At 58.9% G+C, this 115,343-nt stretch carries 95 protein-coding genes and 5 tRNA genes (2 of these 100 cut by a window edge); 35 read left to right on the top strand and 65 right to left on the bottom strand.

The annotated features are described in order from the left end of the window. The 3 genes from pyrG to tpiA all read right to left on the bottom strand — a co-directional run. On the bottom strand, positions 1-1,273 hold the 5' portion of the coding sequence (gene pyrG, locus HPQ64_RS13580) for a CTP synthase (protein WP_172889025.1). 356 nt of this gene lie to the left of the window's left edge; only the first 1,273 of its 1,629 coding nucleotides appear in the window; the start codon lies at positions 1,271-1,273; the stop codon falls past the left edge of the window. Between the two features lie 121 nt (positions 1,274-1,394). Then, on the bottom strand, positions 1,395-1,778 hold the full coding sequence (gene secG, locus HPQ64_RS13575) for a preprotein translocase subunit SecG (protein WP_172889024.1): 384 nt from the start codon (positions 1,776-1,778) through the stop codon (positions 1,395-1,397). A 100-nt stretch (positions 1,779-1,878) separates the two neighbouring features. Next, positions 1,879-2,631, bottom strand: coding sequence for a triose-phosphate isomerase (gene tpiA / locus HPQ64_RS13570; protein WP_172889023.1), 753 nt, complete (start codon positions 2,629-2,631; stop codon positions 1,879-1,881). Between the two features lie 223 nt (positions 2,632-2,854). Between tpiA and HPQ64_RS13565 the strand changes: the two genes are divergently transcribed. From HPQ64_RS13565 to lexA, 6 genes are all read left to right on the top strand, one after another. Further along, complete coding sequence (locus HPQ64_RS13565; RefSeq protein WP_172889022.1) at positions 2,855-4,750, top strand: peptidylprolyl isomerase; 1,896 nt, start codon at positions 2,855-2,857, stop codon at positions 4,748-4,750. A gap of 54 nt (positions 4,751-4,804) precedes the next feature. Then, positions 4,805-5,818, top strand: coding sequence for an anthranilate phosphoribosyltransferase (gene trpD / locus HPQ64_RS13560; protein ID WP_172889021.1), 1,014 nt, complete (start codon positions 4,805-4,807; stop codon positions 5,816-5,818). Between the two features lie 5 nt (positions 5,819-5,823). Continuing rightward, positions 5,824-6,633 carry an indole-3-glycerol phosphate synthase TrpC gene (trpC, locus tag HPQ64_RS13555; protein WP_172889020.1) on the top strand — a complete coding sequence of 270 codons (810 nt, stop codon included), beginning with the start codon at positions 5,824-5,826 and terminating at the stop codon, positions 6,631-6,633. A gap of 5 nt (positions 6,634-6,638) precedes the next feature. Next, a complete protein-coding gene (gene moaC / locus HPQ64_RS13550; protein WP_172889019.1) occupies positions 6,639-7,151 on the top strand; it encodes a cyclic pyranopterin monophosphate synthase MoaC in 513 nt (170 codons plus the stop codon). Between the two features lie 4 nt (positions 7,152-7,155). Next, entirely contained in the window at positions 7,156-8,370 is a 1,215-nt protein-coding gene (locus HPQ64_RS13545; RefSeq protein ID WP_172889594.1) for a molybdopterin molybdotransferase MoeA, read from the top strand. A gap of 163 nt (positions 8,371-8,533) precedes the next feature. Then, positions 8,534-9,250 (top strand): transcriptional repressor LexA, encoded by a 717-nt coding sequence (gene lexA, locus HPQ64_RS13540; protein ID WP_172889018.1) that lies wholly within the window; start codon positions 8,534-8,536, stop codon positions 9,248-9,250. Here the strand turns inward: lexA and HPQ64_RS13535 are convergent. Further along, positions 9,244-11,604: a ComEC/Rec2 family competence protein gene (locus HPQ64_RS13535; RefSeq protein WP_172889017.1), complete on the bottom strand. Its 2,361-nt coding sequence runs from the start codon at positions 11,602-11,604 to the stop codon at positions 9,244-9,246. The genes lexA and HPQ64_RS13535 overlap by 7 nt on opposite strands. Before the next feature lie 43 nt (positions 11,605-11,647). Here HPQ64_RS13535 and gltX point away from each other — a divergent pair, with 43 nt between their 5' ends. Both gltX and gltA read left to right on the top strand, forming a co-directional pair. Further along, positions 11,648-13,072 (top strand): glutamate--tRNA ligase, encoded by a 1,425-nt coding sequence (gltX, locus tag HPQ64_RS13530; protein WP_172889016.1) that lies wholly within the window; start codon positions 11,648-11,650, stop codon positions 13,070-13,072. 231 nt (positions 13,073-13,303) lie between these two features. Then, positions 13,304-14,596: a citrate synthase gene (gene gltA, locus HPQ64_RS13525; RefSeq protein WP_172889015.1), complete on the top strand. Its 1,293-nt coding sequence runs from the start codon at positions 13,304-13,306 to the stop codon at positions 14,594-14,596. Between the two features lie 96 nt (positions 14,597-14,692). On the opposite strand, the gene lpxB is transcribed toward gltA, so the two are convergent. The 19 genes from lpxB to HPQ64_RS13430 all read right to left on the bottom strand — a co-directional run bounded on the left by lpxB (position 14,693) and on the right by HPQ64_RS13430 (position 38,219). Beyond that, positions 14,693-15,895, bottom strand: a complete 1,203-nt coding sequence (gene lpxB / locus HPQ64_RS13520) for a lipid-A-disaccharide synthase (RefSeq protein WP_172889014.1) — start codon at positions 15,893-15,895, stop codon at positions 14,693-14,695. After that, positions 15,885-16,775 carry an LpxI family protein gene (locus HPQ64_RS13515; protein ID WP_172889013.1) on the bottom strand — a complete coding sequence of 297 codons (891 nt, stop codon included), beginning with the start codon at positions 16,773-16,775 and terminating at the stop codon, positions 15,885-15,887. Before HPQ64_RS13515 ends, lpxB begins: the two co-directional genes overlap by 11 nt. Before the next feature lie 61 nt (positions 16,776-16,836). Then, positions 16,837-17,634: an acyl-ACP--UDP-N-acetylglucosamine O-acyltransferase gene (gene lpxA, locus HPQ64_RS13510; protein WP_172889012.1), complete on the bottom strand. Its 798-nt coding sequence runs from the start codon at positions 17,632-17,634 to the stop codon at positions 16,837-16,839. A 10-nt stretch (positions 17,635-17,644) separates the two neighbouring features. Next, the gene (fabZ, locus tag HPQ64_RS13505) at positions 17,645-18,109 is read right to left on the bottom strand and encodes a 3-hydroxyacyl-ACP dehydratase FabZ (protein WP_172889011.1); all 465 of its coding nucleotides are present in this window, start codon (positions 18,107-18,109) and stop codon (positions 17,645-17,647) included. A gap of 44 nt (positions 18,110-18,153) precedes the next feature. Beyond that, positions 18,154-19,203, bottom strand: coding sequence for a UDP-3-O-(3-hydroxymyristoyl)glucosamine N-acyltransferase (gene lpxD, locus HPQ64_RS13500; protein ID WP_172889010.1), 1,050 nt, complete (start codon positions 19,201-19,203; stop codon positions 18,154-18,156). 135 nt (positions 19,204-19,338) lie between these two features. After that, positions 19,339-21,780 (bottom strand): outer membrane protein assembly factor BamA, encoded by a 2,442-nt coding sequence (gene bamA, locus HPQ64_RS13495; protein ID WP_210260267.1) that lies wholly within the window; start codon positions 21,778-21,780, stop codon positions 19,339-19,341. Between the two features lie 131 nt (positions 21,781-21,911). Then, positions 21,912-23,048 carry an RIP metalloprotease RseP gene (gene rseP, locus HPQ64_RS13490; protein ID WP_172889592.1) on the bottom strand — a complete coding sequence of 379 codons (1,137 nt, stop codon included), beginning with the start codon at positions 23,046-23,048 and terminating at the stop codon, positions 21,912-21,914. Positions 23,049-23,109: 61 nt separating this feature from the next. Beyond that, entirely contained in the window at positions 23,110-24,267 is a 1,158-nt protein-coding gene (locus HPQ64_RS13485; RefSeq protein WP_246270708.1) for a 1-deoxy-D-xylulose-5-phosphate reductoisomerase, read from the bottom strand. Positions 24,268-24,343: 76 nt separating this feature from the next. Beyond that, a complete protein-coding gene (locus tag HPQ64_RS13480; protein ID WP_172889008.1) occupies positions 24,344-25,207 on the bottom strand; it encodes a phosphatidate cytidylyltransferase in 864 nt (287 codons plus the stop codon). Next, positions 25,204-25,974 carry an isoprenyl transferase gene (locus tag HPQ64_RS13475; RefSeq protein WP_172889007.1) on the bottom strand — a complete coding sequence of 257 codons (771 nt, stop codon included), beginning with the start codon at positions 25,972-25,974 and terminating at the stop codon, positions 25,204-25,206. Before HPQ64_RS13475 ends, HPQ64_RS13480 begins: the two co-directional genes overlap by 4 nt. Before the next feature lie 55 nt (positions 25,975-26,029). Then, positions 26,030-26,593 (bottom strand): ribosome recycling factor, encoded by a 564-nt coding sequence (gene frr, locus HPQ64_RS13470; RefSeq protein ID WP_172889006.1) that lies wholly within the window; start codon positions 26,591-26,593, stop codon positions 26,030-26,032. Positions 26,594-26,778: 185 nt separating this feature from the next. Beyond that, positions 26,779-27,498 carry a UMP kinase gene (gene pyrH, locus HPQ64_RS13465; RefSeq protein ID WP_172889005.1) on the bottom strand — a complete coding sequence of 240 codons (720 nt, stop codon included), beginning with the start codon at positions 27,496-27,498 and terminating at the stop codon, positions 26,779-26,781. A 230-nt stretch (positions 27,499-27,728) separates the two neighbouring features. After that, positions 27,729-28,652 carry a translation elongation factor Ts gene (tsf, locus tag HPQ64_RS13460; RefSeq protein WP_172889004.1) on the bottom strand — a complete coding sequence of 308 codons (924 nt, stop codon included), beginning with the start codon at positions 28,650-28,652 and terminating at the stop codon, positions 27,729-27,731. Between the two features lie 153 nt (positions 28,653-28,805). Continuing rightward, entirely contained in the window at positions 28,806-29,639 is an 834-nt protein-coding gene (gene rpsB / locus HPQ64_RS13455; RefSeq protein ID WP_172889003.1) for a 30S ribosomal protein S2, read from the bottom strand. A gap of 229 nt (positions 29,640-29,868) precedes the next feature. Next, a complete protein-coding gene (gene dnaE, locus HPQ64_RS13450) occupies positions 29,869-33,309 on the bottom strand; it encodes a DNA polymerase III subunit alpha (protein WP_172889002.1) in 3,441 nt (1,146 codons plus the stop codon). A gap of 388 nt (positions 33,310-33,697) precedes the next feature. Beyond that, a complete protein-coding gene (locus HPQ64_RS13445) occupies positions 33,698-34,414 on the bottom strand; it encodes an ABC transporter ATP-binding protein (RefSeq protein ID WP_172889591.1) in 717 nt (238 codons plus the stop codon). 20 nt (positions 34,415-34,434) lie between these two features. Next, positions 34,435-35,721 carry a lipoprotein-releasing ABC transporter permease subunit gene (locus tag HPQ64_RS13440; RefSeq protein ID WP_246270707.1) on the bottom strand — a complete coding sequence of 429 codons (1,287 nt, stop codon included), beginning with the start codon at positions 35,719-35,721 and terminating at the stop codon, positions 34,435-34,437. Positions 35,722-35,759: 38 nt separating this feature from the next. Beyond that, positions 35,760-37,088: a proline--tRNA ligase gene (gene proS / locus HPQ64_RS13435; RefSeq protein ID WP_172889001.1), complete on the bottom strand. Its 1,329-nt coding sequence runs from the start codon at positions 37,086-37,088 to the stop codon at positions 35,760-35,762. A 504-nt stretch (positions 37,089-37,592) separates the two neighbouring features. After that, positions 37,593-38,219: a DUF1554 domain-containing protein gene (locus tag HPQ64_RS13430; RefSeq protein WP_172889589.1), complete on the bottom strand. Its 627-nt coding sequence runs from the start codon at positions 38,217-38,219 to the stop codon at positions 37,593-37,595. 288 nt (positions 38,220-38,507) lie between these two features. On the opposite strand from HPQ64_RS13430, the gene HPQ64_RS13425 reads away from it, so the two are divergent. Further along, a complete protein-coding gene (locus HPQ64_RS13425; protein ID WP_172889000.1) occupies positions 38,508-39,623 on the top strand; it encodes a cyclic nucleotide-binding domain-containing protein in 1,116 nt (371 codons plus the stop codon). Between the two features lie 117 nt (positions 39,624-39,740). On the opposite strand, the gene HPQ64_RS13420 is transcribed toward HPQ64_RS13425, so the two are convergent. The 30 genes from HPQ64_RS13420 to HPQ64_RS13275 all read right to left on the bottom strand — a co-directional run bounded on the left by HPQ64_RS13420 (position 39,741) and on the right by HPQ64_RS13275 (position 69,669). After that, complete coding sequence (locus tag HPQ64_RS13420; RefSeq protein ID WP_172888999.1) at positions 39,741-39,992, bottom strand: DUF1467 family protein; 252 nt, start codon at positions 39,990-39,992, stop codon at positions 39,741-39,743. A gap of 21 nt (positions 39,993-40,013) precedes the next feature. Continuing rightward, a complete protein-coding gene (gene mce, locus HPQ64_RS13415) occupies positions 40,014-40,418 on the bottom strand; it encodes a methylmalonyl-CoA epimerase (protein ID WP_172888998.1) in 405 nt (134 codons plus the stop codon). A 72-nt stretch (positions 40,419-40,490) separates the two neighbouring features. Further along, complete coding sequence (locus HPQ64_RS13410) at positions 40,491-42,158, bottom strand: ribonuclease J (RefSeq protein ID WP_172888997.1); 1,668 nt, start codon at positions 42,156-42,158, stop codon at positions 40,491-40,493. Between the two features lie 44 nt (positions 42,159-42,202). Continuing rightward, positions 42,203-42,973 carry a biotin--[acetyl-CoA-carboxylase] ligase gene (locus tag HPQ64_RS13405; protein WP_172888996.1) on the bottom strand — a complete coding sequence of 257 codons (771 nt, stop codon included), beginning with the start codon at positions 42,971-42,973 and terminating at the stop codon, positions 42,203-42,205. Positions 42,974-42,978: 5 nt separating this feature from the next. Further along, positions 42,979-44,412, bottom strand: a complete 1,434-nt coding sequence (nuoN, locus tag HPQ64_RS13400) for an NADH-quinone oxidoreductase subunit NuoN (protein ID WP_172888995.1) — start codon at positions 44,410-44,412, stop codon at positions 42,979-42,981. A 24-nt stretch (positions 44,413-44,436) separates the two neighbouring features. Continuing rightward, positions 44,437-45,948: an NADH-quinone oxidoreductase subunit M gene (locus HPQ64_RS13395; RefSeq protein WP_172889588.1), complete on the bottom strand. Its 1,512-nt coding sequence runs from the start codon at positions 45,946-45,948 to the stop codon at positions 44,437-44,439. After that, the gene (nuoL, locus tag HPQ64_RS13390) at positions 45,945-47,909 is read right to left on the bottom strand and encodes an NADH-quinone oxidoreductase subunit L (RefSeq protein ID WP_172888994.1); all 1,965 of its coding nucleotides are present in this window, start codon (positions 47,907-47,909) and stop codon (positions 45,945-45,947) included. The genes HPQ64_RS13395 and nuoL overlap by 4 nt, the downstream gene beginning before the upstream one ends. Positions 47,910-47,916: 7 nt before the next feature. Beyond that, entirely contained in the window at positions 47,917-48,225 is a 309-nt protein-coding gene (gene nuoK / locus HPQ64_RS13385) for an NADH-quinone oxidoreductase subunit NuoK (RefSeq protein WP_160777487.1), read from the bottom strand. A 98-nt stretch (positions 48,226-48,323) separates the two neighbouring features. Beyond that, complete coding sequence (locus HPQ64_RS13380; protein WP_172888993.1) at positions 48,324-48,938, bottom strand: NADH-quinone oxidoreductase subunit J; 615 nt, start codon at positions 48,936-48,938, stop codon at positions 48,324-48,326. Positions 48,939-49,160: 222 nt separating this feature from the next. Then, complete coding sequence (gene nuoI, locus HPQ64_RS13375; RefSeq protein WP_172888992.1) at positions 49,161-49,649, bottom strand: NADH-quinone oxidoreductase subunit NuoI; 489 nt, start codon at positions 49,647-49,649, stop codon at positions 49,161-49,163. Positions 49,650-49,924: 275 nt separating this feature from the next. Next, on the bottom strand, positions 49,925-50,974 hold the full coding sequence (gene nuoH, locus HPQ64_RS13370; RefSeq protein WP_172888991.1) for an NADH-quinone oxidoreductase subunit NuoH: 1,050 nt from the start codon (positions 50,972-50,974) through the stop codon (positions 49,925-49,927). Between the two features lie 15 nt (positions 50,975-50,989). Beyond that, positions 50,990-53,086 (bottom strand): NADH-quinone oxidoreductase subunit NuoG, encoded by a 2,097-nt coding sequence (gene nuoG / locus HPQ64_RS13365; RefSeq protein ID WP_172888990.1) that lies wholly within the window; start codon positions 53,084-53,086, stop codon positions 50,990-50,992. A 27-nt stretch (positions 53,087-53,113) separates the two neighbouring features. Further along, positions 53,114-54,418 carry an NADH-quinone oxidoreductase subunit NuoF gene (gene nuoF, locus HPQ64_RS13360; protein WP_172888989.1) on the bottom strand — a complete coding sequence of 435 codons (1,305 nt, stop codon included), beginning with the start codon at positions 54,416-54,418 and terminating at the stop codon, positions 53,114-53,116. A 14-nt stretch (positions 54,419-54,432) separates the two neighbouring features. Further along, positions 54,433-55,623, bottom strand: coding sequence for an NADH-quinone oxidoreductase subunit E (locus HPQ64_RS13355; RefSeq protein ID WP_172888988.1), 1,191 nt, complete (start codon positions 55,621-55,623; stop codon positions 54,433-54,435). Next, on the bottom strand, positions 55,623-56,807 hold the full coding sequence (locus tag HPQ64_RS13350; RefSeq protein ID WP_172888987.1) for an NADH-quinone oxidoreductase subunit D: 1,185 nt from the start codon (positions 56,805-56,807) through the stop codon (positions 55,623-55,625). Before HPQ64_RS13350 ends, HPQ64_RS13355 begins: the two co-directional genes overlap by 1 nt. A gap of 8 nt (positions 56,808-56,815) precedes the next feature. After that, a complete protein-coding gene (locus tag HPQ64_RS13345; RefSeq protein WP_172888986.1) occupies positions 56,816-57,421 on the bottom strand; it encodes an NADH-quinone oxidoreductase subunit C in 606 nt (201 codons plus the stop codon). Between the two features lie 56 nt (positions 57,422-57,477). Beyond that, positions 57,478-58,056 (bottom strand): NuoB/complex I 20 kDa subunit family protein, encoded by a 579-nt coding sequence (locus HPQ64_RS13340; protein ID WP_172888985.1) that lies wholly within the window; start codon positions 58,054-58,056, stop codon positions 57,478-57,480. Further along, entirely contained in the window at positions 58,047-58,412 is a 366-nt protein-coding gene (locus tag HPQ64_RS13335) for an NADH-quinone oxidoreductase subunit A (RefSeq protein ID WP_172888984.1), read from the bottom strand. The genes HPQ64_RS13340 and HPQ64_RS13335 overlap by 10 nt, the downstream gene beginning before the upstream one ends. Positions 58,413-58,871: 459 nt before the next feature. Continuing rightward, a tRNA-Asp gene (locus HPQ64_RS13330) sits at positions 58,872-58,948 on the bottom strand. Between the two features lie 57 nt (positions 58,949-59,005). Next, positions 59,006-59,082, bottom strand: a tRNA-Asp gene (locus tag HPQ64_RS13325). A gap of 388 nt (positions 59,083-59,470) precedes the next feature. Then, entirely contained in the window at positions 59,471-59,980 is a 510-nt protein-coding gene (locus HPQ64_RS13320; protein ID WP_172888983.1) for a DUF805 domain-containing protein, read from the bottom strand. Positions 59,981-60,190: 210 nt separating this feature from the next. Next, positions 60,191-60,266, bottom strand: a tRNA-Val gene (locus HPQ64_RS13315). 197 nt (positions 60,267-60,463) lie between these two features. Further along, complete coding sequence (locus HPQ64_RS13310; protein ID WP_172888982.1) at positions 60,464-60,739, bottom strand: HU family DNA-binding protein; 276 nt, start codon at positions 60,737-60,739, stop codon at positions 60,464-60,466. Positions 60,740-60,936: 197 nt separating this feature from the next. After that, positions 60,937-63,366: an endopeptidase La gene (gene lon / locus HPQ64_RS13305; RefSeq protein WP_172888981.1), complete on the bottom strand. Its 2,430-nt coding sequence runs from the start codon at positions 63,364-63,366 to the stop codon at positions 60,937-60,939. A 341-nt stretch (positions 63,367-63,707) separates the two neighbouring features. Then, positions 63,708-64,973: an ATP-dependent Clp protease ATP-binding subunit ClpX gene (gene clpX, locus HPQ64_RS13300; protein WP_172888980.1), complete on the bottom strand. Its 1,266-nt coding sequence runs from the start codon at positions 64,971-64,973 to the stop codon at positions 63,708-63,710. A 269-nt stretch (positions 64,974-65,242) separates the two neighbouring features. Beyond that, positions 65,243-65,878 (bottom strand): ATP-dependent Clp endopeptidase proteolytic subunit ClpP, encoded by a 636-nt coding sequence (gene clpP / locus HPQ64_RS13295; RefSeq protein WP_172888979.1) that lies wholly within the window; start codon positions 65,876-65,878, stop codon positions 65,243-65,245. Positions 65,879-66,091: 213 nt separating this feature from the next. Next, positions 66,092-67,447: a trigger factor gene (gene tig / locus HPQ64_RS13290; protein WP_172888978.1), complete on the bottom strand. Its 1,356-nt coding sequence runs from the start codon at positions 67,445-67,447 to the stop codon at positions 66,092-66,094. Positions 67,448-67,562: 115 nt separating this feature from the next. Further along, a tRNA-Leu gene (locus HPQ64_RS13285) sits at positions 67,563-67,647 on the bottom strand. Positions 67,648-67,738: 91 nt separating this feature from the next. Beyond that, on the bottom strand, positions 67,739-69,253 hold the full coding sequence (locus tag HPQ64_RS13280; protein WP_343035999.1) for an NAD(P)H-hydrate dehydratase: 1,515 nt from the start codon (positions 69,251-69,253) through the stop codon (positions 67,739-67,741). A gap of 14 nt (positions 69,254-69,267) precedes the next feature. Beyond that, a complete protein-coding gene (locus HPQ64_RS13275) occupies positions 69,268-69,669 on the bottom strand; it encodes a VOC family protein (protein WP_172888977.1) in 402 nt (133 codons plus the stop codon). Between the two features lie 448 nt (positions 69,670-70,117). On the opposite strand from HPQ64_RS13275, the gene HPQ64_RS13270 reads away from it, so the two are divergent. The 9 genes from HPQ64_RS13270 (at position 70,118) to tyrS (ending at position 80,456) form a co-directional block, all read left to right on the top strand. Then, entirely contained in the window at positions 70,118-70,456 is a 339-nt protein-coding gene (locus HPQ64_RS13270; RefSeq protein ID WP_172888976.1) for a P-II family nitrogen regulator, read from the top strand. Positions 70,457-70,551: 95 nt separating this feature from the next. Continuing rightward, positions 70,552-71,961 (top strand): type I glutamate--ammonia ligase, encoded by a 1,410-nt coding sequence (gene glnA, locus HPQ64_RS13265; RefSeq protein ID WP_172888975.1) that lies wholly within the window; start codon positions 70,552-70,554, stop codon positions 71,959-71,961. A 357-nt stretch (positions 71,962-72,318) separates the two neighbouring features. Then, on the top strand, positions 72,319-73,179 hold the full coding sequence (locus tag HPQ64_RS13260) for a sulfotransferase domain-containing protein (protein WP_172888974.1): 861 nt from the start codon (positions 72,319-72,321) through the stop codon (positions 73,177-73,179). Between the two features lie 113 nt (positions 73,180-73,292). Next, positions 73,293-73,883, top strand: a complete 591-nt coding sequence (cysC, locus tag HPQ64_RS13255) for an adenylyl-sulfate kinase (RefSeq protein WP_246270747.1) — start codon at positions 73,293-73,295, stop codon at positions 73,881-73,883. Beyond that, positions 73,880-74,962 (top strand): sulfate adenylyltransferase, encoded by a 1,083-nt coding sequence (gene sat / locus HPQ64_RS13250; RefSeq protein ID WP_172888972.1) that lies wholly within the window; start codon positions 73,880-73,882, stop codon positions 74,960-74,962. The genes cysC and sat overlap by 4 nt, the downstream gene beginning before the upstream one ends. Then, the gene (pyk, locus tag HPQ64_RS13245) at positions 74,959-76,419 is read left to right on the top strand and encodes a pyruvate kinase (protein ID WP_172888971.1); all 1,461 of its coding nucleotides are present in this window, start codon (positions 74,959-74,961) and stop codon (positions 76,417-76,419) included. The genes sat and pyk overlap by 4 nt, the downstream gene beginning before the upstream one ends. A 54-nt stretch (positions 76,420-76,473) precedes the next feature. Next, complete coding sequence (locus tag HPQ64_RS13240) at positions 76,474-77,193, top strand: TSUP family transporter (RefSeq protein ID WP_172888970.1); 720 nt, start codon at positions 76,474-76,476, stop codon at positions 77,191-77,193. A 444-nt stretch (positions 77,194-77,637) separates the two neighbouring features. Then, entirely contained in the window at positions 77,638-78,951 is a 1,314-nt protein-coding gene (locus HPQ64_RS13235) for a DUF5623 domain-containing protein (RefSeq protein ID WP_172888969.1), read from the top strand. A gap of 251 nt (positions 78,952-79,202) precedes the next feature. Then, complete coding sequence (gene tyrS / locus HPQ64_RS13230) at positions 79,203-80,456, top strand: tyrosine--tRNA ligase (protein WP_172888968.1); 1,254 nt, start codon at positions 79,203-79,205, stop codon at positions 80,454-80,456. A 184-nt stretch (positions 80,457-80,640) separates the two neighbouring features. Here tyrS and HPQ64_RS20725 read toward each other — a convergent pair whose 3' ends face one another. Beyond that, the gene (locus HPQ64_RS20725; protein WP_172888967.1) at positions 80,641-83,820 is read right to left on the bottom strand and encodes an AsmA-like C-terminal domain-containing protein; all 3,180 of its coding nucleotides are present in this window, start codon (positions 83,818-83,820) and stop codon (positions 80,641-80,643) included. 309 nt (positions 83,821-84,129) lie between these two features. Between HPQ64_RS20725 and bcp the strand changes: the two genes are divergently transcribed. The 3 genes from bcp (at position 84,130) to HPQ64_RS20720 (ending at position 86,859) form a co-directional block, all read left to right on the top strand. After that, entirely contained in the window at positions 84,130-84,597 is a 468-nt protein-coding gene (gene bcp / locus HPQ64_RS13220; protein ID WP_172888966.1) for a thioredoxin-dependent thiol peroxidase, read from the top strand. A gap of 3 nt (positions 84,598-84,600) precedes the next feature. Further along, the gene (locus tag HPQ64_RS13215; protein WP_172888965.1) at positions 84,601-85,461 is read left to right on the top strand and encodes a ferritin-like domain-containing protein; all 861 of its coding nucleotides are present in this window, start codon (positions 84,601-84,603) and stop codon (positions 85,459-85,461) included. Between the two features lie 174 nt (positions 85,462-85,635). Next, positions 85,636-86,859 (top strand): peptidoglycan DD-metalloendopeptidase family protein, encoded by a 1,224-nt coding sequence (locus HPQ64_RS20720; RefSeq protein WP_172888964.1) that lies wholly within the window; start codon positions 85,636-85,638, stop codon positions 86,857-86,859. Between the two features lie 51 nt (positions 86,860-86,910). Here the strand turns inward: HPQ64_RS20720 and prfB are convergent. The 3 genes from prfB to HPQ64_RS13195 form a co-directional block, all read right to left on the bottom strand. Beyond that, a protein-coding gene (gene prfB / locus HPQ64_RS13205; protein WP_172888963.1) for a peptide chain release factor 2 occupies positions 86,911-88,042 on the bottom strand; the annotation gives its coding sequence in 2 pieces (ribosomal slippage) (positions 86,911-87,972 and positions 87,974-88,042; 1,131 coding nt in all). A gap of 114 nt (positions 88,043-88,156) precedes the next feature. Further along, positions 88,157-90,616, bottom strand: coding sequence for a penicillin-binding protein 1A (locus tag HPQ64_RS13200; RefSeq protein WP_172888962.1), 2,460 nt, complete (start codon positions 90,614-90,616; stop codon positions 88,157-88,159). Positions 90,617-90,825: 209 nt separating this feature from the next. Then, positions 90,826-92,067, bottom strand: a complete 1,242-nt coding sequence (locus HPQ64_RS13195; protein WP_343035998.1) for an N-acetylmuramoyl-L-alanine amidase — start codon at positions 92,065-92,067, stop codon at positions 90,826-90,828. A 783-nt stretch (positions 92,068-92,850) separates the two neighbouring features. On the opposite strand from HPQ64_RS13195, the gene HPQ64_RS13190 reads away from it, so the two are divergent. Further along, positions 92,851-95,319, top strand: a complete 2,469-nt coding sequence (locus tag HPQ64_RS13190; protein WP_172888961.1) for an Rne/Rng family ribonuclease — start codon at positions 92,851-92,853, stop codon at positions 95,317-95,319. A 217-nt stretch (positions 95,320-95,536) separates the two neighbouring features. Then, positions 95,537-96,217 carry an SDR family NAD(P)-dependent oxidoreductase gene (locus HPQ64_RS13185; RefSeq protein WP_172888960.1) on the top strand — a complete coding sequence of 227 codons (681 nt, stop codon included), beginning with the start codon at positions 95,537-95,539 and terminating at the stop codon, positions 96,215-96,217. A 56-nt stretch (positions 96,218-96,273) separates the two neighbouring features. Here HPQ64_RS13185 and HPQ64_RS13180 read toward each other — a convergent pair whose 3' ends face one another. Next, positions 96,274-97,425 carry a pyridoxal phosphate-dependent aminotransferase gene (locus HPQ64_RS13180; protein ID WP_210260263.1) on the bottom strand — a complete coding sequence of 384 codons (1,152 nt, stop codon included), beginning with the start codon at positions 97,423-97,425 and terminating at the stop codon, positions 96,274-96,276. Positions 97,426-97,678: 253 nt separating this feature from the next. Between HPQ64_RS13180 and HPQ64_RS13175 the strand changes: the two genes are divergently transcribed. The 6 genes from HPQ64_RS13175 to aat all read left to right on the top strand — a co-directional run bounded on the left by HPQ64_RS13175 (position 97,679) and on the right by aat (position 103,007). Beyond that, complete coding sequence (locus HPQ64_RS13175) at positions 97,679-99,058, top strand: M48 family metalloprotease (RefSeq protein WP_343035997.1); 1,380 nt, start codon at positions 97,679-97,681, stop codon at positions 99,056-99,058. Between the two features lie 55 nt (positions 99,059-99,113). Continuing rightward, positions 99,114-99,887 (top strand): DsbA family protein, encoded by a 774-nt coding sequence (locus HPQ64_RS13170; protein ID WP_172888959.1) that lies wholly within the window; start codon positions 99,114-99,116, stop codon positions 99,885-99,887. 115 nt (positions 99,888-100,002) lie between these two features. After that, complete coding sequence (gene aroQ / locus HPQ64_RS13165) at positions 100,003-100,443, top strand: type II 3-dehydroquinate dehydratase (RefSeq protein WP_172888958.1); 441 nt, start codon at positions 100,003-100,005, stop codon at positions 100,441-100,443. A 31-nt stretch (positions 100,444-100,474) separates the two neighbouring features. Beyond that, on the top strand, positions 100,475-100,948 hold the full coding sequence (gene accB, locus HPQ64_RS13160) for an acetyl-CoA carboxylase biotin carboxyl carrier protein (protein ID WP_172888957.1): 474 nt from the start codon (positions 100,475-100,477) through the stop codon (positions 100,946-100,948). 13 nt (positions 100,949-100,961) lie between these two features. After that, the gene (gene accC, locus HPQ64_RS13155; protein WP_172888956.1) at positions 100,962-102,308 is read left to right on the top strand and encodes an acetyl-CoA carboxylase biotin carboxylase subunit; all 1,347 of its coding nucleotides are present in this window, start codon (positions 100,962-100,964) and stop codon (positions 102,306-102,308) included. A 21-nt stretch (positions 102,309-102,329) separates the two neighbouring features. Then, positions 102,330-103,007 carry a leucyl/phenylalanyl-tRNA--protein transferase gene (gene aat / locus HPQ64_RS13150; RefSeq protein ID WP_172888955.1) on the top strand — a complete coding sequence of 226 codons (678 nt, stop codon included), beginning with the start codon at positions 102,330-102,332 and terminating at the stop codon, positions 103,005-103,007. 25 nt (positions 103,008-103,032) lie between these two features. On the opposite strand, the gene HPQ64_RS13145 is transcribed toward aat, so the two are convergent. The 6 genes from HPQ64_RS13145 to HPQ64_RS13120 all read right to left on the bottom strand — a co-directional run bounded on the left by HPQ64_RS13145 (position 103,033) and on the right by HPQ64_RS13120 (position 111,013). Continuing rightward, positions 103,033-103,500, bottom strand: coding sequence for a DUF2155 domain-containing protein (locus tag HPQ64_RS13145; protein ID WP_246270742.1), 468 nt, complete (start codon positions 103,498-103,500; stop codon positions 103,033-103,035). 213 nt (positions 103,501-103,713) lie between these two features. Next, positions 103,714-106,545 (bottom strand): valine--tRNA ligase, encoded by a 2,832-nt coding sequence (locus HPQ64_RS13140; protein WP_172888953.1) that lies wholly within the window; start codon positions 106,543-106,545, stop codon positions 103,714-103,716. A 205-nt stretch (positions 106,546-106,750) separates the two neighbouring features. Continuing rightward, positions 106,751-107,458 carry a PopZ family protein gene (locus tag HPQ64_RS13135; RefSeq protein ID WP_172888952.1) on the bottom strand — a complete coding sequence of 236 codons (708 nt, stop codon included), beginning with the start codon at positions 107,456-107,458 and terminating at the stop codon, positions 106,751-106,753. A 411-nt stretch (positions 107,459-107,869) separates the two neighbouring features. Next, entirely contained in the window at positions 107,870-109,255 is a 1,386-nt protein-coding gene (locus HPQ64_RS13130; protein WP_246270705.1) for a TolC family outer membrane protein, read from the bottom strand. 705 nt (positions 109,256-109,960) lie between these two features. Further along, a complete protein-coding gene (locus HPQ64_RS13125; RefSeq protein ID WP_172888951.1) occupies positions 109,961-110,623 on the bottom strand; it encodes a protein-L-isoaspartate O-methyltransferase family protein in 663 nt (220 codons plus the stop codon). 156 nt (positions 110,624-110,779) lie between these two features. Next, on the bottom strand, positions 110,780-111,013 hold the full coding sequence (locus HPQ64_RS13120; protein WP_172888950.1) for a hypothetical protein: 234 nt from the start codon (positions 111,011-111,013) through the stop codon (positions 110,780-110,782). Positions 111,014-111,061: 48 nt separating this feature from the next. On the opposite strand from HPQ64_RS13120, the gene HPQ64_RS13115 reads away from it, so the two are divergent. The 4 genes from HPQ64_RS13115 (at position 111,062) to HPQ64_RS13100 (ending at position 113,168) form a co-directional block, all read left to right on the top strand. Further along, on the top strand, positions 111,062-111,346 hold the full coding sequence (locus HPQ64_RS13115) for a hypothetical protein (RefSeq protein ID WP_172888949.1): 285 nt from the start codon (positions 111,062-111,064) through the stop codon (positions 111,344-111,346). 118 nt (positions 111,347-111,464) lie between these two features. Next, positions 111,465-112,103: a hypothetical protein gene (locus tag HPQ64_RS13110; protein WP_172888948.1), complete on the top strand. Its 639-nt coding sequence runs from the start codon at positions 111,465-111,467 to the stop codon at positions 112,101-112,103. Positions 112,104-112,200: 97 nt separating this feature from the next. After that, positions 112,201-112,274, top strand: a tRNA-Cys gene (locus tag HPQ64_RS13105). A 213-nt stretch (positions 112,275-112,487) separates the two neighbouring features. Then, positions 112,488-113,168 (top strand): DUF2270 domain-containing protein, encoded by a 681-nt coding sequence (locus tag HPQ64_RS13100; RefSeq protein ID WP_172888947.1) that lies wholly within the window; start codon positions 112,488-112,490, stop codon positions 113,166-113,168. Positions 113,169-113,170: 2 nt separating this feature from the next. On the opposite strand, the gene HPQ64_RS13095 is transcribed toward HPQ64_RS13100, so the two are convergent. Then, the gene (locus tag HPQ64_RS13095; protein ID WP_172888946.1) at positions 113,171-113,419 is read right to left on the bottom strand and encodes a hypothetical protein; all 249 of its coding nucleotides are present in this window, start codon (positions 113,417-113,419) and stop codon (positions 113,171-113,173) included. A gap of 182 nt (positions 113,420-113,601) precedes the next feature. On the opposite strand from HPQ64_RS13095, the gene cobD reads away from it, so the two are divergent. Both cobD and cbiB read left to right on the top strand, forming a co-directional pair. Further along, the gene (gene cobD, locus HPQ64_RS13090; RefSeq protein ID WP_172888945.1) at positions 113,602-114,603 is read left to right on the top strand and encodes a threonine-phosphate decarboxylase CobD; all 1,002 of its coding nucleotides are present in this window, start codon (positions 113,602-113,604) and stop codon (positions 114,601-114,603) included. Between the two features lie 6 nt (positions 114,604-114,609). After that, on the top strand, positions 114,610-115,343 hold the 5' portion of the coding sequence (cbiB, locus tag HPQ64_RS13085; RefSeq protein ID WP_172888944.1) for an adenosylcobinamide-phosphate synthase CbiB. The gene runs 235 nt beyond the window's last position; 734 of the gene's 969 nt are visible here — the first part of the coding sequence; the start codon lies at positions 114,610-114,612; its stop codon lies beyond the right edge, outside the window.

Genomic DNA, 115,343 nt, shown 5'->3' with positions numbered 1-115,343 from the left:
CCTGGTTGCCCCGCATCCATTCCGTCATGAGCCCGACAACAGGTTCGTCCGTTGGGCCGAACTCGGTCGAATTGGCATCATCGATCCCGGCCAGGTTGCGGGCAGCCTCGATAACGGCCATCTGCATGCCGAAACAAATCCCGAAATACGGGATTTTATGAGTTCGCGCGAAACCCGCCGCAGCGATCTTGCCTTCCGAACCACGCTCACCGAAGCCGCCCGGCACCAGAATGCCGTTGACGTTTTCAAGCCATGGCGATGGATCTTCCTTTTCGAAGATTTCCGATTCAATCCACTCGAGATTGACGCGGACATGATTGGCTATGCCCCCGTGCACAAGCGCCTCGATCAGCGACTTGTAGGCGTCTTTAAGCACCGTGTACTTGCCGACGATCGCGATCGTGACATCGCCTTCCGGGTTCTTGATGGTGTGGGAAATTTCCCGCCAGCGGTCGAGATTCGGAGCCGGCGCACCTGTAAGTCCGAATGCGGCCAGCACTTCATCGTCAAGCCCTTCCTCGTGATAGGCCATCGGCACATCGTAGATCGATGCCACATCGTAGGCGGGTATGACCGCACCTTCCCTCACGTTGCAGAATAGCGAGAGTTTTCGTCGCTCATTCTCGGGGATTTTCCGGTCACAACGCACCATCAAGATATCGGGCTGGATACCAATGGAGCGGAGCTCTTTCACCGAGTGCTGCGTCGGTTTGGTCTTTAATTCTCCGGCGCTCGGGATGAAGGGCATCAGCGTCAGGTGGATAAAGACAGCGTGTCCACGCGGCAATTCGTTGCCAAGCTGGCGGATCGCCTCGAAAAACGGCAGGCCTTCGATGTCGCCAACGGTGCCGCCGATTTCAACGAGAACGAAATCATAACCTTCGTTACCGTCGAGCACGAAATTCTTGATTTCGTCGGTTACGTGGGGAATCACCTGCACGGTCCCGCCGAGGTAATCGCCCCGCCGCTCCTTGGCGATGATATCCTGATAAATCCGCCCCGTGGTAATGTTGTCCATGCGGTTCGCTGGACGACCGGTGAAGCGTTCGTAATGGCCGAGGTCGAGATCGGTTTCGGCCCCGTCATCGGTTACGAAACACTCGCCGTGCTGATACGGGCTCATGGTGCCCGGATCGACATTGAGGTAGGGATCGAGCTTGCGAAGCCTGACCTTATAGCCGCGCGCCTGAAGCAAAGCGCCCAGGGCTGCAGAGGCCAAGCCCTTTCCAAGGGAGGAAACCACGCCGCCGGTGATGAAGATGTAACGCGCCATGGACCATTACCATATCGCTTCGCGACGGATTAAACCGCCGGAATTTTTTGTAACACACAGAAAAGCGCCCCGCGAAACGCGCGCAGGGCGCCCTGTTCGAATTCAGAAGGATCCCCGCCGCTTATTGCGCGGCGGGCACCTGCGGACCGCTCGGCGCCGGAGCCTGCTGCGGCTGGCCCTGCCCTTTGAGCTGGTCGAGAATTCCCTGGCCGTTGCCGGATGCATCCCCTGCCGGTGCGGAGGCACCATTCGGCGCGGCATCGAGGATCGACGCGGGACGATCATCATTGCGCGCGAGGATAGCGAGCGCCAGCGAGGTGATGAAAAACAGAAGGGCGAGAATTCCGGTCGCGCGGGTCAGCACATTCGCGCTGCCGCGGCTTGACATGAGGCCGCCGCCACCGCCGCCAATCCCCAGAGCACCCCCTTCGGAGCGCTGCAGCAGGACCACGAGCACGAGTGCGAGCACGACCATCAAGTGTATGACGATGATTACGGTTTCCATCGAAAGCCAGTCTTGTCCGTGGAATTGAGGCGCCTTCTACACGAATGCGCCGAGGCTTTCCACCCTTGCCACGAATAAATGATCACCTGTCGGGCAAACTTCAACGATAAGCGGCAATGATGCCCAGAAAATCCGCGGCCTTCAGGCTTGCTCCGCCCACAAGCGCACCGTTGACATTGTCCACACCCATGAGCTCGGCTGCGTTGGCGGGTTTGACCGAACCGCCGTAGAGAATGCGCATTGCGGCTCCCTCCGCACCGAAACGTTCGGAAAGCTTCTGCCTGATAAAGGCATGGACGTCGGCCACATCGTCGGCGGTTGGCGTAAGGCCGGTGCCGATCGCCCAGACCGGCTCATAGGCGATCACGGTATTTTCTGATCTTGCCCCATTGGGGGTCGAGCCGGCGAGTTGCTCGGCGACAACCTGAAGCGTCTGCCCGCTTTTGCGCTCCGATTCGGTCTCGCCGATGCAGATGATGGCGACAAGACCCGCCCGCCAGGCAGCTTCCGCCTTTTTCATCACGACTTCATTGCTTTCGCCATGGTCGGCACGGCGCTCGGAATGACCAACAATCACGGCACTTGCGCCGGCATCGGCCAACATCTCCGCCGAAATATCGCCGGTATGCGCGCCTTTTTCGCTCCAGTGGCAATCCTGCCCGCCGATCGCGAGCAAACCGTCCGCGGCATTTGCGGCAGATGCGACAAGTGTTGCCGGCGGGCAGACCATGACATCCGTATTCGCGCTTCCGCCCGCCAGACCGGTCTTCAATGCTTCCATTTCGACAAGGCTTTCGGATACCCCGTTCATTTTCCAGTTTCCCGCCACCAGCGGCTTGATGCTGCGCGACATGAGTTTTTATCCCGTTTCCCGATTGTCTTGCGGCAATGTGCTATCAGAATCGTAAGACGGATCAAGCTTGCTTCTCTGAGAAGCAAATTCCGTCACCGTTGAGATTTCCCATCCGGCGCGCCTTGCCCCGTCAAACCGGCCTCACTATTATCCGCCAACTTTCCAGCCCGCCTGCAATATGGAAGGCGGGCTTGACCAGACTGTCCAGGAACGGAATTCGGAAATGCTCGATGCACTGCGCAACAGCGCGAAATCATGGCTCGCCAAGCTCTTAATCGGTCTGCTCGTCATGAGTTTCGCGATCTGGGGAATATCGGGCAACCTGCTGACCATCGGAGGCGGCAACATCGCCACCGTCGGCGACCAGAAGATAACGGCGATCGAATTCGAAAACGCCTATCGCCGCAGGCTTGACGTGCTAGGCCGGCAACTCGGACGGCCGATCACCCCCGCGCAGGGCGCAGCCTTTGGCGTTCCCGGACAGGTCCTTGGACAGCTCGTCGCAGAAGCCGCGCTCAACGAGGTTGCACAGGATCTGAATCTCGGCATTTCGGATGAAGAGCTCCTGACACTCATTCAAAGAGATCCATCCTTCCAGAGCGCTTCGGGCGGATTCGACCGCAACCGACTGGCTCAGCTTCTTGCGGCGAACCAGGTCACGGAAGACGAATTCGTCGAAAGCCGCCGTCTTCTTGCGCGCCGCCAGCAACTCGCCGAAGGACTTGCGGGCGGCGTGAACGCGCCCGAGGTTTTCCTGGAGGCAGTGCACAGACACGCCAATGAAACCCGTGTGGTGCGTTATATGGACCTTGCGCCGGAACTTACGGGCGAAATTGCCATGCCGGACGAAGCAACGCTCGAAGCTTTTTTCGATGAGAACAAGGGAGAGTTCCGAGCACCGGAATACCGAGCCGTGAGCATCCTCGAAGTCACGCCGGAAAAAATTGCCCGTCCGGAAGAGGTTTCTACGGATGCTGTGCGTGATGCTTACGAGCGTTCGCAAAGCCGGTTCGGCGAGCCTGAAAAGCGGCGCATCCTGCAAATCACATACGATAGTGCCGAGGCGGCCGCCGAGGCGGCGGCGAAGCTCGCTTCTGGCACCACATTTGAAGACCTCCTGGAAGAGCAATCCTTGACGGAAGAAGATGCCGATCTCGGACTGATCGCCAGGGACGCCCTGTTCGATTCCGCTATTGCGGATGCAGCATTCGCGCTTCGGGAAGGCGAAACATCCGGCGCGATCGACGGACGTCTTACGGATGTAATCGTAAAAGTGAGCCAAGTTCAGCCTGCACGCACACGGCCGCTGGAGGAAGTTGAGGATACATTGCGCCAGGAACTTGCCGAGGCGACTGCGGAACGCGAGGTGCTGGACCTGCATGACGAGGTTGAAGATGCGCGCGCAGGCGGCGCAACGCTTGCCGAAGTCGCGGATCGTTTTGGCCTTGAGCTTCGAAAGCTTGCCCCTTTCGACAGCGCAGGCTCCGCAGAGGATGGAACCGAGGCGCAGCTTCCGGACGTGAGAGATTTCATCTCGGAAGTCTTTCAGAGCGATGTCGGCGTCGAAAACGACCCGCTGCAGGTGGGCCGCCGCGGATTTTTGTGGTTTGAAGTCAATGAAGTGACGCCAGAACGAGAACGGGAACTCGACGAGGTGCGCGATCAGGTCGTCGAACGCTGGATGAGCCGTGAGCGCGCGAAAAGGCTGGACGAGATCGCAAAAACCGCGAAGGACGAACTCGACAGCGGCAAGACGCTCGAAGAGGTCGCTGCCGGCCTCGGAGTGGAGGTCAAGATCTCTGAACCTTTCACTCGCGGCAACCCCTCCGGCGATCTTACGGCGGCGGCTGTTTCCGCTGCTTTTTCCGGACCGCAGGGTACTATCGCGGGCGCCGAAGGCAAGGACGGCCATCGATTGCTGCTCGCCGTTGACGAAGTATCGGCACCCGCATTTTTTGCAGAAGCCGGCGAAGTTGCTCAACTCGGCCAGCGGCTGGCGCAAGATCTGCAGGATTCCATCGTCGCCCAATATGTTGGCGCCATGGAAAATCGGGTTGGTGTTAGCATTGACCAGGCCGCCCTCTCCAGGGTGCTTGGTTTGGGAGCCACCGATGGTTGAACCGCGTCAATCCGTGGAATACCGGAGAAGTGCGAGATTGAGGGGGAGCCGAACGTGACCAATCTGAAGGCGTTGATAGGGCGCGTTGCCGGAGGCGCCGCACTGACGCGTGATGAAGCCGAACGTGCATTCGACATAATCATGTCGGGTGAGGCAACGCCGGCGCAGATCGGCGGTTTCCTGATGGCGTTGCGGGTGCGCGGCGAAACCGTCGACGAGATCGCGGGCGCCGTCGCCACCATGCGCGCCAAGGCATTGCCGGTTGATGCGCCGGAAGACTCCGTTGATGTCGTTGGCACCGGCGGCGATGCCTCGGGGACCTACAATATTTCCACCTGTTCGGCCTTCGTCGTCGCAGGCGCTGGCGTGCCGGTCGCCAAGCACGGCAATCGCTCACTTTCCTCCAAATCGGGTGCGGCCGATGTACTGATGGCACTCGGCGTCGATGTGAACATTCCGCCGGAAACAATAGCCACCTGCATTCGCGAGGCAGGCGTCGGTTTCATGTTCGCGCCGAACCATCATTCGGCGATGAAACACGTCGGGCCGGCACGAACGGAACTTGGTACCCGGACGATTTTCAACCTGCTCGGACCGCTCACGAATCCTGCGGGTGTCAAGCGCCAGATGGTCGGCGTATTTGCCGAGGAATGGGTTCTGCCGATTGCCGAAGTTCTGAGGAACCTCGGCACCGAGGCCGCCTGGGTGGTCCACGGTGCGGGCGGACTTGACGAGATTAGCACTATCGGCCCGACGACGGTCGCCGCCCTCAATGGCGGGGAGATCACGCAATTTGCCGTGTCTCCTGAAGAAGTCGGGTTACCTGTCGTCCAGCCCGCCGCGCTCAAGGGCGGTGAAGGCCCGGAAAACGCGCGTGCGCTTCTCGACGTACTTGATGGAAACCACTCGTCTTACCGCGATGTAGTGTTGATGAATGCGGGCGCTACCCTCGTGGTCGCCGGCAAGGCCGCGGATCTTGCCGAAGGGGTGGAGCTTTCGAAGAAATCGATCGACTCCGGCGCGGCCCGCAATTGTCTGAAGCGTCTGGTCGCAATATCGAACGGTTGAGGCAAATGGCCGATATTCTCAAGAAAATCGAAGCCTACAAGCGGGAAGAGATTGCCGCCGCAAAGGCTGTTATTTCGGAGACGGCGATACGCAATCACGCGGAAGAGGCAGAGCCGGCGCGCGGGTTCATCCGCGCATTGGAAGCGAAACACGCCAAAGGCGAATACGCGCTGATCGCGGAAATCAAGAAGGCGAGCCCTTCCAAGGGATTGATCAGAGCGGATTTCGATCCGCCGACCCTTGCGAAAGCATATGAAGCCGGAGGTGCGGCTTGTCTTTCAGTCCTGACCGATACGCCATCGTTCCAGGGCAGGCCGAAGTTTTTGACGACGGCGCGCGATGCGGTTTTCCTGCCTGCGCTCAGGAAGGACTTTCTGTTCGAACCCTATCAGGTGTTCGAGGCGCGCGCCTGGGGAGCGGATTGCATCCTCATCATCATGGCGGCGGTTGACGACGCGGTCGCGGCCGAGCTCGAAGACGTGGCGATGGGCCTTGATATGGACGTGCTGGTCGAGGTGCACGACGAAGCCGAATTGGAGCGTGCGCTGAACCTTAAGACGCAGCTGATCGGCATAAACAACCGGAACCTGAAGACGTTCGAGACGACGCTGGAAACGAGCGAACGACTTGCGCCTATGGTGCCGAAAGAGCGTATCGTCGTAGGCGAATCGGGCCTGTTCACACCGAACGACCTTGAGCGCATGGATGCCGTCGGCATCGAAACATTCTTGATCGGCGAAAGCCTGATGCGGCAAGCGAATGTCGAGGCGGCAACACGCACGCTCCTCAACCGAGCCTTCGTTAAGGCGAGTTGACGCGTATGGCAGAGGATAAACCCAAGCTCACTCACATCGACCAAAGCGGCGCCGCCAGTATGGTCGACGTCTCGGAAAAGGACACGACATCCCGTACGGCTGTGGCCCGTGGCGAGATCCGGATGAAAGTGCAAACGCTGGAAATGATCCTCTCCGGCAATGCCAAGAAGGGTGACGTGCTTGGGGTGGCCCGCATTGCCGGGATCATGGCGGCCAAACGCACGCATGAACTCATCCCGCTGTGTCACCCCCTGCCCCTGTCGAAGGTCACGATAGAGATTGACCCCGACGATACGCTTCCGGGCTTCGTCGTGACGGCAACGACAAAGGTTTCCGGCCAGACCGGCGTTGAGATGGAGGCGCTGACGGCCTGTTCGCTCGCATGTCTCACGATCTATGACATGGCAAAGGCGGTCGACCGGGGCATGACCGTCGGTGAAATCCGGCTCCTGGAAAAAAAGGGCGGCAAATCCGGACACTGGCGCCTCGCCGACGAGCACGATGAAGGTGAAGATTGAACGTATGTCGCTGATTTCCGTCGACGAGGCCCTTGGCCGGCTGCTTTCCGACATAAAGCCGCTGGAGGGAGAAGAGGTTCCGCTTGCAGAGGCGAACGGACGGATTTTGGCGGCACCGCTTTCCGCACGACGCACGCAACCGCCTTTTCCCGCATCCGCGATGGACGGTTACGCAGTGCGTGCCGCCGATATCATGCAAGTACCGGCCGATTTGAAAATCATAGGCGAAGCGCCCGCTGGCCACGGATTTTCAGGGAGCATCGGGCCGGGTGAAACGGTTCGCATCTTCACCGGTGCGCCGGTGCCGGAAGGTGCCGATACTATCCTGATCCAGGAGAATGCCCGGCGCGACGGAAACAGGGTCACCGCGTTGGAGGCTCTCTCTCAAGGCAGTTTCGTACGCAAGGCAGGTCTCGATTTTGTCGAAGGCCAGGAACTCCTTACGGCCGGGCGGCGATTGAATTTCCGCGATATCGCTCTGGCGGCGGCAATGAACCATGCGTGCGTACCAGTGGTACGAAAGCCTCGTATCGCGATCCTTGCAACAGGCGATGAACTGGTGCTCCCGGGCCAGAATCCGGGTGCGGACCAGATAATCGCTTCGAACAGTTTCGGCGTGGCTGCATTCGTAGAGGACTGCGGTGGAATAGCTGTCGATCTTGGAATTGCCGCCGATACCGAGGAGGCTCTCGCAGAAAAAATCCGCAAAGCCGCCGACGCCAAAGTGGATATCCTGGTAACGCTCGGCGGCGCCTCGGTTGGTGACCATGACCTCGTGCAGGACGCTCTTGGTGCCGAGGGCATGGAACTTGCCTTCTGGCGTATTGCAATGCGTCCCGGCAAGCCGCTCATGGCCGGTCATATCGGCCCTATGCGCGTGCTTGGGTTACCCGGCAACCCGGTATCGAGCCTTGTCTGTTCGCTTTTGTTCCTGAAGCCCCTACTTTTTGCCATACAGGGCGCGGATATACCGTCACGAAAGCTGGAAACCGCCCGGCTCGGAACAGATCTTGGCGAAAACGACCGTCGCGAGGACTACCTCCGTGCCCGGCTTTCCCGCGACGAACATAATGACCTCGTCGCAACCGCATTTGGCCGTCAGGACTCTTCCATGCTTGCCACCATGACAGCCGCAGATGCGCTTATCGTTCGCTCCCCGTACGCACCTGCCGCCAAAAGCGGCGAAATTGTGCCGATCCTGCGCCTCGATAGCCGGTAACCCGTCCTTAACGGTTGCGGAACACAGTAGGAACAGCTAGGGTACGTTCATGATTTGTTTCAACTGAGTCTCCTGCGCTACAGCGCGAGAGACTTTGTCGGGCCGGGAAATTGCAATCGCAATCTTAAGAGGCGCCGGCAAATGAAGCGTGGGGACGGCGCAGATGCTGACGCGCAAGCAGCACGAACTTTTGATGTTCATCCACGAGCGGCTGAAGGAAACCGGTGTTCCTCCTTCTTTCGACGAAATGAAGGAAGCTTTGGACCTTCGGTCCAAATCCGGCATCCATAGGCTCATAACGGCACTTGAGGAGCGAGGCTTTATCCGCCGGCTGCCAAACCGTGCGCGCGCTTTGGAGGTGTTGAAACTCCCTGATTCCTATCAGCCTGGTCTTGCGGCTCAGCGTGGAGGCGGCTTCTCGCCTGCGGTTATCGAAGGTTCGCTGGGCAAGCCCAGGCAGCGCGAATTTATCGAGGATGAGGCCGCCGCAAGCGGCGATATCGTTTCAATCCCGGTTATGGGCCGTATTGCGGCAGGCGTTCCCATAGAAGCTATTCAAAACCATAGCTACACGGTTCCGATACCGGCCAACTTGATCGGGGGTGGAGAGCATTTTGCCCTGGAAGTGCGCGGCGATTCCATGATCGAGGCCGGAATTCTCGATGGAGATACGGTTGTCTTGCGCAAATGCGACAGCGCGGACAGCGGCGATATCGTGGTGGCCCTTGTCGATGAGGAAGAAGCAACCCTCAAGCGACTTCGCAAGAAGGGGGCATCAATTGCCCTGGAAGCCGCCAATCCCGCCTATGAGACACGTATCTTCGGCCCCGGCCGGGTTCGCATTCAGGGAAGGCTTGTTTCGCTCTTTCGCCGTTATTGAGATGATGGCGCCCATCGTCTGCGGTACTTCCTGGCCACATCGATATGCTTTATAGCGGCGCTGTCAGCGGACGAACGATCAAGCCAGATCGCGCGTGCTCCCTGCCGTTTCAAGGCATCTTTGTCGAGAACCAATACGGATTGGCAATCCGCGGGCGCAATGATCCTTGTAATTATGATATCCGAGCGTTCGCAATCCTCGGCGAACGCCCTGGCGCCTTCAACCAGCGACAGAACGAGCGGAAGATTCTTCGATGCGGCCGAAGCTTGTTCCCTGTTCGCGGGGTAAGCCCGGATGATACAGGCGTCGTCATCGCAAGCATGAAAAGATCGCCTTACCCTGTGGCTCCTCTGCTCCTCCGGTGCGATCCCTTCCATACGCAACCACGTCTCGGCTTCAAAACTATTGCGGCTGCCTAATATCCGCAAAATACCGGCACTGTTGCGGTAGGCAATCTTGTTACCCCGTTCGGATATATAGATGTCGGCCGGCTGGAATGTGGTGATTGCAATTGCAGCGAATAGAAAGGGAATGGCCGATAACCGCCTGTATTTGCGCGGGAAAAGGCAGAGCATCAGGCCTGCCGCCACAACAAACATCACACCCGTGTACGATTGCGCACCGACAATGCCCTGATGCGGCGTATTTTCCGCGCCAATCTCGGCTACAGCATAGAGGGCTTTCAGACCATACCCCATCACGGGCAGTGTCAAGGCATCCAGACCAAAGGGCATGAGCGCGAGTGAGAGGACACCGAATGGCATAATTATCAGTGAGGCGATCGGCATGGCCGCAACATTCACGAGAAGTCCGAGTGGAGCCGCCCGGTGGAAATGATAGGCACCGATGACGCCCGTCGCAGCGCCTGCGACCAGAGATGTCAGCGCCAGCGCCGCAATGGAATAAAATAGCGTTTTGAAAACCGACGCAAATATCCCGTTATTCACCCGAACGTTTTCACGCAATCTGCCTTTGCTCCTGCGCGTAACCTCTTCATAGGCTGCGATCAGAACGATGACAGCCGAAAAAGACATCTGGAAGCCGGGCGCCAACAGCGCTTCGGGAGATAACGTCAGGATGAGGAGGGCCGCCAGCGCCACACTGCGGAAGGTTATAGCGTTCCGGCCGAGCAGCCGCCCGACCAGAACAAGCGCAATCATGACGAAAGCCCTTTGCGTGGCAATCGAAGCACCAGAGAGCACAAGGTAGAATGCCGCAGCAAAAAGCGCGGCGCCGGCGCCCCATGTATCAATCGAAAATCTCAGCGTTATAGACGGAAACAAGGCAAGTACGGCACGCACGGCGAAGAAGACGGACCCGGCGAACAATGCCATGTGGAGGCCCGAGATTGCCAGGATATGCGCCAATCCCGCCGTACGCAGCGTGTCTTCGGTATTTTCATCAATCGATGATCTATCTCCTACAAGAAGCGCCACTGCCAGCGCTCCTGCACGTCCGTATCCAAGAACCGATTTTATCCGCTCCGCAAAACCTTGCCTGATGGTATCGACCCAGCGCTTGAGCCTCAGATCCCATGGCATATCGAAGGATGGGTTGACCTCCGGGGCGCCAAATGCAAACCCGGTGGCCCCGACACCCTCGTAGTACATCCGAAACGCATAGTCGTAGCCGCCCGGCACGACCGGACCCGGCAAGGGCAGCAATCGTGAACGCAAGGTAACCGCATCCCCGGTCGAAAATTCCGGGGCGTTCCCTCGCACGGAAATACGGACCTTTTCCGGCCACGCCTTCCGATCCAATCCGGAAATATCGATAACCCGGATCTGCATTCGCGTAGAAGATGGTCGGTCCTCCATGCTTTCCACAAAACCGGTCAAATTAACCGAACCTGAATGTTCAAGGATCGGAGCTTCTACCGCGGTGGTCCTCAGAAGTGCTACGCAAAGGCCGAGAACCGACGCCAAAACGAGGCCCAAGATTCGCGAATAACGGGGGCGCGAATAGGAAATGATTTGCACGCTACAAAAAAAGAATGCCAATGCCGCCACGGCATAGGGCGAGGGTTCCGCTGGCAGTTCGAAATAGAGAAAAATGCCGAACGCGTAGCAGAGCGTTACCCAGACGAGGCTTTGACCGCGATCGAATTCAACCGCGAAGGCTTTGGGCAGACCTGCAATGTATCCTCGCAATTTTTCAGCGAGAAAGCGGACTCGCCTCTCTCGTGAGTTGCCGGAATCCGGGCCGTGCTTTTCCGCACGATCCGCAATCAGGCTGGTGAGACGGCGAGATCGTTCGGTATCGAGAGAAGCGGTTGTTCTTTCGGGCGGTATTACGCCTTCCTTCTGTTCCCATCTCTTGGGCCGACAATGCGCATATGCTACATCAGCCGCCAACGGACGAACACCCCTACCGAAAGATGAGAAAGACCGCTTCTCCATGACCGAGACTGTGATCACGCGCTTCGCCCCCTCACCTACGGGATTCTTGCACATCGGCGGTGCCCGCACGGCCCTCTTCAACTGGCTCTATTCACGCGGCCGTGGCGGCAAAATGCTGCTGCGCATCGAGGATACGGACCGGGAGCGGTCTACGAAGGAAGCGGTAGACGCGATCCTCGACAGCTTGCAGTGGCTTGGCCTTGACTGGGATGGCGAGCCTCTGTCCCAGTTCGCGCGCGTCAACCGGCACCGCGAGGTGGTCCAGCAGATGATAGAAGCCGGAAAAGCCTACTACTGCTACGCCTCGCAAGAGGAACTGACGGAAATGCGCGAAAAGGCCAAGGCGGAAGGCAGGCCACCCCGCTACGACGGCCGTTGGCGCGACCGCGACCCTTCGGAAGCTCCTGCGGGAGTAAAGCCCGTTGTGCGGATCAAGGCGCCGGTCGAAGGGGAAACTGTCGTCGACGACAAGGTACAAGGCCTGATCAAGTTCCCAAACAAGGACCTCGACGATTTTGTTCTGCTCAGGTCGGACGGGACGCCGACATATATGCTGGCGGTTGTCGTCGATGATCATGACATGGGTATCACGCACATTATCCGTGGCGATGATCATCTGACGAACGCCGCGCGCCAGACATTGATATTCCAGGCAATGGACTGGGACGTCCCGGTGATGGCCCATATCCCGCTTATATACGGGCCAGACGGTGCGAAGCTTTCCAAGCGGCACGGCGCGGTAGGGGCCGAAACATACCGAGCGATGGGTTACCTGCCGGCGGCGATGAGAAATTATCTAGCACGCCTGGGCTGGAGCCACGGCGATGACGAGATTTTTTCGACAGAACAACTCATCGAATGGTTTGACATAAATGCGATCGGCCAATCGCCTTCACGCTTCGACTTCCAGAAGCTTGAAAACCTGAACGGCCACTACATGCGTTCTACGTCGGACCCAGAGTTGCTGGAGGCATTCAGGTCCTTTCTTCCCTACGTAGAAGGGGGAAGCCAGATCTTGAACTGGCTGGACCTGGATACCAATGAAGCCAAATTCCTGGCGGCCCTCCCTGGATTGAAGGAAAGGGCCAAGACCCTTGTTGAACTATTTGAAAGCGCGCGCTATTTGTGGATTCAACGGCCACTTGATCTTGATGAGAAAGCCGCAAAGCTTCTAAACGAGGATGCTCGTGGGGTACTGGCTCGCCTCCTGCCTTCGTTCGAAAGGCTCGATACCTGGAGTTCCGAAACCACGGAAGCGGCGGTAAGGACCTTTGCGGAAGCGGAAAATCTCAAGCTCGGCAAGGTTGCGCAGCCTCTTCGCGCGGCATTGACAGGAAGGTCGACTTCGCCCGGCATCTTCGATGTGTTGGACGTTTTAGGGCGCGATGAAGCGCTAGCGCGCATACGCGAACAAGCCGAGTGAATCACCGCGACGGTTCTGCATGCAACTATTTTAGGCAGACCGCGGGATGCCGCACAAAATGTGACGAATGCGCTATTCGGCCAAGCTTGCGGGAGGGCTGTAAATGGGCTACGCAGTCCGCGATCAGTCCTCCCGCCGCCGCCGGGAGCCGGATCGGGCATGACTTGGCCGAGGCGCCGGTCACCCGGGCTTCGTGGCGGATAGGCCGAACTCCAAAAGGGGGTATCCTGAATGAGCGATACTAATGCGAAGCTGACGATCGGCGACGAGTCCTGGGACCTCAACGTCCAGGAAGGATCCGTCGGGCCGAGCGTCCTCGACATCGCTGCTCTTTACAAGAACACGGGTCATTTCACCTACGATCCGGGATTCACGTCGACGGCATCCTGCGAGTCGAAGATCACCTATATTGACGGCGAGCAAGGCACCCTCCTCTATCGCGGTTATCCTATCGAGCAACTGGCGGATCACGGCGACTTTCTGGAAACCTGCTACCTGCTGCTATACGGCGAACTGCCGACGAAAGCGCAAAAGGACGACTTCGTTCATCGTGTGACCTATCACACCATGATTCATGAGCAGATGAGCCGTTTTTTCACCGGTTTCCGGCGCGATGCGCACCCGATGGCGATCATGGTCGGCACCGTGGGCGCGCTGTCGGCCTTCTACCATGACTCGACGGACATCTCCGATCCGCACCAACGCATGGTGGCAAGCCTCAGGATGATCGCGAAGATGCCGACGCTCGCCGCCATGGCGTATAAATACCACGTCGGGCAGCCATTCGTTTATCCGCGCAACGATCTCGATTATTCGTCGAACTTCCTCCACATGTGCTTCGCCGTTCCTTGTGAGGACTACAAGGTAAATCCGGTTCTAGCACGCGCCATGGACCGGATATTCATCCTCCATGCCGATCACGAGCAGAATGCTTCTACCTCCACGGTGCGCCTTGCAGGTTCCTCCGGCGCGAATCCTTTCGCCTGTATCGCTGCCGGCATCGCCTGTCTCTGGGGTCCGGCACATGGCGGTGCGAACGAAGCCGCGCTCAACATGCTGGCGGAAATCGGCTCCGTCGAAAACATTCCCGAATACGTTCGCCGCGCCAAGGACAAGGACGACCCGTTCCGCCTGATGGGCTTCGGGCACCGCGTCTACAAGAATTACGATCCTCGCGCGCGCATCATGCAGAAAACCACGCATGAGGTCCTCGCGGAACTTGGCATGCGGGACGATCCGCTGCTTGAAGTCGCCATCGAGCTGGAGAAGATTGCGCTCAACGACGAATATTTCATTGAGAAGAAGCTTTACCCGAACATCGACTTCTATTCGGGCATCACGCTTCGCGCACTCGGTTTCCCGACTACGATGTTCACTGTGCTGTTTGCACTGGCACGCACCGTCGGCTGGATCGCACAGTGGAAGGAAATGGTCGAAGATCCCTCTCAGAAGATCGGCCGCCCGCGGCAGCTCTATACGGGCTATGCCTCTCGCGATTATATGCCGATCAGCCAGAGGCGCTGAGTGTTTGCAAAACTGCGATGATTACCGAGGGGCGCCAATGGCGCCCCTTTTTGTTTCGCCGGCCATTCGCAAAGGCACGGGCAAGAGCTGACAGGCCTAAGACTTTCCCGCTCGGGCCACTTCACTCACGATCCTCGCCGCTTCGCCCGATTGGCTGAGGTTCTCCGGCAAGCGCATTTTATCTTCCATGGTCGCAAACTCACGCAGTTGTCTGGACCGGGCTTCGCTGTCATCCAGGAGCATCAGCACAGCCTGTGCCATAGATTCTGGTGACGCTTCGTCATCAAGAAATTCCGGGATAACGTTCTTTTCAAGAATGATATTTGGCAACACCATAGAATCGACCCCGGCAAACTTAATAAATCGATTCAGGTCCTTAATGCGACGGTAGAACCAGTCAAGTTTGTAGGCGACCACCATCGGTACGGAGGAAATGGCGAGCTCAAGCGAAACCGTACCAGATGCCGCGAGAGCTGCGTGCGCGCGGCGGAATGCGCGAAACTTCGCTTCCTCTCCCACCACCACCTCCATCGGAACAGGCCAGTTTGCGGTTTTCTCGCGGATATCACCCGCAAGATGCGGCACTGCGGGCAACAGCACATCCAGTTCCGGACGCTGGCGGTGGATGATCTCAAGCGCCTTGCCGAAAGGATCGAGCAACCGGCTCACCTCGCTCCGTCGGCTGCCCGGAAGAATGAGCAACGTCGGACGGTCGACCTCCCTTACATCCGGCCGCTCCCCGGAGGCGGGGCGCAAATCGTTAAGCCTTTCAATAAGCGGATGGCCAACATAAGTCGTCGGCGGACCGCCAAGGCGTTTGTGGACATCCGGCTCGAATGGCAGGACCGCCAGAAGATGGTCGACATAACGTGCCATCTTTCGAGCTCTGCCGGGTCTCCACGCCCAAACGGAGGGAGACACATAATCGACTATCGGAATTTCAGGCGCGCGTTTTCTGACGCGCTTGGCAACATTGTGGGTGAAGTCGGGGCTGTCAATGATGACAAGCACGTCCGGCCTGGCGGCAACCGCTGCATCAACCGTCTCATGAACACGGCGAATGATAGTCCTCAGGTTTTGGAGAACTGCCGTCAACCCCATTACCGCGATGTCAGACAAGGAAAAAATCGACTGAAGGCCCTCACGCGCCATTCGTTCGCCGCCAGTGCCTTCAAAAGAGATATTGTCTCCGTGGATGCGCCTCAGCGCATGCATGAGCCGCGCACCAAGTTGGTCGCCGGATTCTTCTCCTACGACGATGAAAACCTTGAATGGCCGGGGCGCATTTTCATCCGTCATGCGCAACACTTTCTCCAGCCGAGATTGGATCGAATCCAAAGATGGATATCCGCTTGCTTTGCGCAAGCTCCAGCGTGCGCTCCTTCTCGGCAATCAGCACGCGCCCGGCCTCGACGGCAATGCCGGCAAGACCCGCGTTTTGGGCGGCCTCAACAGTTTGCGGCCCGATAGCCGGAAGATCTACGCGAAGGTCCTGGCCCGGCTTGGGCCGCTTGACCAGAACGCCGGACGGCACCTTGTCCCTTACGCGTCCGATGCGTCGCAGATCCGCGCAGCGCGAAACCATAGCATCCGTACCTTCCGCCCCCTCTATCGCCACGATACGGCCACCCACCGCTATGGCCGCCTGGCCCACATCCAGATGCCCGATCGCCACAATAGCCTGTCGAGCAAGCGAAATATCCGCAGAGTTTTCGGGGGTCAGCATCGGGCCACCAATATGGCCCGAGGCCGCGAGCAGTCGCGGCGCCACTTCATGTGCGCCCACTACGCGGAAGCCCTCCTCTTCAAAAAGCCCGATAACCTTGACCAGAAGACTGTCATCGCCTCCCTTCAGCGCGCTTATGATGCGAGGAAGGCGGCGTATAGTACCCAAATCACCGGCAATGGAGCGGAAATCAGGTCGCTTCGTTATGTTACCGATCAGTACGACGTCGCGGCATCCGGCACGCTTCAACACATCGAACAGCTTGCCGATCTGCCCCCAGCCAAGTTCCGTCGGCCGGTATCGTTCAAGGGAGGCATCGGCCTCTCCCTTGATGGCAACCACCTTGACTTCGCGTCCCATCCGGCAGGCAGATTCTACGACCGCCGGCGGAATCGCCCCCCCGCCGCAAATGATCGCGACCGGAGAAGCGCTCGAACCTGCGTCGTTGCCCATCAGCCGTCCCAGTTGGTCAGTCGCGCGAATTTCCAGAACATACCGGTTCCAGGCCGCTTTATTATGACGGTATCCTTGGTGTGCAGAATTTTCGGTCTTCTTCGCTGAGGACAAATTCGACCAGTTCAGCAACCAGCGGCTGGTCAGGAAACTCGTCCCGCACCTTTTCGGTGCGCGACTTCAACGTCCCTTCAACGGATTCAAACATCGCCTTGTAAGCGTTACGCAATGCATGAATCTGATCGCGCGGAAAACCGCGACGCTTGAGGCCCACGAGATTGAGCCCCTGCAGCCTCGCACGGTTTCCAGTCACCATGCCAAATGGAATGAGGTCATTTTCAAGCCCGGCAAGGCCACCGACAAAAGCATGCGCACCAACCCTGGTGAACTGGATAACGGCGGCGCCGCCACCAAAAATCACGTTGTCCTGCACCGTGACGTGACCGGCAATCATGACGTTGTTCGACAAGATGATGTTGTTGCCGAGAGTGCTGTCATGACCGACATGCGAATTGGCGAGAAACGCGCAATTATCGCCAATCACGGTCTTGCCACCGCCGCCTTCCGTCCCGCTGTTCAGCGTAACGCCCTCACGAATAAGGCAATTTGCACCTACCTCAAGCGTCGCGTGTTCGCCGCGGTATTTGAGGTCCTGCGCCTGATGGCCAACCGAAGCGAAAGGATAGATCCGCGTATTGGCGCCGATCGTTGTATGGCCTGCGACAACCGCATGGGACTTCAGTTCCACGCCATCGCCAAGCCGCACATCCGGACCGACATGGCAAAACGGGCCAATGGCGACATCGGCACCGAGAACGGCCCCATCTTCAATGACCGCGCTTGGATGTATTTTCGTCATTCGTTTCGGTTCAATCGTCAACCAGCATTGCGCTGATTTCGGCTTCAGCCACTTTCACGCCATCGACAAGCGCGACTGCGTCGTACTTCCAGATATTGGCGCGATTGCGGATTTTGGTTACGTGGTATTCCACCCGGTCACCCGGCATGACCGGCTTTCGGAACTTCGCCCGGTCGATGGTCATGAAATAGACGAGCTTCGGAGGGTCGTCCTTCCCCCGCGCAGCTACACACATCGCTCCGGCCGTCTGCGCCATACCCTCGATCATGAGCACGCCCGGCATCACCGGCTGGTTAGGGAAGTGCCCCATGAACTGCGGTTCGTTCGCCGTAACGTTCTTGATGCCTACGCCGGACACATCTCCGTCCATATTGATAATCCGGTCGACCATCAGAAACGGATACCGGTGCGGCAGAAGTTCCAGGAGGCGCATAATGTCCGCGCTCTCCAGTGTGGTATCTTTCAAGTCGCTCATTCGTCTGTCCTTCAAGACCGCATCCCGTGCGATCCTGCCCCCACTCACGCCTTCGGTGCGGAAGCACCCCTTTCCGCAAGCTTCCGCAGCGCCGTTATTTCACGGAACCAAAGCTTTACCGGTTTCGCCGGCACACCGCCATACCGCGCACCTTGCGGGACGTCACTTTCCACCACGCTAACGGCGGCAATCTGCGCACCCATGCCGATCGTCACGTGACCGCGCACTCCGGATTGACCGCCGATTGCCACATAGTCCTCCAGGGTGCAGCTACCCGACAGGCCAACCTGGGCAACGATAACGCAATGGCGTCCGATAACGACGTTGTGGCCCACCTGAACCTGATTGTCGATCTTCGTGCCTTCTCCGATGATCGTGTCACGGTTGGCGCCCCGGTCGACCGTGGAGTTCGCACCAATCTCCACATGGTCTTGGATGATCACACGGCCTATTTGCGCAACCTTCAGATGCCCCTGCGCACCCATCGCGAACCCGAAGCCGTCCTGCCCCACCTGGACGCCCGGGTGCAGGATGACATTATTCCCGATCAGCGCATATTGAACACTAACGTTCGGACCAATATCGCAAGAACGCCCAATGCGCACCCCCGCGGCAATCACCGCATTGGCACCGATACGGCTGCCGGAGCCGATCTCTACCTCCGGGCCGATTACAGCCCCGGCTTCTACGATAACACCGTCCTCAAGTCGGGCCGTTTTATCCACATGGGCTTTGGCGGACACCGCATTGTCCCCGGTGGCACCCGCCGGCCGCAGTCCTTGCGGATATAGCCGCCCAAGAACGGCGCCCCAGCTGCGATAAGGCTCTACGACAACAATCGGCACAACCGTTGCCGGTACCTTGTCAAGGTGCTTTTTCGCGATCAGGCAAGCGGTCGCCTTCGTCGTTTCGAGATATGAGGCATATTTCGGATTATCCAGGAAGGCGAGTTGTCCATCTCTGGCATCATCCAGCGGGCCGACGCCGGTGATGGGTTTATCGCCGCCGCCGGCGGGCAATTCCCCGCTCGCCCATGCGGCGATTTCGGCGATGCTGACGGGAGTGAAATCCGGGAAAAAAACGGGATCGCTCATTTCAAACTTTCGAAAGTCGGGCGAATAGGCCGAGACGAGCCCCTTTTAACGAATGATCCGGCGAAGTGAAATCACTTCGCCGGATCATTCGTCATAAAAATTGTAAATGCCCAAGCAGGCATCCGCCCGTTCGGATCAGAACCGCGTGCCGCCGCTCAGGCGGAAGACTTCGGTTTTGTCCTCGTCTTCCTTAAGCACAGCCCAGGCAAAGTCCATACGCAGCGGCCCGAAAGGCGAGATCCACTGGATGCCCGCGCCAATCGACGCGCGCGGAGCAAAGTCATTCGATTCAACGCTATCGGGTGTCAATCCTGCGAGACCACAGCTTGCGGGAGTTACAACGCAATCCTCGATCTCAGGCTCGACATCCCACAGCGCCCCGGCATCCGCAAAGACAGCGCCAGAGAGGCCGAGCTCCTTCGGAATCCAAGGGAACGGGAAGCGGCCTTCCGCATTCACATGCGCAAACCAGCGCCCGCCAAGGGCGTCATCAGTGCGCCTGTCGCGAGGTCCGATACCGCGCGGCTGGAAGCCGCGCAGCCAGTCCTGGCTATGCTGGAATTGCTCCTGCACGCGCAAGTCATTACCGATGCTGGTGATATAGCCACCGCCGGCACGCAATTGTCCTACAAGGCCCCAATCCGCGTAGATTTCCCGATAGGCCCGCGCTTCGACGGTCGTGCGGATGTATTGCGCATCACCACCGAGCCCCGCGATCTGCTGATCGAACTTGGCGTATATGCCCTCGTTCGGATTGAAGTTCTGATCGAGCGTGTTGTAGACGATGGAATATCCCGGCGCCGAAGTCAGAACCTCGCCCAGTCCATCACGAATGGCCGCTGAAATGTTGGTATTAGCCAGCGTACTATTATCCAGCTCAACATCGCGATTGAAGATGTTGTAGTAAAGATTCAACCGCAGTTCGTCCTCGCGAAGCGGCAGGCCAAAGGCAATGCTGCCGCCCGTCGTCGTCTCGTCATACTGACGGAAGTCATTGGCATCGAATGAGCGTTGATACGCCTCAAGCGACATCGAAATACGCCGGCCGAGGAAAAACGGTTCGGTGAAGGCAAATTCATAAGTTTCCTGAGATTCGCCGAGCCCGAACTTCGCGCGGACGAACTGCCCTCGGCCAAGAAAGTTCTTTTCGGTAATCGTGATATCGCCAAGAACACCGTCGGAGGTCGAGTAACCGACACCGAAAGAAACTTCACCTGTCGGCTGCTCTACGACATCGACATTGATGACAACGCGGTCCGGTGCACTGCCGCGCGATGTCGAAATCCGCACATCCTTGAAGAAGCGCAGGTTCTTGAGCCGGCGCTCCGCCTTGTCAAGCAGAACGCGGTTGAAGGCGTCGCCTTCGGCAAGATCGAACTCGCGGCGAATAACGTAGTCGCGCGTACGGTCGTTGCCGCGCACGTTAATCCGCTCCACATAAGCGCGCGGGCCTTCCTCGATGAAGTATGTGATCGAGATCGTGCGATTTTCGAAATCGCGATTGGCGCGCGGACGCACCTGGGCAAACGCATACCCCTGTTTGGCGACCTCGATAGTCATGTCCTCAAGCGTCTTTTCGACGTCGAGAGAATCATAGGTATCGCCAGCATCGGTGCGCACCACGGCACGCAATTCTTCCGGATCGACCGCCGACAGCGATGTCTGAACGTCGATTTCACCGAAAGTGTATTGTTCGCCCTCTTCCACCGTGAAGGTCACGTAGAAAACATTCTCTTCCCGATCGAGGTCCGCCACGGCGGAAACGATGCGGAAATCGGCATAACCGTGCCGGTAATAGAACTGGCGGATTAGTTCCTGATCGGCATCCAGGCGGTCGGGATCGAAAGTATCGGTCGTGCGCAGGAAGCCGAGCAGCCCCGTCTCTCGTGTGCGGATAACATCGCGAAGGCGGCTGTCGCTGTAGCGCTCGTTGCCGATGAAGGTTATTCGCTCGATGCCTGTCTTATCGCCTTCGTTGATTTCGAACACGAGATCGACACGGTTGTTGTCACGGCTGATGACCTTCGGCTCCACCGAGGCACGATACCGACCCGAGCGGCGATAAGCTTCAAGGATGTTCTGGACGTCCGACTGCACTTTTGCCTTTGTCAGCACCGAACGTTCGGTAGTCCTGACAACGGCGGTCAACGCTTCGTCGGAGAGCCTGTCGTTTCCTTCAAACGAGATACGGCTGACAATCGGGTTTTCGACCACGCGAACGATGAGAGTGCCGCCGCTCTGCGAAATAGAAACGTCCTCGAACAAACCGGTCGCGAACAGCGCTTTCAACGATTCGTCGACGTCAGAGGGACCATAAGGCCGTCCGGCGCGGATGGTGAGGTAGCTTTCGACGGTCGCATCCTCGATACGGGTCGTGCCTTCAACCTGAATCCTGCTTGCGACTGCAGCCTGTGCTGCCTTGATGCCGATGACAGGCACCCCCTCGGGAGCGACGGCACCGGCGCCAATGGCCACGGATGCCAGCAGGAACGCCCTGGTCAAAGTCTGGAAACGCTGCATAGAAACGCTATGCCTTTTCTTTTTCGCCTCGCAGCGGTCCGATTTCCGGTCCGCCATGCGGAGACTCCCATTGGAGATTCTTTAATGCCGTCAGCCGTTTTACAGGCTTTTGGCAATGACGCAACCGCTGTCATGGAGCCTGTGTATTTTCATTTTGAAGCGTTGCCCCCGTGACACGCAAAGACACGTTAAAGCGAGCTCAAGTGCATGACATCGTTCCATGTTGCAAAGATCATCAGCATCAGCACGATCGCGATTCCTATTCGAAAGCCATAGTCCTGAACCCGCTCGCTCAAGGGTTTTCCGCGGATCGCCTCCACTGCGTAAAACAGCAGATGACCACCGTCGAGCATTGGTATCGGAAAAAGGTTCAACAGACCGATGCTGACCGACAGGATCGCAGTCAGATTGATTAGCGCGGCAAACCCCAGCGTTGCCACCTGCCCGGATATCTGGGCGACACGTATAGGCCCGCCAAGTTGATCCGCAGACTCACGCCCGACAACGATACCGGTAAGGTAGCTGCCGGTCCGCTCCACGACAAACCAGGTCTCTTTCACCCCTTCCCCAAGCGCCTCTACCGGGCCATAGGTGCGCTCCACGATATCTTCCGGCGAAGGGCTCCGACTGACGCCGAGAACACCGATTTTCTGAACGTTCCCAAACGGATCCTCGATCTCCCGGCGACGCGGCGTTACTGAAAACGTCAGAATCTCATCGCCGCGCACCACCGTGACGTCCAGCGGGACATCAGCGCTTGTCGCAATGATACGTTGCAGATCATTGAAGGTTTCGATTGGAAAACCGTCTATGCGAACGATCAGATCTCCCGGTTGAAGTCCGGCATCCGAAGCAGCACTTGCCGGCTGAACAGCATCGACACGGGGGGCGATCTCCGCACGTCCAACAATCGCAAAGATGAGAGCGAATAGCACGATCGACAAAATGAAATTGGCAATCGGACCGGCGGCAACGACGGCGGCACGTTTACCCACGCTCTTTGTCTGGAAGGCGCCCCGAAGTTCTTCTTCCGACATCTGCCGGAGAGCTTCCTGATCCGGCGCGCTTGCCTCGTTCTCGTCGCCTGCGAACTTCACATAGCCGCCGAGCGGTATGACCGAAAGCTTCCAGCGTGTCCCTTTTTTATCGGTCCAGCCGAACAACTCTCGTCCAAAGCCAACGGAAAAGGCCTTGACGGTTACGCCGCACCAGCGTGCCACCAGAAAATGTCCGAGTTCATGGAAGAAGACGACAATCGTAAGCACGAAGAGGAACGGCAATATATAGCCGAACGCCGTACTGAAGATCGATTGCACAAAATCCATGATCTGTCCCCATTCTCCCGCCGCGAGTTTCCGTAACAGCGGTAAATACTTTGTTTCCAGCTCAGGTGCGCGAAAATTCTTCCGCCGACCGCCTTGCCGCCGCATCGACATTCATAACGTCGAATATAGAACCGCAATTCGACAATTCACCCGCGCGATCGAGCGTTTCGATCGTCTTCTCCACGATCGCGACGATGTCGAGAAACCCGATTCTGCGGCGTAAAAACGAATCGACTGCGACCTCGTCAGCGGCATTGAGAGCCGCCGTGGCCGCCATACCAGCTTCCAGCGCTCTGTAAGCCAGCGGCAGCGCTGGAAAACGCAAACCGTCCGGTTTCTCGAAGGTGAGCGATCCCAATGCGGCAAGATCAAGGCGCTGCGTCGGAACGGGGATGCGCTCCGGCCACGCGAGGCAATGGGAAATCGGCGTACGCATGTCGGGAGTGCCCAGTTGCGCGAGCAGGGAGCCGTCCCGATATTGCACAAGGCCATGCACGGCGGACTGCGGATGCACCAGGACCTCGAGGCGCTCGGCGGCTAACCCGTAGAGATAGTGAGCTTCGATAACCTCGAAACCCTTGTTCATCATCGTCGCGCTGTCGATCGAAATACGCTGCCCCATGTCCCAGTTGGGATGCTTCAACGCCTCCTCGGGCGTAACGCCACGCATTTCCTCCAGACTGAACTTGCGGAAGGGCCCGCCGGAAGCGGTCAGGATCACCTTTTCGACCTGATCCGAATTTTTCGTTTCAAGAACCTGGAAGATGGCATTGTGTTCGGAATCCACCGGCAGAATGGATGCACCGTGCCGTTCGGCCAATTCCATGAACAAAGAGCCCGCGCAAACTAGGCATTCCTTGTTTGCCAGCGCGATCGCGCGCCCCTTTTTGACGGCGGCAAGTGTCGGCGCAAGCCCCGCCGCGCCGACAATTGCGGCCACGACCATGTCTGCATCGGCCATCGCAGCCTCTTCAACGGCTTCCGCCCCGGCCGCGGCCTCTACTCCCGTACCGGCAAGCAGATCCTTGAGAAGGTTGTAGCCCTCTGCGTCGGCCAACACCGCGCGCTCCGCGCCGACCCGGATCGCCGCATCCGCGAGGCCATGAGCGTTCCTGTTGGCGGTAAGGGTAGCGATGGAAAAACGCTCGGGATTGCGCGCGACGATATCAAGCGTGCTTTGGCCGATCGATCCGGTCGCGCCGAGGACCGACAGCCGCAACCGATCATGCCTGCTTTGGAGCACCGCCCCCGAACCGACTGAAGGGGATGGAGCTTTCTTCAACGAACCACCCTGTTCAAGCGCCATAGAGTGTTACCAATTCGCTAACGGGATCGGCGAAGTTTCCGGTTACGGCAACTGCTAGAAAGTAGAAAACGGCAGCGCCGGCGACAAGCCCGTCGACCCGGTCCATTATGCCACCGTGTCCAGGGATCAGCGCTCCTGAATCTTTCACGTCGAACCGTCTTTTCACAGCGCTTTCAAACAGGTCTCCGAATTGTGATGCCACAGAAAGAACCATGGCGGCCGCGATCCATGCTATAGGATGCACGCCTCCGGCGAGCGCTGAAAATATGGCTCCGACGATGAAGGCTGCCATTAGGCCCCCAATCGCGCCGCTCCAGGTTTTTTTCGGCGAAACTTTCGGCCAAAGCTTCGGTCCGCCTATCGAGCGTCCGGCAAAATAGGCGGCGATATCCGTCGCCCAAACCACCCCAAAAAGAAACATTATGACGTAGAGTCCGTATTCGCCGGAACGCAAGGCGATAAGTGCTATTCCGGATATCCCGGCATAGGCGAGGCCCTCCGCCTTCCATTTGTGAGATGCGCTGAAGCGGAGAACGACGGACACGAGAAGCACCGCGGTTATGAGCAGCGCCAGTGCAGGAAGGTATTGCCCGAAGTGACTGAGCACGAGCACGCCAAAAAGCGCGATGAAACTTGCGATAACATCAACTTGCGGAAAACTGCCTCCGACGATCTTCACCCACTCACGCAAAAGGAGCAGGCACGCTGCCGCCACGAATCCGGAGAAAATAACGCCACCCAACCACACTGCGGCGAGGGCTAGGGGAGCAAGCACAAGTGCCGAAATCACACGAAGCCGCAGGTTCGACGGTTGCCTCGTCCCTTCGGCGCCTGCTCCCTTCCCGTCGTTCATCCGCCCGCCTGACCGGACAAACCGCCATAGCGTCGTTCACGTCCCGCAAAGACGGCCAACGCATCATCGAAAGCTTCCTCGTTGAAGTCCGGCCAATTCAAGCTTGGGAAGAAGAATTCCGCATAAGCTGCTTGCCACAATAGAAAATTTGAAAGGCGCTGTTCCCCGCTTGTACGAATAATCAGGTCCGGATCGGGCAGCGCGACCGTGTCGAGCCGGCTTGCAATCATCGCCTCATCCACTTGTTCCGAAGAAATTTCACCCCGGACCACAGCTTCGACGATTGATTTTACGGCTCGCGTCAACTCGTTTCGGGCGCCGTAGTTGAAGGCGACGGTTAGCACCATCCCGCTGTTGTCGCAGGTGACTGTTTCTGCTTCATCAAGAAGGCTGAGGATTTCCGGAGACAATCCATCCCGCTCGCCGATGATGCGCACCTTGATGTTGTTGCGGTCGAGCTCCGCGAGGTCGCGCTGAACGAATCGTTGGAGCAACCCCATCAGAAAGCTGACTTCCGCTTCCGGTCGCGTCCAATTTTCGGAAGAAAAACTGTAGAGCGTGAGAAAGCCGATACCTCGCTTGGCCGCATGACGCACGATTTTTCGCAGCGTTTCCACGCCCTTGCGATGCCCTTCCGTCCTCGGCAGGTTTCGCTCGCGCGCCCACCGGCCGTTTCCATCCATGATGATGGCGACATGGCGCGGAAACACTGCCTTTTCGTCGGGGCAGGCATTTGTAAATGCGTTTCGCTGCGCCGTCGCCGTCATTTCATTCCCTCACATCCGGCGCCGCACGCAAGCGGTGCCGATAAAGGAGCATGCGTCAGATCTGCGAGATTTCCTGCTCTTTTTTTGCAAGAATCGCATCAATTTCGGCAATCATATCATCTGTCAGTTTTTGAACCTTGTCCGAAGAGACACGGCTGTCGTCCTGACTGAGGTCGCCATCTTTTTCCAGTTTCTTGATCATGTCCATTCCGTCCCGGCGAACGTGACGAACTGCGACCTTTGCCTGTTCGGCATATTTATGCGCGACCTTGATCAGCTCATGGCGCCGTTCTTCGTTAAGCTCCGGGATTGGCAAGCGCAGATTTTGACCATCAACAACCGGGTTCAGACCAAGGCTTGATTCGCGAATTGCTTTTTCCACCGCCGAAACCATCGAACGGTCCCAAACCTGTACCGAAATCATACGCGGCTCAGGCACACTGACGGTGGCTACCTGATTAAGCGGCATCGAACTGCCATAGGCATCGACGGAGATCGGATCAAGCATTCCTGCCGAAGCGCGCCCCGTGCGCAAGCCCGCCAGTTCGGTCTTGAGCACACCAATGGCGCCGTTCATCCGGCGCTGCAAGTCACTATAGTTGACATCCTGAGCGGGCATGGATCTTCTCCTGCGATTCTTGTTGCCGCCGCATTCTGGCATGAGGCGGGTTAGCCGTGAAACTCCCGGCCCGGCAACCGTTTCAGCGCGTGAGGGCAACCATCCATCGAAAGAGCCGGTGCATCAACAGTGCGATGGCCCAAAGCTGGACATAAACCGACCTATCGACAGGAAGGGCTGCCATATCAGCCTTCAATCACCGTATAGCGCCCCTCGCCGTTCATTACATCGACCAGCGCGCCGGGAGTTCGAATTGAAAAGACGATTACCGGAATAGCGTTGTCCCGGGCAAGCGCAATCGCAGTCGCATCCATCACCTTGAGATCGCGCTCAAGCACTTCCTGTGGGGTGAGTGTGTCATAACGTTCGGCATCCGCGTTCACTTTGGGATCATCCGAATAGACCCCGTCTACGCTGGTGCCTTTGAGGAAAGCATCGCAACGCATTTCCGCCGCACGAAGCGCCGCACCGCTGTCTGTGGTGAAAAACGGATTGCCCGTTCCACCGGCGAAGACGATCACATCGCCATCTTCCATGTAGCGGTCGGCACCACGCTGGGTAAAAGTTTCGCAAATCGAAGGAACAGGCACGGCGGAAAGCACACGCGCCTGAACCCCGAACCGACGAAGCGCATCCGCGAGCGTCAGGCTGTTCATTACCGTAGCGAGCATACCCAGGTGATCGCCCGTAACTCTGTTTCCACCTTTTGCCGCAACTGCCACGCCACGGAAAATGTTGCCGCCGCCAACCACAACACCGACCTGAGCACCCAGGCGGACCGCCTCGGCAATTTCATTCGCCACCCTATCGACCGTTTCCGGATCGATCCCGAAATCTTGCGAGCCCATCAAAGCCTCGCCGGAAAGCTTGACGAGCACGCGGCGCCAACGAAGCTTGCTGGTCATCGTTCATCCCATGCGTTGATTATTGAAATACCGGCTGCCAGGGACACCGAGGGCGCGAAGCCTCACCCGGCGCCTTATGAAAGCAGCTATTCCTATCCTCGCAAACGGTTCGTGGAAACCGCCTTGTTGATGCCCGCCAATAAATCCCCAGACAACTTTGGAAGCTTTCCTCAGCTCGCATTCAAAACGCAGGCAAAAAAAAGCGCCGGATCAACCGGCGCTTTCTTGGCTCAGTTGCCGGCCGCCGCGGCAACCTCCGCGGCGAAATCGGCTTCTTCTTTTTCTATGCCTTCGCCGAGGGCGAAACGGACAAACGCTGCGATTTTCACAGGCGTTCCAAGCTCGGCGCCGAGTGCCTCAGCGGCCTTCTCTACCGTGTTGTCCGGATCGATCACGAAAGCCTGCTTGAGAAGCGTTACCTCCTCGTAGAACTTGCGCATGCGACCTTCCACCATCTTTTCGATGATGTTCTCCGGCTTGCCGGATTCGCGCGCCTGCTCGCTGAAGACAGCACGCTCACGTTCGACCACATCACTGTCTAGCTGGTCGACAGTTAGCGCCAGCGGATTGGTTGCCGCAACATGCATTGCCACCTTGCGGCCGAAATCGTTCAGCTTTGCCTTGTCCCCGGAGGATTCGATGGCGACAAGTACGCCAATCTTACCGAGGTTTTCAACAACGGCAGAATGCACGTAAGAGGCCACCACGCCTTCAGATACGGAAAGGCTAGCCACACGGCGCAACGTCATGTTCTCGCCGATGGTCGCGACTGCGTCCTTGATTTCGTCTTCAACGGACTTGGATGAGCCCGGAAACGAAGCCGCATTCAGCTTTTCGATGTTTCCTTCCGCCTCAAGCGCTGCATCCGCAACGCCCTTGACAAGCTTCTGGAAGTTTTCGTTGCGCGCAACGAAGTCGGTCTCGGAATTCAACTCGATAACCGCTGCCTTGCCATCGGCCGAAGAAATGCCGACGAGACCTTCAGCCGCCACGCGGCCCGCCTTTTTCGCGGCCTTGGAAAGGCCCTTGGCGCGCAGCCAGTCAATGGCCGCTTCCATGTCGCCGTCGGTCTCTTTCAGAGCCGTCTTGCAATCCATCATCCCCGCGCCAGTCGTCTCGCGGAGTTCTTTCACCATCGCTGCGGTAATGCTCATCAATCGCCTCGTGGATGAGAATAGGGTTCGAGTCAGGGCATAGCCCATGACTGTCCCGGGTAATGTGACAGCGCCCGCGCAAGTGTATGCCGGCGGACGCGCGCTTGCAGGAGCCGGCACGGGCCTGCGCCCAAACCGGCTCCTATCGCGAAATTACTGTGCCGCGGTTTCGTCCGCAGCGGGCGCGGCTTCTTCAGCTGCCGGTGCGGCATCTTCGCTCACCGCTTCGGCCTCTGTCTCCACGGCCGGCTCGATCGGAGCTTCTTCGGAAGCGCCGACATCCACACCCATATTGCCCTGGGCGCGCGAAATACCGTCAATCGCGGCACGGGCGACGAGATCGCAGTAGAGCGTGATCGCGCGGCCGGCGTCATCATTGCCGGGGATCGGGAAATCGATACCATCGGGGTCGCAATTGGAATCAACCACGGCGGCAACGGGAATGCCAAGCCGACGGGCTTCCTGAATGGCGATCGCTTCGCGGTTCGTGTCGATGACAAAGATCAGGTCGGGCAACCCGCCCATATCCTTGATACCGCCAAGGTTCCGCTCGAGCTTTTCGCGCTCGCGGTCCATGAACAGACGCTCTTTCTTGGTAAGGCCGACACCTTCGTTTGAAAGCGTCTCCTCAAGCTTACGCAGGCGCTGGATCGAGTTGGAAATCGTTTTCCAGTTCGTCAACATGCCGCCAAGCCAGCGGGCGTTGACGAAATACTGCGCGGAACGGCGCGCGGAGTCGGCAACAGCTTCCTGCGCCTGGCGCTTCGTGCCGACGACCAGAACGCGGCCGCCTCCGGCCACGGTGTCGGACACCGCCTTAAGCGCCTGGTGCAGCAAAGGCACCGTCTGGGCAAGGTCGATAATGTGGATGTTGTTACGCACACCAAAGATGTAGGAACCCATTTTCGGGTTCCAGCGGTGCTTCTGGTGGCCGAAGTGCACACCAGCTTCCAGAAGCTGGCGCATAGTGAAATCGGGCAGGGCCATGGCCTTGCTACTCCTGTTTTTCCGGTTAGACCTCCGCAGGGCTGTACGACCGGGCCGTACGATCACCGGATGGACTTCGCATGTGATGCGATTACCGAACCCTGCGTGTGGGATCTGGGCCTTATAAGCAGCACACAGGCGCAATTCAAGCCCGCAAAGACAGTCCGAGCGCCGCTTTTCGCCGAAATCTGCCCGCAAACGCCATCCAGCACCTTCCACTTGGGGCAGTTCAGGCCATTTGAACGTCGACGACGCCAGGAATCGCCTTCACCGCACCCGCAATCTGTGGCGACAGGCGGTAGCGATCGGGAAGCTTCACCTCGATCTCGCGTTGTCCCTGATCGAGAAGAACCACAACGTTCACGTCCCCGTCACCACGGTCTTTCAGGTGTCTCGAGAGGCTTGTAGCGGAAACCCCTTCACGCACGAAGACCGTCAGGCTTTTTTGAACGCGCGATGCCGCCGCCTCCAGCGTATCGATGGACTGGACGCGAAGGCTCACTTCCTCATCGCGCATGTCCGCACCCACAACCAGCACGACGGACTGGCCCGGCTCGATCTGGTCCCGGTACTGATAAAGCGTTTCGGAAAATAGCAGCGCTTCATATTGGCCTGTAGGGTCGGACAGGCGCACGATCCCCATGCGGTTGCCGGTTCGCGTCTTTCTCTCCTGCTTGGAGATCACCGTTCCGGCAAGCTTTCCGGCGGAAGCGCCCGCCTTAACCGCCTGCTCGAACTCAGCCCACATCTGAACACGCATTCGTTTCAGCAGCATCAGGTATTCGTCGAGCGGATGGGCAGACAGATAAAAGCCGATCGCTGCATGCTCGCGCTGGAGTTGATCGTCCGGCATCCATGGCGAAACGTCGGGCAGGTGTACCGCCTCTTCTTCCTCGGATACCCCGAACATGTTGCCTTGACCGGATAAGCTCTCTTCTTCCGTCAACTGCGCCACGCCGACGATCCGATCGAGGCCTTCGAAGACGCGGGCGCGGTTGCGTTCCAGATCGTCAAACGCTCCGGCTGCGACGAGACTTTCAAGCGTGCGCTTGTTCAGATTGCGTGCGCCGATCCGCCGGGCAAAATCGCTGATCGACCTGAAAGGCCCCTCACGCCGCACCGAAACGATATGCTCCACGACCTGCTCGCCGACCCCCTTGATCGCGCCGAGCGCGTAGCGCACCTTTCCATCCTCCACCTCGAAATGAACGTCCGAGCGGTTGATGGATGGCGGAAGAACTTCGATGTGCATCCGCCGCGCTTCCTGGCAGAAGTCACTCAGCTTGTCGGTGTTGCCCAGGTCGAGCGTCATGGAGGCCGCCATGAATTCGACCGGGTAATTCGCTTTCAGCCATGCCGTCTGGTAGGAAACGAGCGCATAAGCTGCGGCGTGCGACTTGTTGAAGCCGTAGTTGGCGAATTTTGCAACGAGGTCGAAGATCGTCCCGGCCTGCTCCTTGTCGATGCCTCGCTCTACCGCGCCGTCGGTGAAGCGGGCGCGCTGGATCTCCATCTCGGAGGCGATCTTCTTGCCCATGGCACGGCGCAGCAGGTCGGCTTCACCGAGCGAATAGCCCGAAAGAACCTGCGCGATCTGCATCACCTGCTCCTGATAGACGATGATGCCGTTCGTCTCTTTCAGGATCGGCTCGAGCAGTGGATGCAGGTAGCCCGGCTCCTGCTCGCCGTGCTTGACCGCGTTATAGACGGGAATGTTGTCCATCGGCCCCGGGCGATAGAGAGCCACCAGCGCGATGATATCCTCGAACCGATCCGGCTTCATGCCGGCGATAGCCCGGCGCATGCCTTGGCTTTCAAGCTGGAACACACCGACCGTTTCACCCGCCGCCAGCAGCTTGTAGGTCTTTTCGTCATCGATCGGCAGAGCCGCCATGTCGATGTCGATGCCTTTTCGCTTGATGAGCTTCACCGCTGTGTCAATGACCGTAAGGGTCTTGAGGCCCAGGAAGTCGAACTTGACGAGGCCCGCCTGCTCCACCCACTTCATATTGAACTGGGCGACAGGCATGTCGGAGCGCGGGTCGCGGTAAAGGGGCACCAGCTTTTCGAGAGGCCGGTCTCCGATCACGACACCAGCGGCATGCGTGGAAGCGTGGCGATACAGACCTTCCAGCTTCTGGGCGACGTCGAGCAGCTTGTCGACACCCTCCTCGTTCTGCTGGGCCTCCTGCAGGCGCGCTTCATCCTGTATTGCCTGCGCCAGCGTCACCTGTTTGCCGGGCGCCGCGGGAACGAGTTTCGACAGCCGGTCGACCTGGCCATAGGGCATCTGCAGCACACGGCCGACGTCGCGAAGCACGGCGCGCGCCTGCAGCGTGCCGAAGGTGATGATCTGCGCCACCTGTTCGCGGCCGTATTTCTCCTGGACGTAGCGGATCACCTCCTCGCGGCGGTTCTGGCAGAAATCGATATCGAAGTCAGGCATCGATACGCGCTCCGGGTTGAGAAAACGCTCGAAGAGGAGCGCAAACCGCATAGGATCGAGATCCGTGATCGTGAGCGACCATGCCACGAGTGAGCCCGCGCCCGATCCACGCCCGGGTCCGACGGGTATGTCACGCAGCTTCGCCCATTTAATGAAGTCCGCAACGATCAGGAAATAACCAGGAAACTTCATCCGCTCGATGATGCCGAGTTCGTAGTCGAGCCGCTCCCAGTAATCCTTTTCTTCCATACCCGGTGCAAGACCGTGTGCCGCAAGGCGTTCCTTCAGTCCTTCCTGCGCCTGCCGTCGAAGCTCCGCGGCCTCCGCATTCAGCGCTTCCTCCGGGTCGGCACCCGCGCCCGTAAACCGCGGCAGAATCGGGCTGTGCTTAAGCGGGCGGAAATGGCATCGCCTTGCGATCTCCACCGTATTTTGGACGGCTTCCGGCAGATCGGCAAAAAGTTCGATCATCTCCGCACGCGTCTTGAAGTAGTGCTCGGGCGTAAGCCTTCGCCGATCGTCCTCCGCAACGACCCTCCCCTCGGCAATGCAGATCAGCGCATCATGCGCCTCGAAATCCTCCGCCTTCGGAAAATAGGCGTCGTTCGTTGCGACGATCGGAATGTTCCGGCTGTAGGCGAGGTCGAGCAGGCCCTGTTCCGCCTGGGCCTCCGCGCCTAGCCCGTGGCGCTGGAGTTCGATATAGAGCCGGTCGCCGAATGCAGCGTGAAGTGTGGAAAGGCGGCAAGCCGCCTTTTCATGTTCGCCTGCGAGCAAGGTCTGGGTCAGCGGCCCATTAAGTCCACCCGTCAGCGCGATGACGCCTTCGGCCTTCCCCGCCACGCGGCTCATCGGCACATGCGCAAGTTTCGTCGGATCGGTATCGAGATAGGACCGGCTGGCAAGGTCCATCAGGTTTTCATAGCCGGAGCGGCTTTGCGCAAGGAGGATCAGTTCGCTCAAATACTCCGTCCCTCGGCGTGCGCTTATCCCACCATCGTCAAAATCGACGAGGATCTGCAAGCCGACGATCGGCTGGATACCGGCGCCCCAAGCCTTCTCGGAAAATTCCAGTGCGCCGAACAGGTTTCCCGAATCTGTTACCGCGAGCGCCGGCTGTTCATCGGATTTCGCAAGTTCGATCAGCTTGCCGAGCGGCAACGCACCTTCCAGGAGCGAATAAGCCGAATGCGTTCTCAGGTGAACAAAGCCGACGTCCGCCATTTGCCGTCCCTTATCGGTGAGTCTCAGACTGTCAGAGTCCATCCTTGGAAGTATCATGTCGACTGCCCAAGACACATCACCCACTGAAATCAGATAGCCATGTGGACATTCGCCGGCTTCACCCGGCGTAGAGCAATACATCGCTCCAGACGGCCATTGTCGCAGTGAAAGCAATGATCGAACCGAACGCGGCCAGGTCTTGGAAAAATCCCTTGATATCGGCGGTCATGATGGCTCTCCTTCGTCATGATCACGTCACGACCAAAATAATGTTCGCTTTTTGTTCTTATTGCAACCTTGATTTGTTCTTTTATATTTACTGGTAAACTTTTAGTTAAACAACTTCTTTGCTATTTTCGAAACGTGCAGGAATGCTGGGCTTGGCACGTCAACCCTCAAATTCCACAACGCGCCCTTCCTGCAGGGTGATACAGCGATCCATGCGTTCTGCGAGTTCCATATTGTGGGTCGCAAATAGCGCCGCCAAGCCGGACGCCCGCACCAGTGCCACCAGTGCTTCGAAAACATATGTCGCCGTCTTGGGATCGAGGTTGCCGGTGGGTTCGTCGGCAAGCAGCACCTTCGGAGCATTTGCGACCGCCCTGGCGATCGCCACCCGCTGCTGCTCGCCGCCGGAAAGTTCGGCAGGCCTGTGGTCCATTCTTTCCTGCAGGCGCATATAGCCGAGCAACTCACTGCTGCGTTCCAGCGCCTCGTCTCGGTTCAGCCCGCGAATGAGTTGAGGCATGGCGACGTTTTCAAGCGCTGTGAATTCCGGCAGAAGGTGGTGGAACTGGTAGACGAAGCCGATGTCGTTGCGGCGGATTCGGGTGCGCTCCGCGTCGTTCGCCTTGCCACAAGGCGTACCACCGATGAAGACCTCGCCACTGTCGGGCCGTTCCAGCAGGCCGGCAATGTGTAGCAATGTGGACTTGCCCGCACCGGAGGGCGCAACAAGCGCCACGATCTGGCCGGGGTGGAGCGTAAGGTCGGCGCCTTTCAGCACCTGAAGCCGCCCATGTCCTTCCTTGAAGCTTCGGGTGATGCCGGACAGATGCAGCGGATGTACGGCTGCGGCCTGCCGAAGATGCGGCGTCTCATCCATTTGATAGTGCGCTTCCTCGCTCATTCGTATCTAAGCGCCTCCACAGGGTCGAGACGGGCCGCGCGCCATGCCGGATAGAGCGTTGCGAGAAGCGAAAGAACGAGCGCCATGACAACCACGGTGATCGTTTCCCCAGTGTCCATATCCGCCGGCAGCCGGCTCAAGAAGTAAAGTTCGGGAGAGAATATCTCCGTTCTCGTCAACCAGGATATCCCTTGGCGGATCGTCTCGACGTTTAGGCAGACGATAAAGCCCAGAATGAACCCGGCAATGGTCCCAACGACGCCGATGCTGGCCCCGGTAATCACGAAAACGCGCATGATCGCGCCCCGCGTTGCCCCCATGGTGCGCAATATCGCGATGTCGTGGCCCTTGTCCTTCACGAGCATTGTCATGCCGGAAATGATATTCAAGGCTGCCACAAGCACGATAAGGGTGAGAATCAGGAACATGACGTTTCGCTCCACTTCGAGCGCGGAGAAGAACGTCATGTTCCTTTGCCGCCAGTCCGTGACGAATGCCGGTCGCCCCGCCCCTTCTTCCACGACCCGGCGCATGGGGCCGACGTTGTCCGGGTCTTGCACGAAGACCTCGATGCCCGTCGCTGCGCCATCCTGATTGAAGTAGAGCTGTGCTTCCTCGAAAGGCATGAAGACGAATGTACTGTCGTATTCCGACATGCCGATCTCGAAGATCGCGACGACCGGATATCCCTTCACCCGCGGGGTAGTGCCGAGCGGGGTAATATTGCCGCGCGGAGAAACGATGGTGACCCGGTCGCCGATGGTCACACCCAGTTGTTGGGCCATTCGCGTGCCGATGGCAACGCCACCGCTGGTATCGAAATTATCAAACGCTCCGGCACGGATCGTTTTGGTGACGAGAGGTACCCTTCGCAAGTCCACTTCGCGCACGCCGCGCACCAGTCCGCCGAGTGCACCCACCGGCCCGGAAACGAGCGCCTGGCCCTCCACGAAGGGCATTGCGAAGCGCACACCATCCATGTTGTCGATCCGCGCCGCGACCGCATCATAGTCGTCGAGTGCGCTATCGATCGGCTGGACGAGCATATGGCCGTTCACGCCGAGGATCTTCGACAGAAGTTCACCGCGAAATCCGTTCATCACGGCCATGACGATGATGAGTGTCGCAACGCCCAGCATGATCCCTGTGAACGAGAAGCCGGCAATGATGGAGATGAATGTTTCCCGCCGACGCGAGCGCAGGTAACGTCCGGCCAGCATCCACTCGAATCTCGCGAAGGGGTGCGTTCCCTCGCGGCTCTCTCCGGCGGTTTCTGCTGTCATCGCGATTTCGGTCCCGTGGGCCTGTTATGCGTGCGGCGTCATCCCTTGATATCCGCCACCAGCCGATTGACCGCTTCTTGTGGCGAAACCGAGACGCGTTCGCCGCTGGAGCGATTCTTAAGCTCAACGATACCATCCTTGAGCCCTCGTGGCCCGACGACGAGTTGCCATGGCAGGCCAATCAGGTCCATCGTCGCGAATTTCGCGCCTGCGCGCGTGTCTTCATCGTCATACAGCACTTCGACACCCGCGTTTTCCAACTGGGTGTAGAGATGTTCGCAGGCCGCATCCGTCGCCGCATCGCCTGCCTTCAGGTTTACAAGACCAACGTGGAAAGGCGCGACCGACGTCGGCCATATAATGCCGTTCTCGTCGTGATGTGCTTCAATGAGTGCGGCGAGCAACCTCGAGACACCGACACCGTAGGAGCCCATGTGGACAGGCGTCTCCGTCCCGTCCGCAAGCGTCACATTCGCCCTCATGGGCTCGGAATATTTTGTTCCGAAATAAAAGATGTGACCGACCTCGATCCCTCGCGCGGTCACGCGCCGGTCGTCTGGAATCGCGCTGAAGGCCGCCTGGTCGTGCATTTCGTCCGTAGCTGCATATGGCGCGGTCCACGCGTCCACGATCGGCGTCAGATCCGCCTGGAAATCGGTATCCTCTCCCGGGATCGGCAGGTCCAGAATGTCCTTGTGGCAGAACACTTCGCTTTCGCCGGTCGACGCCAGAATAATGAATTCGTGGCTCATGTCGCCGCCGATTGGGCCAGTTTCCGCGCGCATGGGGATGGCTTTCAGCCCCATGCGGTGGAATGTCCTCAGATAGGCAACGAACATGCGGTTGTAGGCATGGCGCGCATTTTCCTTGTCGACATCGAAGGAATAGGCATCCTTCATCAGAAATTCCCGCCCACGCATAATGCCGAAACGCGGCCGCACCTCGTCACGGAACTTCCACTGGATATGGTAGAGGTTGAGCGGAAGATCCTTATAGGAGCGGACATTGGCCCGAAAGATCTCGGTGATCATCTCCTCATTGGTGGGGCCGAAAAGCATGTCCCGCTCATGCCGGTCGGTAATGCGCAGCATCTCGCGGCCATAGGCATCGTACCTCCCGCTTTCGCGCCATAGATCGGCGGACTGGATGGTCGGCATGAGAAGCTCAACCGCGCCCGCACGGTTCTGCTCTTCGCGCACGATCTGCTCTATCTTGCGAAGCACTCGGTACCCAAGCGGTAGCCAGGCATAGATTCCCGCCGATTCCTGCCGGATCATGCCTGCTCGCAGCATCAGGCGGTGGGAAACGATCTCCGCCTCCTTGGGAGTTTCCTTGAGGATGGGGAGGAAGTATCGGGAAAGGCGCATCTGGGTTCTCGCGGCTAGCGCTTCAACGGACTCATTCGCGTGCAGTCAAACCTTATGCGCCTGAAAAACACAAGCCCCGCGCGCGCTTACATCATCCGCTGGTCAAGGCTCCACAAAGGGGCTTTCCTCCGTGCCACAACCGCATGTGTGAGGTCTGCATGCTTTTTTGATCAAAAGGTCAAACCGGTTTGCAGGTTTCACTTTATACGCAAAGCAAAAAATTTAGGCGGACACTGCACAAAATGATGACAAGTGGAATTCGATGGAGTAACGTCACGCCCCATAAGAAGGTTCGGGCTGTATCAAGCAGTTCGCACCGAATAACAGACATCGCGGTCTGAGTCTTGGGAGGAAAGACCTTTCGGCGCCCACTATCGGTAGCTGCCCACCGGAAACCAGGTGTAAGCCAGTTCCGGTGATGAAAGGTCGAAGACGCGCAACTTCTGAAAAGCAAGGCCAACAGGCCTTGCTTTTTTTTGTTCCGAATCTTGGTGTCAACAACCTTCAGTTTATGGCGAAGCAGTAAAATAGGCCATCACCGCCGGTACCGCGAAGCGCTTCCTGGCTACAACCTCTGCTAGGGTGAGAAGAATTCCAGGACTTGGAAGGTGCGTCGTCGCGCAGTCCCATCCGGTCGTGATGGCCCACGATCGCGCTACCTTCGCCGTTCAACGTCCAGTCGCCGCAAGTGTTTTCATTCGCCGTACCATCTGGATTGCTCCCGGTCAGGATATCGTGCCGGTTCGGGCTGTCGCCGCGACCGTTCACCATCTCCCCATTTTCTGTGAGGCCGGTTTCCTTGCTTATCGTATTTGCGTCGGAGTGAAGCGCTTCCAGACTCTTTGCGATAACTTCGCCCTTGGCGTTCGCCCAGGGGCCACTGCCAATGCGGTCGCGCGCGTTAACGGATGATGTACTTAGGTAGGCGCGCCAGGTCTTGTCGACAGTTCCAGCGGCTTCGGCAAGCGCCTGGCAATGTGCGTCCGCACCTTCCACGCCGCCGAGATTGGCGCCGTCACCCGGCCCGGCGCTTGTAATAAAAAAGGACATATCCGGTGATTGTGCCTGCACCGGAATCGCGGCCGCAGACACAATTGCAAAGGTAAGAAAAACTCTCCGTCGGGATAGCATCACATGGTTCCTCCCTCATTACCCTTCTTTCGGGCTAAAGCGCTTTCGTGATCAGAATTCGCTCCATATTCAATATTTTGAGAATACTCCGCAATTCACGGCAATTATGGCCGTCCTGATGAATTTCACCCGGCCCGGATCACGATTACGTCAGCTTATTTTCACCTGCATTTTATAAATCGGGTTTCGCTCGTTCGATCCATATCAAACCGCAGGAGGCGGCTTCCGGCTATAGTTCCCGGCCAAAGGTCTCGCACGGAGCGAAACGGTCGAATCCGGAACGAATCGATGACGAAAAAGCCTGAACCGCATCCTCTTGAAACGCTGGGACGCGAATATATCGAAGCAATGATCGCAAGCGGTCTTGTGGACGATATAGCCGACTGTTCCGATCTCGTACCCCGTCCCTACCGTTATGCCGAAGGCGAATACATCTGCAGACATGGCGATGTGGCAGAATGCCTTTGGGTGATCGTCACCGGTTCCGTGGCGGTAAAGGAAGGTGATCGCACGCTCTTCGTCCGAAGACGCGGCGAGGTCGTGGGAGAGCAGAATCTCCTCGGAAACGGTTATCGGCGTATGTACGACCTCGTCGCCAGCGAAATGAATGTCGAAGTTCTGGTGGTCGACAAGGCGAGTATCGAAAAGCACCCTGAAAGGGATTTGATCTACCGTAATATCGCTCGCATCATCTCGCTCAAACTGAAGAACGCCAGCATCAAGGTTGCGTCCCTGAGCAGGCAGCTCCAGGATGACACGCGCATCCTGCACGCCTATACGAACCAATATGCGCTCAGTCGGCGCATGCAGGCTGGCGGCGGCCGGTTGACCGACTATAAGGTCGACCGGGCGATAATCTGGTTTTCGGATGTCGTCGGCTTCAGCGAACACACACTATCGATGAGCCCCGAGCGCACGGCCGATATCGTCCAGCGCTTCTTCAATGCGCAGTCCGTACCGATTGCCGCACATGGCGGATATATCGACAAGTTCATAGGCGACGGCTTGATGGCATTCTGGGTCTTGCAGGATGGCGCAAGCACGGCAAAGGCGTGTCTGGAATCATTGCGGGCGGCGGAAAACGCGGTGAAGGCCGTATCGGAAATCCGCATCGGAAATGCGCGCCTTCATCTTCGCATCGGGCTGCACCTCGGCCTCGCCCTCAGCGGGGATTTCGGCTCCGCCACCCGTCATCAGTTCACGCTGATCGGCAAGGACGTAAACAAGGCAGCACGCCTTGAGGAAGTTCACAAGGAAGATATTGTGGATGGAGACCCGGCGCCTGGCGACATACGTATCAGCACCGAATTTCGCGCCGAATTGAGCGACACCGTCCAGCAGCGTTACACTCGCCGCAGTATCGCTCGCGCCAAGAACATCGGTGAGATCGAGCTTTACAGTTAAGGCATATGCCGCGAAATCTAAGTTGGATTTCGCGACAAGGATATGATCAAAAAACTGATACTGGATCGAATTCTTGTCACGAAAGCGAAACTGCTTTCGTGGAAAGCGCCCTAGAGGTCAGATCGGGAAATCGTCCAGCGTGAGTCCTGAGTATACCCTGACCCAATAAAAGGCCGCGAAGATCACGCCGGCGACGATTGTGGTCAGTACGGCCTTTTTTGCAAGTTGCGGCGCATGAGGAGCGCTCGGCACCGTGCCGGGCACGATTTCACCTTCTTCTTCCTGTGTGCGCACGCCGATGGGCAGCACCGCGAAGAGCACAACCCACCAGATGATGAAATAAATAGCAAGACCCGATGTCAACGACACGCCCTGGCTCCAGTATTCTGATTACGCCTGTTCGAGTTCGACAAGCGTGCCATTGAAATCTTTAGGGTGCAGGAAAAGTACAGGCTTTCCATGCGCGCCGATTTTTGGCTCGCCATCGCCGAGGACGCGCGCGCCCTGCTCCTTCAGTCTGTCGCGTGCTGCGAGAATATCGTCAACCTCGTAGCAGACATGGTGGATGCCGCCCGCCGGGCTGCGGTCGAGGAAAGCCTGGATCGGAGAACCTTCACCAAGGGGCTCAAGAAGCTCTATCTTTGTGTTCGGAAGTTCTATGAAGACGACGGTTACACCGTGGTCCGGTTCTTCCTGGCGCTGAGAGACCTTGGCACCAAGCGTGTCACGATAGGTCACTGTCGCCGCTTCTAGGTCCGGCACCGCGATTGCAACATGATTGAGACGCCCGATCATGATCCATCCTTCCCGTTCGCTGCTTTCCCCGATGTGACGGCAATTGGCGAAAGGCGCAAGTCGGCCAAATGGTCACACGCGCGTGGCGATCGCCCGCGTCAGAGGCTTTTTGCCCCAGGCTTCATTCACCGCGCTTCTTGCTGCCCGCCTTGCCGCCTCTGCCACGAGATCGGGATCCTTGCGCCGCACTTTCGGGATACTTTCCACTGCCCCGATCACCGCATCGAGAACGATATCCTCGAAGTCCCGCCCCTTGTTGTCAGCTTCCGGCAGGCCGAAGAGCACCGCTTCGGGCTCGCCCACCAGCATGCCCTTTCCATCGATTGTGAGTGTCACGACCACGGCGCCAGCAAAGGAAAGCTTGCGCCGTTCGCGCACTCCGGTTTCCTCCGGGTCGCCCAAAATCGCGCCGTCCTTCACCGCTATGCCGACCGGCACCTCGTCGATAAGTTCCAGTTTGCCGGGCGCCAGGCGAACCAAATCGCCGTTTCGTGCGATCACCGTCTCCTTGATGCCCTGCTCGCGCGCGAATGCTTCCTGCGCGGCCAGATGCATCGCTTCTCCGTGTGCGGGCACCAGCGCTTGAGGTTTCAGCACGTCATAAAGCCGCTCAAGCTCTCCTTTTCGCGGATGGCCGGAAACATGCACCAGACCGTCCCGGTCGGTCATCACATCGATGCCCTGCTCGACAAGCTGGTTGATGATGGCGTTCACCGCTTTCTCGTTGCCGGGAATCGTGCGCGAGGAAAAGATCACGAGATCCTTCTTCGCAAGTGCCACATTGCGGTGGTCGCCCTGAGCGACTCTCGCCATGGCGGCTCTCGCCTCGCCCTGGCTCCCGGTCAGCAGCGCCACCACCTTGTCGCGCGGCAGATATCCGAAAGCCTCTTCGTCAAGAAACGGCGGCAAACCGTCGAGATAGCCAAGTTCGGACGCCACCTCTATCACCCGCTGCATCGAGCGGCCCATGACGACGACCTCCCGCCCTGCGGCCTTGGCAGCAAGGGCGATGGATCGGATGCGCGCTACGTTAGACGCGAATGTTGTCACCACCACGCGGTTGGAGGCATTGGCGATAATTTTTGCAAGTTCCCTTGCGACGTCTGCCTCGCTGGGGCTCACCCCGTCGCGCACCGCGTTGGTGCTGTCGCAGATAAGGGCTCTCACGCCTTCCCGCCCGATTTCCGCAAGTCGCTCAAGGTCGATCGGCTTGCCGACACCCGGTTCCGGATCGATCTTCCAGTCGCCTGAATGGACGACCGTACCGAGGCCGGTACGGATCGCGAGAGCGCAAGGCTCGGGGATTGAGTGCGACATGGCGATCACCTCGACGTCGAAAGCTCCTATTTCGAGGCGTTCGCCCTGTTTCACCACCGTTACCGGAATATGCTCGATACCATATTCGCTCTCTTTTTTTGCTTCGAGCAGGCCGGCGGTAAACGCCGTCATATAAAGCGGTGCCCGCAGCTTCGGCCAGAGATGAATAAGAGCTCCATAATGGTCTTCATGTGCATGCGTGATGACGATACCGTCGATCCGGTCGCGCTCTTCCTCCAAAAACCGGATGTCGGGCATCACGAGATCGATTCCAGGCAGATCAGGGCCCGCGAAGCTTACCCCGCAGTCGACAACGAGCCACCGACGATCGTCTTCGGATCCATACCCGTAAACACCGAGATTCATCCCGATTTCGCCAAGGCCACCCAGGGCGACGAATACGAGCTCACTGTCGCTCGACATGCATATACTCCTGACAGGCGGTTACGCTGGCCGCCATGAATTGTTTATTCGCCGAAGAAAACATCGCCCGCGGATATACGGTCTATTTCGCCGTTGTCGAGACGCAAGCGCAAGCGCCCATCCATTTCGAGGCCCAAAAAGACGCCTGCGATTTCCCGGTCCGGATACCGCACGTTGATCCGTTCGCCTAGGCCAACCGCCCGATGGAGCCAGTCTGTCCGGATTTTAGCAAATCCGCCTGGATAAGACCAAGCTTCAAGTCTCTCGGATATCGTATTGGCTACACGAAGGAAAACCATCTCCGGAGTTACCCGAAACCCGAAACCGGCCAAGTCTCCCGCCGGATAAAGGCCAAGATCCGGATGATGCGCGCAATTAACACCGAAGCCGCAAACGATTGCACGCCTTCCTTCTTCCAGCGTCAGCGCTTCAAGCAGGATACCGGAAATCTTGCGTCCCTCGATCAGAAGGTCGTTCGGCCATTTCAGCTTGACGACCCCAATCACTCCGCAAGCCTTCTCAACCGCATCGGCAAGCGCCACCGCGGCCACCATCGGCAACTCTCCGACACGCTCAGACGGACCCGGATCAATCAGCAGAAGCGATGCGTAGAAATTTCCTTTCTCGGATGTCCAGGCGCGTCCCCGCCGGGCCCTACCTGCGGTTTGCTCCGCTCCAATTATCCAGAGGCCGCCGGGATCACCTGCCCGTGCGGTCTCCATGGCAAGCGCGTTCGTCGACCCTACGGATGGGTAAGCTCTGAAACGATAACCCGGCGCATTTGGCACCGGGTGTTCGTTTCCGTCATAATCCATGTCGATCAGAATAGCGTTTTCGCCGCCGTTCCCGCCATTTCCACGATCGGCCCGGCAATAACGACGAAGAAGAGCACGAAGGCGCCAGATACGCCGAGCACGATCTTCATCTCACCCGGCATCGGCAGGAACTTCGGCGCCGGTTCATCGAAGAACATCACCTTGATGATACGCAGGTAATAGTAGGCGCCGACGACCGATGTGAGCACACCGATGACTGCGAGCGGATACAGCCCGGCCTCGACGGCTGCCAGGAACACATAGAACTTGGCGAAAAAGCCCACGAACGGCGGTATACCGGCGAGCGAGAACAAGATGACCGCAAGAAGGACAGCCATCGGCAGGTTCGTGCGCGAAAGACCGGAAAGCTCGTAGATTTCCTCAACCATTCCCTCTTTGCGCCGCATGGCGAGAATACAGGCGAATGCGCCGAGCGTCATGGCCATATACGCGGTAAGATAGACAATCACGCCTTCAACACCCTGCTCCGTGCCGGCGGCGAGACCAACAAGCGCGTAACCCATGTGACCGATCGAGGAGTAGGCCATCAGCCGCTTGATGTTACGCTGACCGATCGCCGCGAACGCGCCAAGCGCCATCGAAGCGATCGAGACGAAGACGATGATCTGCTGCCATTCGGATGTGATCGGGCTGAACGCGTCGACAACGATGCGCGTCAGCATTCCCATGGCGGCGATCTTAGGTGCCGCGGCGAAAAATGCCGTCACCGGTGTCGGCGCCCCCTCGTAGACATCCGGCGTCCACATGTGGAAGGGAACGGCGGATATCTTGAAAGCGATGCCGGCAAGAATGAACACCAGGCCGAAAATCAGCCCGAGAGAAGCCTCGTCCGCCGCCAGAACTTCGGCGATAGGGTCGAAGCCGGTATGGCCGGTAAAGCCGTAGACCAGTGACATGCCGTAAAGCAGCATGCCGGAAGATAGCGCTCCGAGAACGAAATACTTCAGTCCGGCTTCCGTCGAGCGAATGCTGTCCCGGTTAATCGAGGCGACGACGTAGAGCGACAGCGACTGCAGTTCCAGCCCAAGGTAGAGCGAGATCATGTCGTTCGCCGAAAGCATCAGGAGCATGCCGAGCGTCGCGATGACGATCAGCACCGGATATTCGAAACGCTCGAAATGCTCGCTGCGCGCATAGGCGACCGACATTGCGATCGCAAGACCTGAGCCGATCAGCGTCAGGATCTTCAGGTAACGGGCGAAACCGTCTTGTATGAACGCGCCGCCGAAGGTCGTACCCTCCGCCGGGCTGAAGATGTAAATCAGCACCGCAACCGCAAGAAGCGCGACCGACATTCCCGTGACGATCGGCGTTGAACGTTCGCCGCCAAAGACGCCGACCATCAAGAGAACAAGTGCACCCACGGCAAGAAGCAGTTCCGGCAGGGCCGGCATCAGATCGGGAAGTTCGCTTACCATCGTTTATTCTCGCCCTTCTGACCTTTAATGCGCCAGCGATGCCGTCTGCTGGGCCGTTTCCAGCGCGGCTTGATAGTTCTGGATGAGTTGATCGACAGACGCCTGCGTCACGTCGAATACCGGTGCCGGATAGAACCCGAAGAAGATCGTCAGCACGACGAGCGGAGCCAGGATAACGCGCTCACGAACCGAAAGATCGAGTATCGACTTCAAATTCTCCTTGTCGATCACACCGAAAATTACCCGCCTGTAGAGGTAGAGCGCGTAGGCGGCAGACAGGATGACACCGGTCGTGGCGAATAGCGCGACCCAGGTGTTTACCCTGAACACGCCAACCAGCGTCAGGAACTCGCCGACGAACCCGCTCGTGCCCGGCAGGCCGACATTGGCCATAGTGAAGATCATGAAAGCAACGGCATAGGCTGGCATGCGGTTGACGAGCCCACCGTAGGCATCGATTTCGCGCGTATGCATCCTGTCGTAAATCACACCCACGCAAAGGAAAAGCGCGCCGGATACGATGCCGTGCGAAAGCATCTGGAAGATACCGCCCTGCAGGCCCTGCTCGGTCATCGTGAATAGGCCCATGGTGACATAGCCCATATGCGCCACCGAGGAATAGGCGATCAGCTTTTTGATGTCTTCCTGCGCGAGCGCAACGAGCGAGGTGTAGATGATCGCCACCACAGACAATGTGAATATGAACGGCGCGAACAGGTCGCTCGCCACCGGGAACATCGGCAGCGAGAAGCGCAGGAACCCGTAGCCCCCCATTTTCAGCAGGATGCCGGCCAGGATCACCGAACCCGCCGTCGGCGCTTCCACATGCGCATCCGGAAGCCACGTATGCACCGGCCACATCGGCATTTTCACCGCGAAGCTCGCGAAAAAGGCGATCCACAGCCACGTCTGCATCTCTGCCGGGAAGGAATGCGCCAAAAGTGTCGGAATATCGGTCGTACCGGCATTCCAGTACATCGCCATAATGGCGATGAGCATCAGCACGGAGCCAAGCAGCGTGTAAAGAAAGAACTTGTAGCTTGCATAAACGCGCCGCTTGCCGCCCCACACCCCGATGATCAGGAACATCGGGATAAGGCCTCCTTCGAAGAAGACATAGAAAACAACGAGATCGAGCGCGCAGAAGACACCGATCATCAGTGTCTCGAGCACGAGGAACGCGATCATGTACTCCTTGACACGGTTCTCGATGCTCCGCCAGCTCGCGAGAATGCAGAATGGCATCAGGAACGTCGTGAGGATGACGAACAGCATAGAGATGCCGTCGACGCCCATCCGGTAAGTGATGTTTCCGCCAAGCCAATCCGCCCGTTCCTCGAACTGGAACCCGGGGTTCTGCGTGTCGAAATTGATCCAGATGATCAGGGAGACGATGAACGTGAATACCGTCGTGATCAGGGATACGCGGCGGATGTTTTCCTTGGCGCTGTCCTCTTCGCCGCGGACGAGGAGAATGAAGAGAACGCCGACCAGCGGAAGAAACGTTATGGTGCTGAGAATAGGCCAGCTCATTATTGGGCACTCCCGCCGCCGAACATGGACCAGGTTACAAGGGCTGCAACGCCGATGAGCATGGCGAACGCATAGTGATAGATGTAGCCGGTCTGCAGCCGGACGACCCACGTCGTAACGTTCTGCACCCTGGCTGCGACGCCGTCCGGACCGAACCCGTCGATCGTCGCGCCATCGCCCTTCTTCCAGAGTTGACGACCAATCCACAACGCGGGACGTACGAAGATCGCGTCATAAAGCTCGTCGAAGTACCACTTGTTTAGCAGGAACTTGTAGAGCCCCTCATGCCGCTCGGCCAGACGCTTCGGGGTGTCCGGCGAACGGATGTAGAAGTGCCAGGCCACCAAGAACCCGCCGATCATCATGACGAGCGGAGAGAATTTCACCCAAGCCGGGACCTCGTGCATGTCATGCAGCACGTGGTTTTCTTCGGAGGTGAAAAGCGAAACCCGCCAGAACTCGCCATAACCTTCACCTATGAAGAAACCAGAGAAGATCAGGCCCGCGAACAACGCACCCGCAGCCAGGATCATCAGCGGAACGGTCATGACATATGGAGATTCGTGTACGTGTTTCATCACGTCTACGGACGCGCGCGGCTTTCCATGGAACGTCATGAAGGCGAGACGCCAGGAATAGAACGACGTCAGGGCCGCAGCCGCCACCGTCAGCCAGAAGCCGTAGAGCGCGAAGCTGTTATGGCCGGCGTATGCCGCTTCGATAACTGCATCCTTCGAGAAGTAACCGGCCGTAAGAGGGAAGCCGGTTAGCGCGAGCGTTCCAATCACCATCATCCAGTAGGTGACGGGGATGTGCTTGCGCAAGCCGCCCATCTTTCGCATGTCCTGCTCGTCGGAAACGGCATGGATCACCGAACCTGCCCCCAGGAACAAAAGCGCCTTGAAGAAGGCATGCGTGAAGAGATGGAAGATACCGACAGAATAGGCGCCGACACCGAGCGCCACGAACATATAACCGAGCTGTGAACAGGTCGAATAGGCGATCACCCGCTTGATGTCGTTCTGTACCAGGCCAACCGTGGCCGCGAAGAAAGCCGTCGTCGCCCCGATAAAGGTCACAAAGGTTAGCGCGGTATGCGAAAGCTCGAACAGCGGCGAAAGACGCGCGACCATGAAGACGCCAGCGGTAACCATCGTCGCCGCGTGGATAAGCGCGGAAACCGGAGTCGGGCCTTCCATCGCATCCGGCAGCCAGGTGTGCAGCAGGAACTGCGCCGATTTGCCCATGGCGCCCATGAAGAGCAGCAGGCAGAGCGCCGTCATCGCGCCGTGGGCGTCGAGATGATAGCCGAGGAAATCTAGAACCGGTTCGCCGTGCCCCCCTTCGACAAAGGCTTGAGCATTGGCGAAGACCGTGTCGAGATCGATCGAATTGAACAAATAAAAGACACCGAAGATGCCGAGCGCGAAGCCGAAGTCACCAACGCGATTGACGACGAAAGCCTTGATCGCCGCCGCGTTGGCTGACGGCTTTTGATACCAGAAACCGATCAGCAGATAGGACGCCAGGCCCACACCTTCCCAGCCGAAGAACATCTGTAGAAGGTTGTCAGCCGTCACCAGCGTCAGCATCGCGAAGGTGAATAGCGACAGATACGCAAAAAAGCGCGGACGGTGCGGATCGTGATGCATGTAGCCGATGGAATAGACATGCACCAGCGCCGAAACCGTGTTCACCACCACCAGCATGACAACGGTCAACGTATCGACGCGGATCATCCAGTTCACATCGAGTGTGCCGGAGTTGATCCACCTGAGCACTGTCACATGCTGGGGCGCCGCATCGGTAAAACCGACGGAGAAGAATGCGATCCACGACAGGATCGCCGCGACGATAAGAAGGCCGGAAGTAATATACTCGCTGGCCTTGGCTCCGATCGTCCGTCCGAAAAGACCTGCGATCAGAAAGCCGATAAGCGGCAGGAAAACGATAGCCGAATACATCCGCCCCTCAGCCCTTCATCATGTTGATGTCTTCCACGGCGATGGAGCCGCGGTTTCGGAAAAACGCAACGAGAATGGCAAGCCCGATGGCCGCCTCCGCCGCTGCGACGGTAAGAACCAGAAGAGCGAACACCTGTCCCACCAAGTCCCCAAGGAAGGACGAAAACGCGACCAGGTTGATGTTGACGGCCAAGAGCAGCAGTTCGATCGACATCAGAATGATGATGACGTTCTTCCTGTTGAGGAAGATGCCGAAGATCCCAATCGTGAACAGGATCGCCGCAACCGTCAGATAGTGTGACAGACCGATTTCCATGGGCGCCTCGCCGTGCTCCCCCGTATCCAGTTTCCGGACGATCCCGTGGGGTGGGATCGTGCGTTTGAACGTTTTGTTTTCCGGTCGAACGGCTGGCGTCAGATGCCCTTGCCGGTTTCGACCTTGCGAACTTCGATCGCCGTCTCGCGGTTCCGCGCGACCTGCGTCGGGATATCCTGCCGCTTCACCCCTTCCTTGTGGCGCAGCGTAAGCACGATAGCGCCCACCATGGCCACCAGAAGAACCAGCCCGGCAATCTGGAAAAAGAAGATGTAGCGCGTGTAGAGAACCTCGCCGAGCGCCTGAATGTTCGAGACCTGCTCGATGGGCGGTATCGGAGCCGCCACATTGACCGGCACTTCAGGCGCGAATGTCCATGCCCCGAGCCCGAGAAGCAGTTCGACCAGGAGGATGATCCCCACAAGACCGCCAACGGGCAGGTACTGCAGGAAGCCCTGTCTTAGTTCCACGAAATCGACGTCAAGCATCATGACGACAAAGAGGAACAGCACCATGACCGCACCGACATAGACGACGATCAGGATCATGGCCAGGAATTCTGCTCCGAGCAGGATGAACAACCCTGCCGCGTTGAAGAACGCAAGGATCAGGAACAGAACCGAGTGCACGGGATTGCGCGAAGCGATCACCATGAAGCCCGAGGCGACGCATATCGCCGCGAAAACGTAAAAAAAGACGGCTTGCAGGACCATGTCTGGGATTGCCCCCGTCACTCTCCAAGACCGGCCTGCCCTGGGGTTGAATTACCCCAAAACAGAAAAGCCGATCGCTTCTGGTTACCGGAGCCCCGATCGGCGTTCATGCGAACGCCGCCGGTTCCGGAAATTCTAAAGCCCCTGAAGGGCCATTCTCGACGCGCACTCGGTTACCCCGGTCTGCCCGCCGCGTCCACTTTTCTTCCGCACTTACCGCGTTCAGCGGTATGGCGCATCCATCGCTATGTTCCGCGCGATCTCCCGCTCCCAGCGGTCGCCATTGGCAAGAAGCTTTTCCTTGTCGTAATAGAGCTCTTCACGAGTTTCCGTGGCGAACTCAAAATTCGGCCCTTCGACGATGGCATCCACCGGGCAGGCTTCCTGGCAGAAGCCGCAATAAATGCATTTCACCATGTCGATGTCGTAGCGCGTTGTGCGGCGCGTGCCGTCGTTGCGTCGCGGGCCCGCTTCAATGGTGATCGCCTGCGCCGGGCAGATCGCTTCGCAAAGCTTGCAGGCAATGCAGCGTTCCTCGCCGTTGGGATAACGCCTAAGCGCGTGTTCTCCGCGAAACCTCGGGCTCACCGGACCCTTCTCGAAGGGGTAGTTGATCGTCGGTTTCGGTTTGAAGAAGTATCTCATGGCGAGAAAGAACGCCGACACGAACTCCTTCAGAAAGAGCGAATTGGCGGCCTGTTGCAGTCCCATGACCCAAATGCCTCTCTCGCGGTTCAACTCAGCCGGTCATTGACACGGCGGCTATGTAACCGATCACCGGGAACGCGATGATCGTCGTGATTAGTACTAGGATCCGGATACCTTCCCGGTTCCGTACCAGGATATCCTCCGCACCCTTCCTCTGTTTTCGCCGATCCAACCGCCCGTTAAGGACGCCGGTGACGATTTTATAGTCCAACCATCCGATATAGAGCCCAATGGCCGCTCCGATCAGCCCTGCGAGCGATATCGGCATGGTCTAGTCCTCAAGGCGCCCAGCCTGTCGCCATCAGCACGGCGGCAACGATGAACACCATGGCAAGCGACAGCGGCAGAAATACCTTCCAGCCGAGGCGCATGAGCTGGTCATAGCGGTAACGCGGCACCATGGCCTTGACCATCGCGAACATGAAGAAGACGAAAAAAGCCTTCAGAGTGAACCAGATGATACCTGGCACCCAGGTGAACGGCGCGAAGTCGAACGGGGGCAACCAGCCGCCCATGAACAGGATCGTCGTCAGGGCGCACATCAACGCGATCGCGACGTATTCCCCGAGCATGAACATCATGTACGGCGTGGAGCCGTATTCCACCATGAAGCCCGCGACCAGTTCGGATTCAGCCTCCGCAAGGTCGAACGGGGGGCGGTTGGTCTCCGCAAGCGCCGACACGAAGAAGACAACGAACATCGGCAGCAGTGGGATCCAGTACCAGTTCAGGAACGTCAGCCACGGCAGGCCGATCATGTTCGCAAGACCGGTTTCCTGCGATTTCACGATCTCGCTCAGGTTCAGCGAGCCTGCGCACAGGAGAACGGTAACGATCACGAAGCCGATCGATACTTCATAGGAGACCATCTGCGCGGCCGAACGCAGCGCCGACAAAAAAGGATATTTCGAGTTTGATGCCCATCCGCCGATGATGACGCCATAAACGCCGAGTGAAGAAATGGCGAAGATATAAAGGATGCCGACGTTGATATCGGCGATCACCCACCCCTCGGCAACCGGCACAACCGCCCAGGCGGCAAGGGACAGCATTACCATGACGAGCGGTGCAAGCAGGAACAGGCCCTTGTTGGAGCTTGCCGGAATAACCGGCTCCTTCAGGACGAACTTCAGAAGATCGGCGAAGGACTGCAGCAGCCCCCATGGTCCAACCACGTTCGGTCCACGCCGGATCTGAACCGCCGCCCAGATCTTGCGGTCGGCATAGAGGATATAGGCAATCGCAATCAGAAGCACGACCATGAGCAGCAAGCTCTGGGCGACCATGATAATCAGCGGCAGAAGATAATCCGCCCAAAGATCAGCCATTCTAGCCTCCGCCCCTTACTCGGCTGCCTCGACCGCGCGCGCCTTCGCCTCTGCCGAACATTCGGCCATGACGCTGGACGCCCGTGCGATCGGGTTGGTCAGATAGAAATCCTGGAAAGCATTGGCGAATGGCGCCTTGTCCATTTTGCCGCCAAGCTTGGCGGCATTCCCAACACCTTCGTTGCCTGCGTCGGCGATCTGGTCGACCCCAGCCATCAGCGGGCAGGCTTCATAAAGCGCGCGACGCAGTTCTCCAAGCGAATCGAAGGAAAGTACCGCATCCAGCTCTGCCGAAAGGGCGCGCAGGATCGCCCAGTCCTCACGTGCTTCGCCCGGCGGGAAACCGGCGCGGTCGCCAACCTGGACGCGACCTTCGGTATTCACCCATGTGCCGGATTTTTCGGTATAGGCTGCCCCGGGCAGTATCACTTCCGCGCGGTGGGCTCCACGGTCGCCATGTGTGCCTATGTAAACGACGAAAGCATTACCGAAAGCGGCCATGTCGAGTTCATCGGCACCCAGCAGGAATACGACCTCGATGTCGCCCTTGGCCGCCGCTTCCTGAATTCCACCGGTGTCAAGTCCGCCCTCGCCCGGCACGAAGCCCACGTCAAGGGCACCCACCCGCGAAGCAGCCGTATGCAGGACGCTGAAGCCATTCCAGTCATCGGTAACGGCGCCCACATCCATCGCGAGCTTCGCGGCTGCCGAAAGCACCGCCTTGCCGTCGGCGCGCATCAATGCACCCTGGCCAATGATGATCAAAGGCCGCTCGGCGTCTTTCAGCACCTTCGCGAAGTCCGATTTGCCCGAAGCGATGTCTGAAAGCGTTTCCGGCCCGGCCCCGAGATAGGTCGTGGGATAAGTTAGATCCGCCGCTTCGCCGATCACGCCCACCGGAAGCCGCCCCATGCGCATACGTTTGCGGATCCGTGCGTTCAGAACAGGTGCCTCAATGCGCGGATTGGAGCCGACGATAAGCACGGCATCCGCGTCCTCGATGCCTTGCACCGTCGAATTGAAGAGATAGGAAGAACGCCCGAGTGCTGGGTCAAGCGCCGTTCCGTCTTGACGGCAGTCCATATGCGGGCTTCCAAGCGAATCCATAAGGCTTTTAAGCGCGAACACTTCTTCAACGCTGGCAAGATCGCCGGCGATCGCCGCAACCTTGCTTCCCCCGGCAGCCTTCACTTTCTCCGCAATCGCTGCGAAAGCATCCCTCCAGGAAGCAGCTGAGAGTTTGCCGTCACGCTTTATGTAGGGCCTGTCGAGACGTTGCGCGCGCAACCCGTCCCAGATGTAGCGGGACTTGTCGGAAATCCATTCCTCGTTCACTGCCTCGTTGAGGCGCGGCAGGATGCGCATAACCTCGCGTCCGCGCGTGTCGATGCGGATAGCCGAACCGAGCGCGTCCATCACGTCAACACCCTCGGTCTTCTTGAGCTCCCAGGGCCGCGCCTTGAAGGCATAGGGTTTATGCGTCAGCGCCCCGACTGGACAGAGATCGACGACGTTACCCTGCATCTCGGAAGACAGCGACTGTTCGAGGTAGGACGTGATTTCAGCGTCCTCACCACGGCCGATCAATCCAAGATCGGAAACGCCGCACACCTCGGTCGTGAAGCGAACGCAGCGCGTGCAATGGATGCACCGCGTCATGATCGTCTTGACGAGCGGGCCGATATATTTGTCTTCCACCGCGCGCTTGTTTTCCTGATAGCGCGAAGCGTCGACACCATAGGCCATCGCCTGGTCCTGCAGGTCGCATTCACCGCCCTGATCGCAAATCGGGCAATCCAGAGGGTGGTTGATCAGCAGGAACTCCATGACGCCTTCGCGGGCCTTCTTGACCATCGGCGTCTTGGTGAAAATTTCGGGCGCCTCGCCGTTCGGTCCGGGCCGCAGGTCGCGTACGTTCATGGCGCAAGACGCAACGGGCTTCGGCGGCCCGCCCTTCACTTCCACCAGGCACATGCGGCAGTTACCGGCGATCGACAGCCGGTCATGGAAGCAGAATCGCGGGATCTCGGCACCGGCTTCCTCACACGCCTGAAGAAGCGTGTACTCGGGCGGCACCTCGATTTCCTTCCCGTCGACGATGATCGTACGCATCGCTTTCTCCGAATTCCTTGACCGGCCTTACTCAGCCGCCGCGAGAGCGGCACCCGACGACCGCGCTTTCGCGGTGTACTGGTCGATACGCTCTTCGATTACCGGGCGGAAATTCCTGATAAGCCCCTGGATCGGCCAGGCGGCAGCATCGCCGAGGGCGCAGATGGTGTGGCCTTCGACCTGCTTCGTCACCTCAAAGAGCATGTCGATTTCCTCTCGCGAGGCATTGCCCTTCACCATGCGTTCCATGACGCGCCACATCCAGCCCGTGCCTTCCCGGCAGGGCGTGCACTGACCGCAACTCTCGTGCTTGTAGAAGTAGCTGAGCCTCGCGATCGCCTTGATGATGTCGGTGGACTTGTCCATCACGATCACGGCCGCCGTTCCTAGGCCCGAACCCTTTTCCTTCAGGCTGTCGAAGTCCATCCCGCAGTCGGCAATATCCTCGCCTTTCACGCAAGGCACGGACGAGCCGCCAGGAATCACTGCCATCAGGTTGTCCCAACCGCCGCGAATGCCGCCGCAGTGCTTGTCGATCAACTCGCGGAAGGAGATCCCCATCTCCTCTTCCACGGTGCAGGGTTTGTTTACATGGCCCGATACGCAAAAGAGCTTGGTACCCGTGTTGTTGGGTCTTCCAAGACCCGCGAACCATGCTGCCCCGCGACGAAGGATCGTCGGCGCAACCGCAATCGATTCGACGTTGTTGACCGTCGTCGGGCAGCCATAAAGACCGACATTCGCCGGAAACGGCGGCTTCAGACGGGGCTGGCCCTTCTTGCCTTCGAGGCTTTCGAGAAGTGCCGTTTCCTCACCACAGATATAGGCGCCCGCGCCGTGGTGGACGTAGATGTCGAAATCGTAGCCATGCACGTTGTTCTTGCCAATCAGCCCGGCTTCGTAAGCCTGGTCGATCGCGGCCTGCAAACGCTCGCGCTCGCGGATGAATTCGCCGCGCACATAGATGTAGGCGGCAATGGCGCCCATGGCGAAACCGGCTACCAGGCAACCTTCGACCAGCGTATGCGGATCGTGGCGCATGATCTCTCGGTCCTTACAGGTGCCGGGTTCGGACTCGTCCGCATTGACGACGAGATAGGCCGGCCTGCCGTCGCTTTCCTTCGGCATGAAGGACCACTTCAACCCTGTCGGAAAACCCGCCCCGCCACGCCCGCGCAGGCCCGACGCTTTCATCTGGTCGATGATCCAGTCGCGCCCCTTTTCGAGGATCGCCTTGGTCCCGTCCCATTGGCCGCGCTGACGCGCGCCCTCAAGGCCCCAGTCGTGCAGCCCGTAGATATTGGTGAAGATCCGATCCTGATCCTTCAGCATCCCGTTCCCTCACCTCATGACTTGGATGTCGGCACGTCGCCATCGTCGACGCGCTTGGAAAATTTGGTTTCACCGCCCTCGGCCAGCGTTTTGGCTTGCGCGATCCAGTCTTCGCGGTCGATGCGGCCCTTGAACATCAGGCGCTCGTCCACCCACGCCTTGTTGTTCTCATTCCACGCCGCGATCTGGTCGAAGTGGTAGACACCCATCTCATTCAGAATGCCTTCGATCTTCGGACCCACGCCGCGAATCCGCTTCAGGTCGTCCGCCGCGCCACCGCGCGGCCCTTTCAGAAGCTCGGGCTTGTGATCGTCGGAGACAGTATGTTCGTCCGTTGGTTCAGAGCGCGCCGCCTCAACTTCTGGCCGGTCCTCGGCTTTCGGCTTGCCAACGTTTTCAGCCTTCGCCTGTTTCGTGCGGGGAGAGGTCTTCTCGCTCGTTTTCCTGGTGCTCGGCTTCTTCCCCGAGGTCCCCTTCCCGTCACCGGGAATACCATCGAAGTCGTTGCCGCCGGAATTGATCGATGCGCCAGCGAAAACGTGCGAGGCGGCTTCCGCGCCATTCACCACATGTGCGACCGGATCCACGCCCTTCGTTTTGTCTTTGATCTCGCTAAGCGTCGTCGCCCCGCCTTCTGGAGCGCCAAACCTGCGGTCGATCTGCGGCCCGGGCGTCACTTCGCGGCCCGCGGAAATGTCGTCGATGAGCTGCTCAAGGCTTTCCGGCGTCAGATCTTCATAGGTGTCCTTGAAGATCTGGATCATCGGGGCGTTCACGCAGGCACCCAGACACTCGACTTCTTCCCAGGAAAAATCGCCATCTTCGGACAGATCATGCGCGTGTGCGGCGATCTTGCGTTTGCAGACCTTGATAAGATCTTCCGCGCCGCGAAGCTGGCACGGCGTCGTTCCGCACACTTGGATATGCGCCTTCTTGCCGACCGGCTGAAGCTGGAACATCGTGTAGAAAGTGGCGACTTCCAGCACCCGGATATGCGGCATACCCAGCATATCCGCGATATAGCGGATCGCCGGTTCCGGCAACCAGCCATTGTGCTGCTCCTGCGCCCGCCACAGAAGCGGGATGACGGCGGAGGCCTGCCGCCCTTCCGGGTAGCGGCCGATCACTTTCTGCGCCCAGTCGTAATTCGCATCGCTGAATGCGAAGCTTTCGGGCTGCTCGTGATAAAGGCGACGAACGGCCATTACCGGTCAACCTCTCCGAACACGATATCGAGGGAACCGAGGACGGCCGAAACGTCGGCAAGCAAGTGTCCGCGGCAAAGGAAATCCATCGCCTGAAGATGCGCGAAACCTGGCGCCTTGATCTTGCAGCGATAGGGCTTGTTGGTCCCGTCGGAGACGAGATAGACGCCGAATTCGCCTTTCGGCGCCTCCACGGCGGCATAAACCTCGCCCTCTGGTACATGGTAGCCTTCGGTGTAGAGCTTGAAGTGGTGGATCAGCGCCTCCATGGAGCGCTTCATCTCGCCACGCTTGGGCGGGAACACCTTTCCGTCGGTCGTATACGCCGGGCCGGTTTCCACCGTCAGTTTTTCCAGGCACTGCTTCATGATTCGCACTGACTGGCGCATTTCTTCCATGCGAATGAGATAGCGGTCGTAGCAGTCGCCGTTCTTTCCGATAGGGATATCGAAGTCCAGTTCGTCGTAGCACTCGTAGGGCTGCGCCTTGCGCAGGTCCCACGGCGCGCCGGAACCGCGCACCATCACACCGGAAAATCCCCGTGCCCACGCTTCGTCCAGCGACACGACACCGATATCGACATTGCGCTGCTTGAAAATGCGGTTTTCTGTCAGAAGGCCTTCAAGGTCGTCGCATACCTTGAGGAACGGATCGCAGAAATCCCAGATATCGTCGAGCAGTTCCTTGGGCAGGTCCTGATGCACGCCGCCCGGGCGCACATAGGCCGCATGCATGCGCGAACCCGATGCACGCTCGTAGAACACCATCAGCTTCTCGCGCTCCTCGAAGCCCCACAGCGGCGGGGTGAGCGCGCCGACGTCGAGCGCCTGCGTCGTGATGTTCAGGATATGCGACAGGATCCGGCCGATCTCGGAATAAAGCACGCGGATCAACTGGCCACGCTTCGGCACAGTGATGCCGACGAGCTTTTCCACCGCCAGTGCGAAGGCATGCTCCTGGTTCATCGGCGCGACATAGTCGAGCCGGTCGAAATAAGGCACACCTTGCAGGTAAGTCTTGTGCTCCAGCAGCTTCTCCGTGCCGCGGTGAAGCAGGCCGATATGCGGGTCGACGCGGGTAACCACCTCTCCGTCGAGCTCCAGCACGAGGCGAAGCACTCCATGCGCCGCCGGATGCTGCGGGCCGAAGTTGATGTTGAAATTGCGAACCTGAGCCTCTGCCATCGCCCGCCTCAATTCGTCTTGGCTTTTTCGTCACCCGGCAACACGTAATCCGTGCCCTCCCAGGGAGACAGAAAGTCGAAATCGCGGAACTCCTGCGTCAGGCGCACAGGCTCGTAGACCACCCGCTTCTTCTCGTCGTCGTAGCGCACTTCCACGTAACCGGTCAGAGGGAAGTCCTTTCTCAGCGGGAATCCGTCGAAACCGTAATCGGTCAGGATACGGCGCAGGTCCGGGTGAGCGGAAAAGAGCACGCCGTACATGTCGTAGACTTCCCGCTCGAACCAGTCGGCGCCCGGAAAGACGCCGAACGCGGAAGGAACCTGGCTGTCCTCGTCCGCCTCCACCTTTACTCGAACGCGCAGGTTCTGGCGCGGTGAGAGCAGGTGGTAGACGACATCGAAGCGCCGCTCCCGGCTTGGCCAGTCGACACCGCAGATATCGACCAGATTAATGAACTGGCAGCTTGCGTCATCGCGCAGGAACCGGAGAACCGACACGATTTCCGCCGCACGCGCGATCAATGTCAGTTCCCCATAGGCGACACTCCATCCGTCAAGCGAATCACCGAGCGACGCCTGAATATGTTCGCCTAGTTCCGCGAGCGTCTCGTCCATGAGATTTCCACCCGTCCCGTTTGGACCTGTTTGAACCTGCAATTCCCTGCGCCGCCTCAGCGCTCGATCGTGCCTGTGCGGCGAATCTTCTTTTGCAGAAGAAGAACGCCGTAAAGCAGCGCTTCGGCGGTCGGCGGACAGCCCGGCACGTAGATATCGACCGGAACGACACGGTCGCATCCGCGGACCACCGAATAGGAATAGTGATAGTAACCGCCGCCGTTTGCGCAGGACCCCATGGAGATCACGTAGCGCGGCTCCGGCATCTGGTCGTAGACCTTGCGAAGCGCGGGCGCCATCTTGTTGGTCAGCGTCCCGGCGACAATCATGACGTCCGACTGGCGCGGACTGGCGCGCGGTGCGAAACCGAACCGCTCGCCGTCATAGCGCGGCATCGACATCTGCATCATTTCGACGGCGCAGCAGGCCAGACCGAACGTCATCCACATCAGCGAACCGGTGCGCGCCCACTGAATGAGGCTGTCGGAAGCGGTAACTAGGAAACCCTTGTCGGCCAGTTCGTTGTTGATTTCCAGGAAGTAGGCGTCGTCCGCGCCCACGGGGTTGCCCGTATTCGGGTCGATTATGCCCTTCGGCTGCGGCGCGACGAGCGGCTGGGAAGTCGTCAATCCCATTCCAGGGCCCCCTTCTTCCATTCGTAGATGAAGCCGATCGTGAGCACGGCCAGGAAGATCGACATCGACCAGAAGCCATACCAGCCCAAGTCGCCGAACACGGCTGACCACGGGAACAGGAAGGCCACCTCAAGATCGAAGATGATGAAGAGAATCGATACCAGGTAGAACCGGACGTCGAACTTCATGCGGGCGTCGTCGAATGCGTTGAAGCCGCATTCATAGGCCGACAGCTTCTCCGAATCCGGGTTCTTGTAGGCAATCAGGAACGGCGACAGCAAAAGCGCCAAGCCGATTGCCAGTGCAACACCAATGAACACGATGATGGGAACGTATTCCCTCAGGAGGTCTTCCATTTTTCAGCCGTGTCCCTGCCAATGGACCGAATTACCGGTGAACTCGAAGGCCTTCCCTTGCTGGGTGCGGCGCTGCCGCAATCGGAAAGCCCCCGGTCATGACCGGCGATCGAATGCCCGTGGAACGATGCATCGGATCGCGTCGGCACGCTTAGCCCACGCTCATGCCCAACGCAAGTCCCACAAGCGCTTATAATCGCGACGGATTGCGGATAACCAAGCGGCAGAAGGCAGGATACCCACAGACGCCGGCCATCAACATCACGCGATTGTCTGCAGGTGGAAAACTAACACTCTCGCGGTATCCGGCAACCCGCCATTTGTTTGTGGCGAGCCGCAAGGCGCGGAAGTCAGAGAGTTGGTTGGAAAAGAAAAACGCGCTCCTGGAGCGCATGGTTTCCGCAGTGCAGCCAGGCGCGGGCTTTGGCTGATCGATCCGTCATGGATAGAAAATACGACTGGCGCGAGTGACGGGGCTCGAACCCGCGACCTCCGGCGTGACAGGCCGGCACTCTAACCAACTGAGCTACACCCGCTCGCCTGGTCGTATTCTTCCTGGCCGCTTCTCTGAAATATCTGATCTTTCAGGGAAGTGGCGCGAGTGACGGGGCTCGAACCCGCGACCTCCGGCGTGACAGGCCGGCACTCTAACCAACTGAGCTACACCCGCGTACATCGAAGCGGTGCGTCACCGCTTGAAGTGGCGCTGATTTACGGCGCTGCGCCACTTTAGTCAAGGGTTGGTCGCTGGTGTTTGTAACGTTTTTCCAAAACGCCCATGTTCGGGCGCGGTCCCCCGCCCTTCCCCGCTCCTTTCCATGGTTTTTCACTGTGGATAAGGAGAAGCTGTTGAAACGCTTGAGTGATACCTTCTATCGGTGAAACGGCCCGCACAAACTATGCGAGGCGACAGCAGCCATAAGCGCGCGCCATATCCGCCGTAAGTCACCGGCCAGAGCAATATGGAATCGACCAACCCCAGCTCATTTCCGAAAGGCAGGCGATTCAATCCGCCGTCGGCGCTATTCGGGTTTAGCGGTCAGACGCTCAAACCTATCTTAGGAAGACACATGTCTTGCTAGCGGATCGGGCCCATAGAAATTCACTCCGTGCGTCCCCTTCAACATCCCCAGGATGATCAATAGAACAAAAAAGACGATTGTAGAGGCCAAACTTAGCATGGATTCGAGAGATTCTGGTATTTCCGCCATAAAATAACGAATGACAACCGGAATCGTCAGGATCCCATAAAGTGTAACCATCGTATGTCCACTATACTCGCGATCATGAAACCGCTTAATCCCTAATGCGATGGTCGGATATGAAAATATAATCCAATGAATTAACTTTCCGGATGGAGTTAATGTAATTTTCGTTCTCGAAAATTCCTGCGGAGTAGCACCTTCGATCAGGATTGTGCCTACCGTTGTCCGAATTACGCTTAGGCCAAACAAATGCAGTATCCAGCCCAACACCAGTCCACCTAACAAGAGCGCTGCGGCCCCCATCCAAAACTGCTTGCGACTGATGCGGCCTTCCAAGCTAAAGAAAAGCGATACGAGATTCATGACAGGATAGACTCCCGAATCAATATTTTAGAAAAATCAACACTAATATAATATCCGCCCTGGAGCGGAGAACAATAAATGGCTTCGCGGAGGAGAGAGGAAGCGGTCTTTCTCAATATTTTTTTGGCGTCTTCCCGATTAAGTCTCATCGCCAATTGAATCTGGCGTAAAAGTTCCGCCCACACGGACAATTGGCAACTTCGGGAATAATGGTGGGCGGTGAGAGACTCGAACTCCCGACATCCTCGGTGTAAACGAGGCGCTCTACCAACTGAGCTAACCGCCCATAACGGCGCTGCATGTGCGCGCCTTGGGATTTCCGGATGTCTATGCGCTCGCAGCGCGGATTGCAAGCGCGAAGCGCCACTTTCCAATATTCCAAACCCCGATTTCCAAAATTCATGACTACGCCATCGCGAAACAAAAAAGCCCTGCGGGACATTTGTCCCGCAGGGCCTTTAAAGGCCTGTCTTGTCAGCCGCCTCAGGCGTTGACTGCGTCCTTGAGACCCTTGCCGGCCTTGAACTTCGGCGTCTTGGACGCCGGGATCTTGATCGCTTCGCCCGTGCGCGGGTTGCGGCCTTCGGTGGCGGCACGCTCGGAAACGGAGAAGTTGCCGAATCCGATGATGCGCACTTCGCTGCCGGACTGCAAAGTGCCGGTAATCGCGTCGAAGGTAGCATCCACGGCTTCACCCGCCTGCGCCTTGGTCAGCCCGGTCTTCTCGGCCACGGCTGCGATCAGATCATTCTTGTTCATGGCAGTCACCTTTCTTGGAAACCTCGGTATGCCCGCCGATTCGAACGGGCTCCGGTGGCGACAGTCTTTCGAATCATTGCCCAACGCAAGCCGAAATTGGCGGAATTCCGGGATTTTTTGCTCAAAAACACCATTTTTTCAAAAGAAAAGGCCTCGGCAGGTGCCAAGGCCTTCAATTTTTCGTTCCGGATGACGCCTCAGTGAGCGACGAGACCGGGTGATTCTTCGTCCGCCGCAGCGGCATCCGCCGGAGTCGAAGCTTCCTTCTCGTTCCACTCGATTGCTTCCGGCATGCGCGTCAGCGCCTTGGACAGCACTTCGTCCATACGCGATACAGGCACGATATCGAGACTGTTCTTCACATTATCGGGGATGTCCGCGAGGTCTTTCGCGTTATCTTCCGGGATCAGAACCGTCTTCATGCCGCCGCGAAGGGCCGCAAGCAGCTTCTCCTTCAGCCCACCGATCGGCAGGACACGGCCGCGAAGCGTGATCTCGCCGGTCATGGCCACATCCCGGCGCACGGGAATGCCTGTCATGATGGAGATCACGGCAGTCGCCATGGCAATGCCTGCGGAAGGTCCGTCCTTCGGCGTCGCCCCCTCCGGCACATGCACGTGGATATCGCGCTTGTCGAAGAGCGGCGGTTCGATGCCGAAATCGACACTACGCGAACGCACGTAGGACGCGGCCGCGGAGATCGATTCCTTCATCACGTCGCGCAGATTGCCGGTCACCGTCATCTTGCCCTTGCCGGGCATCATGACGCCTTCCACCGTCAGCAGTTCGCCGCCGACCTCCGTCCACGCAAGCCCGGTCACAACGCCGACCTGGTCTTCCTGCTCCGCCTCGCCGTAGCGATAGCGCGGCACGCCGAGATAGTCCTCCACGATCTTGTCGTCGACGACGATCTTCGTCTTGTCGGACATGAGGATGTCCTTGACCGCCTTTCGCGCAAGCGTGGCGAGTTCGCGCTCGAGGTTACGCACACCCGCCTCGCGGGTATAGCGGCGGATCACGGTGCGCAGCGCCGTGTCGTCAACCTCGAACTCACCTTCTTTCAGGCCATGATCCTTGATGCCCTTGGGCAGCAGGTGCCGCCTCGCGATCTCGACCTTCTCATCCTCGGTGTAGCCCGCGATCCGGATGATCTCCATTCGGTCCATCAAGGGGCCGGGAATGTTGAGCGTATTCGCCGTGGTCACGAACATCACGTCCGAAAGGTCGTATTCGACCTCCAGGTAGTGGTCCATGAACGTCGAGTTCTGCTCCGGGTCGAGCACTTCCAGCAACGCGGAAGACGGGTCGCCGCGGAAATCCATGCCCATCTTGTCAATCTCGTCGAGCAGGAAGAGCGGATTGGACTTCTTCGCCTTCTTCATCGACTGGATGACCTTGCCGGGCATCGAGCCGATGTAGGTGCGGCGATGACCGCGGATTTCGGCTTCGTCACGCACACCGCCAAGCGACATGCGGATGAACTCGCGCCCTGTAGCCTTGGCGATCGACTTGCCGAGCGAGGTCTTGCCGACGCCGGGAGGGCCGACAAGACACAGGATCGGACCCTTGAGCTTGTTGGCACGCTTCTGCACCGCCAGATATTCGACGATACGCTCCTTCACCTTCTCAAGGCCGTAGTGGTCGGAATTCAGCACTTCCTCGGCGAAGGAAAGATCGTGTTTGACCTTGCTGCGCCGTCCCCAGGGAATGCCGAGCAGCCAATCGAGGTAATTGCGCACGACTGTGGCTTCGGCCGACATCGGGCTCATCTGCTTGAGCTTCTTCAGCTCCGCATTCGCCTTTTCCCGCGCTTCCTTGGAAAGCTTGGTCTTGGAAATGCGCTCTTCCAGCTCGGCAACCTCGTCACGGCCATCCTCGCCGTCGCCGAGTTCCTTCTGGATCGCCTTCATCTGCTCGTTCAGATAGTACTCGCGCTGTGTCTTTTCCATCTGGCGCTTCACGCGCGAGCGGATACGCTTTTCCACCTGCAGAACGGAGATTTCGCTCTCCATGAGGCCGAGCACGCGCTCAAGCCGCTGCGAGACCGAGGCAATCCCGAGGATTTCCTGCTTTTCGGGGATCTTCACCGCAAGGTGGGAGGCGATCGTGTCGGCGAGCTTTGAATATTCGTCGATCTGGCTGACAGCGCCCAGAACTTCCGGCGAAACCTTCTTGTTCAGTTTGACATAGCTCTCGAACTCCGACACGACGGAGCGGGCCAGCGCTTCCACTTCCACGGTTTCGGCATCAGTGTCCGGCAACGGCTCGGCGTGGGCTTCGAAAAGGTCTTCGCGGTCCGTATATGCGCCGATATTGGCGCGTGAAACGCCTTCCACCAGCACCTTCACCGTATTATCGGGAAGCTTCAGGAGCTGGAGTACGGTCGCAAGCGTCCCGACGTTGTAGATGTCTTCGGGAGAGGGTTCGTCATCGGAAGCGTTCACCTGCGTTGCGAGCAGGATCTGCTTGTCCGAATTCATCACCTCTTCCAGCGCGCGGATCGATTTCTCGCGCCCGACAAACAACGGCACGATCATATGCGGGAACACGACGATGTCGCGGAGCGGCAGAACCGGGTAGACGGTTCCCCCGCTCCCGCCCGCGGGTCGCGTCTGGAATTCTGTCATTTCGTTTCCTTTCATCGCGGCCCGCCGTCCCCGAATACTCGCAGAAACGCACGGGCGCTTAAATGACGGCGTCCGGACGGATGCCGGAAAAGAAGCCGATACGCGGCACCTCGCACAAGAGCATGCCGGGCTCGCCCTGCCGTAGTTGACCTATTAGGTGGCTACCCGGGGCATGGGTGTCAAGGATGCGGTACGGGGCGCGACAATGGTTCCCTGTTGATTACCTCAAGCAAGGGTGAACAAAGCCATCGGGCGTGCCCGAATTGCAGCCCTTAACATGCAAAAAGGCACCGAACGGGCGGGTTCGGCGCCTTTGCTTCATTCGGGCGAGTCGCCTTCGATCAGGCGCTCGTCGCGGATTCCTCGGCCCGGTCCTCGTAGATGTAGAGCGGGCGCGCCTTGCCCTCCACGACCTCGGGAGAGATCACGACTTCCTTCACGCCCTTCAGGCCTGGAAGCTCGTACATCGTGTCGAGAAGGATCGCCTCGAGGATGGAGCGCAGCCCACGAGCGCCGGTCTTGCGTTCGATGGCCTTGCGCGAGATCGCGCGCAGCGCTTCCTCGTGGAAGGTCAGGTCCACATTTTCCATCTCGAAAAGCCGCTGATACTGCTTCACAAGCGCGTTCTTCGGCTCCATGAGAATGGTAATGAGCGCATCCTCGTCGAGATCCTCAAGCGTCGCGATCACCGGCAGGCGGCCGACGAACTCGGGAATCAGGCCGAATTTCAGCAGATCCTCGGGCTCAAGCTCGGCGAAAAGCTCGCCCGTCTTGCGGTCTTCCGGTCCCAGCACGGTCGCCTTGAAGCCGATAGAGGTCTTGCTGCCCCGGTCGGATATGATCTTCTCCAGGCCCGCGAAAGCGCCACCGCAGATGAACAGGATGTTCGTGGTGTCCACCTGCAGGAATTCCTGCTGCGGATGCTTGCGTCCGCCCTGCGGGGGAACGCTCGCCACAGTTCCTTCCATGATCTTCAGGAGCGCCTGCTGCACGCCCTCGCCCGAAACGTCGCGGGTAATCGATGGATTGTCGGATTTGCGGCTGATCTTGTCGACCTCGTCGATATAGACGATGCCGCGCTGCGCGCGTTCCACATTGTAGTCGGCCGACTGCAAAAGCTTGAGGATGATGTTTTCCACATCCTCGCCGACGTAGCCTGCTTCGGTAAGTGTCGTGGCATCGGCCATCGTGAACGGAACGTCGAGGATTCGCGCCAGCGTCTGGGCGAGCAGCGTCTTGCCGCAGCCCGTCGGCCCGACGAGCAGGATGTTCGACTTCGCAAGTTCGACGTCGTTGCTCTTGGAGGCGTGGTTCAACCGCTTGTAGTGGTTGTGAACGGCAACGGAGAGAACCTTCTTCGCGCTGTCCTGGCCGATCACGTAATCGTCAAGCACCTGCCTGATTTCTTGCGGGGTCGGCACTCCGTCACGCGACTTCACCAGCGAGGATTTGTTCTCCTCGCGGATGATATCCATGCACAGCTCGACGCACTCATCGCAGATGAAAACAGTCGGGCCGGCGATCAGCTTGCGAACCTCGTGCTGGCTCTTGCCGCAAAACGAGCAGTAGAGCGTGTTTTTCGAGTCGCCGCCGCTGGCCTTGCTCATGTGTTAGTCCCCGCATCTCCTGGGATGCATCAAATGCCATCCCGTTTCGTATTGCGGACAAAGAGCAGGCCCAGCCCCCCCTTTGCCTCCGGACGCCCCATTTTCCGGTGTCCGGACAACGCATTCACCGATCGTGGGTCACAATCGGCGGTATCCTAAGAATGTCACCATGCTTCGCCCTTAAAAATCAACATACGTTTAAGGCAAAGCTAAAGCACTACGGTTAACGCCGCGATCACCACAGAACACTGTGGCAAAAGCGCGACGGCTTATTTCTCCTGCGTCTCGCCCAGTTTCGAACGGTCGAAGATCACCTCATCGACAATGCCAAAGTCCTGCGCCCGTTCGGCCGTCATGAAGTTGTCGCGCTCCAGCGCTTCTTCGACGGAATCGAGGCTCTGCCCCGTGTGCTTGACGTAGATATCGTTCAGCCGGCGCTTGAGCTTCAGGATTTCCTGGGCATGCAGCATGATATCGGCCGCCTGTCCCCGGAAGCCGCCGGACGGCTGGTGCACCATCACGCGGGAGTTGGGCAGCGAGTAGCGCATTCCCTTGGTGCCCGCGGCAAGCAGCAGCGATCCCATGGAGGCCGCCTGGCCGATGCACAACGTGGAAATTTCCGGGCGCACGAACTGCATCGTATCGTAGATCGCGAGGCCCGAGGTCACGAGACCTCCCGGAGAATTGATGTAAAGCGCAATCTCCTTGTTCGGATTCTCGGCTTCCAGATAAAGGAGCTGGGCGCTGATCAGGGCCGCCATATGATCCTCGATCGGCCCGGTCAGAAAGATGATGCGCTCCTTGAGAAGGCGCGAATAGATGTCGTAGGCGCGTTCCCCGCGGTTCGTCTGTTCGACGACCATCGGCACTAGCGTGTTTACCGCGAAATCGACAGGATCTTGCATGCCTCGTCCATGGTTTGGCGAAAACTGGGAAGGCCAGGACCGGAAACCCATTTCCGAAAAGGCGTCCCGCGCCCTCGCCCGTGTTCGTTCGTCATGAGTCGAAAAAAGCGACACCCGGAACATAGGGGATGTCGCTTCGTTTCGAAAGATAGGCAACGCATCACGCACAACAAGGGTTAAGCGAATGCGTTGCGCGACATTTGCGAGGGCGCGTCAGGCGGCGGCCGTCTCTCCGTCCTCGTCGTCTTCCGCCATCAGCTCTTCCTTGGTGACCGTCTTGTCCGTCACCTTGGCGAGCGTCATGATGTAGTCGACCACCTTCTCCTCATAAATCGGGGCGCGAAGGCTGGCGAGCGCCTGCGGGTTGCTGCGATAGAATTCGAACACCTGCTGCTCCTGACCGGGGAACTGGCGAACGCGGTCGTAAAGCGCGCGCTGCACCTCGTCGTCGGAAACCTGGATGTCGTTCTTCTCGCCGATTTCGGAAAGCACCAGCCCCAGGCGCACGCGGCGTTCGGCAATACGCTGGTATTCGGCCTTCGCCTCTTCCTCGGTCGTCTCTTCGTCCTCGAAGCTCTTGTCTTCCCGCTCCATGTCGGCAAGGACCTGGCGCCAGACGTTGTCGAATTCGGTCTCGACCAACTTGCCGGGCAGATCGAACGAATAGGCCTCGTCGAGCTTGTCGAGCAGCTGGCGCTTGATCTTCTGGCGCGTCATCGCGCCGAACTGGCTTTCGATCTGCTCGCGGATCAGCTCTTTCAGCTTGTCGATGGAATCAAGGCCCAGCGTCTTGGCAAGCTCATCGTCGAGCTTCACTTCGCCAGGGGCCTGGATTTCCTTGACCGCGATATCGAAGGTCACTTCCTTGCCGGCAAGATGCTTCGCCGCATAATCTTCCGGGAAGGTCACGGAAATCGTCTTTTCGTCGCCGGCCTTCAGGCCCACAAGCTGCTCCTCGAAGCCGGGGATGAAGGACTTGGACCCGATCACCAGATGGCCGTCCTCGTCGCTGCCGCCTTCGAAAGCTTCGCCGTCGAGCTTGCCGACATAGCTCATGGAAACGCGGTCGCCTTCCTCTGCCGCACCGTCCTTGGTCTCGTAGGGGCGGTTGGCTTCGGCGATGCGCATCGCCTGCTCCTCGACCTCTTCGTCGGAGATCTCGACGATCGGGCGCTCCAGCTCGAGCGTCGAAAGATCGATCAGCTCGAACTCGGGCATGAGATCGTAAGACATCTTGAAAGCGAGATCGGCGTTGCCTTCCAGGATGGCTTCCGCCTCCTCCTCGGGAAGGTCGATCTCGGGCTGCAGCGCTGGCTTTTCCTCGCGCTCCTCGATCGCCTTCTGGGTCGATTCCTGGATCAGGTTGGACAAAAGCTCGGCCATCGCCTGGCGTCCGTAAAGGCGCTTCAGGTGGGCCTTAGGCACCTTGCCCGGTCGGAATCCGTTGATGCGGACCTTGCCTTTGAGGTCGTCGAGATAGGAATCTAGGCGGCTCGACAGATCCGAAGCCGGAATGACGACTTTCAGTTCGCGCTTCAGGCCCTCGGCCAGGGTTTCGGTCACCTGCATGGTAATATGCTTCGTCCTCGGTCTAGAACGTCTGTCTGACAGCGTCGCGCTGGCAGGATGAATTGAGAATTGCCTACGACTTCGCCGCTAAGACCGGTATCCGGCTCTCCAGGCATGGTGCGGGCGGAGGGACTTGAACCCCCACGGCTTGCGCCACCAGAACCTAAATCTGGCGTGTCTACCAATTCCACCACGCCCGCAACGGTCGAAAACGCCCGCAGCCGAGGCGCGGCCTCTATAACATCGAGATCGGCGGGGTCAAAGAAAAAACGCGGTGAATGGCGCTTGTCCTCAGCGCCCGCCCTCCGCAAGCTCGGCGATCACGCTCTTGAGAGCTGGCAAAAGATCCTCCGAGATCAGCCCCGCTCCGGCCACCCTTGCCGCTTCGCCATGCATCCACACACCGGCGCAGGCGGCCTCAAAAGCCGGCATTCCCTGCGCCAGCATAGCACAGATGATCCCGGCCAGAACATCGCCCGAGCCCGCGGTGGCAAGCCAGGCAGATCCGTTTTCGGCAATCGCCGCGCGCCCGTCCGGCGCGGCGATCGTCGTGTCGGCGCCCTTGAGCACGACCGTCGCACTGCTCTGCCTTGCCGCCATGCGCGCCCGATCCGGCTTCGAGATCGAATCTTGCGCGGCTATTTCGGGAAACAGCCGCGCAAATTCGCCCTCGTGCGGCGTCAGGACGACGCCGCCGCCCGCCTTCTTCCGTATCTCCGTGAACAGTTTCTGCGGTTCCTTTGCGAAGCTGGTCAGAGCATCGGCATCAAGCACGGCTGAGCGTTCGCCATCAAGGCAAAGGCCAACCCGCCGCCTCGTGGCTTCCCCCACGCCCGCCGCCGGGCCGATAACCACTGCGTTCAGGCGCTTGTCGGAAAGGATATCTGCGAACTCGTCGGCATTCTTGTAGGTCTTCAGCATGACGGCCGTCAGATGCGCCGCATGAACGAAGGCGGCCCGCGGCGACGCCGCAACGGTTGAAAGGCCGGCGCCCGCGCGAAGGGCCGCGACTGCCGCAAGCCTTGCCGCGCCGGTGCGCGTGGCAGCACCAGACACGGTCAGCGCGTGGCCGCGGTCGTACTTGTGCCCGGCCATCCTTGGCAGGTGCCAGGCGCCAAGCCAAAGGTCGCGGTCGTTGACGAATGTTTGCGGACGGATTTCGTCGAGCACCTTTTCGCGGATGCCGATATCCGCCACGCTTACCCCGCCGCAAAGTTCGCGCCCCGGATATAGAAGGTGACCCGGCTTTCGGCGGAAGAAAGTGACGGTGCGGCTTGCGCGGATCGCTTCGCCCGGCGCCGCTCCACTATCTCCGTAGACACCCGACGGCAAATCGACGGCGACGACCTTCGCTCCCCGTTCGTTTACCAGACGGACGACTTCCGCCGCATCGCCTTCGAGCGGCCGGTCGAGGCCGGCGCCGAACAGAGCGTCCACCACCAGCCGGGCTTCTTTCAGGCGCTCGGGCAATCTGGAAAGGTTGAGCCTTTCGATCGGCACGCCGGCGTTTGCGGCATCGTCGCGCGCTGTCGCCGCATCCCCCTTCAGGCGGCTCGCTTCGCCAAACAGCAGAAGCCGTACGGAATATCCGCGCTTCTTGAGGATCCGCGCAGCCACGAATCCGTCGCCGCCATTGTTGCCCGGTCCCGCCAGCACCAGCACTTGAGAGGCATGGTCCATCATCCGCGCGCAGGTGTCGGCGACCGCAAGTCCGGCCGCGTTCATGAGTTCGATACCCGGCATACCGGCACGAATCGTGCGTTGATCCGCCTCGCCCATTTGCGAAGGCGTCAGGAGTAATTCCACCAAAAGCCCCCGTCTCAGGTTTCACCCGCGATGACGACGTCCTGCGGCTCGGCCAACTCGACAAGGTTGCCGTCCGGATCACGTATATAGATGGAGCGAAGGGGCGAAACCGCGCCGGTGCGGGACACCGGCCCCTCCTCGATTTTTACATTCGCATCCGCTAGGCGCCTTTCCACCAACTCAAGGCTTTCCACCAGAAAGCACAGGTCGCCCGAACCGGATGTCGGCGCTTTCGCGCGTGGCGAAAATTCAGCCCCCGCCTTGTGCAGGTTGATCTTCTGACGGCCGAACTGAAGCGCCCTTCGGCCTTTGCCGAAGGTCACCTCCTCCATTCCCAGGAGGCCGGAATAAAAGGCGACGGTCTCGTCGATGTCCTTGACCGTCAGCACCACATGGTCGAGCGAAAGAATACGCATGGCCGAACTGCTCCACATTCTATTCCACCGCCTGCACGGATCATTGTCAGACTGGCGTTATTTTCACACCCGCATGCGTCGTTCCACAAGGATTTCCCGCCGGAAATAACGCTCCGCACCCTTCGCGCGGGGTCATAACCGCCGATTCTCTGCCTATTTTTTATGCGTTATGATTACTTTATGATCACTATTGATCGCCGCACTTCGCTACAGCCCGGGATTTCCTGACCCATTTGCCGCATTTGGAGGCGTTTTTTTCGGCATGCGCGCTTGGCATGGCTCGTGCTAGACCATCCTGCAAGCAGACGATCCCACCCGGATGCGGACTAACCGCTCGGTCCGAAGGTTCGGAGTTTGTCGCGTCAGTATGACAGCGCAATCTCCCGCCGAACGTCAGGTCGGGATCGACCGCCCGGCCGAAAGCATCTGACGCGGAGAGACGGAGGCTATGAAAAAAATCGAGGCGATTATCAAACCCTTCAAGCTGGACGAGGTCAAGGAAGCGCTTCAGGAGGTAGGCCTCCAGGGCATCACCGTCACCGAAGCGAAGGGTTTCGGCCGCCAGAAGGGCCACACCGAACTTTATCGCGGCGCCGAATACGTCGTCGACTTCCTGCCCAAGGTCAAGGTCGAGATCGTTTTGACTGACGACCTCGTGGAAAAGGCTGTCGAGGCAATTCGCGGTGCCGCCCAAACCGGCAGAATCGGCGACGGAAAGATTTTCGTCTCCAGCATCGAGGAAGCCGTCCGCATCCGCACCGGCGAGACCGGCGTGGACGCCATCTGAACAGCTCGATCCGGCGCCGCCTCCGGCCAACAGCCAAGGATCGAGCTAAACGACTGCACGTCGCCAATCCAACGTAAAAACCTGGGAAAACCGTAATGACGACCGCTAACGAAATTCTGAAAGAAATCAAGGAAAAGGATATCAAGTTCGTCGATCTGCGCTTTACCGACCCGCGCGGCAAGCTGCAGCACGTGACGATGGATGCCGGTCTCGTCGACGAGGATATGTTCGCTGAAGGCGTGGCCTTCGACGGTTCCTCGATCGCCGGCTGGAAGGCGATCAACGAGTCCGACATGCAGCTCGTTCTCGACCCCGAAAGCGCGCACGTCGATCCGTTTTTTGCTCAGTCCACGCTCGCCATCATGTGCGACATCATCGACCCGGTCTCGGGCGAGGCCTATAACCGCGATCCCCGAACCACGGCCAAGAAGGCCGAGGCCTACATGAAGACGCTCGGCATCGGCGACACCGTCTTCTTCGGCCCGGAAGCCGAGTTCTTCATCTTCGATGACGTGCGTTTCTCGGCCGACCCGTACAACACCGGCTTCCAGGTCGATTCCATGGAACTGCCGACCAACATGGGCTCGGAATACGAGACGGGCAACCTCGGCCACCGTCCGCGCACCAAGGGCGGCTACTTCCCGGTTCCCCCGGTCGACAGCGCCCAGGACATCCGCTCCGAAATGCTGACGGTCCTGACCGAAATGGGTGTCGTCGTCGAAAAGCACCACCACGAGGTGGCCGCCGCCCAGCACGAGCTCGGCATCAAGTTCGACACGATGGTTCGCAACGCGGACAAGATGCAGATCTACAAGTACGCCGTGCATCAGGTCGCCCATGCCTACGGCAAGACGGCCACCTTCATGCCGAAGCCGGTCTTCGGCGACAACGGCACGGGCATGCACTGCCACCAGTCGATCTGGAAGGAAGGCCAGCCCGTCTTCGCCGGCAACCAGTATGCCGACCTTTCGGAAACCTGCCTCTACTACATCGGCGGCATCCTGAAGCACGCCAAGGCGCTTAACGCCTTCACCAACCCGTCGACCAACTCCTACAAGCGTCTGGTTCCGGGCTACGAGGCTCCGGTGCTTCTGGCTTATTCATCGCGCAACCGTTCGGCCTCCTGCCGTATTCCGTTCACGGCATCGCCCAAGGCCAAGCGCGTCGAGGTCCGCTTCCCCGACCCGTCGGCGAACCCGTATCTCTGCTTCGCAGCCATGCTCATGGCCGGTCTGGACGGCATCAAGAACAAGATCCACCCGGGCGACCCGATGGACAAGAACCTCTACGACCTGCCGCCGGAGGAGTTGAAGGACATCCCGACCGTTTCCGCCTCGCTTCGCGAAGCCCTGGAATCGCTCGATGCCGACCGCGAGTTCCTGAAGGCCGGCGGCGTCATGGACGACGACCAGATCGACGCCTACATCGAGCTGAAGATGGAAGAGAACATGCGGTTCGAAATGACGCCGCATCCGGTCGAATACGACATGTACTACTCGGTCTGAGCGGCATCGCTCGACGGCCGGAACACCGGCTCGGAAAAACATGGGACCCGCGCTCTGTCGGCGCGGGTCTTTTTTTGCGCGAGGTTGCATCTGTCAGATCCCTTCCACGCCAGGGGTGCAGCTATCGAGCATCTCCCTTACCATTTCGTCATACTCGTGCTTGGCTGGCCGGGTTTTTCCTTTTGCGCCTCGGAAAAACAGCAACTCCGGAAGGAAAAGGTGAAAATATTGATTAAAAATATTTAATATTTCAGATTAGTTGGCTAAATTACCCAGAGACTAATATTCTCGGCATTAATAAAATCACTTTTAATTAATTTAAACTGCGCATTATACGCCAGTGTATGGAGTGTCCGCGTGCTTGAAAATGTGCGGTATCCGGATTTCATTATTATCGGTGCGACCAAGGGTGGCACGAGTTGGATCGTTGCCAACCTTCAGCTACAGAAAGACGTTTCAATTCCAATGCAACCAAGTGCCGGGCTGCACTATTTCAGCAGGAATTTCGAACGCGGGACGGACTGGTATCTCGATCATTTCTCCGGCGTCAGCGACGATATCGCGATCGTCGGTGAGAAATCTGCAAGTTATCTCCCACATCCCGACGTGCCTGCACGCCTGAAGGAACTGCTTCCTCGGGTGCGCCTGATCGCCCAACTGCGCAATCCCGTGGACCGCGCCTATTCGGACTATTGCATGCACTTTCGCAGGGGCCAGGCGGATGGCGACATCGCGCGTTATCTGGATCCGGACCGCACCCCGATTCCACGGCTTTTGGACGATGGCCGTTATTTCACTCACCTTTCCAGGTATCTCGATTTCTTCGAGCCGGACCAGCTGCTGGTGACGATCTACGAAGAGATGGAAAGGGATCCGGCCAGCGTCTTTCGCTCAATCGCCCGGCATGTCGGCGTAAAGGACCCGTTCATTTCCCAGGACATCGGCAAGCGGGCCAAGGCCAGGGACACCGCGATGCTGCCGTTGGGAGTGCGCAAGGCCCTGGGGCCGATGAAAGGTATCGTCGCCCCATTTCGCCATACGGCTGCGTTCAGGTCGGCGCGCGCCTTGATCGCAAAGCCGAACCGCTATCCTCCGCTGACCGAACCGGTACGCGCGCGCCTCGAAGCTTACTTCCAGCCGGAAACGGAACAGCTCGCCCGTCTCCTGGGAAGAGACCTCAACGAGTGGCGGAGGGTCGGCACGTCTGACGCCGCATAGAGCGCTTGCCCTGAAAGCGGGATCGCTTTCGGGATCAGAATCCGCTCCGGGACCAACAGCCTGCGGTCGGCTTACGGACCCGGAGTTAACTTGCATATCCTTATCGCGAAACCCTGATCGATTTTTGCGGGATATGCTCCAGAAAGCGGGGGGATGGAGTGGTTGTTTGGGTCACGGGTCTTTCCGGTTCCGGCAAAACGACATTATGCGCGGCACTGAGATCGCTGCTGAAGCCGCGGATACCGGAACTGGTTCTTATCGACGGCGATATCGTGCGCGAGATTTTCGGCGGGGATCTCGGCTTTGGCGAGGCCGATCGCGCACGCCAGATCAAGCGCATACAAAGCCTTGCGAGAGAGCTCGACAAGCAAGGTCAGGTCGTAATCGTCGCGGCTCTTTATGCGCACCCCGATCTTCTCCACTGGAACAGGCAGAACTTTAAAGATTATTTCGAGATTTATCTGGACGCGCCGCTCTCATTGGTTCGTCAGCGCGATCCCAAAGGGCTTTACGGCAAGGCGGCCCGCGGCGAGATTGAGTCCGTCGTCGGGATAGACGTGCCGTGGAACCCGCCCGCAAATCCCGATCTTCGCATTGATGTGGCGACGGTCCCCAAGCCGGCGGAACTTGCAAGAAACGTTGCGCAGGCAATCCCGCGTTTTGCAGCGGCCCTGCAAATCGACCAGATGGACGCCGTTTCATGAGCGAGCTCGTCCTCGACCGCATCCGGTATTTCGAGCTGGAAAAGCTTGCTTTCGGCGCATTCCAGCCCGTTACCGGCTTCATGACGGAGGACGAGTTCAACAGCGTGGTCGACACAAGGCGGCTGCCGGATGGATCGCCGTTTCCCCTGCCGATCGTCCTTGGCGTCGGCGCAAGCGATGCCGAGCGGCTTCGGCGCGCGCCTCGCGTTTCATTGCTGCACGAGGGGCAAGAAGTCGGCGAACTCGATCCGCAAAGCGTTTACACGGTCGACAAGGCGGCTGCGGCAAGAAAGATATACGGCACCGACGATACCGCCCATCCCGGTGTGCGGTTCTTCATGCAGGGTGGAGACTGGTTCGTCGGAGGGCCGGTTTCGCTCAAGAAACGGATCAGGCACGGGCTCTCCCGATATGAGCTGACGCCTGCGGAGACGCGCCGCCTTTTCAAATCCCGGGGCTGGAAAAGCGTTGTCGGCTTTCAGACGCGAAACGTGCCGCATCGCGCGCATGAATACCTTCAGCGCGTCGCGCTCGAGATCGCGGACGGCCTTTTCGTTCAGCCGCTCGTCGGCTTGAGAAAAGCCGGCGACTACACACCGGAAGCCGTTATCGCGGGCTACCGGGCGCTGATCGACGGTTTCTTTCCGCCGGAGCGCGTGGTCCTCGGCATCTTGACGACATCGATGCGCTATGCCGGCCCGCGCGAGGCTGTGTTTCACGCGATCATCCGCCGCAACTACGGCTGCACCCATTTTGTCGTCGGCCGGGATCACGCGGGCGTCGGCAGCTACTACGGCAAATATGAGGCGCATGAGGCGACGCGTGAATTCGAAGGTGAACTCGGCATCGAGGTTCTGCGGCTGAACGGCCCGTTTTATTGCGACGGATGCCGAACGATCGTCACGGAACACACCTGCCGACACTTCTCTCAAGCGCCAGCAATGATCACCGAAATTTCCGGCACGGATATTCGCTCGGCTTTGGCGGGAAAAGGGGCAGTCGACGCAAATATCATCCGGCCCGAGATTGTAGCCGCACTGGCGAACGTCCCCTTGTTCATTGAGGGAGAGGAAATGTGAGCAAGATCCAGATCGTCGCGACAATCGGGCCGGCAAGCTCGTCTCCGGAAATCCTGCGCGAACTCGAAGACGCCGGCATGACCGTTGCGCGGTTGAACGGATCGCATAACGAGCTGGCCTGGCATGCCGACACTATAGCCCTTATTCGCAAGGTCTTGCCGAACACGCCCATTCTTCTCGATATTCCGGGCAGGAAGATCCGCACGACCCAACTCATCGCCGAGCCCAGGTTCAAGATCGGGGATACGATCGTCCTGACGACGGATACCTCCTACACGGGCAGTGAAAAGGTGCCCGTGAATTACCCGAGCCTGCACGAGGATCTGGCGCCTGGAAATATCATCCTCGCCGATGACGGCACGCTCAGGTTCACGGTCGTCAGGGTCGATGACCGGGATATTTACGTTGAAGCCAATTGCGACGGCCGGTTGAGAAGCCGCAAGGGCATCAACGTTCCCTTCGTCCGTCTTCGCACCCCCATGATCACCCAGCGGGATCGTGACATGATGGCATTCGCCGTCGAACAGGAGGTCGACTTCGTCGGCATCAGCTTTGTGGAATCCGCCGCCCACGTCGAGAGTATCCGTGAGCTTGCCGGCGGCAACTGGCCGCGCATCGTCGCCAAGGTCGAAAACCAGATCGGCCTCGACAATGTGGAAGACATTCTCAAGGCGACCGATGCCGTCATGATCGACCGTGGCGATCTGTCGGTCGAAACCAACGTGGAAAACGTCGCGCTTTACCAGAAGCGCGTCCTGAGCGCGGCGAAAGCGCACAGCAAGCCGGTCATCGTGGCCACCGAGATGCTGCACAGCATGATCGAGTCGCCCATGCCGACCAAGGCCGAGGTCAGCGACATTACGAACGCGGTGCTTGATGGTTGTGCTGCAACGATGTTGTCGGGCGAGACCGCGTTTGGCGCCTTCCCGGTCGAATCGGTCAGGACGATGCGCCGCATCGTCGATGCGGCCATGCACCATGTCGTCGGCTCGGGCGCCGTGAAAGGTCACCTCGAAACGCCGCAGGCCATGGGCGATGCCATCGGCTTGATCTGCAATGAACTGGCAATCACCAAGGTGGTGGCCATCACGATATCGGGGTTTGCCGCGCGTCTGGTTTCCTCACGTTCTCTCAGGCAGCCCGTATTGGCCGTGAGCAATGACCATATGGCGGCGCGCAGTTTCAACCTGCTTCAGGGCGTGCGGGGCATTCATCTCGATATCGAGTTTCCGCGCACCTCCACCGACCATATAGCCGAATGTCTCGAAGCTCTTTTCCATCAGGGCGAACTGACGCTTGAGGATGTCGTGCTCGTAACCACTGTCGGCTATCCGCGCTCAGGCAACCGGATGAACCTCATTCAGACCCATCGCATCGGTGACCTGGCTGAAGCGCTTCACTGGGATCTTTCGTCGATAATGCAGGGGAGCAGTCCTGCGCAAAAACAACCGGCGTAGAACCTCCGGCTTCATTCCATCCAACTGGAGGAAGCGCCTTCTAAAAGGCCAGACATGGAAGCTGCTGTTACTGTTATCTTCTTCAGCTTCGTACAATCCCTGTTCGGGATGGGCTTGCTTGTGTTCGGTACGCCTACCCTGCTTCTTTTGGGTTTTGAATTCTCTGAAATACTGGCGACTTTGCTGCCAGCCTCAATCGTGATCAGTTTGTTCCAGCTTTACGAAGACAAACTGGTCGACGGGCGCTTCGCGCGTCAGTTCATCGTCTGGTGTCTGCCGGCGCTGGGCGTCGGGCTTGTCGCTTTGCTGAAGTTCGGGGCTGCGATATCGCTGGAGCTCGCGCTTGGCACGATCATGCTCCTGAGTGTCTGTTGCCAGGTTTTGCCAAGGTACTCGGTGAAGACGAACGGCATGATCCGTCATCACCTGAAGGCATGGTTCGTCATAATGGGTGTCGTGCACGGCATCTCGAATCTCGGCGGCAGTGTTCTGGCTTTGGTTACGAACTCCTGCTTCCGGGAAAAGTCCGAAATCCGCAGAACCATCGCCTTCTGCTACTTCTGTTTCGCGTGCATCCAACTGATTATATTATACAATTTCAAACCGGAAATATTCACCTGGAGCCAGGTATACCTGATGGCGCTGGCCGGAGCCGTATATGTCGCCCTCGGCCGGCGAACGTTCGCCAGCCTTCAGCAGGCCGCGTTTGAGAAATTGTTCCTGGCCTTCATGTTCGGCTATGGCGTGGTTCTGGTCTCCAAGGCATTCGCCTGACGCCCCCTCTCCCATTTCCCCCGTGAAATCCCGATTCGCAGCTCTCCTGTCTTCCCCGCGAAGGCGGGGACCTCCCTCAACACTCCGTATCCTGCCGTCATGCGGCACACCGTGCCCTGTCGTCGCGCCACATGCCGCGCCCAATCCTTCGTCTTCGCCGGGCCCAGACCCGGCGATCCATAAGGCATTGGCAAAACACGTGGTGGCTGCGTGGATTCACGGGTCATATTGATAAAATCTCATGCCGCCAGCTCGGAATATGACGGGTTTTCGTTCAGCACAATCTAGGCTAGAATCGATTCGCTTCCGGACAGGAGCATGCCGCCCGCCTTTGGCGAAGCCGTTGACGGTTCTGTCTATAATTTACTCCTTCCCGATCATGTCGACTTCGGGCTCGGGAGGCGGTTGGCGGGCGACGCTTCATGATGAGCCGGGAGAAGCGTCATGACGAAGGAACTTCTTGCCCCCCGCACGCTTGAGGGTATCAAGCGTCTTGCAAAAAATATCTCCAAGGAAACTGGCCAGCAGCACTCAAGAGCGCTGGATTCTGCCGCCCTATGCTCCGGATATCAGAATTTCGCGCATGCCCGACGAATGCTGTCTCGTGCACATGAGCCGAACGTAGAGCCTCAGACATTCATCTTCATCACGGGTTATTGGTACGACCACGACACTAAAGAAGGTGGACGGGAGACGCTGAAGCTTCGCGTATCCAAGCCACTCGAAGAGATCATCACGACGGCACAGTTGCGCGTTGCCGCATATCTAAGTCGTTTCCGCCGAGTGTCCGCCGACCATCTAGTTTATCGCTTCCAGTATATCAGCCAGCAGAGCGCCAGGCATTTTGTCTGCCAAGCCGCACGCGCCCTGCAGTTCATGGATGCGACTGGTTTGAAACCATCAACTAGCAGAAAACTAAACCCTAATTTGCATATGGGGGAACGCCTCCCGGGAATAGACCACAGCACCGTCTGGCGCGATCCTGAAACCGGCCAGATTATAGTGGTAGACGAGCCTTATGGCGGTGGTGCTACATGGCAGCAGGAGCGTGACACCTGGTCGCGCAGGCATGGTTGGGAAATTATCAAACCCAGTTGGAGCGGTATCTACTTTCCTGACGGAGGCACTGAGTTCTATCTACTTGCCGATGTCTCAAAAGGTAATCCCCTCCAACGCATTGCCACAACATTAGATAAAGCGCCAACACCCGTCGTTGCCAGTCGATGGAATGGTGAGTCCGCACCTTGGGACAAGCTTTTTTCCACTCCTGGCGAGATCGCCTCGGCCAAGACAAATCATGAAAGAAAGAAATCTTCCCAAAAAGTTACAAAGAAAATTTCAGCTAAAACCATCGGCTATCATTCAATGTTCGGGAATGTTCGGCGAAAGCCCGATACCAGAATGCCGGTCGAGGCACACAGCCAAATTGGCAAGCTTCTCATGCCGGTTCTCGGCGCTGCCTGGAAGCGTCAGGGCGTCCGAAACCGGCTCGAAACGGTTCGCAGCGAGTTGGATGATTGGGTGCAGAAGGAATACTTGCGGACAGAGCTTTCGGATGAGGTGTTTCACAAGCTTTACTACGGCGATGTGCAGCATCGGTTCAGATCCAACGAGAAACTTGATATAGCCGAACTCACCCACAAATTATCTGCAGCCGAGCGCATACTCAAAAAGCATTATCCCGATTGCGAGCCTTTGAGAGCGATACTGCGGAAATTGGAAAAAGCGCGTGAATCACTCGAAAAGTGGAAGGTGTAAGAAGCTCAAAAACGCAAAGAAACAAAATGAATGCGCGGGCGTTGCCCGCGCATGAAAACCAGAAACGCAATAACGTAGCCACAGCTGCGACAATTAGTTTCTATCATCACTCCCTCAATCCACGCCCCCTCTCTCCCATTTCCCCCGTGAAATTGCGTCCCGCATCGGCTATAGAGCGGGCCGGCCTTGTTTCTGAGCACTTTTCGGGCCGGCTACTCAATCCAATCACGGGAAATATGGAAACTGGCGAGATGACCGCTTTCAAATCGGACTTTCTGAAGACCCTCCAGGAGCGAGGCTTCATCCATCAGGTGTCGAACCCGGAAGGGCTCGACAAGCTGTATTCGTCCGAGACGGTCACCGCCTATATCGGCTTCGACTGCACGGCGAAAAGCCTGCATGTCGGTTCCCTCGTCCAGATCATGATCCTGCACTGGATGCAGAAGTGCGGGCACCAGCCGATCGCGCTGATGGGCAGCGGCACCACCCGTGTCGGCGACCCTTCCTTCCGCGACGAGGCGCGCCCTCTCCTGACCGAGGAAATGATCGAGGAGAACAAATCCGGCATCCGCAAGGTGTTCGACCGGTTCCTGTCCTTCGGCGAAGGGCCGAGGGACGCGCTCATGCTCGACAATGCCGACTGGCTGATGAAGCTCGAGTACCTTCCGTTCCTGCGCGACGTCGGGCGGCATTTTTCGGTCAACCAGATGATCCAGCGCGATTCCGTGCGCCTGCGTCTGGAGCGCGAGCAGCATCTGTCGTTCCTTGAGTTCAACTACATGCTGCTGCAGGCCTATGACTTCGTGGAGCTTTACCGGCGCACCGGCTGCCGCGTTCAGCTTGGCGGATCGGATCAGTGGGGCAACATCGTCTCCGGCGTCGATCTCGGCCGGCGGATGGAGGATGTGGAGCTTTTCGCCATCACCACGCCGCTCCTGACCACGTCTTCGGGCGCGAAGATGGGTAAGACGGCGGCTGGCGCCGTCTGGCTCAATCCGGACATGCTGTCGGCCTATGACTACTGGCAGTATTGGCGCAACACCGAGGATGCGGATGTCGAGCGTTTCCTGAAGCTCTTCACCACGTTGCCGCTCGACGAGATTTCGCGGCTTTCAAGCCTCGGCGGATCGGAGATCAACGAAGCGAAAAAGGTTTTGGCGACGGAAGCGACCGCCATGGCCCATGGCCGCGAGGCGGCGGACCAGGCGGCCGAGACGGCCCGCAAGGCCTTCGAGGAAGGCGCGCTGGCCCAGGGTCTGCCGACGGTCGAGATCAGCCAGGGTGACCTCAGCGAAGGCCTGGGCCTTTTGAGTGCCGTCGTGACCGCCGGGCTGTGCGCCACCAACAGCGAGGTTCGCCGCAACATCAAGGGCGGTGCGATCCGCATCAACGACAAGCCGGAAAGCGATGAACGGCGCGTGCTGACGGCTTCCGACCTGGTCGAGGACGGTGTGATCAAACTCTCGCTGGGGAAGAAGCGCCACGTTCTTCTGAAGCCGGTCTGACTTATCCCCGCTTGAGCCTCACGGTTCGGCAAAGATCTTGAGAAACAGAATCCGGCGGCCCGCAGGCGCCGTCGGATTTCTCATTCACCTTTTTGGCCCCTTAAAGCACCGAATTAGGCATGTTTTGCGTCGAGTTGGACGCTTTCGCGGATCGATTCCGCAATTTTCGATATCCTATTGATAATCAACGATATTCAAACAATTTGCGGAAGATTCCGGGCGCGATTGCCGAAACCGGGTTGACCGAAAGCTGCGGGTCGGCAAGTGCGCCCGTTACCCGATAGGTAACGCCGATCAACCCTTCGTCGCTGCCGCCGCCAAGCGCGAAACCGAGCACCGGGATCTTCGCAAACAGATTGTTGAGCGCGAAAGCCGGCACGAAAGTGCCTGTAAGATCAAGGGTTTTGCTGCCTAGGTTCACAGTCCCGGAAAATGTCCCGCCGACGGTGGCGCCCGTCATGGTGCCATCTGTCACGGTAATGGTATCTCCGCTTCGGCGGAAGGAAACGCTCATGCGCTGGAATGACGCCTCACCCTGGCGCACGGCCCCGAGATTACGTACCAACGCGCCATCATCACCCGCCACCGGACGTATCGTACTCAGCTCCTTGATCGCCGGATCTTCGGTGATCGACAGGTCCTTCACGACAAGCGAGCCGACCCAATTGTCATTGGCGTCCATATCGACGGAAAGCCTCCCGCGGCCGCCGCGCATGCGCTTGTAAAAGTCGAGGAATCTCAGAACCTCTCCGGTATTCGCCAGCGTCCCGCTCAGCATTCCTCCTTCGCCGTCCGGTGAATAGTCTACCTCAAATGCGTTTTTGCCGCCGGTCAGCCCCTTCAGCGACAAATCCTGAAGGTCATCGCCCGACCGCTCGAGGTCAAGCTTCACGTCCCGCGCCGACACACCGTTGAAACCGAGCAAGAGAGCGATATCGGCATTCACCGATATCGAGCCGCCCTCGCCTGAATTTTTGCCGGAATCCGTGCTGTTCGAACGAATTGCGGCGATCAGGCCGCGCCCGTCGAACTGCTGCGCGGTCAGCTCCGCGCGAAGTGCGTCGCGGCCGGTCCTTGTGATCTTGAGGGATGCGGAATCGCTCGGGCGAAGCTTGAACTCGCTGAAACGCGCTTGCTTGAGCTCGCCTGATGGCGCCAGGTAGACGGCACCTTTGATGTCGACACCCTCCGAGGTCAACTGGAAGTCCCGCAACTCCTGTCCGGCATCGGATTTAACGAGTTCGAATTTCGCCGAACCCGGGACGCCTGAGCTCTTTTGCCAACCCAGTTCCGAGATTGCGACCTTCGCATTCGTCAGGTCAATCTCGTAAAGCTGGCCCTGAGCGCTGTTGTCGAGGGACACCGTCATGTCGCCGCTGACCATCGAACCGAGGTCGATGCCGCGTTTTTTCAGGTCTTCAGCCGATACGTCGAGCACAATACCCTGCCGGGCGAGGCTTTCCGTATCGCCCTGCGTGATTTCGCCAAGCGGCTCGAATATGTCGATATCCGCCGCAAGGCCGTCGAGGCGGCCCCGCCCGTTGACCGCAAAACTGCTGCCGTCGACCGAAAACGACAGATCTGCTTTCTCGATCCGCCTCCCCTTCACCGGCTTTGCGATCGAAAAGCCCTTGAGATTACCGGTCAGCTTCCAGTCGACATCCTTGAAGCTCTGCTTCTTTACAAGCGGAAATTCCGCCTCCAGATTAAGCGTTCCGTCTCCCGACAGGTCCTGCGGCGAAATACCTTGTTTTTCCAATGCATTGAACGGGTTGCTGTCGAGAATTGCACCAAGCGCGGCGCTCGCCCCCTCGCCCGCGATTTCCAGCCGACCCACCTTGCCTATCTGCTGACGAAAGTTCGGAATCGAAAATTTCACCCGAGGCACGGCGACCGTTTCTCCGCCGCCCGGGTCGAAACGTCCGTTCGTGCCGTCGATCGTCAGGGCTTCGTCCGCGATGACGAGAGCACCATCCACATCCTGTAGCGCCGGAACGGTGCCGATACTGGTAAGTCCGACGCCGTTAAATTTGATTTCCGCGCCAACGTCATTGCCGCTCCAACCCGGATCCGGGCTCGAACGGTCGAATGCTCCAGGGCCCACCGATACATTCGCGCGCCCGTGTTCGATGTTGCCCGAAAGCAGATGATCGATCACCCAGTCGCGCGCCGGCGGCGCAAAGGTCACGGGCCACAGGCGTTTCAGCGTGGCGACCGGCATCCCCTCGCTTTCAAGCGCGAGCGCCAGATAAGGGCCCTCGTCGGTCAACTGGACAGACCCCGCGCCGTCTATCTTGGCGGTAGCGGCGCGAATCGCCGCCCGATCGAAAAAGATCGTGCGCTGTTCCGGATCTGCTCTTCCCTGCACGAGCAAAGTACTTACGGGCAGCGGCCTGCCCGAAACATCGCCCGGCAGTATCCGTGCGTTGCGCGAGATTATCTTGTAGGACCAGGCGTCGCCCCAGTCGCGCGGGCTTTCCACCAAGCCCTGGAACGGGATCACCGTCCGCCCTCTCACGTAGTGAGAAGGCTGGATACGAAACCCGTCGAGGCCAGGAGCCCAGGCGAACCCGACATTTATGCGGTCGAATGCCACGACCGATCGACCGGTCTTGATCCAGCCTCCGGCAACCTCGATGTTGAAGCGCGCATTCTTGAAGGTGCCGTCCTGCGTCAAGCGCCCTTCGAAGCGCGGTTGAAACGGCACGCCAAGCCCTTTTCCCGGCTCGAGATCCCGTTCGCGCGCCATGAATTCGCCGAGCGTGAGCGGGCTTGAGGAGGCTGAAACGATTCGCTCGCCGCTTTCCGGGTCAATCATGCGCCGAAATTCGATCTCCCAGCGGCCGAAGCGCCCCGCAATATCCGCCTCCAGGATCAGGCTATCCTTTTCGCCCCGTGAGAGGCGGGCATCTATGCCGGAGATATAGCGGTCGCCATCCGCGCGGATGGTGACATCGCCATTCACCACCTGGATGGATTCCAGGCCGCGTTTGGCGAACGCATCCATAATGGCTTGCGATGCCTTATCGATCCTTTCGATCACATCGGCCATCTTTGGAATGTCTTTTCCAGCCGGCTTCGGCCGGAAAATAAGATGCAGCCGCTCAAGCGTCAGGGAACTGATTCTCACGCGCCCCTCGAGCAAGGCGGAAAGCTCCACCGGAATTACAACGCGCGGAACGGTTACCGAGAAGCCCTGCTCGTCCTGCGAGCCAACCGTCATGTTTTCGATTGTGATCGAAGCTTCGTTCGAAAGCGTAAAGTCGATGGATGCGCTGGTCACTGCTGCCGGGAGGCCGTTTTCCGCAATGCGATCTTCAACAAGACGCGCAAGCCTGGGCACATCCACCGGGCCTGAAACCACGAAATATGCGGCCGTTCCGGCAAGGATCGCGATCAGCAGGAAAATCGCAATAGCGATTCGCCTGCCCCAGCGCCTGCCGGCATGCGTATTTTCCGAATCTTTTCGCCGAAACAGTCCTCTAGTCAGGGCGGTCGTTTCCTTCCCGGAGTGTTTGTTCGCTTCGCTTTTTCTGCGTCGTCATGATAGCGCTTTAAGCCAACTTCGGCGGTCACAATCGACGCTCTTTACCGCCGCATATCGCTGCAATGCGTGTTGAAATTGTGTCATACGCCCCATTCCCTGCATCCTGCGTCGAAAGGAAGGCAAAAAATGAACGATATAACGGAAGACAGCATAGCACCCGATTTTGACCTGCCCACCGACGGCGGGGATAAGATCAGGCTTTCCGGCCTGCGTGGAAAACCCGTCGTCGTTTATTTCTATCCAAAGGACGATACGCCGGGCTGCACCAAGGAAGCGATCGCCTTCACGGACCTTGCACCTCAATTCGAGGCACTGGGAGTAACCGTTATCGGTATTTCGCCGGATGACGTCGCAAAGCACGACAAGTTCAAGGCGAAACACAGCCTGGCGGTTACGCTGGCGGCCGACACGCAAACCGAAACAGCTTCCGCCTACGGCGTATGGGTGGAAAAGTCCATGTACGGCAAAAAATACATGGGCATCGAACGCTCGACCTTCCTGATCGACGCGAAGGGAAAGGTCGCGCGTGCATGGCGGAAGGTAAAGGTTCCCGGCCATGCCGAAGAAGTGCTTGAAGCAGCGAAGGCACTTTGACGCATGGATGAAAACCCCGCACGAGATGAGCAAGAATTCGTATCCGCCGACAAGCCGGCATCGCTTGCGGACGGGGCGCGCGCGATCGTGGCCGAAACCGATACCGCCAGGAAGGTCGAGCTGGCCTACGCAACATCGCGTGCATGGTTCCGGCGTGAATTATCCTTGAGGCGTGGTTCCGGATCGCTTGCGATGCCTGTCCGCCCCGGCCGGCCGGAAAGGCCTGAGCTCCTGCCGCCTCGTGACATGCCCAAACGATCCCTCGGCGGCGAGGCGGGACGTATCGCGCTTGTCCATTCTCTGGCGCACATCGAACTCAACGCCGTGGACCTCACCTGGGACCTGATTGGCCGCTTTGCGCATGTGAAGATGCCGCGATCATACTTTGATGACTGGGTTCAGGTGGGTCTGGAGGAAGCCAAGCATTTCGCGCTTCTCGAACGCAGGCTTCTGGATCTCGATTCGCATTATGGGACACTTCCCGCCCACGACGGGCTATGGCAGGCCGCACAGGCGACAGGACACGACCTTGCCGCGAGGCTCGCCATCATACCGCTTGTACTCGAAGCGCGCGGGCTTGATATAACACCCGCCATGATCGAGAAATCCAATGCGCTGGGCGATGAGGAAACGGCATCGATTCTCCAGATCATCTACCGCGATGAAAAACGACATGTTGCGTTTGGCGCTAAGTGGTTCCGCTACATTTGCGATCGTCAAAACCTGAGCCCGGAACCGCGATTCCAGGAACTCGTGCGCACGCACTTCAAGGGCGGCCTCAAGCCGCCGTTCAACGACCGAGCACGTTCGGAAGCCGGCCTCACGCCCGGTTTCTACCGTCCTCTGGTTCGCCTCGTGGGTTGATTGCCCGTACGTCAAAAGGGTTTGTTAACCTTACTGATTTCTAATCAGCCTCGACAAGAATGGTCATCATCAAGAAGACGCAGCTTCGGGGCTGAGATGCGATCACACGACAATCATCGGCAATTCGGCAAGCGGCGCGAACCTCATCGCATAACGATCTCTCGAGCCGGGCACGTGCGCTCCTTCACGATATCTCCCTGGTCGATGGGGCTGATCACCGGCGCGGGTATTCTTTTCGCGGTCGGTTATATCGGGGCAACGGGATACCTAGTCCTTCGCGACGGTATCATCCGCACATCGACCGAAAAGCAGGCGCAACTTCAACTGAGGTATGAGGACCGGATAGCAAACCTCAGGGCGCAGATCGATCGACTAACCAGCCGATCGGTCATCGATCGTAGAACCCTGGAGGAAAAGGTCGACGGTCTTGTCCTTCGGCAGCGCGAGCTCGACGAACGGCACGCCCGCGTTTCCGTCCTCCTCGCAAAAGCGGCCGACAGCGGGATCACGCTTTCTCTTGCCGACAATCTGCCGCGCCGCAAACCGGGAGAGCTGGAATTACCAGGTACGCCGGGTACGCGGGAGGCGTCCGACGGGATCGGCGGAACCAGCGAACCTATTGAACTCGACGCCGAAATCGGATTGCGAGGGTCGACGTTTCTTCCAGACAAGGAAGCCGCACTTTCCCTAGATGAAGAAAGCGACACGCTCTTCAGTTCCATCACGTCTTCCCTCGAGCGGATGAACGACGAGACCTATTCCGCGCTGGATATCATCGCGGTTTCGGCTTCCCGGGATATCCGCAAGATCGAGCGCACCGCTTCCGACCTTGGCCTCGATCTCGCCTCCATTCCCGAAGACGGGCAGAATTCAGGCCTAGGCGGTCCGTTCGTGGGCATTGAGGGAGATGCTTTCCACCAACGGCTGGACCGTGCGGAGGCTGCACTCGAAAAGCTCGAATCCCTGAAGTCCGCCGCACAGGCCGTTCCCCTTCGCGCTCCCATATCGGACGCGAAGGTCACCTCATCCTTCGGACCGCGCCTCGATCCTTTCGTCCGCCGCATGGCAATGCACACCGGTATCGACTTCAGAGCGTCGCGCGGAACGAAGGTGAAGGCCCCTGCTTCCGGCAAGGTTACATTCGCCGGCCGGAACGGTGGTTACGGGCTGATGGTGGAGATCGAACATACAAATGGAATCGTGAGCCGTTATGCGCATTTACGCCGCATTATTGTGAAGAATGGTGAACAACTTGAGGTCGGTGAAGTGATAGGGCTGGTCGGATCCACCGGCCGGTCGACCGGACCTCATTTGCATTACGAGCTTCGCGTAAACGGCAAGGCGATCAACCCGCGCAGGTTTTTGAACGCTGGCTATCAGCTTGCGGACGTGATCTGACGACAGCCTCTACGTTGTAAAAAAGGGCGGAAGTATTTCCGCCCTTCGGTTTTATTCCACATCCTCGACTTCTGCGGGTTCTTCACCCAGAACACGCTGGGCCAGGGCCGCTTCCATCAAAGCGTCGAGATCGCCATCAAGTACTGCCTGAGGACTGGTGGTCTCCACACCGGTTCGAAGGTCTTTGACCAACTGATAGGGCTGCAGGACGTATGAACGGATCTGGTGACCCCAGCCGATCGATGTCTTCGACGCCGCTTCGGCGCTGGCGGCTTCCTCTCGCTTTTGAAGCTCGAGTTCATAGAGTCTCGCCTTCAGCATCGACCAGGCCTGGGCACGGTTCTTGTGCTGGGAACGTTCGTTCTGGCACTGGACCACGATGCCGGTCGGCTGGTGGGTGATTCGAACCGCGGAGTCGGTTGTGTTGACGTGCTGACCACCCGCGCCGGAAGCGCGATAGGTATCTATCCGGCAGTCACTCTCGTTGATCTCGATCTCGATGGAATCGTCGATCACCGGATAGACCCATACCGAAGCGAAACTGGTATGGCGCCGCGCCTGGCTATCGTAAGGCGAGATGCGAACAAGGCGGTGAACGCCCGATTCGGTCTTAAGCCACCCATAGGCCCACTCGCCCTTGACAAGAAGCGTGGCGGACTTGATGCCGGCTTCTTCGCCGTCGTGCACTTCCAGAAGCTCGACCTTGTGGCCGTGCTGTTCCGCCCAGCGGGTGTACATGCGCAAGAGCATGCTTGCCCAGTCCTGGCTCTCCGTCCCGCCGGCGCCGGCGTTGATTTCGACATAGGCATCGTTGGCGTCCGCCTCGCCGGAAAGCAGTGACGCGAGCTGGCGTTTCTCAACCTCGCCCTTCAGCGATTTCAGGGTGCTTTCGGCCTCCGAAACGACATCCTGATCGCCTTCGGCCTCGCCGAGCTCAATCAATTCAAGATTGTCCGACAGGTCGCTTTCCAGCTTGCGGACACCGCCGATATTGTCATCCAGATGCTGGCGTTCGCGCATGAGTTTTTGTGCGCGGGAGGGGTCGTTCCAAAGTTCCGGATCTTCGGAAAGCGCGTTCAGTTCATCAAGCCGGGAGACTGCGGTATCCCAGTCAAAGATGCCTCCTCAGCAGGCTTATGGCCTGCTTGATTTCATCGACCACGGCCTCGGTTTCGGCGCGCATCGCATCCCCTTTTTCTCGCGGGTGAATTTCAGACCGAGCTGTTGCGCCCGGCGGGGCGCGACCATAGCCGCGGCCCCAATCGCTGTAAATATATGGGAGGAGTTTTACAGGCGATCAATAAAGACCGCCCGTTCCAGTTAGCACCGCGCGTCCCGCATCCGGAGAGACATCGCGCGGAATGCCAATCTCGTCCTGGAAGCCGATGATCGAATATTCATCAGGCGGCGCCGTACCCGGTTTGAAGGCTTCGAGGATCGTGCCAGGCGCACCCGCCGAAGCGCGCAAGCCCGTGCGGCGGTTGATCGGAATAAGCTGCAATCCTTCGGGCACCCGGAATTCCACCGGCGGCTCGTCCGCCAGGGCCTCCTTCACGAATTCCGTGAAGATCGGCGCGGCGACCTGCCCGCCCGTCGCGCCACGGCCCATCGGCTTCGGCGTGTCGTAACCGACGAAGACGCCAACGGCCAGATTTGGCGTGAAACCTACGAACCAGGCATCCTTTTCGTCGTTCGTCGTGCCTGTCTTGCCGGCAACCGGGCGTCCAACCGCCTGCACCTTGGTTGCCGTTCCGCGCTGGACCACGCCTTCCATCATCGAGGTGATCTGATAAGCCGTCATCGGATCGAGCACCTGCTCCCGATTGTCCTCAAGCTCCGGTTCGGGTTGACCGTCCCAGGTCTCGGCCATGCAAGCATCGCAGATGCGCTGGTCGTGTTTGTAGATCGTCTTGCCGTAGCGATCCTGAATCCGGTCGATGAGGGTGGGCTCCAGCTTGCGCCCGCCATTGGCGATCGTAGCATATGCGGTCGTCAGGCGCAGGACCGTGGTCTCGCCGGCACCGAGCGACATGGACAGAACCGGCAGCATATTGTCGTAGATGCCGAAGCGCTTGGCATATTCCGCGACGAGCGGCATGCCCATATCCTGGGCTAGGCGCACGGTCATGACGTTTCGCGAAAGCTCGATACCGGTGCGGAGCGTCGACGGGCCGTAGAACTTGCCGCCGTAGTTCTGCGGGCGCCAGGTCTCCAATCCCGGCCCCTGGCTGATCTCCAGCGGCGCATCGAGCACCACACTTGACGGCGTATAACCGTTGTCGAGGGCCGCAGCATATATGAACGGCTTGAAGGAAGAGCCAGGCTGCCGGTACGCCTGCGTCGCGCGGTTGAACTCGCTTTCGGCGAAACTGAAGCCTCCGGACATCGCCAGCACGCGGCCCGTGTAAGGATCAAGCGCCACCAGCGCGCCGGATACTTTTGGTACTTGCATCAATTCATAATAGGAGGCCGCCGGACCTTCCTGCTTTTTAACATAGACTACATCGCCAGGCGAAAGGACGTCGTCGGGCGAGTCGGGGCTGCGCCCCCTCACCCTTGCCCATTTCATGGCGTCGAAAGGAATGACGCCGCGCATGCGATCCGTCGAAAGCGCGCCCGAAACGAGCCGCTCCGGCCGCAGGCCGATCTCCGCCTCCCTGCCGTTGACCGAAAGCACTACGGCGAGCGTCCATTCCGGAACGTCGCTCAGGCTCTTGACTTCGGCAAGCTTTTCCCCCCAGTCACCTGCGCCAAGGTCGATTTTCTCCACCGGCCCGCGCCATCCGCCACGGCGGCGGTCGAACTCGATCAGGCCGTCCATCAGCGTCTTTCGCGCAAGTTCCTGCATTTCAGGATCAAGGGTCGAACGCACGGAAAGGCCGCCTTCATAGAGCCTGTCCTCGCCATACATTTCGGCAAGCGTGCGGCGCACTTCCTCGGAGAAGTATTCGGAGGCGAAGAGATGCGATCCTCGGGTGCGCGGCGTGACCTCCAGCGGGGTTGCCTTGGCCTTTTCGCCAGCTTCCACGGCGACGTAGCCGTTTTCGACCATACGGTCGATCACCCAGTTGCGGCGCGCGATCGCAGCATCGGTGTACTTGAAGGGGTGATAGTTATTCGGTGCCTTGGGAAGAGCCGCGAGATACGCGGCCTCGGCGATCGTCAATTCGTGCACCGACTTGTCGAAATAAACGAGCGCGGCCGCCGCCACGCCATAGGCGCCAAGGCCAAGGTAGATCTCGTTAAGATAGAGCTCGAGGATTTCGGGCTTGGTGAACGTCTGCTCGATGCGCAACGCCAGGACAGCTTCCTTGATCTTGCGTTCGATCGAAAGCTCGTTGGTGAGCAGGAAGTTCTTCGCCACCTGCTGTGTGATGGTAGACGCCCCCTGCGGGCGCCGGCCGGAACCGTAGTTTTGAACGAATGCGACGACGGCGCGGGCAATACCCTCCGGGTCGATGCCGAAGTGGTTGTAGAAGTTCTTGTCCTCAGCGGAGATATACGCCTGCTTGAGTACATCGGGAACGGCCTGGATCGGCAGGAACAACCGCCGTTCGCGCGCATACTCCGCCATAAGCTGGCCATTGGCGGCGTGAACACGTGTCATTACCGGCGGTTCGTAGTTCTTCAGCGCCGTATAGTCCGGCAGATCCTTGCCCATTTCCGACAGGTACATCCAAATACCCGCCGCGACGATCAGGAACAGTACCGTTCCGATCCCGAAAAGGTAGCCGAAGAACTTGACAAAAAACTTCATATTGTCGGCTCGTTTTCCGATCCTGCGTTGCGCCTGTCTGCCATATGCGGCCAGATGGCTCAATCGGGACTTTCATTCATGGGCCGCCTTTCAACGCAACCCGGCCCCGCACAACGCGATTTCCTTCATCACCTCATTCCGCAACCAATATGGCGATGCTGAGGCGGTGAAAACGGTTTTCTCGGCCAATGCCGTTGCGAATGCCAAACTTATTGGGTCGAGCTCGCCGAACTTGCCACTCCACTCCTGACAAGGCGCGGACGAAAAAACCGGTCGACGGCAGCAACGAGCGCCGTCGTCATGCGCTCTCGCCATTCGTCACTTGTCAGCAGCTTTTCGTCCAGACGATTCGACAGATATCCCAATTCGACGAGCGCGGAAGGCATATCATGCGCCTCAAGCACCCGAAACCCGGCGGACCTGTGAGGATTCTTGATCACCCTTGCCGCCGATCGGAGCTCATCCACGGCCGTGCGAGCGAAGAAGATCGAAAACTTCTTCGTTTCGCGGCGCGCAAGGTCAATAAGAATATCAGCAACCTCGCTCTGCTCGTCCTCCAGATGCACGCCCGCTATCACGTCGGAGCGGTTTTCACGCTCGGCAAGTTCGGCCGCAACGGCATCCGACGCCTTTTCGGAAAGAGTATAGACGGATGCGCCACGAACTTCGTTTTTGCCGACGCGAACCGAATCCGCATGTACTGAGATGAAAAGATCGGCCTCAAGGGCACGCGCGATCTCGACCCGTTTCTTCAGAGGAACGAAGACATCTCCGTCACGCGTCATCTCCACATCGTAACGCCCCGTTTCCTCGAGCTTTCTCTTGAGCAGGCTCGAAAAGTCGAGCGCAACCTGCTTTTCAAGAGTGCCGCCCCTGCCCGTCGCCCCGGTATCGATGCCGCCGTGCCCCGGGTCGACGACGATGAGCGGGCGCGAGGAAGCCAACTTGGCCGTCAGTTTGTCGCCTTTCGTCACCGCATGTGACGCAGGTTCGGGCCGCGAAATGCCTTCCAGGAAAGCTTCGCGCGTAGTCTTCACCAGATCCAGCACGAGCCTGGCGGGCTGATCTTCCACCGGAGGAAGGATAAAGGATTTGTCGACGGTGACGGGTTCGACCGCATCGAGGACGATACGTGACTTGCCGCGCGCGAAACGACCATACCTCCATGCCGAAACGAGGCCGCGGCCATCCTTGCCGGCATCCTCGCCGAAGTCGAAGCGGGTCTCCGGCAGATCGATGATCACCCTATAGGGATCGGCCAGGGTGGAGATCACGAAATCCACCGGCTCGGCAAGGTCCATTATGAAGCGCGTTCGCACCCCATCGCCCGCAAGGCGCGCCGCCTCCGCGACGGGCGCTTGCACCGCGTCCGTATCCGCGGCCCTGACAGCACCCGTGAAGAGCGCAAGCGCGAGGCAAGCTGCAATTGGGACCTGAATGCTACGGATCACCGGGGCACCTGATTCTCTGTTGTTGCGATGCGACAGCGCATCGCTTCCCCATTGCATAATGGATGGCAAGTTAACCTTCCATTGACAATAGGCGCGAACCGCCGCGGGGTAAGACCGCGCCGAAGTGTTGAGCCTGGGCAACAAAGGTTCACATGTCCAGTTGCAACATTGTTTCCGTTACGTCGTTTAACATTGCTTGCGTTCCGCTGTTACCACCCGTAAAAGGAAAAGAACGGGTTTCGGATTCAGATTATGTCTGAGCCGGGTATCTCGAAGGTTTGGAGCCCGTGCCGGGTTCCGCGTCGCAACCGAACACCGTTGATCCCGATGGATCCGGGCATTGCGGCAAGGCAAACCGCCGTCCCTGACCGACAAGTTTCGGGCAAGGGCGTCGTTTTCCGGCGCGAACTGGCCGAACCCTCGTTGAGGGGTGTAGTCCGAACGCGCTTCCCGCGCGTGGCATAAAATCCATTTCTTCAGAGCAGCTCGAATCCGAGGCTCGTTCGACGACAGGTTTACCTGCCGGCAAATTCCGACGTTCGCCAGACTGGCGAACCCACGTGGTATCAATTTGGGCAGGCGTTGCCATGAGCAACAGCGCGAGACCGACAACACAAGGAGCGACAAGACGCGACACTCCCGTCGCGGCGCTCCGCGGTGCCTACGCGCGCAACGCCCTGCTCCCTTCCCGCAGCAAGAACAACCAGGCGACCGGACCTGCCAGGCAGCGCGGAGCCGCATATGCGCTCCGGCACCGGGGACCGGCCGTGGAGATCCTAATCGATGGCGAACAAAATGCTCATAGACGCGGCCCACCCGGAAGAAACCCGGGTGGTCGTGGTACGCGGCAATCGTGTTGAAGAATTCGATTTCGAGGCAGCAAGTCGAAAGCAACTACGCGGCAATATTTATCTGGCCAGGGTGACGCGGGTCGAACCGTCGCTTCAGGCCGCCTTTGTCGAATATGGCGGAAACCGGCACGGTTTCCTTGCCTTCAGCGAAATCCACCCGGATTACTACCAGATACCCGTCGCCGACCGGCAAGCGCTACTCGAAGAGGAAGACGCCGAGCAGCGCGGCGCAGAGGAAAACGGCGAAGAGGCGAACGAAAAGCCCAGGCGCGCGAAAGCCTCCGATGCAAACGGGGGCGACGCGAACGGTGCGGATGACGATGTCGACGAGGACGAGGTGGAATCCGTTGGCGCGGAAGACGCTATGGAAGAAGTTCCGCAGCGCGCACCAAAGGCCCGCAAGCAATACAAGATCCAGGAAGTGATCAAGCGCCGGCAGGTGCTTCTGGTCCAGGTCGTGAAGGAAGAGCGCGGCAACAAGGGTGCGGCGCTCACCACCTATCTTTCTCTCGCCGGGCGCTATTCCGTATTGATGCCGAACACCGGCCGCGGTGGCGGGATATCGCGCAAGATCACCAATCCGACCGACCGCAAGCGCCTGAAGAAAATCGCTTCCGAGCTGGAAGTGCCGGAAGGAATGGGCGTCATTCTTCGCACGGCGGGAGCTTCGCGCACCAAGGCGGAAATCAAGCGCGATTTCGAATACTTGCTGCGCCTTTGGGAAAACGTGCGCGACCTGACGCTTCAATCCTCCGCGCCCTGCCTCGTTTACGAGGAAGGCTCGCTCATCAAGCGTTCGATCCGCGACCTCTACAACAAGGACATCGATCAGGTTCTCGTCGCCGGTGACGAGGGATACCGCGAAGCAAAGGACTTCATGCGCATGCTCATGCCGAGCCACGCGCGAAACGTCCAGCCTTACCGGGAGCCCACGCCCGTCTTCACGCGTTTCGGCGTCGAAGCCCAGCTCGACGCTATGTTCTCGCCGCAGGTAACGCTGAAGTCCGGCGGCTACATCGTCATCAATCAGACGGAAGCTCTCGTTTCCATCGATGTGAATTCCGGCAAGTCCACGCGCGAGCATAATATCGAGGATACAGCGCTCCAGACGAACCTGGAGGCGGCGGAGGAAATCGCCCGTCAGCTCCGCCTGCGCGATCTCGCCGGCCTCATCGTGATCGATTTCATCGACATGGAGGAGAACAAGAACAACCGGTCGGTCGAGCGGCGGATGAAGGAATGCCTCAAGAACGACCGGGCGCGTATCCAGGTCGGCCGGATTTCGCATTTCGGCCTGCTCGAGATGTCGCGCCAGCGTCTGCGCACGGGCGTTTTGGAAAGTTCGACCACCGTCTGTCCGCACTGCCACGGCTCCGGAATGATCCGCTCGGTGGAATCGGTGGCGCTTCACGTCCTGCGTTCGCTGGAAGACCAGCTTCTCAAGGGCGTTACGCATAACATCATCGTACGCACACCTGGCGAGGTCGCACTCTATATCCTCAACCAGAAACGTAGCCACCTGACGGATCTCGAGGCGCGCTTTTCGCTCGAGATCTCGGTTCTCGCCGACACGATGGTGAACGGCCAGCACTATGTACTGGAGCGCGGCGAGTTGCTCGATCGGGACGCCGTCGCAGCAGCCCCTGCTATCGTGCAGCCCGACACGATCCTGCCCGTTGCGGAGACGATTGAGGAACCACCCGAGACGGAGGATAGCGACGGCGGGGAGGAAGAAGGCGGGCGCGGCAAACGCCGCCGCCGCCGCAGGCGCAGGAAGCCCGGACAGGGTGATGGCGAGGCGCTGAGTACTGAAGCGGAAGCAGGTGCCTCCAACGACAATCAGGAACAGGACGCCGAAGCTGAGAGTGCTGCGCCCGAAACCGATGATGATCAGCGGGAAGAAGACCGCAAGCGCAAGCGCCGCAGGGGCCGGCGCGGCGGGCGGCGGGGCCGTAAGGGTGATGGTGCCAATCAGGACGCAGATTCGGCGGAGGCGGAAACGAGCGCCGATGCGGCCTTTGACGACACGCAAGCGCCCGATCGTGAAGCCGAGAGCGTAGAGTTCGAACCGTCGCAAGGGGAAGACGCACGGACTGCCGACATATCGACGGATGCGCCTGCGCCAGCCGGCGAGCCGATCGAAGCATCGGACACAGCAGAGGACGGCGAGGATGAGACGGGCGTGGAACAGCCGGCCGAAGAACCTGCTGCTATTGCTGCAACTGTCGATGTGGCCGAAATCTCCTCACCGCCTCCGGCGGAACCGCCGGCCAGCGAAGAGGTCACCGCGCCGGAGCCTGTAGTGGTTTCGGAAAAACCGGACGGAACGACGGTGGAACCGGAGAAGGAAGAAAAGAAGCCGAAACGATCCGGCTGGTGGCAACGCCGCGGCTTCTTCTGACAGATACAAGCCGATTGTTCATTCGAGGCCCCGCCGTTCGCACGGCGGGGCTTTTTCTTGAAGGCAGCGTCATATATCGAGCAACCGGCTGGGTTCTTCCGGTGCCTGTTCCCGCATGGTTTGTCCTGAATGTGATCGGAACACACCTTGCCCTGGCGGGATGCACGGTCGAACCTTTTCGCGAACCAGCCAACCATCTCCACAAACGGAAACAATCATGAAAACCAATCCGAACAGATCCGTCGTCATCATCGGCGCGGGAGAAGGGATAAGCGGCGCATTTGCCCGCCGCGCAGCCGAGAACGGGGCGAAGGTCCTTCTCGCCGCACGCAATATCGATAAGCTCAAGGACCTTGCCTCCGAAACGGGAGCCCTGACATTCCAGGCCGATGCGGCCGACCCCGGCGATATCGACAAGCTGTTCGACTACGCCGACGAAAAGCTCGGTTCAGTGGATGTCCTGCTTTACAACCCGAGCGCGCGCGTGCGGGGCCCTTTGACGGAACTTGACCGCGACCAAGTGTTGAATGCGGTTCGCGTAAGCGCATGGGGTGGTTTTGTGGCCAGCCAGGAAGCGGCAAAACGCATGGAAGCCCAGGGGCACGGCACGATCCTGCTGACGGGCGCGACAGCCAGCGTGAAGGGCTCTCCGCAATCGGCAGCCTTTGCCATGGGAAAATTCGCGCTGCGCGGCCTCGCCCAATCCATGGCCCGCGAGCTTGCGCCGAAAAACATCCACGTCGCGCATTTCGTGATCGATGGCCAGGTGGGTATCACCGACGACGAAAGCCGCCTGCACCCCGATGCCATCGCAGAAACCTACTGGAATGTCGCAACGCAGCCGCGTAGCGCATGGACGTGGGAACTGGAATTGCGCCCGTTCACCGAAACGTTCTGAACGGAAAAGTCAACGAAACAATCCTTGGGGCGAAACCATTCGCCCCAAGGGCATTCCTATTTCAGCCAGTCGGATAACAGGTCCATGGCATCGACCATGTCCTGATGGTTGCCGGCAAAGGAAAAGCGCACATAGCGATGTCCGCGATCACGGTCGAAATCCGCGCCCGGCGTTGCCGCGATGCCGGTTTCCCGCAGCATCCTCGTGGCGAAATCGTGCGAATCGTTCGAAAAGCGCCGCACGCTCGCATAGACGTAGAACGCCCCGTCAACAGGCAGTAGTTCATCGAATCCGATTTGCGGCAATTTCTCAAGAAGTGTCGCGCGGTTGGCCGCGTATCCCTGTTTCACCGCTTCCAGTTCGTCTGTGGCGGAAAACGCCCCGGTCGCCGCGATCTGGGAAACGTAGGGCGCCGAAATATAGAGGCTCTGGGCAAGCCGCTCGACCGGCCTGAGCAGCATCTCGGGCAGGATCATCCAGCCGATACGCCAGCCGGTCATGCAGTAATATTTCGAGAAGCTATTGATGATTATCGCCTTGTCGGAATGGCGCAGCGCCGTCTCCTGCTCCCCGGCAAACACGAGACCATGGTAGATCTCGTCGGATATGAACCAGATTCCAAGGCCTTCGCAGGCTTGCGCCAGCGCCTTCAGTGCATCGGGCGTCATCATCGTGCCGGTGGGGTTGGCGGGACTTGCCACGAGCACGCCTTTCAGCGGCTTTTGCCTGTGCGCTGCCTCGAGCAATTCCGGCGTCAGCGCCCAGCGGGTTTCCGGTCCGACTTCGATTTCCACCGCCTCAAGGCCGAGAGCTGCAAGAATGTTTCTATAGGCGGGATATCCGGGCGCGGTCAGGGCAACACGGTCGCCGGGATCGAAGGCGGCAAGGAATGCGAGGTTGAACCCGGCTGAAGATCCGGTCGTGGCGACAATCCTGTCTGCCGGAACATCAATCCCGTACGATCCCGCATAATGAGTGGAGATCGCTTCGCGCAAAACCGGCAGGCCTTTCGCCTCGGTATAGCCAAATCGCCCGTGCGCCAATGCCAACCGAGCCTCGTCAAGAACCGCGCGCGGAGCAGGCGCGCCGGGCTGACCCACCTCCATGTGAATGACACGGCGTCCTTCCGCCTCACGGGCGTTTGCCGCCGCCATCACATCCATGGCGATAAAAGGTTCGACTGCACTTCTGCGAGACGGTTTGAACATGGATCCCTTCCCAAAACGCAAGGCGCAAAGCGCGTAGCGGTAATTTCATCGTACCGGCACCTTGCGCGCCACCCTGCTGCCGCAATCCCGCTCCCTAATCGCGCCAACTGAAAGCGCCGGTTGACCGGGACTGCCGGTCTTCATACCCTCCGGTCGAAACTGTGCGAGAGCGAGCCTGAGCGTGAGTATGATTTCATCCCCCCTACCCCAGACTCTTTCGGCTATAAAGCGTCTTTCGGGGATAAAACGTCCGTTGTCACGCGCCGGACGTAGCGCAACCGCACTATTGGCGGCGGCGGCGATATTCCTGGGAAGCGTCGCCACTCCCGTCCAAGCGCAGAGAGGAAACCTGCCGCTCGTGCGCGACGCGGAGACGGAGGCGCTTCTTCGCGACTACGCACAGCCGATCTACAAGGCAGCGGGCATTCCCAGCTCCCAGGTCGAAATCATCCTGGTCAACAACAAGGGCTTCAATGCTTTCGTTCCGGATGCCCGGCGCATGTTCATCAACATCGGCGTTATTCTGGATGCGGAAACTCCGGGCGAGGTGATTGGCGTCATCGCCCATGAGACGGGCCATATCGCCGGCAACCATCTGGCGCGTTTGCGCCAGGCCGCTTCCAATGCTCAGATCATCGGCGTGATCGGAGCGCTGCTCGGCGCCGGTGCGCTCGCCGTGGGCGCGAGCGCCGGCTCGGCCGATATCGCCGGCGGCGGCGCGGGGCTCGCCACCGCAGGTGCAGGCTTTGCCAAGCGATCGCTCCTGTCATACCAGCGTGGCGAAGAGGCGACCGCCGACCGCGCCGCGCTGACCTATCTTGAACGTACCGGTCAGTCTGCGAAGGGAATGCTGACCACCTTCAGCCGTTTCGCCGACCAGAACCTCTTTTCTTCGAAATACGCCGATCCCTACGCTGTCAGCCACCCGCTTCCGCGCGAACGGCTAAACGCGCTGGAAGAACTCGCGAAGAAAAGCCCGTATTACGACAAGCCCGCCCCCGCCTCGCTGCAAGCGCGCCACGATCTCGTGCGGGCGAAGCTGCTGGCATTCACCAGCCACCCGCGCACGGTGGAGCGCGCCTATCCGCGTTCCGACAAGAGCATGGCCGCACAATATGCAAGGGCCGTCGTAGCCACCCAGAACCGTGACGGCAAAGCCGCCGCGAAGATCATCGACAGCCTTATCAGGCAACAACCAAACAACCCGTATTTCTACGAGTTGAAGGGTCAGGCGCTTCTGGAATCCGGCAATCCCCGAGCTGCTATCGAACCTTTCCGCAAGGCCGCTTCTCTTAACCCGCGCGAGGGTCAGTTTCTGATCTGGCTAGGCTTCGCCATGGTCGCCTCCGATAATCCCGCGCTCCTTCCGGAGGCGGAAAGAATACTGAAAGCCGGTCTGCAAATGGACGGAAACTCCCCTGTCGGATACCAGCAACTTGCCATTGCCCACTCCCGGCAAGGTGAAAATGCCGAGGCAAATCTCGCCACCGCTCAAGGTTTGATGAGCCGTGGCGATCTCGCCGGCGCCAAGCAATACGCCAGTCGCGCACAAAAAAATTTGAAGCGCGGGTCGCGTGAATGGCTGCAAGCGGACGACATACTGTCGTATAAACCTCCTAAGCTCAGACGGTAATCGAGATGCGTCGGCGCAGACAGTTCTCCCGCTGCCGCCGACAAGGGAGACTGCAATGACCACCCGATTCCGCCGCACCATCGGCGCCTTCTTCGCGATTGTAATCGCCGCTTTCAGCTTCACCATTCCCGGCCTGGCGGAAGTTACCGATGCCGATCGGGATGCGATCCGATCGATCGTGCGCGAATATCTTCTGGAAAATCCGGAAATCGTACGCGAAGCGCTGATCGAACTGGAACGCCGAGAGGAAGAGGCCCAGAACGCGGCGCGGCGAGATGCCGTCAGCTCCGCGGCCGAGCATCTCTTCAATTCCACGCGTCAGGTAGAACTCGGCAATCCGCGCGGCGACGTTACCCTGGTCGAATTTTTCGACTACAACTGCGGATACTGCCGGCGCGCAATGGATGATGTGATTCGCCTCCTCAACGAAGACAAGAACCTGCGTGTCGTGCTCAAGGAATTTCCCGTCCTCGGGCAGGGCTCGGTCGAAGCGGCGAGCGTTGCGATAGCCGTCAACGAAACCGCACCTGAAAAATACCTGGAGTTCCACAAGACCCTTCTTGGCTCCCGCGGGCAGGCCAACCAGGAACTTGCACTGCAGGTGGCGGAAAAGGTCGGGTTGAATCGATCGGACGTCGAAACCGCCATGGCCTCCTCCCCGGAAATACGGGCAACGATCGAGGAAGTCTATTCGCTTGCAAATCGCCTGGGTCTCACGGGCACACCCTCTTTCGTGGTGGGTGACGAAGTCGTCATGGGCGCGGTCGGCTATGATGCGCTGAAACAGAAGATTGCAGCGCTCCGCGATTGCGGCTCGGCCACCTGTTGACTGCAAGCGGTTGTGATCAAAGCGACTGAGGGCTTTTCCTTACCCTTTCGAATGCCTATAAGGGGCGGATATGTGAGTGCGGACGCAGCGTCCGCGCCACCGCGACGGGAGTCATATGTCCGCCTCCATCTACATCCTCAACGGTCCCAATCTCAATCTTCTCGGCACCCGCGAGCCGGATGAATACGGTTCGCTCACGCTGTCGGAGATAGAGATCTTGTGCCGGGAGGTCGGAGAGGATCTGGATCTGGATATTGAGTTCCGGCAATCCAATGTGGAAGGCATCCTTGTCGACTGGATCCAGGAAGCCGGAGATCTGGCGCAGGGCCTGGTGATCAATCCGGCTGCCTACACCCACACCTCAATCGCAATCCATGACGCCATACGAGCGGCCGAGATACCGACAGTGGAAGTGCATCTGTCGAACGTCTTCGCGCGCGAGGCGTTCCGTCATCATTCCTATGTTTCACCCGTGGCGCGCGGGGTGATCTGCGGCTTCGGCGCGACCGGCTACAGGTTGGCGCTCGAAGCGATCTCCACCGTGATCCGCCCCTGACACACAAACGGGAACCGGAAGACCAAAGACCATGTCAGAAAAGAAAAACCAGTTCGACCGAGAACTGATCCGGCAACTCGCGACACTGCTAGACGAAACGAACCTTTCCGAAATCGAACTTGAACGCGAAGGCTTTCGCGTTCGGGTTGCGCGTCAACTGACGGTCGAAGCGCCGATCCAGACAGCGCCAGCGACAAGCCCCGCCCCCTCTCCCGCTGTCGCCCGGACGGAGGAACCGCAAGCCGCTCCGACGTCAAACGCGGCCGGTCATCCCGGTGCGGTACCCTCGCCCATGGTAGGTACGGCCTATCGCGCGCCCGAGCCTGGTGCTCGCGCCTTCGTTGAAGTCGGCGATACCGTGGCCCAAGGAGATACGATCGTCATCATCGAGGCCATGAAGACCATGAATCAGATCCCTGCGCCGCGCGCGGGCAAGGTCTCCGCAATTCTCGTGGAGGATGGTCAGCCGGTAGAGTACGGCGAACCTCTTGTCGTCATCGAATGACGGGGTGGCTTCGATGTTCTCGAAAATCCTGATCGCAAATCGCGGAGAGATTGCCCTTCGCGTCCTGCGCGCCTGCAAGGAACTCGGCATCCAGACTGTCGCCGTTCATTCGACAGCCGATGCCGATGCAATGCACGTGAGGCTGGCCGATGAGAGCGTTTGCATCGGCCCACCTTCAGCGCGCGAAAGCTACCTCAACATTCCCCAGCTTCTCGCTGCCTGCGAGATAACAGGTGCGGATGCGGTCCATCCGGGGTACGGCTTCCTATCCGAAAACGCACGGTTCGCGGAGATCCTCGAAGCTCACAACATCACTTTCATTGGTCCGACGGCGGAGCACATCCGCATCATGGGCGACAAGATCGAAGCGAAGTTGACGGCTGAAAAGCTCGGCATCCCCGTGGTGCCAGGCTCGGATGGGGCGGTGAAGCCGACGGACGATGCCCACGCCATTGCTCGTAACATCGGTTACCCGGTACTTGTGAAGGCTGCTGCGGGCGGCGGCGGACGCGGCATGAAGGTTGCCAAAAGCGAGGCCGATCTCGATACAGCCCTTTCCACCGCGCGAGCGGAAGCGAAAGCGGCCTTCGGCGACGATGCGCTCTATATCGAGAAATATCTCGGCAAGCCGCGCCATATCGAGATCCAGGTGCTTGGCGACGGCAAGGGCAATGCCATTCATCTCGGCGAACGCGACTGCTCTCTGCAGCGCCGTCATCAAAAGGTCTGGGAGGAGGCGCCCTCTCCCGCACTCAACGAGAGCCAGCGGAAGGAAATCGGCAGTATCGTCGCCGTGGCCATGCGCAAGCTGAAATACCGCGGTGTCGGCACGATCGAATTCCTTTATGAGGATGGCAACTTCTACTTCATCGAGATGAACACCCGCCTGCAGGTGGAGCACCCGGTTACCGAAATGATCACCGGGATCGATCTCGTCAACGAGCAGATCCGGATCGCGGCAGGCGCTTCGCTTTCGATCGAACAGTCGGACATCACGTTCGAAGGTCACGCGATCGAGTGTCGTATCAATGCGGAAGATCCGCGCAACTTTACGCCCTCGCCCGGCACGATTACCTATTATCACCCGCCCGGCGGCCTTGGCGTCCGTGTCGATTCCGGTGTGTATCAGGGCTACAGGATCCCGCCCTACTACGACAGCCTGATCGGCAAACTCATCGTTCACGGCCGCAGCCGTGTGGAATGCATGATGCGCTTGCGCCGCTGCCTGGATGAATTTGTCGTCGACGGCATCCAGTCGACCATCCCGCTCTTCCGTGACCTTTTGCAAAATCAGGACATCGCAAACGGAATGTATGATATCCATTGGCTGGAGAAATATCTCGAAGCCAAAAGCGATTGATTCGAATCCCACTGGAGGATCATGGCCGGCAAAGGCGGTGACATAGCCTTCGAAATTACGCCGCAGGTTTTGCTGAAAGCCTATGCCTGCGGCATTTTTCCCATGGCCGAATCGGAAGACGATCCGGGCCTGTTCTGGATCGAGCCGGAGCGCCGGGGTATCATTCCCGTTGACGGACTGCACATCCCCCGCAGGCTGCGGCGCACCATTCGTCAGGATGTTTACGAAGTCCGGATCGATTACGACTTCGAGGGCGTAATAAACGGTTGTGCCGCGCCAGCGCCCGGCCGCCAGAAAACCTGGATCAACGCTGAAATCCGCCGCCTTTACGGCGCGTTGTTCGATATGGGCCACTGCCACACTGTCGAAGCGTGGCAGGCGGGGGTGCTCGTCGGCGGGCTTTACGGTGTTCGCCTCGGTGGAGCTTTTTTCGGCGAGAGCATGTTTGCACTTGCACGCGATGCATCAAAAATCGCACTCGTCCATCTCGCGGCACGCCTGAAAGTGGGCGGTTTCACCCTTCTGGACACACAATTCGTGACGGATCATCTCGCAAGCCTTGGTGCGATCGAGGTTCCGAAATCGAAATACAATCAGCTTCTGGAAGAGGCGCTCCGCCATGAAGGCGATTTCGACGCCCTGCCCGACCGAACGCTCGGCGCGGAAGTCCTGGCCATCCTCGACGAGGCTCAGCCCTGATACCATTCCGGGATAAAAATACTTATCAGAACAAAGGCTTGGGGACGGGCTTAACCTGACCGGCGTCTGAAGGCGGCGTATCGCCAGCCAGCAGATCCTCTCCCCCGTCCTCGATCACCTCCACGGGCGGGCCGGAATATCCTTCGGGCGGCGGAACACTCGACGACCTCTTGCAGTCCGTCAGCCAGACATCATAGACGGCGTGTTCCACCGCATGCAGGCCAGGACTTGCCGCAAACATCCAGCCGGTGAAAATCCGCCTTACCTCGTTGTTCAGCGTGATCTCGTCGACTTCAAGAAAGGCCGTTGTCTGGGGCGCTTCCGTCGGGGGGCGCGTGTAACAAATGCGCGGCGTGACCTGAAGCGCACCAAACTGGACCGTTTCTCCCACATAAACATCGAAGGAGATGATCCGTCCGGTGATCTTGTCGAGACCGGAAAAGACGGCAACGGGATTGGCGATCTTTTCCGCATGCGCAGATGGCGCGTTCATGGCGAATGCCGAAACGAACACAAGGAGACCGCACCCCCGCGCCACGGCCAAGGCGGTCCGCTTCGCCGCGTTCTTCAGCCCTTTTGCCATCGCCTGCCGTTTATCCTTGCGTGAGCGAAATCTTTTCAAGCGTTTAGGTACGGATTGCGGCCCGGAAAAGGCATCGTACGCTAATCGTCCGACGATGCATCCTCCAGGCCTTTGTATCAATGCTCAATCCAGATTTGCCAGCCTCGCCAACGCATCTTCCACCTTGCCGCGCCGCTCGCCGTATTCGCCGCGTTTCTCGCGCTCGCCCTCAACCACTTCCTCGGGCGCTTTCGCAAGGAAACCGGGGTTGTTGAGTTTCTTCTCGATCCTGGAGATCTCGCCGTCAATCTTGGCAAGTTCCTTGGAGAGGCGCGCACGCTCCGCCGAAAGATCAATGACCCCTTCGAGCGGAAGACAGAATGTGGCTTCGCCGACGACAATCTGCGCTGAGCCTTTCGGCAGCGCTTCCTGCAAGGCAATCGATTCGACACGGGCAAGGCGCTTTATCAAAGCCTCATGCGTGTCGAGGCGCGTGCGCGTCACTGCTTGCGCGCCAGTGACAACAAGCGGGATTTGCGCGCCAGCAGGCACGTTCATTTCCGCCCGCACAGAGCGGATTTCGGAAATAACATCGACCAGCCAATTGATCTCCGCAGCCGCTACGGCATCGCCGGCCACTGAACCCGGCCAGCGCGTGTGAATAAGGAGCTCGGGACGTGCTTCGCCACCGTCCACCGTACGCGCCCAAAGTTCTTCCGTCAGGAACGGCATGAACGGATGCAGGATCTTCAATATCTCATCCAAAGCCCATGCGGAAGTTGCGCGCGTCTCGGCCTTTGCCTCATCGTTTTCACCGTTGAAAATCGGCTTGGCGAATTCCAGGAACCAGTCGCAATAGGTATTCCAGACGAAACGATATGTCGCGTTTGCCGCATCATTGAAGCGATAGTTCTCCAGCGCCTCGGTGACGGCGGCGACCGCACGGCCCGTCTCGGTGACAATCCAGCGGTTCACCGTCTGTGAGACTTGCGCCGGGTCGAATCCGGGCGTGCGAACGCCGCCGTTCATCTCCACGAAACGCGCGGCGTTCCATAGCTTGGTCGTGAAATTGCGATAGCCTGCGACACGGCTTGGCGAAAGCTTGATGTCGCGGCCTTGCGCCGCCATCGCTGCCAGGGTGAAACGCAGCGAGTCCGCGCCATACTCATCGATCAACTCGAGCGGATCGATGACGTTGCCCTTCGACTTCGACATCTTCTGCCCTTGCTCGTCACGGACGAGTGCATGGATGTAGACGGTGTCGAACGGCTCGGTCTTCATATAGTGAAGACCCATCATCATCATCCGCGCGACCCAGAAGAAAATGATGTCGAAGCCCGTAACGAGAACGCTCGTCGGATAGTAGCGGGCAAGTTCTTCCGTCTTGTCCGGCCAGCCGAGCGTTGAAAACGGCCACAGCGCGGAAGAGAACCACGTGTCGAGCACATCCTCGTCGCGGTGGAGCGCGACAGTGTCTCCGCCGCCCGTTTCCCAGCGCCTGATCGCTTCCGCTTGCGGGACGACCTCCACGGGCTTGCCGAATTTCTCCGCGGCGGCTTCAAGCGCCGCTTCCTCGGACTTTTCGACGAAAAGCGTGCCGTCGGGCCCGTACCACGCCGGGATCTGGTGTCCCCACCAGAGCTGACGCGAGATACACCAGGGCTGGATGTTTTCCATCCACTCGTAGTAGGTCTTCTCCCAGGTCTTGGGCACGAACGCCGTGCGTCCCTCGCGCACGCTTTCGATTGCCGGCTTGGCAAGCGTTGCCGCGTCCACATACCACTGGTCGGTCAGGAACGGTTCGATCGGAACGCCGCCTCGATCGCCATGTGGAACCATATGCGTATGGTCTTCCACGGCATGCAGGCAACCATCCGCCTCCATCATCTCGACTAGCGCCTTGCGCGCTGCAAAACGCTCCTTGCCGTCGAGCATTCGAATCGTCGTTTGCAGCCTTTCGCTATCCGGCACGCCCTCGAGAAATTCCTCATTCTCGCCGAGGTGGATATTCGCTTCACGGTCGAGCACCGAAATCATTGCCAGATCGTGGCGCTTGCCGACTTCGAAGTCGTTGAAATCATGCGCCGGCGTGATTTTCACCGCGCCAGACCCCGCATGCGGATCCGCATATTCGTCGCCAACGATCGGGATGCGGCGGCCGACCAGCGGCAGGATCACATGCTTGCCGATCAGCCCTTGATAGCGTTGGTCTTCCGGGTTTACGGCGACGGCCGTATCGCCCAGCATCGTCTCCGGGCGGGTTGTCGCAACGACGATATAGTCGCGTGTCTCGAATGCCGTCGGCTTGCCGTCATCGTCCCAGGCGATCGGCGCCTCGTAGGATTCGCCGCCTTCAAGTGGATAACGGAAATGCCAGAGGTTTCCTTTAATCTCGATCTGCTGGACCTCGAGATCGGAAATCGCGGTCTGGAGCTTTGGATCCCAATTGACAAGGCGTTTGTCCTTGTAGATCAAACCCTCCTTATAAAGGGAAACGAAGACCTCAAGAACCGCGCGCGAAAGGCCCTCGTCCATGGTGAAACGCTCGCGCGACCAGTCGCAGGACGCACCGAGGCGCTTCAGCTGGTTCAGGATCATGCCGCCGGATTCGGCCTTCCATTCCCATACGCGCTTGACGAAAGCCTCGCGCCCCATGTCGCGACGTCCCGGCTCCTTGCGCTCCATCAACTGACGTTCGACGACCATCTGTGTGGCAATGCCCGCGTGGTCCACGCCCGGTTGCCAGAGCACGTCGCGCCCACGCATACGCTCAAAGCGGACAAGAATGTCCTGCAGCGTATTGTTCAGGGCATGCCCCATATGCAGCGAACCCGTGACATTCGGCGGCGGGATCACGATCGAATAGGTCGCAGCGCCCGGCTCCGCTCCGGCACCTGCCCGGAATGCGTCGGCGCCTTCCCAGGTATCGTAGATCCGCGGCTCAACCGCCGCCGCGTCGTAGGTTTTGTCCAGCATGGAGTGTTCCAGATATTTTGGATGTCGGAAGCGTGTAAATCGGAAGCGTGCTGCTAAGTCAACCACCGGCTCCCATCGCCGGCCTCCCTCGGCAAGACATACATCCCGCTTTCGGCACTTGCTACATCCTCTGAGGGTGCTTGCCGCTTGCTGCCTGAATCAAAAAAGCCGCCCCGAAAGGCGGCTTTGCTCCGATTGGTCGAACTTACCGCCCGCGGGAAACCCTTTCTATTTCCTGGCGTACGAGGCGCTCAACGAGCGGCGGCAGGTTCTGGTCCAGCCATTCTTTCAGCATTGGCCGCAACATATCCTTGACGAGGTCCTCAAGCGTGCGGGCGTTGTTCATCAACACCGTGTTCGCGAGGTTGCTGAAGGCGGAATTCACCACCGTATCGACCGAAGGTGAAACCAGGCGCTCGACTTCCGCCGACGCACTCGCCTGCACCGCCGAAGCGGTCTCATTTTTGTCAGGCTCGGAAAAAGCCGCGGCGCTCTCCGCCCCATCACCGGCACCGTCGGAATCGACGAACGCTATCTCCGCTTCTTCCGCATCTGGTTCGAAAGAGCCGGGCCCGTCTTCGTCTTCTTCTTCCCCTTCCGATGAACTTTCCGAAACGGCCTGTTCTTCAGTCAGTTCGAGGATATCCTCTTCCTCCGGATCGGCGGGCACAGGCGCCGCCTCCGGCTCCTCAACCGCAGTATCGCCATCGGAATCGAACAGCTTGTCCAAATCGTCTTGCGACATGGCCTCGCCGGCAACATCCATCTGATCCGCCTCGCCGGTTTCTGCCGCCTGTGCAGGCGTGCCGCCGGACGGTTGAGCTGTGGTGGTGTCCTCGTCGGAAATGATCCGGCGTATCGACGCCAGAATCTCTTCCATCGACGGTTCTTGAGCCGGGTTTGGATTGGCCATCAGGTCCCCCAAAACTTCAACGTGCCCCATCCCGCGGGCGGCCTGTCATCCGCTTGCCAGGAACTTCAGGCCATAAATACCCATTCGGGTCCAATTAAACGCTTTCACGATCTTCAGATGATTCCATCCGAATGGGAAGCGCTTTAGGTCCACCTGCATTCCGGGAACTCGCCCGAACGCGGAATGGCCGATCGATTTCGCCCCGTCATGCGCCTCCAAAAGTCACCGTTCGCTAAACGCGGGTTTTCGGCGGGCACATTGGCAAGGCCGCGAATCGTCGTTGAAAATATACCCCGCGCGACAGAGGCGGGCAAAGAGCGAAACGACCACGAATCCTCGGGTTCATGGCCGTCAAGTCCATAATTCTGTCGAAAATCTCCGGATGGCCGAAAGCTGCCGTAGCGCAAAACCTTATCTGCCGTCCGGCGTTCTGGTTCCGAACCAGCTGTTGCGCACTTCCTGGAAATGTTCCTGCGGCTGGTAAATCTGCGCAGGCACGCCGAGTCGCTCCGCACCCAATCTGCCGATGGTGGAAACGAGAAGATAGGCCGCGACCACACGATCGCGCTGAGACGTGACAAGCTGAACCCGGCTGTTCACCAGCTCGAGCTGCGCATCGAGCACATCGAGCGTCGTACGCTGCCCGACGCGCTGTTCCTCGATAACACCTTCAAGCGCAAGCTGATTGGCTTCAACCGCTGCCTGAGCGGCGGAAATCGATGCGACAGCCGCCTGATACTGCCCCCACGCGGATACGATGGAAGCACGGATCTGGTCGCGCGCCACGTCCACCTGCACCTGCGCCTGTCCGAGTTCTTCCTTGGCCTGGCGCACCTGCGACGTGACCCGGCCGGCCTGATAGATCGGCACCGACACCCGGCCGAAAATTGTGGCGGAATCCGACGAAGTCTGGTTGGAGTTCGGCGGATACCAATCGCGCGCGACATTACCTTCCAGCGTCACTGTCGGAAGAAGCTCGCCCTCAATCGTCTTGACATTGAAAATCGCGGCATCGACGACATGCAAAGCAGACTGGATCGCGGGATGTTCCTGCGCGCCTATGCTCATGGCGGCTTCCACGGACTTGGGCAGGAGCCTGTAGATATTGGTGCTGGCTGACAGGCTCTTTGGATCTTCACCGATAATCTGCCGGAACCGGGCCCTGCTTGTATTAACGTTGGCAAGTGCAAGGTTCAGCGACGCCTGCGCGTCTGCCAGGCGAGCTTGTGCTTGGGAAACGTCCGTCCGGGTTCCCTCGCCGACCTCGAATCTGTCCTGCGCGGCGCGTACCTGCTCCTGCAGGAAGGAGATATTGCTGCGGCGAAGGGAAACGATCGCGGTATCGCGAATCACATCCATGTAGGACGCTGCGGCGTCGAACAGGATGTTCTGTTCCGTCGCCCTGAGGCTTTCGCGCTGCGAACGCACGATCGCTTCCGCCTGGCGCGTCGAATTCACGGTCCTGAAACCGCGAAAGAGCGCCTGCTGCACGGACAGGCCAAGTCTGGCGGTGTTGTTGTAATTATCCGAACCGGGATTGTTGTTGGTATAAACGCCGCCAACGTCGAAATTACCGAATATCTGCGGGCGCCAGCCGGACAAAGCTTGCGGAACACCCTCATCGACCGCCCGCAATTCGGCCCGTGCCGTATTTATCGTCGGATTATTCCTGTAGGCGAGAGCCAACGCTTCACTGATGGATTGGGCATGACCGGACGACATGGCGACAAGCGGCAGCGCTACACCGGCCAGAACGCCGAAAAAACTCCGGTAAAACACACTTGTCCGCATCACCATGCTCGTCTTCATCCTCGGTCCGGATGCCCGCCGGCATTCTTATTCGCGCGCCCATCAAGTTGCACGCATCGCTCCCTACTGTTCCCTTACTGATATCCGGATCAGGCAAACAAACAACAGCGAAACGTACGATTTCTCATCGTTTTTTGGCACCTGAGGCATTGCAGCAACAGCGGAAGGATAAAGAATTACGCTGCGCCGCAGCAGAGCCGCCGGTTACCACTAGCACATGAACTCAAGGCTTCGCCGGCTGTGCCGTACGATCCAGGCTTCCTAATGCATCTCTTGACGGGCAGAACCGGGCGAAACCTGAAAAATGCCACCTGAAACTGCAAGGAAGCGCTTATGCGCGCAAGGCCGCCGGCCGGGCAGAATCTCCTGCAAGGTCGACATGCCGACAGCGCGCCCTGCACAGTTCCTCCATCCGCAAACGATTTCCAGGTCCGACAAGGTCCGATCCCGTCTTGCCGTCGAAGTCTCGAGAGCTTTTCAGGAAAGCGAAGGAGTTTTCTTGAAGCAGTAAAACACCGCAATTCGGTCGGCTGGGGAATGCTCCAGCCGACAGGACAAACAGCTATTTTAGGAAAACCCCTAAGGCGCTTTCCGATCGCGCTAAAATATCCGATCGATCAGAAATCGCATCAGAATCAGTATTTTGAGCATATTCTTGCCGTACAGCCTAAGTCAGGCTGTACGGCATATACTTTAGAAAACGAATTCTTTCGGCCGTTCGAAACCCGGCAGCACATGCGCCGCGGCATTGAAGGCGAATCGGCCCGAGACGGTGTCGCCGGAGCGCGTGTAGATGCGGGCCGAACCCGATCCGCCGCGCCCTTCGATCGTGACAAGGCGCCCCTCATCCTTAAGTTGAGCCGTCAATGCGTCCGGCAGACGTTCCACCGCTCCGTCGATAAGGATGACGTCGTAAGGCCCTTCGGAAGCGCAGCCGGCGGCAAGATCGCCCTGAATCACCGCTCCGTTTTCGATGCCGAGATCAACCAGAGTGGCGGAAGCCGCCTCCACCAGCGATTCGTCGCCTTCCAATCCCACGACCGACTGAGCGATCTTTGCAAGGACCGCCACGCTGTATCCCGTACTGCACCCTACCACCAACGCGACATCGTCCTCCCTCACATCGGCAAGTTGGACGAGACGGCCCAGGATGTGCGGCTTCAGGAGGTAGCGGCCGGCGCCTTCACCCTGCACGGGAATGTCCTGATCGATATAGGCGACGGTTCGCCTTGCGCTTGGAACGAAACGCTCTCGCGGGACTTCCTGCATAGCGTCGAGAACCCGATGGTCGGTGACATCGTTGGTTCTCAGCTGGGTGTCCACCATACGGATACGGGACTGGATGAAGTCGCCCATGGTGTGCCTCGTTCATATTCGCATCTGCGCCGATGCCTCCTTAGCGGGCGCAGCCGCTCCTGACAAGCTCTCCGATCGAGCGATTCGAGTAACCATGAAGGCGCTTCCTCCACATCGCACGGCACACAAACGCAATTTGGAGCCGCCCGACCCTATCTATCGGTCCACGACTTGAAAGGCCTGTGGACAATCCCCGGTCACATTGCGTGTCGGAAACTGGACGGTAACCACCGTTCGAAATAAAATGAGTTTCGGCGGTTGGTATTTCCCGGCTTTGTCGCAGACCTTTGTTTCCGGCAGCAATTGCAGACATGCGCGATGAGCGAATCCGACAATGATCCAGACGAAGCGAAGCACCGGGCGAGCCAGCGGGATGACAAAGGCAGCCATTCGCTCGACCCGATAGAATTACCGGCGAGTGCCGGGGACAATCCGGGAATGGAAGATGCCGGATCGTATTTTCTGTTCGACGCGCCGTCTCACGCCTCGTTTCATTTCATCCGTGAGCTGGGCGGCGTCGAGTTGCGCGGCACATCCCCGCTTTTTCCGGCCGTGGACGGTGAACTGGCGAATTACACATTGATCGAGCGGGCCTACGGACAGGCCGCCGCTTTCGAGCGCTCTCTGATCGGCGGAAGCGGTTCGCTGGACGACTTCGGAAAAATTATGGCTTGGGTCTATAACGATCTCATAACGCAGAAGCCCGAAGAATCAGACACTTGATGGCCCGCTCATTGCGGACTTGTGTTGGTGAGCGATTTTTTCGTCCGGTTATATGTTCGGTAATTACGCTGCGAATCCGCCCTATCTCAGCCTGAAACGGCCGATTTCCTTTCGCTTTATGGAATTTCGCGAAACGGTCTCACGCCTTGGCCTTGAAACGTTTTCCGAAGCTGCTTGCCGGCAACTTTTCGGAGTATGCGACGCCGGCAGCCTCGGCAATTCCGAAAAGGAGCTTCTTCTGGAACGCTGCCGGCTTTGCCTTGCAAGCGCCGTCGTCGATCTGGCGCTGCGCGGCTCCAGGCAGCCTCCACCTCACACGCCTTTCGACAAGCGTCCCTCCCCCCATATGAATTCCGCCCAGACAAAGTTCTACAGGATCTGGCAGGAAACGGGTGGTCGGCCGGACAAGGCACTGCACCCGTTGATGAAACACATCACGATCTTCGACGACAAGGCAGAAGACGACGACAGTCCCACGCTGTTTTATTGCGGAGAAGACACCGTGATTGCACGATGGATGGGCCTTGAATGGGCCAACGCGCCGAACCTGAGCCGCCCCGCCCTACCGCCATCGGTCCGCTGGAAAATCGCGACCGGCCTCCGCACGGTCATGCTCACCGACCACCCGGTGCGCGATACCGTTCATGTCAGCGTTGAGACGCTTGAAGGAGAGCGCGATATGACGATCAACCGTCTGATACTGCCTTTCTGGAGTTCCGGCGGCGTACGCCATCTCTACTGCCTGTCCGGTTTGTGAACGGAAGGGCGGCAACCGCGGTTTTTGCACACATAGAGTGACAATTTCATACAGATCGATTGACAGCGCCGGGCAACTGATTGAAAAGACCGCTCATGGCCTCGTGGCGGAGTGGTGACGCAGCGGACTGCAAATCCGTATACCCCGGTTCGATTCCGGGCGAGGCCTCCATCCTGTTTATTGCCAATTCCCCACTGACTTAAGCATTGCTCTGTCGCTAGAACATCACCTGCGGCAACGGCCTTTCCAGCTTATCACCTTTCCCGATACCCGCTTTTAGGGTCAAAGCGGATGCTCCGCCGGAATAACCGTGAATTCCAACGGCTTATGAGTTAGACTCCATGGTTCTCCAATGCGTTCGGCCGGTAACGCCGGGAGGACGGGATGGCCGATACCGATTCGAAACAACGGCGGCGCGAACTTACAAACGCCGAACTTGGCGCTATCGCGCATCTATATCGCGGTGAAATCTACCGCAGCACGATCTGGCGCACGCGACTCGATACAACCACCAACTGGGCGGTGGTCACACTCGGCGTCGCGCTGTCAATCACCTTTTCCTCGCCGAGCGCCTCACCGCTGCCACTCGTCCTTGTCGGCATACTGATCCTGTTCTTCCTGATGCTGGAAGCGCGGCGATATCGTTATTTCAACGTCTGGCGGGCACGCGCGAGGTGGATCGAAAACCATCTCTATGCGCCGTTGCTGGTGGATGGCGATTTGCATATGGAAGAAGGCTGGCAGGCAACGCTTGCGGAGGATTACTGGCATCCGCACTACCACATCAGCTTCATGACCGCGCTCGGCCGGCGCATCCGCAGAAATTACCTCTGGATTTTGCTGATTCAGGCCGCATCCTACGTCGGCAAGCTGATCGTCCACCCCATACCTCTCACAAGTCTGGACCAGTTCATGCGCAGGGCCGATGTGGGGCCCATTCCCGGCGAAGTGATGATCGCGATGGGCGCGATTTACGTTACGGCCTGGTGCGCCATGGCCATTTGGAGCGAATGGCATGACCGCAGGCGCTTCGGAGACCGCCCAAGCGTCACCGGGATGGGTTGAACTCACTCACTGGCGGAGGCTTTTCCCGAAAGTCTTGCGTGCCCGCCCGCATGGAAATATTCCCGTTGTCCGGTCATGACGAGCGCCAGTTCGTCGATATCGTCTATAAGCGCATCGACGCAGCGTGCGAGGCCCGAGCGCGGCTTCATCCCTCGTCGCGCGGCAATCAGTTCGCTGCGCGCGTTTCCCAGACACGCGAGCAGCGCCTTGCTGTCAAAATCAAGGGGCGATCCGGCTCTTCGGCTCGTCATGGGGCAAGGGTCCACGGTACTCGGGCTTTAGGTATATGTTCTTTTTTTGTTCTCTTCGATGCGCTTGAATGCCGCCGCTGTCAAGGCATGTAGTGTCGCAAGGATGGTTGGCGGGACGACGCTGAAAACGATAGAAGCGATTGGCGACAAACCTCCAGGCACAACCGATCAGAGAGCGGAAGATGGAACACGGCGGAGACCTCGGCGCGGCAATGCGTCGGCATGGCGGAACGATCGAAGACTGGCTCGACCTGTCGACCGGAATAAATCCGCATGCCTATCCGCTGCCCCATGACATTGCGCATCATGTCTGGCACCGGCTGCCGTCCGAAGACGATCTCGATCAATTGCTTAAAGCGGGGCGAAGGACCTATGGCGTCCCGGCGAACATCGGCCTGACCACGGCACCGGGTACGCAGTCTCTCCTCGGCTGGCTGCCGCGTCTTCTGCCTGACGGAGATGTGGCAGTCGTCTCGCCGACCTATAGCAGCCATGCAGAATCCTGGCGCGGCGCGGGCAGGACAGTCGTGGAGGCTGCCAGCCCCTATTCGTTGCCGGACGGCTGCCGGATAGCCGTCATCGTCAACCCGAACAACCCGGACGGCAGGTTGACGGACGTCGGATCGCTCTTGCATCTCGCCCGCGAGCTTGGCGGCCGCGGCGGCTGTCTCATCGTCGACGAAGCCTTTGCCGATTGCGTTCCAGGAGCAAGCGTCCTGCCGCATCTAGCGAACGAGCCTGTTCTGGTACTACGCTCCTTCGGCAAGTTTTTCGGCCTGGCGGGCCTGCGCCTCGGCTTTCTCGCAGGCCCGCGGAATATTACGGAGGCTCTCTCCGCATCGCTTGAAAGCTGGGCCGTCTCCGGCCCCGCGATCGCGATCGGCACCAGGGCCCTGTCCGACAAGGAATGGCAGGCGAAAGCCTTTTCGACACTCGCCGAAGAGATCGCGGACCTGAACATCGCCCTTCACGAATGCGGGCTGACGGTATTTGGCGGAACGCCCCTGTTCGCGCTAGCCGCGCACGAAAAAGCGGAAGCTCTTCATGAAGCGCTTGCAAAAAGGCGTATCTGGACGCGTAAGTTCGCTTACGCCCCAACCTGGCTCAGGTTCGGTTTGCCGGGCAGTCGCGCGAATCTCGAACGTCTGACAGCGGGGCTTCAGGAAGCCCTTGCCGATATCTGACGGGACATGCTGCTTTTTCCGGACATTGCCGTTCTTCTGTTCGCAGCCCTTCTGCTAGATGCCCTTGTGGGCGATCCGGACTGGCTTTGGCGGCGCCTGCCTCACCCGGTCGCCCTTTTTGGTGCGGTCATTTCCATAGCCGATCAGGATTTCAACACGCCGGATCTGTCCCCGCGCCTGAGAAAAATCTACGGCGCGGTTTTTCTCGCCGCATTCGTGGCTGTCTCGTTCATGCTGGGTTTGCTTATCGAAGGCATCTTGCGTCTCATCCCTTATGGTGAGATCGGCATCGTGCTGATGGCCGCCGTCTTCCTCGCGCAGCGCAGCCTCTACGACCACGTCGCACGAGTGCGCGACGCTTTGGCAAAGCATGGCCTCGACGCGGCCCGCGCTAAGGTCGCGATGATTGTCGGCCGCGATCCAAAAACGCTGGATGAGGCCGGAATTTCACGGGCATCGATCGAATCGTGTTCGGAGAACTTCTCGGATGGCATCGTAGCCCCCGCCTTCTGGTTTCTGGCTCTGGGACTTCCGGGGTTGATCGCTTACAAGGCCATAAATACCGCCGATTCCATGATCGGACACAAGACCGACAAGCATCGGGATTTCGGATGGGCGTCGGCCCGCTTCGACGATCTGGTAAACCTGCCCGCTTCCCGTCTTGCTGGGCTTTTCATCGCGCTGTCGGCTCCCCTTGCACGCGGAAGTATCGCGACGGCATTCCGGATCATGAAGGCGGA

Origin of the sequence: Hongsoonwoonella zoysiae (genome assembly GCF_013266695.1) — a bacterium.
Lineage (GTDB): Bacteria > Pseudomonadota > Alphaproteobacteria > Rhizobiales > Stappiaceae > Hongsoonwoonella > Hongsoonwoonella zoysiae.
This window is presented reverse-complemented; position numbering and strand designations above follow the sequence as displayed.

Coding starts and splice junctions, on each gene's coding strand:
- nuoG (WP_172888990.1), bottom strand. CDS start 53,086: ATGCGTACGATCATCGTCGACGGGAAGGAAATCGAGGTGCCGCCCGAG.
- HPQ64_RS13135 (WP_172888952.1), bottom strand. CDS start 107,458: ATGGCCAATCCAAACCCGGCTCAAGAACCGTCGATGGAAGAGATTCTG.
- HPQ64_RS13545 (WP_172889594.1), top strand. CDS start 7,156: ATGTCGCTGATTTCCGTCGACGAGGCCCTTGGCCGGCTGCTTTCCGAC.
- nuoF (WP_172888989.1), bottom strand. CDS start 54,418: ATGCTGAAGGATCAGGATCGGATCTTCACCAATATCTACGGGCTGCAC.
- HPQ64_RS13345 (WP_172888986.1), bottom strand. CDS start 57,421: ATGGACGAGACGCTCGCGGAACTAGGCGAACATATTCAGGCGTCGCTC.
- HPQ64_RS13120 (WP_172888950.1), bottom strand. CDS start 111,013: ATGGCTGCCTTTGTCATCCCGCTGGCTCGCCCGGTGCTTCGCTTCGTC.
- moaC (WP_172889019.1), top strand. CDS start 6,639: ATGGCAGAGGATAAACCCAAGCTCACTCACATCGACCAAAGCGGCGCC.
- HPQ64_RS13350 (WP_172888987.1), bottom strand. CDS start 56,807: ATGGCAGAGGCTCAGGTTCGCAATTTCAACATCAACTTCGGCCCGCAG.
- pyrH (WP_172889005.1), bottom strand. CDS start 27,498: ATGACCAGCAAGCTTCGTTGGCGCCGCGTGCTCGTCAAGCTTTCCGGC.
- nuoI (WP_172888992.1), bottom strand. CDS start 49,649: ATGGGACTGCAACAGGCCGCCAATTCGCTCTTTCTGAAGGAGTTCGTG.
- HPQ64_RS13140 (WP_172888953.1), bottom strand. CDS start 106,545: ATGCTGGACAAAACCTACGACGCGGCGGCGGTTGAGCCGCGGATCTAC.
- HPQ64_RS13380 (WP_172888993.1), bottom strand. CDS start 48,938: ATGGTCCTGCAAGCCGTCTTTTTTTACGTTTTCGCGGCGATATGCGTC.
- dnaE (WP_172889002.1), bottom strand. CDS start 33,309: ATGGCGGACGTCGGCTTTGTTCACCTGAGAACGCATTCGGCTTATTCG.
- tig (WP_172888978.1), bottom strand. CDS start 67,447: ATGCAGGTGACCGAAACCCTGGCCGAGGGCCTGAAGCGCGAACTGAAA.
- proS (WP_172889001.1), bottom strand. CDS start 37,088: ATGCGCCTTTCCCGATACTTCCTCCCCATCCTCAAGGAAACTCCCAAG.
- HPQ64_RS13335 (WP_172888984.1), bottom strand. CDS start 58,412: ATGGAAGACCTCCTGAGGGAATACGTTCCCATCATCGTGTTCATTGGT.
- HPQ64_RS13410 (WP_172888997.1), bottom strand. CDS start 42,158: ATGTCGAGCGACAGTGAGCTCGTATTCGTCGCCCTGGGTGGCCTTGGC.
- aroQ (WP_172888958.1), top strand. CDS start 100,003: ATGTCCGCCTCCATCTACATCCTCAACGGTCCCAATCTCAATCTTCTC.
- HPQ64_RS13110 (WP_172888948.1), top strand. CDS start 111,465: ATGGAATTTCGCGAAACGGTCTCACGCCTTGGCCTTGAAACGTTTTCC.
- HPQ64_RS13190 (WP_172888961.1), top strand. CDS start 92,851: ATGGCGAACAAAATGCTCATAGACGCGGCCCACCCGGAAGAAACCCGG.
- lpxD (WP_172889010.1), bottom strand. CDS start 19,203: ATGAGCGATCCCGTTTTTTTCCCGGATTTCACTCCCGTCAGCATCGCC.
- HPQ64_RS13405 (WP_172888996.1), bottom strand. CDS start 42,973: ATGGATTATGACGGAAACGAACACCCGGTGCCAAATGCGCCGGGTTAT.
- cobD (WP_172888945.1), top strand. CDS start 113,602: ATGGAACACGGCGGAGACCTCGGCGCGGCAATGCGTCGGCATGGCGGA.
- clpP (WP_172888979.1), bottom strand. CDS start 65,878: ATGCAAGATCCTGTCGATTTCGCGGTAAACACGCTAGTGCCGATGGTC.
- HPQ64_RS13515 (WP_172889013.1), bottom strand. CDS start 16,775: ATGGGCAACGACGCAGGTTCGAGCGCTTCTCCGGTCGCGATCATTTGC.
- HPQ64_RS13095 (WP_172888946.1), bottom strand. CDS start 113,419: ATGACGAGCCGAAGAGCCGGATCGCCCCTTGATTTTGACAGCAAGGCG.
- HPQ64_RS13565 (WP_172889022.1), top strand. CDS start 2,855: ATGCTCGATGCACTGCGCAACAGCGCGAAATCATGGCTCGCCAAGCTC.
- HPQ64_RS13475 (WP_172889007.1), bottom strand. CDS start 25,974: ATGACGGCGACGGCGCAGCGAAACGCATTTACAAATGCCTGCCCCGAC.
- fabZ (WP_172889011.1), bottom strand. CDS start 18,109: ATGAGCGACTTGAAAGATACCACACTGGAGAGCGCGGACATTATGCGC.
- HPQ64_RS13145 (WP_246270742.1), bottom strand. CDS start 103,500: ATGAACGCGCCATCTGCGCATGCGGAAAAGATCGCCAATCCCGTTGCC.
- HPQ64_RS13320 (WP_172888983.1), bottom strand. CDS start 59,980: ATGAATCTCGTATCGCTTTTCTTTAGCTTGGAAGGCCGCATCAGTCGC.
- nuoH (WP_172888991.1), bottom strand. CDS start 50,974: ATGGCTGATCTTTGGGCGGATTATCTTCTGCCGCTGATTATCATGGTC.
- secG (WP_172889024.1), bottom strand. CDS start 1,778: ATGGAAACCGTAATCATCGTCATACACTTGATGGTCGTGCTCGCACTC.
- lexA (WP_172889018.1), top strand. CDS start 8,534: ATGCTGACGCGCAAGCAGCACGAACTTTTGATGTTCATCCACGAGCGG.
- HPQ64_RS13310 (WP_172888982.1), bottom strand. CDS start 60,739: ATGAACAAGAATGATCTGATCGCAGCCGTGGCCGAGAAGACCGGGCTG.
- accB (WP_172888957.1), top strand. CDS start 100,475: ATGTCAGAAAAGAAAAACCAGTTCGACCGAGAACTGATCCGGCAACTC.
- HPQ64_RS13425 (WP_172889000.1), top strand. CDS start 38,508: ATGACGAAAAAGCCTGAACCGCATCCTCTTGAAACGCTGGGACGCGAA.
- lpxB (WP_172889014.1), bottom strand. CDS start 15,895: ATGACGGATGAAAATGCGCCCCGGCCATTCAAGGTTTTCATCGTCGTA.
- clpX (WP_172888980.1), bottom strand. CDS start 64,973: ATGAGCAAGGCCAGCGGCGGCGACTCGAAAAACACGCTCTACTGCTCG.
- HPQ64_RS13125 (WP_172888951.1), bottom strand. CDS start 110,623: ATGGGCGACTTCATCCAGTCCCGTATCCGTATGGTGGACACCCAGCTG.
- nuoL (WP_172888994.1), bottom strand. CDS start 47,909: ATGTATTCGGCTATCGTTTTCCTGCCGCTTATCGGCTTTCTGATCGCA.
- tpiA (WP_172889023.1), bottom strand. CDS start 2,631: ATGTCGCGCAGCATCAAGCCGCTGGTGGCGGGAAACTGGAAAATGAAC.
- sat (WP_172888972.1), top strand. CDS start 73,880: ATGAGCGAGCTCGTCCTCGACCGCATCCGGTATTTCGAGCTGGAAAAG.
- lpxA (WP_172889012.1), bottom strand. CDS start 17,634: ATGACGAAAATACATCCAAGCGCGGTCATTGAAGATGGGGCCGTTCTC.
- nuoK (WP_160777487.1), bottom strand. CDS start 48,225: ATGGAAATCGGTCTGTCACACTATCTGACGGTTGCGGCGATCCTGTTC.
- HPQ64_RS13180 (WP_210260263.1), bottom strand. CDS start 97,425: ATGTTCAAACCGTCTCGCAGAAGTGCAGTCGAACCTTTTATCGCCATG.
- HPQ64_RS13215 (WP_172888965.1), top strand. CDS start 84,601: ATGGATGAAAACCCCGCACGAGATGAGCAAGAATTCGTATCCGCCGAC.
- bcp (WP_172888966.1), top strand. CDS start 84,130: ATGAACGATATAACGGAAGACAGCATAGCACCCGATTTTGACCTGCCC.
- HPQ64_RS13130 (WP_246270705.1), bottom strand. CDS start 109,255: ATGGTGATGCGGACAAGTGTGTTTTACCGGAGTTTTTTCGGCGTTCTG.
- HPQ64_RS13275 (WP_172888977.1), bottom strand. CDS start 69,669: ATGCGTATTCTTTCGCTCGACCATGTGGTGCTGACGGTCAAGGACATC.
- HPQ64_RS13100 (WP_172888947.1), top strand. CDS start 112,488: ATGGCCGATACCGATTCGAAACAACGGCGGCGCGAACTTACAAACGCC.
- HPQ64_RS13170 (WP_172888959.1), top strand. CDS start 99,114: ATGACCACCCGATTCCGCCGCACCATCGGCGCCTTCTTCGCGATTGTA.
- tsf (WP_172889004.1), bottom strand. CDS start 28,652: ATGAGCATTACCGCAGCGATGGTGAAAGAACTCCGCGAGACGACTGGC.
- frr (WP_172889006.1), bottom strand. CDS start 26,593: ATGCCCGCTCAGGATGTCAACTATAGTGACTTGCAGCGCCGGATGAAC.
- aat (WP_172888955.1), top strand. CDS start 102,330: ATGGCCGGCAAAGGCGGTGACATAGCCTTCGAAATTACGCCGCAGGTT.
- rpsB (WP_172889003.1), bottom strand. CDS start 29,639: ATGGCCCTGCCCGATTTCACTATGCGCCAGCTTCTGGAAGCTGGTGTG.
- trpC (WP_172889020.1), top strand. CDS start 5,824: ATGGCCGATATTCTCAAGAAAATCGAAGCCTACAAGCGGGAAGAGATT.
- HPQ64_RS13340 (WP_172888985.1), bottom strand. CDS start 58,056: ATGGGATTGACGACTTCCCAGCCGCTCGTCGCGCCGCAGCCGAAGGGC.
- HPQ64_RS13185 (WP_172888960.1), top strand. CDS start 95,537: ATGAAAACCAATCCGAACAGATCCGTCGTCATCATCGGCGCGGGAGAA.
- bamA (WP_210260267.1), bottom strand. CDS start 21,780: ATGGCGGACCGGAAATCGGACCGCTGCGAGGCGAAAAAGAAAAGGCAT.
- HPQ64_RS13480 (WP_172889008.1), bottom strand. CDS start 25,207: ATGAACGACGGGAAGGGAGCAGGCGCCGAAGGGACGAGGCAACCGTCG.
- HPQ64_RS13200 (WP_172888962.1), bottom strand. CDS start 90,616: ATGAAGTTTTTTGTCAAGTTCTTCGGCTACCTTTTCGGGATCGGAACG.
- HPQ64_RS13355 (WP_172888988.1), bottom strand. CDS start 55,623: ATGGCCGTTCGTCGCCTTTATCACGAGCAGCCCGAAAGCTTCGCATTC.
- HPQ64_RS13235 (WP_172888969.1), top strand. CDS start 77,638: ATGACGAAGGAACTTCTTGCCCCCCGCACGCTTGAGGGTATCAAGCGT.
- HPQ64_RS13440 (WP_246270707.1), bottom strand. CDS start 35,721: ATGACAGCAGAAACCGCCGGAGAGAGCCGCGAGGGAACGCACCCCTTC.
- glnA (WP_172888975.1), top strand. CDS start 70,552: ATGACGACCGCTAACGAAATTCTGAAAGAAATCAAGGAAAAGGATATC.
- HPQ64_RS13270 (WP_172888976.1), top strand. CDS start 70,118: ATGAAAAAAATCGAGGCGATTATCAAACCCTTCAAGCTGGACGAGGTC.
- accC (WP_172888956.1), top strand. CDS start 100,962: ATGTTCTCGAAAATCCTGATCGCAAATCGCGGAGAGATTGCCCTTCGC.
- gltA (WP_172889015.1), top strand. CDS start 13,304: ATGAGCGATACTAATGCGAAGCTGACGATCGGCGACGAGTCCTGGGAC.
- tyrS (WP_172888968.1), top strand. CDS start 79,203: ATGACCGCTTTCAAATCGGACTTTCTGAAGACCCTCCAGGAGCGAGGC.
- mce (WP_172888998.1), bottom strand. CDS start 40,418: ATGATCGGGCGTCTCAATCATGTTGCAATCGCGGTGCCGGACCTAGAA.
- gltX (WP_172889016.1), top strand. CDS start 11,648: ATGACCGAGACTGTGATCACGCGCTTCGCCCCCTCACCTACGGGATTC.
- lon (WP_172888981.1), bottom strand. CDS start 63,366: ATGACAGAATTCCAGACGCGACCCGCGGGCGGGAGCGGGGGAACCGTC.
- HPQ64_RS13430 (WP_172889589.1), bottom strand. CDS start 38,219: ATGCTATCCCGACGGAGAGTTTTTCTTACCTTTGCAATTGTGTCTGCG.
- HPQ64_RS13445 (WP_172889591.1), bottom strand. CDS start 34,414: ATGGATGAGACGCCGCATCTTCGGCAGGCCGCAGCCGTACATCCGCTG.
- HPQ64_RS13115 (WP_172888949.1), top strand. CDS start 111,062: ATGGAAGATGCCGGATCGTATTTTCTGTTCGACGCGCCGTCTCACGCC.
- HPQ64_RS13240 (WP_172888970.1), top strand. CDS start 76,474: ATGGAAGCTGCTGTTACTGTTATCTTCTTCAGCTTCGTACAATCCCTG.
- nuoN (WP_172888995.1), bottom strand. CDS start 44,412: ATGGTAAGCGAACTTCCCGATCTGATGCCGGCCCTGCCGGAACTGCTT.
- rseP (WP_172889592.1), bottom strand. CDS start 23,048: ATGGATTTTGTGCAATCGATCTTCAGTACGGCGTTCGGCTATATATTG.